The organism is Halomonas sp. M20, from assembly GCF_020622265.1.
Classification (GTDB): Bacteria; Pseudomonadota; Gammaproteobacteria; order Pseudomonadales; family Halomonadaceae; genus Modicisalibacter.
On the sequence record NZ_JACNMQ010000009.1, the window covers coordinates 1 to 115,343 of the forward strand.

Genomic DNA, 115,343 nt, shown 5'->3' on the forward strand with positions numbered 1-115,343 from the left:
GGGAGGCGGAACAATCCTGCTCAAGGGTCAAACGTCTCTTGACGAGTCGCTTGCCTCGATCTAGATGACTGGCATCCGATCGCTCACAAGCGCCCACATGAATTACCTGATCAATTGTTAAAGAGCGTCGCCGTCTGTCCGATAAAGCGATTAACTGGACTTTTTAGTGCAGATAGCCTGCTGGCGAGAGAGACATATCTTATATCGTCGGAATAATTTGTCAAGCCCGACAAACACTGAAACCTAAAAGCCTTATTCCGATGAACCGTTTTACTTTTACGACTTGCAACTGAAAACTTGTTGATTATCAGTAGCTTGAATTTTATGCGCTGAGTCTTGAGCAACCTTGCCCGAAGCAGCGGATGCGTATCCTACGAGCTTTTACCGAAGGAGGCAAGTCTTTTTTCAGACTTTGTATCAAGTCATGGCTGTTGGTTGGAAAAGGCCTTACGGCAATAGGACATCGAGCTCCGTTAATATGGCACTCAATTTATCGAGCCCTTGAACCTGATACGCCTGCATACCCAGCATTTGCGCCGCTTCGACACATTCAGGATTATCGTCGAAGAAGATAAACTCCCCGACGGATTGCTTCATGCTTTCGATCACAACATGGTAAGCCTCAGGCTCGGGTTTGCGCTGACCGATTTCATGGGAGACGAAAAGCGTCTCGAAAGGTTTTTCCCACCCATAATCATCGATCAATCGACGCCAATGAATAGGATTGCTGTTGCTTAACACCGCTCGTCGATATTCTGGCTTGATTCGCTCCACCAGTTCCAACGACCCTGGGTAAGGTCCCCGCATCCAGCTATTGAATGCTGCCAAAAAGGCCTCGGAACTCATATTCAGATCAAGCTCCATCACTGCAGCCTGAGCAAACTCCGTCCCGTCCGCATGACCTTTTTCAAATGGTTTGAGTGGCTCGAACTCCATCCAGAAACGCCGCGCCTGTTCGCGATCGAGACGCCCTTCGGTCAACTCGACGAGTCCTTGCGTGCCATCCCAATCCACTAAAACGCCACCAGCATCGAACAACAATACTTTATGACCGGACATGACTATATCTCCTTATATATCCGTGATGCGTCAGTATGGACAGTGCTTCAGAATCATTCTCAAGACCAATACCTCAAACCTTGAGAAACAAACTGCATCAATGCCGACCAAGGAGGCAACCAGGGAATAAGAGCGCTCGTCACTAGCAGCATCAATAGCGAATTGAGCGGTTGGTGATAGTCGAAAAACTTGAGTGCCGTGCCAAAGGAGCGCTTTACCCGGATGCCCACAAGGTCAACGCTGTAGCATTCGTCCAGAAGCAAATGCACCATCACTCCAAGGGCCAGGGCGAGACCATGGGCCCAAGCCATCCAGGCATCTTGTAAAAAGAACTGATAACTGGCACAAGCCACAAGGAAGCCGCCCAACAACGCCGCAAGGAGAGAATGCCAGATACCTCGATGCACGGAAAAGTGCTTGAATACCGCGCTTAGTACATAACGTACACCGAGAAAGAGTGTGGCGCAGAGAGCCAAGAGCATTCCTGGCTCTAACCGCTCTTGAAACAGTAGCGCTCCACTCACCGCAGCTAGCGCTGCGAACAGGGTAAAAACCAAGCGAACAGCGTGAGAATTATCGGAATCGATATCAGGTAGAATGCCACCAAAAGCAATCAATACTGCTATTGGTACCGCCTCCACCGCTGGCCAGAGCGATATTTGCTGGCCACCCAGCCCCACCAATACGCCAGCAACCGTGGCAACGCTCAAGTGGGTACGAAAATTGGCCATCAAAACCCCGCACACTGGATAAAAATCCAGATTATGCGCGGAATGACTCGATAAAACAATCAGTTGCCGAGCAATATCAGCCCTGAACAGAGGCATTTAGCCTTTGTGGTCACTTTCCTGATTATCGGCAAGATATTGATCTTTGAGTTTCACATAATTGCCTGCAGTGTAGGCGAAGAACTCCCGCTCGCTGCCCTTGAGCTCACGTAGAGGCTTGGCTGGATTACCCGCGTAGACATGGCCACTTCCCAGCGTTTTTCCCGGCGTTACCACCGCGCCGGCGGCAATGATCACTTCGTCCTCGACTACCGCACCATCCATGACGATGGCGCCCATCCCCACCAGAATGCGATTACCCAGGGTACAGCCGTGAAGAATGGCTTTATGTCCGATGGTGACATCATCGCCAACGGTGAGCGGATAGCCGCCGGGGTTGAAGTCGCTGGCATGAGTGATATGCAACACGCTGCCATCCTGTATGCTGGTTCGCGCACCGATGCGGATACGATGCATATCGCCACGAATGACGGTCATCGGCCATACCGAGCAGTCATCCCCCAGCTCGACGTCTCCCAGCACCACGCAGTCGGGATCGATATAGTTCCGCTCACCGAGACGCGGCGTCAGCCCTTGGAAAGTTCGAATCGTCATGTCCGGCTCCTTGAATGTCGCCATATATCATCAGAATAGATCGGATATTAGTACGATCACGACCAGCGGTATGGAGACGTATCGCACCAGGCTCTGCCAGAGTCGAAAGCGCTTGGCATCGACCCCCAAGGCCTGCTGGGCCGTCAACTGCGACATGACCCAGGCAGCGAATATAGCGATCAACGCTCCGCCTACCGGCAGGAAGATATCCGTGGGAACCGTGGTCACCAGATCGAAGAAGTTCATCTCCCCGATCCAGTGCACCTCGGCCATGGTGGAAAACGACAAGACGGACAGCATCCCTGCTGCCCAGACCAGCGCACCGATTACCGCAGTGGCATGGCTACGCTTGAGTCCTGCGTCCTGCAAGGTTGCGACCATCGGCTCGGTCAGATTGATCGAGGAGGTCCAGGTAGCCAGCAATAGCAACAAGAAGAAGATACTCAACCATAAGGAGCCGCCGGGTAGCTGGGCAAAAGCGATGGGCAGTGTCACGAACATCAGCCCTGGGCCCTCTCCAGGATCCATGCCTTGGGAGAACACCACCGAGAAGATGGCGATACCCGCCAGTAGCGCCACCGTAACATCGAGTATCGCCACTGCCGCCACAGCCCGGGGTAGACTCTGCTCTTCCGGCATGTAAGCACCATAGGCCATCAGCGCACAAGCTCCCAGCGCCAGGGTAAAGAAGGCATGCCCCATGGCATTCAACACGACCGTGCCGGTAATGGCAGAAGGGTCTGGCTTGAAAAGCCAGGCCATGGCGTCATCGAAGCCATCGGTAGTGACGGCATAGATGGCCAGTATCAGCAACAGCAGATAGAGCAGCGGCATCAGCAGATTGTTGAGCTTTTCCAGCCCCCCGGACACCCCTGCCGCGACCACGGACATAGTCAGCAGCAGAAACAGCGTATGATTGAAGGTCATGCGCAAGGGGTCGGCGAGAAAGGCATCGAAATTGGCACCGACCTCTTGGGGCGAGAGACCGACGAAATTGCCATTGACCGAATCGACCAGATATTCGATCGACCAGCCCGAGACCACGGAGTAGAAAGAGAGGATGAAAAATACCGTAATCCCGCCAAACAGTCCCAGCCAGCGCCAATGGGGCGTAGCACCAGCCTCGCGCGCAAGGTGGGCCAGCGACTGCATGGGGCTGCGCCGTCCGGCACGGCCGATCAGAATTTCTGCCATCATTACCGGTAGACCGAGGGTGATCACGAATGCCACGTACAGCACCAGGAAGGCGGCACCGCCATTTTCCCCGGTCATGTAAGGAAAGCGCCAGATGTTGCCCAGCCCAACCGCGGCACCGGTTACCGCTAGAATGAATGCACGCCGCGTACTCCAGCGTTCCAACGTTTCGCCCATGTGCTCCTGCCTGTCTTATCCGTGTTCGATGAAGCCATTTCATCCCGATGCCGAAGCGCGAGAGTAGCAGCCTGGGGTCTGGTGGCCAATCTTCCTCACCCGATATTGAAACGCGGCGTTGGCAACCGCATCTAAACTAACAATCATCCCTTCACGACAAGGAAACGCGTCCATGCCCAACAATCCACTTCTCGAGCACCACTCGCTGCCGCCCTTCGGCGAGATTCAGCCCGACCATGTAGTGCCGGCGATCGAGCAGATCCTCGATGAAAACCGCGGCGCCATTGATCGCCTGGCCGAGAAAGCAGCCCGCACCCCTAGCTGGTCGACCCTGGCGGCACCGCTCGAAGAGCTCAATGATCGCCTGTCTCAAGCCTGGTCGCCGGTTTCTCACCTGAATGGCACCATGAACACACCGGCGCTGCGAGACGCGTATCAAACCTGCCTGGCCATGCTCTCCGACTATGGCACCTGGCTAGGGCAACATGAAGGATTGTTCCGTGCCTACCAGGCGCTGAAGGATTCTCCGGCCTACGGCGATCTCGATCATGCCCAGCGTCGCTCGGTGGATAATACACTGCGGGATTTTCGCCTTGCCGGTGTCGACTTACCCGCGGAGAAGAAGCGTCGCTATGGTGAAATTCAAGCAAAATTATCTGAACTGACCAATAGCTTCTCCAATAATGTGCTCGATGCCACTCAGGCCTGGCACATGGACATAAGCGACGCTGCCCAGCTCGACGGCTTGCCGGAGAGCGCCTTGGATACGCTTAAGGCCAATGCCGAAGCCAAGAACCTCGAGGGGTATCGCATCACCCTGGACTTCCCCAGCTTCTTTCCTGTACTCACCTATGCCAATGACCGTGAGTTGCGCCGGGAAGTGTATACCGCTTTCGCCACCCGGGCCTCGGATCAAGGCCCCAACGCGGGGGAGTATGATAATGCCGGGAACATCGAACAGATCCTGGCGCTGCGCCATGAACTAGCCCAACTACTCGGCTTTGATACCTACGCCGACTACTCCCTGGCCACAAAGATGGCGGAATCGCCCTCTCAGGTGCTCGAGTTTCTCGACGACCTCGCCCTGCGTGCCCACCCCCAGGCCCAGGAAGAGTTCAACGAACTCAAGGCATACGCCAAGGAAACCCTGGGGCTCGAAGATCTCGAACCCTGGGATGTAGGCTATGCCAGCGAAAAGCTGCGGGAATCACGCTATGCCATTTCCCAGGAACAGCTACGGCCCTACTTCCCGGCACCCAAGGTAATCGATGGCCTGTTTAAAGTGACCGAGCGGCTTTATGGCGTGCAGTTCGGCGAAGACGAAAACGCCCCACGTTATCACCCGGATGTACGCTTTTTCGAGATTCGTGAAAGCAACGCGCCTATCGCTGGCTTTTATCTCGATCTCTATGCTCGAGAAGGCAAGCGCGGCGGCGCCTGGATGGACGAGTGCCGTGTGCGGCGTCAGCGCGAGGATGGCAGCCTGCAGCTGCCGGTCGCCTATCTGACCTGCAACTTTACGCGCCCGGTAGGCGACAAGCCGGCCTTGTTGACCCATGACGAGGTGACAACCTTGTTTCACGAGTTCGGCCATGGACTGCATCACATGCTGACCCAGCAAAGCGTCGCCGATGTCTCGGGTATCAATGGCGTGGCCTGGGATGCAGTGGAACTGCCCAGCCAGTTCATGGAAAACTTCTGCTGGGAACGGGAAGGCCTCGATCTAATCGCCTCTCACATCGAGTCTGGCGAACGCCTGCCGGATGAGCTGCTCGAAAGACTGCAGGCCGCCAGGAACTTCCAGTCCGCCATGGGCATGCTGCGTCAAATCGAGTTTTCACTGTTCGATTTTCGACTGCACCATGAACTCAAAGAGCCAACCGCTAGTGACGTTCAGACGCTGCTCGATAGCGTGCGCGACAAGCTCTCCGTCGTGCCTCGCGCCGATTTCAACCGCTTTCAGACCAGCTTCAGCCATATCTTCGCCGGTGGCTATGCCGCGGGCTATTACAGCTACAAATGGGCGGAAGTACTCTCCGCGGACGCCTATAGCGCCTTCGAGGAAGCCGGTGTATTCGATGAGGAGACAGGCACGCGCTTTCGCCAGGAAATCCTCGAGCAGGGAGGCTCACGAGACGCGGCGGAACTGTTCCGCGCCTTTCGCGGCCGCGATCCCAGTGTCGACCCTCTACTACGCCATAGCGGCATTCGTGCCGCCTGAAGGAGTACGTTGATGACGACACCCAAACGCTTCATCGCCGGTGCTATCTGCCCGCGCTGTGCCTCCATGGACAAGATACGCACCTGGGAACAGAACGGCATTCGCTATCGTGACTGTGTGGCCTGCGACTTCTTCGAGCAGCTACCCATTGAGCAGCCAACGACTGCGGATGAGCTCGAAACTCGGGTCAATCGCACCCGGGAAGAGCAGAAGAAAAGCGATGTGCAGACCGTGCGTATCCTGGATCCCAAAGGGTAACCGCTTCTTGATCAAAAAAGGCCTCCAACAAGTGGAGGCCTTTCATGTTCATGCGCGGACACCATCACCCATCTACTACTTGCCGAGTGTACCGCAGGCGATGCGCGAACCACCCCCACCCAGCTTGGGATGATCGAAATAGGTATCACCGCCCTCATGAACGACCACGGCACGATTCTCGAGATCCGATACCTTCAAGCGCGGTGCCAGTACCGGCGTGGTAGCGCCACCTTCTTCATCGACCATCAGGATAGGCAGATCGCCAAGATGCCCTTGTCCATAAGGCCCCTGATGAGTGCCTGCTTGGTCAGGCGCGTAATGCCCGCCGGCAGCTGCGGCAGCGGTTTGCTGACCATTCAGCTCAAGAGGCTCGCAATTGGCGTTCTCATGCACATGAAAGCCATGCGCACCGGGTGAAAGTCCCGTCAGATCCGGGGTAACCAACAAACCGTACTGGGTATCCTCGATCTTGACGGTCCCGATGCTATCGCCAACACCCTGGGCATCGACCTCATGCATCTCGATCTCTTGAGCGGCTTGGGCGCTAGCGATCAACGCAAACGAGCCGCCAACAGCAAACATCAAATTACGTAAATAACTCATGTTCATTCCTTTGGTTGAGTCGAGCATCCCCCAAGGCTAGCTAATTCCGCTGGCAACTGGCAACTCGCCACGAATCGAGACGGCAGATAAAGAATGGAAAACCAGTCACTGCCATAAATGAGATGATCATGAGCGCGAATGCATTCAACGTTCGTTCAGTTTACAGACTGCTACGTTTAGTGATTTAAATGACACTCCAATTCTTACTCAGAACCTGAATCTTATGCGTTCGCGTCGGACAGTGCAGATTCGGACGCAAAGCGGACTGGGCTCGCGTACGAGCCCGGATTTGATGAGACATGACCGACACGCAGCAGGTCATGAACAGGGTTTCAGAAAAACAAGCACGGAGGGTCCTATGTCCATTCAACAGCAGAACCATGCCCGCAGCATTTTCCATCGCGCTACCAAGACGCTGATTACCGCCCCCCTGATTCTGGGTCTAGCCGCTATCGGTAGCGCACAAGCACAAGATGATCGCGAAGGCTGGCCGCAAAGTTTTACCGTGGGCACCGCAAGCCAAGGCGGCACCTACTTCGTTTATGGCTCCGGCTGGGCCAATCTGATTGCCGATCAGCTGGGGCTTTCCGGCGGCGGCGAGGTGACCGGTGGGCCGACCCAGAATCTGGCACTAGTGCACAACAAAGAGGTCGCCTTCGGACTGACCACCATGGGGCCGGCAAGCGATGCGCTTTCAGGCAAAAGCCCGCTGGCACCGGGAATCGTCATGGACAACGTCTGCGCGATGTTCCCCATGTACGAAACGCCTTTCTCGATTACCGCGCTTTCCAACTCCGACATCACCTCGATTTCCGAAATACCCGACGGCGCCACCATTGGCTTCGGGCCCGCAGGCTCGACTTCTGACACCTACTTTCCCGCTATTCTCGAAGAGCTGGGCGTCGACTTCGAGCGGCGCAACGGGGGTTGGAACGACCTGGCCGGGCAGCTTCAGGATGGGCTGATCGATGTCATCGCCTTCGCTGCAGGCATTCCGATCCCTGCAGTCAGCCAGCTCGAGGTCCAGACCGATGTAAACATCATCGAGTTTACCGATGACGAACAAGCCAAGGCCATCGACGCCTTCCCAGTGTCCGAGTTCACCATTCCCGCCAGCACCTATTCGACCCTTGATAATGACTCCGACGTCGTGTCGATGTGGAACTTCGCCATCGCCGGCTGTGACCTGCCGGAGAGTCTCGTCTACGAAGCCACCCGCATCACCATGGAAAACAACGACAAGATGCGCTCGATCCACCGCAGTGCTGAAACTACGGTGCCGGAAAATATCAAGCACAACGAGGTCATTCCTTTCCATCCCGGTGCGGCACGCTGGTACAAGGAGAATGGACACGAAATTCCTGATGACATGATTTATCAATAAGGCCGGGCGCCTTCGATCAGTTCGAGAGTGGCGCCTACCGGCGTCACTCTCGATTTTTTTATGACCTCTTAACGGTGATCCCGCATGAGTCCTCCTTCAGACGATGGCCCCACCCGCGCCACTTCCAACACTGTCGATTCGCCTTCGGAAACGGACGCCATCGCTCAAGGCGTTGACGACGATGTCGTCGAACCTACTCGTCGCATTCTGGCCGGATGGCGCTGGTGGCTATTCGCTATCCTGGCCGTCGGCTATTCAGTTTTCCACCTTGTCTCCCTGAACATCTACCCCTTGGAGACCTGGTCGTTTCGTATCATTCACATCTGTGGCGCCTTGATTCTTGGCTACGGGCTTTATACCGGCGCACGCTTTGCCGACGATGAAACTCGCCCGACCGGGCGCTGGGCGACCTATCTGAGCCTGATATTACTGATTCCAGCGCTCTATGCGTTGGTGCAGGTCGGCCTGATGCATCAGACCCTGAGCGGCGATGCCATGCGCATCGAGCCCGCCGTGGAGACCTGGCATTTCGGCTATCCGCTGATATTGGCCACCACCGCAGCGATTCTGCTTTCCTGGGCCTACCGTGAGGCGCGCCATCGATTAAGCCCGCCGGATATCGTGCTGATGGTGTGCGCATTGGCAAGCGCCGGCTATCTGCTGGTGATCTACAACACACCGCTGCGCATGTCCACGGGCACCTCTTTCGCGCCGATCGGCATCACCTTTGCAGCTATTGCCGGTTCACTACTGATTCTCGAGCTGACGCGCCGAGTGGCGGGGCTCGCGCTGGTCATCATCGCGGCGATTTTCCTGGTCTACGTCTTTGCTGGGCCATATCTGCCGGGCTTTCTCGGTTACCCCGGACTATCCGTGGGGCGCTTTTTCAGCCAGGTATATACCGATGCGGGCATTCTCGGGCCTACCGTCGCGGTATCCTCTACCTATATCATCTTGTTCATCATCTTTGCCGCCTTTCTGCAGGCCTCCAAGGTGGGTGACTACTTCGTCAATTTCGCTTTCGCCTGCGCCGGACGCTCCCGGGGCGGGCCCGCCAAGGTGGCCATCTTTGCCTCCGGGTTGATGGGTATGATCAACGGCACCAGCGCCGGTAATGTGGTCTCTACCGGCTCGCTGACCATTCCATTGATGAAGAAAGTCGGCTATCCCGCGCGCAGCGCCGGCGCCATCGAAGCAGCAGCCTCCACCGGCGGTCAGATCATGCCCCCGATCATGGGCGCCGGCGCCTTCATCATGGCGGAAATTACCGGCATCCCCTATACCGAAATCGCCATCGCCGCGGTGATTCCTTCCGTGCTGTATTTCGCCTCAGTGTATTTCATGGTGGATTTCGAGGCGGCCTACAAAGGCATGCGGGGCATGCGCGAGGACGAAATACCGCGCTTCTCACGTCTTATCAAACAGGTGTACCTGTTCGCCCCCATTATCATACTGATCGCGGCACTGTTCATGGGCTATTCGGTGATCCGGGCCGGCACCCTGGCCACCGCGTCGGCAGCGGTCGTGAGCTGGCTCTCGCCGCACAAGATGGGGCTTCGCTCCGTGCTGAAAGCGCTGCAGCTGGCCAGCAACATGGCCATTCAGATCATCGCGGTGTGTGCCTGCGCCGGCATCATCGTCGGGGTGATTTCATTGACCGGCGTGGGATCGCGTTTCTCGTCGCTGCTGTTGGGCCTGGCTGGGTTCAGCCAGCTGCTGGCACTGGTCTTTGCCATGTGCATCAGCATTTTGCTGGGCATGGGCATGCCGACTACCGCCGCCTATGCGGTCGCGGCCTCGGTCGTGGCGCCAGGGCTGATCGATATCGGCATTCAGCCGTTGATCGCCCATTTCTTCGTGTTCTATTTCGCCGTGGTTTCTGCTATTACGCCGCCGGTCGCCCTGGCCTCCTATGCGGCGGCGGGTATTTCCGGCGCCAACGCCATGCAAACCTCGGTGACCTCCTTCAAGATCGGTCTGGCTGCGTTCATCGTGCCCTTCATGTTCTTCTACAGTCCGGCGATGCTGATGGAAGGTTCCTGGCTGCAGATCTTGCGGGTTGGGCTTACCGCGACATTGGGAATCGTACTGTTGGCAGCCTCGGTGCAGGGCTGGTTCTTCGGCCCGGTCAAGGCGCCAATACGACTGCTCCTGTTGGTGGGGGCAGTCTGCATGATCTATGGCGGCCTAGTGAGCGATCTGGCAGGACTGGTGATCGGTATCGGTATATTCCTGGTGCAGCGCGGGTCATCATCGGGAGGCAAGACGGCGGTCGCTAAATCGTGAAGTATCGTTGAGCGCCTCATGACCGGTCGCCAAAACAAACGGCCCCGTCAGAATCCTGACGGGGCCACTGTCATTGGGCTTTTTCAGATGTTAGCTCTCACCCATGACACCACAGGCGATTCGCGCACCGCCGCCACCTAGCTTGGGCTGATCGGAATAGTTGTCACCGCCAGCATGAATCATGAGGGCGTGTCCTTGAAGATCCGATACTTCGAGGCGCGGCGCCAGCACGGGCGTAATAGCATTGCCGTCCTCGCCAACCATAAGTACCGGCAGATCGCCTAGATGACCCTCGCCGTAGGGCCCTTGGTGCGTGCCGGTATCCTCCGGATCAAAATGGCCGCCGGCGGCTACCGCTGCCGTCATCTTGCCGTCCTTTTCACCGGGTTCGCAGCTGGCGTTCTGGTGCACGTGAAAACCATGCATCCCCGTGTTCAGATCGCTTAGTTCCGGGGTGAGAAGTAGGCCGTGGTCAGTGTCTTCGACCTGAACAGTCCCGAGACTGTCGCCAACACCTTCCTCGCTGACCTGATGAATTTCGATACTCTGCTCGGCGTGAGCTGCACTTACCAACAATAATGCGCCTACACTCAGTAGTAGCTTTGAACGCAGCATCTACTCCTCCTATCCTTGAGTACTAATCGAGCTTACAGGCTAGCCAAGAAGTCTCGCGCTGCCAACCTTGAAATCCTCAAGAAAGATTGTCGATGACCCTGAGACTTGGCGCAGCCTGATTAAGCGTGTAGAAGTGCAAACCCGGCGCTCCGCCTTCGAGCAGACGCTGGCAGAGCCGTGATATCACTTCCTCGCCAAAGGCTTCGATACTCTCTTTATCATCCCCATAGGCCTCGAGCTGCTTGCGTATCCAGCGGGGAATATCGGCGCCACAGGCATCGGAAAAGCGTGCCAGCTTGGTGTAGTTGGTGATCGGCATTATGCCCGGCACGATGGGGGCTTCGATGCCCAGGCCCCGCACCCGATCGACGAAGTTGAAATAGGCATCCGCGTTGAAGAAGTACTGGGTGATCGCCAGGTTGGCACCAGCCCGCATCTTGCGTGCGAAGTTTTCCAGGTCCTTGTCGAAGCTCGGCGCCTGGGGGTGGGATTCGGGGTAGGCAGCGACCGCAATCTCGAAATGATCGCCGGTTTCGGCGCGAATGAATTCGACCAGCTCGTTGGCGTAACGCAGCTCGCCCATGCCGCCCATGCCGGAAGGCAAATCGCCGCGTAGCGCCACCAGGCTATCGACGCCACGCTCCCGATACATGCTCAAGAGCTCACGCAGCTCCCCCTTGTCGCTACCGACACAGGAAAAATGTGGCGCGGTGGTAATACCGGATTCACTGATCTGTTTAACGGTATTGATGGTGCGCGCTTGAGTCGACCCGCCTGCCCCATAGGTCACCGAGAAAAAATGCGGTTTGCGCTCGGACAAGGCATCCCGCGTATGCATCAGTTTTTCGCGACCGACATCGGTATTTGGCGGAAAGAATTCGAAACTGATCCCTAATGGATGCTCTTGCGTACTCATCGATAGCGGCCTCATGCATATTCTTCAATCGTTTCTTGGCAAGCGTGTTTAACGCCATGCCTTTTACGCCTACTGGTGTCAGTATTGTGCCTACCATGCAGATCAGGAACCAATGAAAGTTTCGTAGCACAACATCGGAATCATTCATACTAGAGACGGTATGTCCCAATAGAGGTCTATCGTGACGCCCCCGAAAAGAGCGTCGTTTCGCAATCACCCCCGGTCAAGCAGGCTTCGCCTTCGATCTGCAAAGTGGCATGGGTAATGCCAAAACGCTCACGCAGTACGCTATAGGCCTGGCGTAATACGTGGGTGTGGTCGGCGCCGTCATGCACTACAAGATGAAGGCTGAGCAGTGGGTCCTGGGGCGTCAGCCCCCAGAGGTGCATATCGTGGAGACTTTCGACCTCTTCGATCGCTTCCAGGGCGCTGCGAATCTGCGCAACATCGGCGCCGTCCGGTGTGCCCTCGAGCAAGGTATGGGCGGAGCGCCGCACAATCGATAAGGCGGCACGCAGGATCAACGCGGCAGCCAATACCGACAGGATCGGATCAGCGGCATTCCAGCCGGTGAACATGATGATCACCGCCGCGACGATGGCGGCCACGGAGCCTAGCAGATCGCCGAGCACGTGCATTGCGGCACCGCGCAGATTGAGATTGTCACTGTCGCCACGATGAAGTATGACGAAAGCAATGATATTCACGAAGAGTCCAATGATGGCGATGATCATCATGGGACCGGCCATGACGTCGACTGGGGACATCAGGCGTTCGATAGCGGAATAGAATATCCAGATCGCGATCGCGAACAGCGTCAGGCCGTTGACGAAGGCTGCGAGTACCTGGAAGCGCTGGTAGCCGAAGGTGCGCTGATGATCCGGTGAGCGCGAGCTTAGACGAAAGGCCACCAGCGCCATGGCAAGGGAGGCACTGTCACTGAACATATGACCGGCATCGGCTAGCAGCGCCAGCGATCCGGAAACGATGCCACCCGCGATCTCGGCAAACATGAAGCCCGCGGTCAGCAGCATGGCCCAGAATACCCGCCGCTCGCTATCGGCGGACACCTTGGGGGCATGTTCGTGAGTATGATCATGGCCATGCGTGCGCGCATGGTCGTGTGAATCGGTATGCGAATGATCGCCATGAGGCGTTTCACGTTGCGCCATGCAAGAACTCCAATACCAAGCGTCAATGTCAGCGAACCAGTTTACCCCTTAAGCTTCATTTCTGCGTCACGTCGCCGCGTGGATGAACGCGGGCCTGACATTCACCTCAGCGTACAGGCACTATGTCCTTTTTTAACATCCGGAATAGCTGATGCTCGACGTCGACCTCTCCCAACCATTATGGATGCTGCTGGCCTTCGTCGGCCTGGGTTGGCTCAGCGCACGACGCCTGTCATTGGACCCGCGGCCCATCGCCACGCTGTTGATCTACATCATCGCGCCACTGACCTTCTTTCGCGGTCTGGTGCTAGGCGGGCCCAGCGTCGACTACCTGCTGCTGACCGCGGCGCTGTTTCTACTTTCGAGCATTATCGGTTTGACGGTGAGCCTGATCGCCCGGCCTTTTTTTGCAGCCGAAGAAGCCGCGCTGCTGGCCTTCTCGGCAGGTACCGGTAACACCGGCTATTTTGGCCTGCCCATCGCCATGGTATTACTACCCCCGGAGGGCGTGACCCTGTATCTATTCTCCCTGCTGGGCATCACGCTCTACGAGTTCACCGTCGGCTACTACTTGAGCGCTCGGGGGCGCTTCTCGATACAGGAAAGCCTTGCCAAGATACTGCGGCTGCCCTTGATCTACGCCTTCGCCGCGGCCTTGTTGGTCAGCGGCCTTGGCCTGGCGGTGCCCGGCGCCATCATGGAAGGACTCGATTACTTCAAGTACAGCTACACGGTACTGGGCATGATGATCATCGGCATGACCCTGGGGCGGGTGACCCTGCGCGAGGTGGATGCGCGCTTCATTGCGGCCTGCGTTGCAGCTCGATATGTGCTGTGGCCGCTGATCAGTCTGGTTGCGGTCCTGCTCTTGCGGGCGAGCCTTGGAATTTCCGAGACACTGGCCATGGCGCTACTGCTGCTGGGCATCGTCCCCATGGCCGCCAACGTGGTGGTAGTCGCCATGGAGTTGAACATACGCCCGGAAAAAGGCGCGATTGCCGTACTGCTGACGACCTTGGCCGCCCCACTGTTGATTCCCGTGTATTTACAGATTCTGTTGACCCTGAGTGGTCTGGGATAAACGGTGTCAAAGCGCTCCGGCCGCATGCATGTGCGAATAGAAGATCGACATGCCGATAGTGATCAACACCAGACCGCCCAGCACCTCGGCACGCCGGCCGATCAACACGCCAACTTGCGGGCCGATCAACACACCCAAGGTGCTGATACAGCAAGACACGGCTCCCACGATAGCGACGGCATGCCAGATGGGGACATCGATGAAGGCCAGGGTCACGCCGATGGCGGCCCCATCGATACTGGTGCCCAGCGCCGTAAGCAGCATCTTCACGCCACGCTGGGATGGCCTGTTGCAGATGTCATCATCGCTAGCATCACCGATCCCCTCGTAGATCATGTGGCTGCCCACCGCACCTAATAGCAATAGTGCAATCCAATGATCGATGTCGGTAATCAAGCCAGCGAAGCTCGAGCCCAGCAACCAGCCCAGCAGTACCATGCCGGCCTCGACACTGCCGAATACCAGACCCGTGCGTAGCGCCACGCGCACATCGGCACGCCAGCTACAGGCACCCCGCGCGACGCTCACCGCGAAGGCATCCGCCGAAAGGCCGAGGGCCATGAAGAAGTTCGACACGAGAGACATCGATTCAACCTTTTGGTAATGATAATGCAGAGAACGCTTCAAATAGCGAGCTAGAACATAGATAGTTGCTGGTACCGACAACCAGGTTGCAGCCGGCAAATCTTACTAGATCAAATCGCTTTTCTCGAAATTCGGTTGAATACCTTTTCTGCTTCATTACCACATGGAATGCTCCCCAAGGCCCAACCATCACTCTCGATCATCATTCCCGCCAAAAACGAAGCGGGAAATCTTCCCCGGTTACTGAATGAGATAGCCACCGCGTTCCCCGGTGAAGAGTATGAAATCCTGGCGGTGGACGACGGCTCGACGGATGAGACTTGGACGTTTTTGAGCCAGCGCGGCGCCGAGGATGCCCGTTTGCGGCCTCTGCGCCATACGCGCAGCGCCGGCCAAGGGGAGGAACTATTCATTTATGCTCGCAACCTGATGCTGATTCGGCGCGAAAGTCGCGAGTACCCCAAAAGAAAAAACCTTCGACCCCTTCTTCCTGAAACGGCATTCGCCCCGCCATGCGCTCTTCTGGGCTCGTCGTGCTACCTTGCCCCATAAAGACAGCGGCCAGCCACGAAAGTCATTTGTGGCTGCAGCTCTTTATCAAGCAGCGCTATGTCCGCATCGAAGCCGATGGCCAGGCGCCCCTTGTGGGCGTGCAGCCCAAGTACTCGGGCCACGTTGCCAGAAATCAGCCCCAGAGCCTGTTCCAGCGGCAGCACTTGTTCGCGTACCAGACGCTGCCAGTCCGCGATCAGGGTCGTGTTGCGCGCTACCCGCATGCCCAGATATTCGCCCTTGGCATCAAACTCCGGCAGGCTGCCGTTGCAGTCGGAACTCAGGGTGATGCGTTCTGCCGGGACGCCGCGCTCGAGCAGAAAAGCGACCGCGTCAAACGCCGACAGTCCTTCGCCGGCGTCCTCGAAGGCGGTCACATCCACGCAGGCATTGAGACTCACGGCATAGTCCGCGGCGTCTTCAAGCAACGCACGAAGGCGATTCACATGGGTGGGAATGACCTGATCCGCCGGAATCTCGGTCTCGGACAAGAGACGACGCAGCGGTTCGAGTCCGCGCTTGCCGTCGCCGAGATGAAAATGACAAATGCCGCGCTTGCCCGACAACATGGCGCCAACACGTACGTCACTGACCAGACGCTCGATTTCGTCCTGACGCGGCTGACTCGAGCGATGATCTGAAATCGCCAGTTCGCCAAGGCCGATGACCTCAGGAATCCAAGCCAAGTCGCGCTGCAGATCACCAGTCAAGGTCGGCGGTGGTACGCGATAGGCCCCGGTGTACATATAGGCTGAAATGCCCTCCGAGCGCAGCCCGCGCACCTTGGCCAGAAGATCCGCCGGGGTGCGGCTGATGCCGTCGGTGCCCAGTACGCCTACCACCGTTGCGATCCCCATGCTTACGATCTCATGAGCGGTGATCTCGGGACAGCGAGTGCCGCAGCCTCCTTCACCGCCCCCCCCAGTCACATGCACGTGCTGATCGATGAAGGCCGGCACTGCGGTCAGATCAGGCGCCTCTATCAGAGTCACCGGCCAATCTTCCGGCATAGCAAGATTGCGCCCAAGTGCGGCGATACGACCGTTTGCGATCAGGATATCTGTCTCGCCGACGTGTGCGGGTGCATAGAGCTGTTTGACCCGCAGTAAAGTCAGCAACGGCGTTGATCGATCAGAAGTCATGGCGCGGGCCGCTTATGGTATGGGATTATCGTGAATATCTTTATCGCAGATTCTAGACGGTATCGCTCGTCGAGGCAGATGCAAACCGGCGTCCCTTGAGACGCTCGATGGCACTGTCGACACCATCGATCAGCAGTACCAGTAGATCGCCCTCATCGGCCTCATCGAGGGCTCTGATGAGGGCCTGATCCTCCTGCATGACGATCTCGGCACGACAGGCACCGGAAACGGACTCGGCGCCATCGCGCAGCAAGCTGGCGGCTTCCCCGATGGTTCGTCCGCGCGGGTCTGTCTCACAGATAAACACCACGTCATGCATCCTGGCGAGATGAACGCCGAGATCGAACAAATCCTCGTCCCGGCGATTACCCGGAGCACTTGCCACGCCGATACGTCGATGCGCTGGGATACCCCTGACAAGTTCACCAAGCGCTTCGAGGGCAGGAACGTTGTGCCCATAGTCGATCAGCACCTTCATGCCGCCCACTTCAATGAGGTTGGTGCGACCGGGGTTCTGTCCTGGCGTCGGATGAAACGTCTGCAGCCCCATTTGAATATCGCCGATAGAAAGCCCCAAGGCATAGGCGGCGGCGCTAGCGGCCAAGGCGTTGGCGACGTTGAAGCGAGCAAGGCCTTCGAAGGTGACGGGTACATCCACCACCGAAATCACCTCGGCCTCGACCTGCCCCTGGCGCAAAACAATACGGTCGTTATGCACTGTAAAAGCCACACCATGCTCCTCGACGTGCTGACGAACGGGTAGTGACTCCGGGTCAAGAGTGAAGAACACCACGTCGCCGCGCGCCCACTCCCGGCTGTCAAACACGCGAGGATCATCCGCATTGAGCACGGCCGTGCCCCCCGGGCGTACGGCATCGATCACCACCGACTTGCAGCGGGCCAGTTCATCCAGCGTGTGAATATCGTGCTCGCCCAGGTGATCGCTTGCGATGTTGAGCAGCACACCCACGTCGCATTCATCGAAACCCAGCCCACGACGCATGATGCCGCCCCGGGCCACCTCAAGGACTGCGTACTCAACCGTGGGCTCGCGCAGCACGATCGCCGCCGCCTGCGGCCCACTGTAGTCGCCACGCAGAATGACATGGTTGTCGATCTCGATCGTGCCGGTGCAGGCCATGCCGACGTTGCGACCCGCCTGGCGCAGTAGATGAGAGAGCAGGCGCACCGTGGTTGTCTTACCGTTGGTGCCGGTGATCGCAACGATAGGGATGCGGCCGTTGTCGTCACTGACCGGGAACAGCATGTCGATCACCGGTTGCCCGACATCGCGCTCCTTGCCGTGGGTCGGCGCCAGGTGCATGCGAAATCCCGGCCCGGCGTTGACCTCGACCACCGCGGCGGACTGCTCTTCTAGAGGTCGGGCAAGACTCTCCGCCAGAAGATCGATGCCGATGATGTCGAGTCCGATCAAGCGCGAGATGCGCTCCGCGATATAGCGCACTTCTGGATGGACATCGTCGGTCACGTCCGTGGCGGTGCCGCCAGTGCTTAGATTCGCGGTGGGCTTTAGAAAGACGATCGCATCCTTGGGGATGACACTTTGGAGGGTCAGGTTTTGCTGGCCGATCAAGCGCAGAGACTGCTCATCCACCTCGATCTGGGTGAGCAGATTCTCGTGGCCGATACCGCGACGCGGATCTTCGTTTTCTCGCTCCACCAGCGCCTGCAGCGTGGCACTGCCATCGCCGACCACGTGGGCCGGGCGCCGCCGCGCCGCGGCCACCAGCTTGCCATCGATCACCAGCAGGCGATGGTCTTCGCCCTTGATGAACTGCTCGACGATTACCCCTGGATTGCACAGGGAGGCGATGGCAAAGGCCTCCTTGAGCTCGACATCGTTCTGGATATCCGTGCTCACGCCGCGGCCATGGTTACCTTCCAACGGCTTTACCGCCACGGGATAGCCGATGAATCCCGCGCTCTCGAGTGCCTCATCGAATGAACTGCATACAAATCCATGAGGTACCGGAACGCCGGCATCGCCAAGCACCTGCTTGGTCCAGTCCTTGTCGCCGGCGATACTATGGCTGATCAGGTCCGTGCGTCCGGTCACCGTTGCCTGGATACGCTGCTGACGATGCCCCTGGCCCAGCTGAATATAGCTGCTGTTCTCGTTCAGACGGGTCCAGGGAATATCGCAACGCTGCGCGGCATCGACGATCGCTGCGGTGGACGGCCCCAGCATGTGATCGTCGCGCACCTCCTTCAGGCGATCGATGATCGTCGCCATGTCGATAGCCTCACCGCTGAACAGTGCTTCGACCAACGCCACGGCCTCGACACCGGCCGCCAGCCCACAGGCTTCATCCCGATAGCGATAGACGACGTTGTAGATGCCGCGCTCATAGGAGTCCACCGTCTTGCCGTATCCCACGGAGAAGCCGATCAGATTCTGCAGCTCGATCGCCACGTGCTCGACGATATGCCCCGCCCAGGTACCTCGCGCCAGCCGCTCCAAAAAACCGCCGGGACGGCCGACGGAGCAGCGATGCTCCTGCAGCGTGGGTAGAAGTTCGCTTATGCGCTCGACGATGCCGGACACGGTATCGCTTGGTCGCTCCTCGAGCTCGCCGATGTCCAGGCGCATGAAGATAGCACGGTAGCGGCTATAGTAGTTCGGGCCCCTTAGCGCACGATGTCCCAGGATGTTCATTGGCGATCCCTCAGCAATGCAGTGAGTTCGTCGGCGGCGAGATAGCGGCGTGCCTCGATGTCGAATCCGTGACCGCTGACCATGGCATGAAGAATCATGTTCTCGACGGCGACAGGCTCCCCCATCGACAGATCGGCAATGTTGGAGCTTGCCATATCCCGACTGTCGATAATGATGACGTGCCCTGGGCCGATTGCTTCGAGAATCCGGTTCGGATGCACGATCACACCGGCGTCCTCACCCAACCCGACCCCCAGATGCTCCGGATTGGACGCCCCCACTTCCATCAGGCGCGAAAACCGCCCGCGGGCGAGAAAATGACTATCAATGATGAGGCCATCGACGAGGCCCAAACCGAACGCCATGTTGACGGCACCCTTGCGTAGTGCGTCCGCCGCATTGCCATTATAGATCATGGTGCCCGGCAGGGCCGTTGCCCCAGCGCTGGTACCCGCCACAACGGCACCGCCCATCAATCGTTCACGAATGGCATTCAGCGTCGCCGAACCGCCGATCACATTAGTCAGTCGCAGTTGGTCACCACCGGTGAAGAAGATCACACCACTCTGGCGAATCAACTGGACGTTGCCGGGATCGGTCGCCTGCTTGCGACTCTGTATATCCAACGCATGAACACGGCTCGCCCCCAGGCGCTCGAAAGCGGCTTGATAGACGGGGAGTATCTGATGCGGGATGCCACTTGCAGAGGCGATGACGGCGACTTCAGTGTTGCCTTCGGGTGCTAAAGCAAAAACCCGTTTCAGGATTTCCAGATCAGATGACTTATCCTCGGCACCGCCAATGGCCACGATACAGCCCGCTGCAGGGGAAAGTTGAGAGACCATAACCCTGTTCGCCGCCCAGCGACGCTTTTGGGGACAAAATGGCGCAATGTCTATGTGAAGAAATCGCCAAACAAGCGATACATTTCTTTTCTCAATATACCCCTGATTATCCTAGCCAGGCTCATAATGTTTCGCTACGACATGCATTATAAAATAGTCATTCTGTTTGCAACATCCACCAGCAGCATCGGACATCGACTCAAGAGTTCACATAGCGGATTTCGAATGGCTCAGGAAAAAGCGCAGTATTTCCTGGCTGGCATTCGGCCCTTTAGGATCGGTGTAGGAACCGCGGGGCGTACCACCTGACCATGCGTGGCCAGCACCGTGGATCGTCCACTGCTCCAATTGTGCCTGACCTTGGGTGTTCTTATGAACGGTGCACGTATACGCATGACCACCGGACACTCGTTCCTGCTTGCTGGCGACATTCGCCGCCGCGACGGATGACTTCTTGGCGCCCATGGAGTCAAGGCACTGTGCAGCGATGCGTTCAGCGTTGCTGAGGTGCACTGTGGTATCCCGGTCGCCATGAAATATGATCGCGGGAATGCCGGGGGGCTTTGATGCCGTCGGAGCGCTTGCCTGCCTGTTGAGACCCGCCAAGGGCTGGCTGCCGCCCTGCATGGCCGCAAGGGCAGAGGGCAGATCCTGGGCAACACCGTGAGGCAGCCCGGAATGCACCCCCACTGCGGCGTAGATATCCGGATAGGTCATGGCCAATGTCGCGGCCATGGCGCCCCCCGCGGACAGGCCCGCCACATAGACGCGAGTTTCATCCAGCTGGTACTCCTTGAGCACTTTGCGGGTCATGCCGGCGATGATAGCCGGCTCACCCTGTTCGCGCTTTTGATCGCTGGCCTTGAACCAGTTCCAGCATTTGGAGTGATTGGCAGAACCTGGCTGAGCCGGATAAAGCACCAGGCAAGGCTGCGCTTCCGCCAAGGCGTTCATGCCAGTACCAGCGGCGAAGTCATCCGGATGTTGCGTGCAGCCATGCAACATGACGATCAGCGGCAAGGCCTGGCCCTGATAGCCGCTGGGAACGTACAGCTTGTAGTCGCGACTTCCTGCATGGTTGGTGAACGACGCGCTCTTGAAAGACGCCCCTTCCGGCAGCTTATCCGCTGGAGTGGATGATCCAATATCAAATCCGCCAGCGCCCGACAGTTTTCCGCGTAATAACTCTTGTAAATCGTTGAAGCGATGACCAGCGTCGAAGGACTGGCGTGGTGCCGCAGTATGCGTCCGCTCCTTCCATGAGTGTTCCCGATGAGACCGCGTTTCATCGTTTGTTGTCTCGCTGTGCCTTGTTCTATCGTTCTTTGCCTTGTCGCTCTTTGCCCCAGACTCAGTACGAGTATCCGATGCTGATTCCTCGACGATCCGGCAGCTGCCTTCGATGGTTTCGCCCCCGGCTTGCTCATTCGGCGCCGTCTTGTGGAACTCGGCCCCGCTATGATCGTGGCTGGCGTCGCCGCTCAGCACCCGCTGTATCATGGCAGTGGCTTCCTGGAGCTGGCCCGACTGGGTCAAGCGGGTCGCTTCCTTGAGACTTGCCAGGGTTTCTTTATTCATTGAAAGATTCATTCGTTCAATCCTCGACGCTGCTGGTGCGGCGCCCTTAATAGGTTTTGGCCGCTAGTAGGTTCTATCCGCCAGCGCGGCCTTGACCGCCTTACTGGCGTGCAAGGCACCCAGCACGACGATGGAGTCGATGGTGGCAAGGGCAAGCTCCGGGGAAACGTCCTCGGCAATACTGGCAAGCCCCAGCACCTGAATCTGCAGCACTTCGCCTTTTTCCTGCAGCGCTTCCAGATCACTGCGACTGTAGTGCTGCAGCCCCAGCACGTAGGTCTTGCGAGCCACGGTCTCCTTGACCACCTCCGCGTGATTGGCCAGCTGATTGCGAATGGCGGTACGAATCAGATCACTTCGATTGGAATAAAACCCTTCCTGCACCAGCAGATCGATCTGTCCCAGATCCACCACCCCAAGATTGATGGTGAGTTTCTCTGTGGTATCACTCGCCTTGCGACGCAGTTCATGCACGCTCATCGTTTGTTCCTCTTGCTTGATCTTTTGATATTCCATACGCCATCCACATGGATGTTATATGGCGTATAAAAGACAGCGTCAAGCAGAATGTTCGTCCATGGCAGAACAGAACATCAAAGGCAAGAACACAGATTCGAGGAGAGAGCGATAAGTCGAACAGGTGTGACTATTCAGTTGGCCTCACATGAGGCCAACTGCTAGTTACGAAAGCGATAGCCCAGCAATCGCATGGCATTTAGCGTCACCAGTACCGTCGCTCCGGTATCCGCCATCACGGCGATCCACATGCCGGTGATGCCCAGCGCCGTGGACACCAGAAAGATCGCTTTCAGGCCCAATGCCAGGACGACGTTGGTCTTGACGTTACGCAGGGTTGCCCGGGACAGGTCGATCAGCTCGGCAATGCCGCCGACGCGATTCTTGAGCAGGGCCGCATCCGCAGTTTCAAGCGCCACATCGGTACCGCCGCCCATGGCGATACCCACCTCCGCCGCGGCCAGCGCCGGCGCGTCGTTGATACCATCGCCGACCTTGCCCACCGGCCCGCGCCCCGCCCCTTGCCACTCGCGAATTCGCTGGGCCTTGTCTTCGGGCATCAGTTCGCCATGGGCCTCGATGCCCAAGGTGCCACCGATGGCCGCGGCGGTACGCGCATTGTCGCCGCTGAGCATTATTGCCTGCACACCGAGGCGCGACAGGGCGGCGAGGCCTTCCCGGGCGTCTTCGCGAGGCTCGTCGCGCACGGCGATCAAACCCAGCGCACGCTCGCCCTCGACCAGGACGGCGAGGCTCTTGCCCGCCTGCTCCAGCGCCGCGATGCGCTGCGATCGATCATCGGGCAACGTCGACAGTTCCTGCAGATGGCGAGGCGTGACCAGAGCCAGGTCGCGCCCCTCGACTCGCCCGGCGACACCACGACCGGCCAGGGCGCGCCCTTCACTCACCTTCGCAGATGAGAGCCCAAGCTGCTCGGTGTGCGCCAGAATCGCCGTGGCGATCGGATGACTGGAGCCGCGCTCCAGGGCCGCCGCCAACCTCAGAATATCGTTCTCACCCTGTTCGCTCGTCCAGCTTTCCACGTCGGTGACCTTGGGGGTGCCGGCGGTGAGCGTACCGGTCTTGTCCAGCGCCACCAGACGCAGCTTGCCCAGCTGCTCGAGTACGGCACCGCCCTTGATCAGCAGCCCATGGCGTGCGCCGGTCGAGAGGCCGGCGGCGATTGCCGCGGGGGTCGAGATCACCAGGGCACAGGGGCAGGCGATCAACAGCAGGGCCAAGGCGCGGTAGATCGATTCCGACCAGGGCATCGCCGAGACCAGCGGCGGCACTACCGCCATCAGCAGGGCCAGGCCCACCACCGCCGGCATATAGTAGTAGGCGAAGCGGTCGATGAAACGGGCCACCGGCGCCTTGGCGGCCTGGGCTTCCTCCACCAGCCGGATGACCCGGGCGATGGTGTTGTCCTCGGCGCTACGGGTGACCTCCACCTCCAGGGCGGCATCGAGATTCACCGTGCCGGCGAAGACGTCATCGCCGGGCGCGCGGGATCGCGGCACGGACTCGCCATTCACCGGCGACTCATCCAGGTCGGACTCCCCCGCCAGGATGCGGCCATCGCAGGACACGCGATCTCCCGGGCGTATCAGCACCCGTTGCCCGGGCTGCAGCGAAGCCGCCGACACTTCGCGAACCTCGCCATTCTCCATCAACCTCGCGGTGGACGGGGTCAGGTCCGACAGGGCCGAGATACTGCGTCGCGCCCGAGACGCGGCCACACCTTCCAGCAACTCGCCCACGGCGAACAGGAACACCACCATCGCCGCCTCGGCGGCGGCACCGATGGCCAGCGCCCCCAGGGCCGCGATGCTCATCAGCATCTCGATGGTGAAAGGATTGCGTACCCTCAGCGCTCGCCAGGCCCCTTGCAGGATGGGCACGAGGCCCACCAGAGTGGCCGCCACGAAGGGCCAGTCACCTAAGGCGGGCCAGATCATCCGAAGAGTGAAAGCAAGGACCAAAAGCCCTCCGCTGGCCAGTACCAAGCGCCCCTTGGCGGTACGCCACCAAGGCAAAGGGGCCGAAGCGACATTAGCCTCGTCTCCATCGCTTTTGACGGCATAGCCCAATCCGTCGATGGTCTGCTCGATCACCCGACGAGAGGGAGAAGCTCCCTGGCAAGGATGGACCTTCACCGAGCCGGTCATTGAACTTGCGGACACCTCGTCGATGCCTTCCAGCCGACCCAGCGCCGCTTCCACCTTGCGTTCGCAGCCACCGCAGTCCATGCCCTCGACTCGCAGGGTCAGCATGGCTGAGGTATCTTGATACGTCGCGTCGCTCATAGCATCGCTCCCGGGATTGAACTATCGTGAAGTCAATCCTAATCCCTGTAGCGACTATAGGTTCAAGCTATGTCCGGTGATGCGACACACCACACCACCACTAGCCTTTCGATCGGTATTGGCGACTTAGCGCGACACTCTGGCTGCAAGCCCGAGACGGTGCGCTATTACGAGCGTATCGGGCTGTTGCCCGCCGCGACGCGCAGCGAAGGAGGACAGCGCCGTTATACCGAGCAGGCTATCCGACGATTGACATTCATCCGCCACGCCCGGGATTTCGGCTTTTCTATCGAGGCCGTACGCGAGCTGTTGACGATGGCGGATCACCCGGAGATGCCCTGCGACGAGGTCGATGCCGTCGCCAAGCACCATCTGGCAGAGGTGGAGTCTCGGCTGCAGCGCCTCGAAGCACTGCGTGATGAACTAGAGCGCATGGTGACCCAATGCGCGGGCGGGCGAGTCGAAAGCTGTCATATCATCGAGGTGCTCAGCGATCATCGCCTCTGTCAGCAGCTAGGAAAGCACGGCGGCAATGATGCGCTGAGATAGTCCCGGCACAAGTATTTCGCCATTGGGAATGCTGGCTGGTGCTGCGTAAGATGCGCCAGTTCCTACTTTCTTCACCCCTAACCCGCAAAGCGAACGGCCCCCATCAGCGCCAGCCCGCCTTTCGCGCCCAGGCTCGCCGCGACAAGCAATACCGCGCTGGCCAGCAGCGCCAACCAAGACCAGCTACCGAGCACGTGCACCTCGCCTTCCAGGGGCTTGAACATGGTGACCGCGATCACACGCAGGTAGTAAAACAGCGACAGCACGGTGTTGATGGCGGCGACCACCGCCAGCCAGGTATAGCCACCGGCGATGGTCACCTTGAACAGCATGAACTTGCCGAAGAACCCCACCAGCGGCGGGATGCCGACCAGCGACAGCAGCGCCAGGATCAACACCGCCGTGACCAATGGCTGGGTGCGCCCCAGGCCATGGTAGTCCGCCAGCGCCGTGCGCCCACGCAGATGGGTCACCACGGCGAAGGCGGCGAGATTGGCGAAAAGATAGGCCGCTAGGAAGGCCAGCAGCGCACCCAGCGCCTGGGGCTCGACGTCGATCACCACCACCGCCATCAGCGCATAGCCGGATTGCGAGACCGAGGACCAGCCGAGCAGGCGCCGCACATCGGTCTGCTTTAGCGCTGCCAGGTTGCCCAGAGTCATGGTCACCACGGCGATCAGGGCGACGATGACCGGCCAGACCTGCGATTCCGGCAGCAGTGACACGAACCGTGCCAGGGCCACCGCGGCACCGACCTTGGGTGCCACGGTGAGTAGGGCCGCAACCGGTACCGGAGCGCCCTGGGCGACATCCGGCATCCAGGCATGGCCGGGAAAGGCCGCCAGCTTGAAGGTCAATCCCAGCACGATGCAGGCCACCGCCACGCTCAGCGCCAGCGGCGCCGCATCCGGCGCTGTCGCCAGCACCTGGGCCGTACGGGCGTAATCCGTATCGCCCACTAAACCGAACAGCAACACCACGCCGATCACCAGCAGGGAATTGGTCAAGGCGCCGATCAGAAAGTACTTCATCGCCGCTTCCAGTGCCGGTTTGAAACCGCGATGATAGGCCACCAGCGGGTAGCTGGCCGTGGAGGAGAGCAGGATGCCCACCACCAGTTCCATGCTGTCGTTGGCCGAGGCCATCATGATCACCCCGAGCAGGGTGAACAGGCACAGGGCGTAGTACTCGCCGTGCCGGCGGTCGCTGCGCATCCAGTCCGGCGATAGCAGGACGGCGACCGCACCGACCAATAGCACCAGCAGCTTGGTAGCCACCGCCGCGGTATCCAGCGCCCAGACCCCGGAAAAGGTCAGCGCCGGTGGCTCACGCCACTGCATCAGACTGAAACCCGCCGCGAGTGCCAATGTGATGAGCGCTAGCCCGCCGGCCCAGGCCTGACGCTCCTGAGGCGCGAAGGAGGCGAACAGCACGATGACCACCGCGCCGACGAGCAGCGCGATTTCCGGGGCCAGGTCACCGATGGGCATCAGCGACCTCCCACCAGCAACGCGGATGAGGCGTCGATCAGCGTCAGCAGAAACTGCGGGGCCACACCGATCACCAGAATGCCCAGCGACAGTACCCCCAGCACGCCCCACTCAGCCCACTTCAGATCACCAAACCCGCCCAGGTGCGAGGGCAGACGGCCGAAGAACAGCCGTCGCAGCAGGCCCAGGAACAGCGCCGCGGTGATCAGGATGCCCAGCACGCCGAGTACCGCCAACCAGGGGTAGACGGCGAAAGTGCCGGCAAAGACTTGGAACTCGGCGACGAAGCCCGCGAGCCCCGGCATGCCGAGACTTGCAAAGGCCGCCAGCACCGTGAAACCGGTCAGCAGCGGCGCCCGGTGGGCCAGACCGCCATAATGATCGAGTTCATAGTCGCCGGTACGCTGCCAGAAGGAGCCGCAGATCAAGAACAGCGCCCCGGTGATCAGGCCGTGGGCGACCATCTCCACCGTCGCCCCGGTCAGGGCCAACTGGCGGGCGGCCTGATTGTCGGCAAAAATCGCCGACGCCACGGCGATGCCCAACACCGTGTAGCCCATGTGATTGATCGAGGTGTAGGCGATACGGCGCTTGAGGTTACCCTGCCCCAGCGCCACCAGGGCACCGTAGAGGATGGCAACCAGCGCGACGATGCCGACAACCAGCGAATACTTGGCGAAGGTTTCCTGCATCATCGCAAACGGCAGGCGAATCATGCCGTAGGTGCCCATCTTGAGCAGCACCCCGGCGAGGATCGCCGAGGCCGGCCCCGGCGCATCGACGTGGGCCTGGGGCAGCCAGGTATGCAGCGGCACCAGGGGCGTCTTGATGGCAAAGCCCAGCATCAACGCCAGGAACACCAGTCCGGCGTAGAGCCCGGTGCCGGCCAGGGGCTGGCGTTCGATCAGCACGCGCATATCGAAGCTGTGCGGTTCAATCGACAGATACAGGCCGATGATCGCCAGCAACAATAACAGTGAGCCGGCGAAGGTATAGAGGAAGAACTTGAGCGCCGAGACCTGTGGCGTGCCATGCCCCCAGCGGCCGATGAGGAAGAACATGCCCACCAGGGTCAGATCGAAGAACACATAGAACAGCAGCAGATCCAGCACCAGGAACACCCCCAGCGACATCGCCTGCAGGAAAAGCATCCAGGCATAGTACTGGCGTGGCTGGCCCAAGGTATCCACCGGGTAGGCGATGGCGGCAACGAAGATCAGGGCGCTCATGGTCGCCACCGCCAGGGCGATGCCGTCGACGCCGACCCGGTAGGCCAGCCCGATGCTCGGCACCCAGCGTAGCTCCTCGACATGCTGGAAAAGCGGCCCCGCCGGATCGAAGCCGACCCAGGCCACCACCAGCGCCAGCAGCGACAGTGCGGCCACTGCCGCCGCCCATAGTCGTGCTCGTCCCTCGCTCCAGCGCGGGAAAGCAGCAAGCGCGACGGCGCCCAGCAGGGGAACAATCCAGGCGACGGTGAGAATCACAACAAGGCTCCTATGACCAGGATGGCAAGAATGACGGCAAGGCCCAGGCTGATGCCGGTGTAATAATGATGCGTCTGGCCACTCTGGGCCTGGCGTGCCCAGTGGCCGCCCCATTCACTCAAGCGGGTCACCACGCCGGGCACGCCCTCGGAGAAGGCTTCGCCCTGCTGGGCGTTGCGTCGAGCAAGCCACCGGGCGAAGCGCGCCGTGCCGCGCAGCCCGGCATCCACGACCCGGTCGTCGAAGCGGGCCAGGGAGTGGCCGAAGATCACGGTTCCCCGGGCGATCGTCTGGATTACCGTCGGCAGGCCGAACCAGCTGGCCGCGCGCTCCTGCCAAGTGCTCGATCGACGCTGGCGGCGTGTCATGACGAATCCCACGGCGATGCCCAGCACCACCAGGATGAGCGAGACGATCAGCTCCCAGAGCTTGCCTTGGGGCAGACGCTGGGGCCAAGCCTCGGCCAGCCAGGCCTGCACCTCGGGCCACCAGACCAGCGACAGCAACAGCGTGACGATAGCCAGCAGCCACAGCGCCCCGCTTTCAGCCCGGGACGGTCGCGGGCCCTGGGGCAACCTTGAGCGCTCCCGAGGCAGCGGGCGACCGTAGGCCAGCAACTGAAAGCGCGTGGCATACAGCGCACTCAAGCCGCCGGCGAGCGCCACCAGCAGCGCCAGCCAGACAGCCTGTTGCCCTGCCGCCGCCGCGATCTGCTCCTTGCTCCAGGCAGCGCCGAACGGAATCATGCCCGCCAGGGCCAAACTCAGCACGCCGGCAGCCAGGGCCACACCCGGCAGCCTTCGACCCAGACGCATGTCATGCAGCTGGTAACTGCCGATCTGGCGCTCAGCGAGCCCCGCGGACAGGAACAAGCCCGCCTTCAAGAAGGCATGGGCGACGAAGTGCAGCAGGGCCACGCCGGGAAAACCCGCTCCCACCGCGACCCACATCAAGCCGTACTGAGCCGACGTCGAGGCCGCCAGCAGCTTCTTGGCGTGATTCTGGAACATCCCGACCACCCCACCGATCAGGGCGGTGGCAAGCCCCAGGCTGATGACCAGTGGCGCGAACCAGTCGACGGCGGAGAGCGTCGGTTGCAGGCGCGCCAACAGGTAGATGCCTGCCGCCACCATGGTCGCCGAATGCAGCAGCGCCGACACCGGCACCGGACCCGCCATGGCGGCGAACAGCCAGGAAGAGAACGGCACCTGGGCCGACTTGGCCGCCGCCGCCAGCAGGATGCCGGCCACCGCGATGCTCAATAGCCCGCCGTCCAGGGTCGCCAGGTCGGCGTAGCCGAAGCCGCCGCTGCCGGCGAACACCGCCGCCGCAGCAATGTACAGGCCGAGATCGCCAAAGCGCGTGACCAGAAAGGCCTGGGCCGCCTCCTTGGGCACCTCCTTTTGTCCCCACTTGTGAGAAATCAGCGCCCAGGAGCAGGCACCAACCAGCTCCCAGGCGATCAGCAGCGTCAGAAAGTCATTGGCCAACACCAACATTTGCATGGCACCGACGAAGGCCAGCAGCAATCCCAGCAGACGCGCTCCCTGGCGATCACGACGACGATAGCCGGTACGCGGGGCCAGTTCGTGGTAGCCGGCGTAGACGACGATCAGCAGCGCAACGAGCGGTATCGTCAGGGCAAAGACGCTACCGGCGGTGGAGAGCTTGAGGGTCAAGGCCAGCGTCTCGCTCCAGGCAACGCTGCCCTGCCAGCCACTCGTGATCGCCAGCCCGGCCAGCACCAAGGTGGCCAGCACGACAAGCGACGCCGCAAGCGTTAGCCCGAAACGGCCGAGGCGTCGGCCACCCAGATAAAGCAGGGGCGCGCCCAGCAGCGGCAACAGCACGAGGGTCCATAGCATCAGTGCTTCAACTCCGTGATGCCCTCGGTCACGTCCGCCTGGTTGGTACGGAACACCGCCACCACCAGGGCAAAGCCCATGGCCATCTCGATGGCCATCACCGCCATGACCACGATGGTCAGCAATTGGCCTTCCGGCGCACCGGCGCCACTCAGTGCCCAGAAAGCCACGGCGGCCAGCATGACGCCATTCAGGATCAGCTCGAGGCCCATCATCAGCATCACGAAGGATTGCTGGGACAGCGCGCCGTAGATGCCGATGCCGATCAGCGCGGCGGCGAGCAGCAGTAGCGTCATCAATGTCATTTTCGCCTCCTTGCGTTAGCCGGGTAGTCTCGCGGGTAGGCCGTCGCGAAGGCGCTGTGAACCCCTCCCTGGGCGCTACTTTTGCCATCTGACCGCCATGGATGGCGGAAATGCCGGAATTGAATGGAGCCTTTTCCGGCCATGGCAAAAGACCTTCGCTTTGGCCTACCCCCGATCCAATCCCTATCCACCTCTGAGAATTTGTAACGGACGCCTAGTGGCAGTGATGATGACCACCGCCCTCATCCTCTTCTTCAGGCATACCTGCCGGGTCGCCGCCCGGCACCAACCCAGGCGGCATCGAGCCCTCCTCGGCAGCGCCATAGCGCCCGTTATGGCTCGACAGCACCACCACGCCAATCATGGTGGTCAGCAGCACGATGCCCGCGGACTCGAAGATCAGCATCGAATCACCCAGCAGTTCGTTACCCAGGGATCTGACCGGGTCGATGTCCGCCGACAGCGGATTGTCGGGAAACTCCGCCAGCAGCGCCACGGCAGCCAGCACCAGGAAGCTCACCGCGCCGGCGGCGATGGAAAACTTGTGCTGGTGCACCATCATCATCGGATTGAGCCCCGCCGGGTTCATCATGAACATGACCATGAAGATCGCCATGACCATCATCTCCACGGCCATCATGAAGAACATCGCCACGCCCAGGTACTCCGCCGCCAGCAGGATCATGATCACGCCCACGGCGATGAACGACACCAGCAGGAAAAAGGAGGCGCGCACCATGGAATCCGTGGCGAACACCCGCCAGCCGGAGACCACCGCCAGGATGGCCAGCAACACGAAAAACACATCGACGATCAGCGGATAATCCATTACCACAAGGCCTCCACGCCCGCCCAGATCAGATCGACAAAGGAGAGCGGCAGAAACACCACCCACATCAGGGTAACGCAGCGCTCCGGCTGTACGCGTGGCATCAGCCGACCGATCAGCAGCAGCACGGCAAGCACCGCCAGCATCTTGAGCAGCATCCATACCGGCCCGGGCAACCAGGGGCCCAGCCAGCCGCCGAGAAAGGCGCTCGCCGCCGCGCCACTGAAAGCCACCAGCATCGCCGCCCGGGCCAGATTCCACACCAGCCGGGGCGGACCGGAAACCGCAGATGCCGTGCCCCCGGCCAGATCCCGGGAGTCCGCCAGATTGAGCGGCCCCCAGAAGGTCATGCCCAGCCCGACAATCAGGAATAGCGGCAGCCCCAGAGGCTGGCGAATCACGTTCCACAGCTCTTCCTGGGAAGCCACCACCTGACTGAATTGCAGCGACTCGGCGGGCAGCGCCACGCCGATCAGCACGAACATGCTGATCAGGATGTAGGAAAGCCCCAGAGCCACGTAGCGATAGGCGCCGATCAGCGCCAGCAACGTATTGGCGGACCAGCCGTGCAGGAAGATCACCACCGTGGCCAGGGCCTCGACGCTGCCCCACAGCACCACGCTGGTGACCAGATCCGTGGCGATCAGCGTCGGCGAGAACGGCACCACCGCCAGCCCAATCGCGGCCAGGGCCAGATAGAGTGCCGGGGCCAGGCGCCAGGCCCGCCAGTCCGGCGCCTCGGTGGCGTTGGCCTGCTGATTGAGCAGCCATGCGCCCTGGGCCAGGGGTGCCATCCACGCACCCGCGCCGCTTGGCCTGCCCAAGGCGCCTGCGATCACCTCATCGATGACCGCCACCAGATAGGCACCGACCACGAGGACTACCGTCACCAGGAGCACCGGCAGTATGAGTTCGTTAAAAATCATGCCCGACGCTCCTCGGCAATGGCCTGGGCGACCGGCGCACCGCTCGCCTCCTCCAGCGACCAGGGCGACAGCGGCACCAGATCGAGGCTTGCCAGGGTGCTCAGCGCCTCGTCCCACTCCAGCCCCGGCAGCAGATCATCGAGCAGCGTGCTCTGATCTTCGGGCCACTGCCGGTGCCAGGTACCCCGTGGCGTCTCGACACCGTCGCTGTGCCGGGTATGGGTCGCGTCTTGTTCGGCCTGGGCGGCGAGTTGCAGCGACTGCTCGACTTCCGCCAAGGTCTGGCGCCAGCGTGCCCCCGTGTCACCTTGGCGCTGAGTGAGCGGGCGAAAGCCCAGTTGCCGGTAGCCCTCGTCCTCACTGCGCCAGTCCTCCTCGAGCCCCGCCGCCCGAGCCGCCACCCCGCCGACTCGACGGGCCGTTTCTTCATCGAGCCGGCCCTGCCCTGTCGTCGTCAGCCCAAAGAAGCCGCTGCGTACCAACCGACGCCGAAGCGTCGCCACACGCTTCGGATTTGAATGAGATTCGAACGCCAGGCGTAGGGCCGTCAGTGCCAACGCCTCGAGGCCCGCCAGGCGCAGGGCGAAGTAAAGGTGCTTCAGGTGGTAGCGCGCCATAGCCCGCTCAAGCTCGGCGATGGGCACCGGGCCCTGCAGCGCCTGGAAGAACACGCTCTCCAGCGCAATGGGGTAAGGCGGGTCCCGAGTCGTCCAAGTCTGGATAAGATCGCCCTGTAAAGTGACTTCGACGCTCAGCCCCGGCGGCAGCATGGGCAGAAACGGCCCCAGGGTGACGGTGAGAGAGTCCAGGGTCAGGCCATCGCGAATGTCATCATGCATGTTCATGGCCATGGGCCGGCCATAGGGTACGCCGCCCATCATGCCCTCGCCGCCGTGGCCGTCATCGCCCAGTCCTTCCCAAGGATTGGGCGGCTCGTCTGGCAGTAGCCGCGGTGAGCTACCGCGCTTTCCACACATCAGCTCGTGATGCATCGCCTTCAGCGCTCCGGACAAGACGTCGGGGTCGTCGATGCGGGTGGCACTCGCGAGTTCATCCAGAGGCTGGCTGCGATACCACAGCGTGGCGAAGGGGGCGGGTAGCTGGTCGTGCACCCGACGCAGGGCACCGTACTGATCCGGCGGCACGCCCCCGGCTACCAGCAGAATGCTGGCATGGCGCGGCGAGTCGACCAGCTCGACCCCAGGTGTCAGGGCCAGGCGATAAAGCACTTCCTCGCCATGCATGCCCCGCACCGGAAACACCGGCACGCTGGCTCGCGCCGCCAGGCGTTGCAACCAGCTCACTGCCACTTGAACACCCCCTCGCGCCAACCGTAGACGATGCCCACGGAGAGGATGGCCAGGAACATGCCCATCTCCATCACCGCCTTCATGCCCTGCTCGACGAATACCACCGCCCAGGGGTACATGAACATCATCTCCATCTCAAAGGCGATGAGCAGTATCGTCATGGGGTAGTAGCGAGTGTGGTAACGGTTCCAGGCGTGGGTCTCGGGCAAGCCCCCGCCCAGAAAAGGTGCACGCTGGGGATAGGTCGGCATCGGTTGATGGCGCATCGGCAGCCACTGGATCAGTAGCCCCAGGCCGGCAGCGATCAGTACGATGAAAAAGAGTGTGAGCAGCTCCATGCGAATCCCTCGCCTTGCTGGCACGACAACGGCAGCCAGTTCGTTCCTTTTTATCGATACGATAGAAAAGCGTTATATAGCAGACGCCTATAAAGCTAGATCAATAAATACGCCACGTAAACGCTAGCGCCCTTTCCTGAATATAAGCTGAATGGACAGAGGCGCACCCACGATGGCTGCGCCTCTCTTGCTGCACGTTCTTCACTACTACAGGCTCACCGCAGGGCGGCCTTCCGCCACAGGAAATATGCCGCCGGTAATACCAGCAGTGTCAGCAGCACCGCGCTTATCATGCCCCCGACCATGGGGGCGGCGATCCGGCTCATCACCTCGGAGCCGGTGCCCGAGCCATACATGATGGGCAGCAGGCCCACGATGATGGCGGCGGCGGTCATCATCACCGGACGCACCCGCAGCCCGGCGCCGTGCAGAACGGCATGGCGCAGTGTTTCCGCCCGCGGCTCCACATCATGGCTTTGACAGCGCTCCAGCATCTCGCGGTAGGCCTGATTCAGGTAGACCAGCATGATGACGCCGATCTCGACGGCCACCCCGGCCAGGGCGATGAAGCCGACCCCGACGGCCACGGAGAAATTGTAGCCCAGCAGGTACATCAGCAGGATGCTGCCCACCATCGCCAACGGCAAGGTGCCCATGATGATGGCCACCTCGGCCAGGCTTCTAAAGTTCATGTACAGCAATATGATGATGATGGCCAAGGTCAGGGGCACGACATAGGTCAGCTTGGCCTTGGCACGCTGCATGTACTCGTACTGGCCGGACCAGGTGACGGAGTAACCGGCAGGCAGGTCGAGCTCGTCACGCACCACTTCCTGGGCTTGCCGCACATAACTGCCGATATCCACATCCGCGATGTCGACGAACGTCCAGCCATTGAGGCGTGCGTTCTCGCTCTTGATTCCGGGCGGTCCGTCCTCCACCACGACCTCCGCCACATCGCCCAGGGAAATGCGTTGGCCGTCCGGCGTGACGATCGGCAGCAGGGAGAGCTGCTCGGGGGAGCTGCGGTAATCCTGGGGATAGCGCAGGTTGACCGGATAACGCTCCAGCCCCTCCACCGTCTGGGTGACATTCATGCCGCCGATCGCGGTGGAGACGACCTGTTGTACATCGGCGATATTGAGCCCGTATCGAGCAGCCTTCTCGCGATTGATATCCGCCTTGATGTAACGGCCGCCGGCGACCCGCTCCGAGTAGACCGAGGCGGTGCCTGGCACATCGGCGAGGATCGTCTCGAGCTGCTGGCCGATGCCCTGGATGGTCTTGAGGTCGGGCCCGGCGACCTTGATGCCCACCGGGGTCTTGATGCCGGTAGCCAGCATGTCGATGCGCGTCTTGATCGGCATCACCCAGGCGTTGGTGACTCCCGGGAACTTGACCAGGCTGTCCAGCTCCTGCTTGAGCTTCTCGGTCGTCATGCCTTCGCGCCACTCATCCCGAGGCTTCAACTGGATGAAGGTCTCGATCATGGTAAGTGGCGCCGGGTCCGTGGCAGTTTCGGCGCGCCCGATCTTCCCGAACACGGTCTTCACCTCCGGGACGGTATAGATCAGCTTGTCCGTCTGCTGCAGCAACTCCCGGGCCTTGCCGATGGAGATGCCCGGATAGGTGGTAGGCATGTACATCAGGTCGCCCTCATCCAGCGGCGGGATGAACTCGCTGCCGATCTGGGTCGCCGGCCAGAGCCCGACCACGGCGACGAACGCCGCGCCGGCCAGGGTCGACTTCGGGAACCGCAGGACCCCGCGCAATACCGGCATGTATATGGCGATCAACAGCCGATTGAGCGGGTTCTTGTGCTCCGGCAACACCTTGCCGCGGATGAAGTAGCCCATCAGCACCGGCACCAGGGTCACGGCCAGAGCCGCGGAGGCCGCCATTGCATAGGTCTTGGTGAAGGCCAGCGGCGAAAACATGCGGCCTTCCTGAGCCTCCAGGGTGAACACCGGCACGAAGCTGACGGTGATGATCAATAGGCTGAAGAACAGCGCCGGGCCCACTTCGCTGGCGGACTCCGCGACGATCTTCCAGCGGTTCTCCCGCGTCAGCGGCGTTCGCTCCATGTGCTTGTGCATGTTTTCGATCATCACGATGGCACCGTCGATCATCGCGCCGATGGCAATGGCGATGCCGCCGAGGGACATGATATTGGCGTTGATGCCTTGCAGGTGCATCACGATGAAAGCGGCCAGGATGCCCACGGGCAGGCTGACGATGGCCACCAGGGAAGAGCGGACATGGAACAGAAACACCACGCACACCAGGGCAACGACAATGAACTCTTCCAGCAGCTTGTACCAGAGATTCTCCACCGCGCTGTCGATCAGGCCGGAGCGGTCGTAGACAGGCACGATCTCGACCCCCTCGGGCAACCCTTGCTTGAGCTCCTCGAGCTTGGACTTGATCCCCTCGATGGTCTTTTGCGCATTCTCGCCGAAGCGCATGACGACGACGCCACCCACGGTTTCGCCCTCGCCGTTGAGCTCCGCCAGGCCGCGACGCATCTGCGGGCCAAGGCTGATGTCGGCCACATCCTTCAACAGCAGCGGGGTGCCGTTGGCATCCAGCCCCAAGGGGATACTGGCGAGATCCTCGACGCTCTGGATATAGCCGGTGGCGCGAATCATGTACTCGGCCTCGGCCATTTCCACCACCGAGGCGCCGACTTCCTGGTTGCCTCGTTCGATCGCCAGTTGGATCTTCGACAGTGGGATCTCGAAGGCCCGTAGCTTTTCCGGGTCGACCTGCACCTGATACTGCTTGACCATGCCGCCGATGGCCGCGACTTCGGACACCCCCGGCACGGTTTGCAGCTCGTACTTGAGGAACCAGTCCTGGAGGCTGCGCAACTGGCTGATGTCGTGCTCACCGGTCTTGTCCACCAGAGCGTAGAGGTAGACCCAGCCCACGCCGGTGGCGTCCGGGCCGAGCTGCGGCCGGGCGTTGGAAGGCAGCGTCGGCGCCACCTGACTCAGGTATTCCAGCACGCGGCTACGCGCCCAGTAGGGGTCGGTCTCTTCGTCGAAGATCACGTAGACGTAGGAGTCACCGAAGAACGAGTAGCCGCGTACCGTCACCGCACCCGGCACCGACAGCATGGCGGTAGTCAGGGGGTAGGTGACCTGGTCCTCCACCACCTGAGGTGCCTGGCCAGGGTAACTCGTCTTGACGATCACCTGGACGTCGGAGAGATCGGGAAGCGCATCGACCGGCGTGTTCTTCAATGAGAACAGCCCGCCGCCGATCACGATGAAGGTGGCCAGCAACACGAAGAAGCGGTTGCTGACGGACCAGCGAATAATAGATTCAATCATGATGCCTTTCCCTATTCGCTGTCGCTTTTCATGGTGTGATCCATTCCCGCATGCTCACCCTGAGCTTGGGCAGAGTCGTCTTGTTGGCCATGATTCATGCGCATGAAGTCCGAGGTCTTGCTGGATTCCGAATCCAACAGGAACTGAGCGGAGGTAACGATGCGCTCACCCACCGACAGCCCGTCGAGAATCTCGACGACGTCCTCGCCAATGCGGCCAACCCTCACCTCGACCGACTTGAACTTGCCGTCTCCGAGGGCCAGAACGACTCGGTTCTGCTCACCGGTACGAATAAGTGCTTCGCGGGGAATCTGCTGGGCGGTGTTATCGCTACGGCTATGAATCGTCAGCTGCATGAACATGTTGGGCTTGAGTAGCCTGTCGCTATTGTCGAGCCGCGTTCTCACCTGTGCCGTGCGCGTCTTGCTATTCAGTGTCGGGTAGATGTAATCCACTAAGCCGTTCCAGGTCTTGCCAGGGAGATACTCAGAGGTGAGAGTGACCTTGTCCCCCTCTTCGACGAGGGCCGCCTGACGCTCGAACACCTCGCCTACCACCCAGACCTCCTCCAAGGCACCGATCGACAGCATGGTGGTGCCCGGCTTGACGAAGAACCCCTCACGGATATTCAGGTTATCGATGACGCCATTCTGTGGCGCGAAAGTCGTGACGGACTGTTTGACCCGCTTCGAATTCTTGACCTCCCGGATAGCGGAAGCAGGAACCTGTAACGCTTCCAGTCGTTCTTCAGCGGCTTGAATCAATCGCGAATTGCCACGATTGATCGCCAGCACGAGTTCCTGCTGGGCGTTCACCAGAGTGGGCGAATAGATGTCGTAAAGTGGTTCGCCCTTTTCGACCGGATCGCCTTCCGATTTTACGTATAGCTTTTCAATCCAGCCTTCGACCCGTGGGTGGATATGCACCAGTTGATCTTCGTCGTACTGCACGTAACCGATCGTTCTTATCCCCGAGTCGAACACGCCTTTGTCCACTTGAGCCGTGCGAACCCCCAAGTTGTTTTCGATGGCCGGTGAGATACGCACGACTCCGGCGCCTTCATCCTGCGCTGTACTCTCTTCTTCGTAGACGGGAATCAAATCCATCCCCATGGGGGATTTACCCGGCTGGTCTCGCTGGTAATTGGGGTCCATCGGTGCCACCCAATAAAGAGGCTCCTGGCTATCGCTTTCCTCGGCCACCGGCTCCTTCATCAGCGTCGCATAGGCGCTATAACCCGCGATGCCGAGCGCGGCTCCCACCATCAACAACAGCACATACAGTACGACTCTTTTCATACCGACCTCTTGAACCAAGAAAACAATAAGCGGTTACTCAACACCTGCAAGGTAATAATTGATTGCAGCGATCAACTTCTGTCGCTCGACTGCGATATTCAGAAATTCGATCTTGGTATCAAGCTCGTCGATGTAGGATCTGACGGCCTCGGCAAAGTCGCCATCGTCGTTGTTATAGGCTTCGAGAGAGACTTCTGCTTGTTCATCCAACTGAGGAAGAAGCTGGGTAGAATAGAGATCCATTCGTTCATTCAAACGAACGAGCTGGACCTTGCTTTTCTCGAGATTGGCCAGCATATTTCTCAGCAGAAGTGATTTATCCGTCTTGGTGGACTCAGCTTTTGCAACGGCGGCAACCACTTCCTTGTCTTGCTTCTTTTCCGTAAAAATAGGCACATCGAAGGCCACACCTGCGGTAAAGAGTCCAGCCCTATCGTTTCCCATAGGGTCATCGGCACGATATCCGTATTTTGCCGTGACACTCCACTCGGGCCAGTACTTCTGATAGGCCAGATCGACCCCGGTTTTAACCGCTTCGATCTTCATATCCAGTGCTTGCACGGCGGGGTGACGTGCCAGCATTTGGCCCGCTTCTCGCCGGGAGAGCTCTGCCGATGCCTGGGCGATTTCCGGCATGGCCAGGGTCAGCTCGGGTAGCTCACCCGCCAGGGGTTGCGCAATGGCCGCATCGCCTATCCATTCCGACAGGAGCTGCTGGGAGGCCTCCCTTTGCTGGTTGAGCGACGTCAAGCGGTCATCCAGTCGGGTCAGTTCCAGCTGGGCTCGAATCACATCCTGCTGACGTGCCTTTCCCAGCGCGGTGGAGTAATTGACCTGAGCGACATCCACCAGTTGCTCGAAAAGGTCCATATCCTGCTCGATGAGCGCAATGGTCTGTTGCGACTTATAAGCCTCGAGCCATAGCTGGCTGACTGTCGTTGCGACCTTCGCCTTGCGATCCTGCCGCATGAAAGGGTGCTGCTGCCCAAGTTGTTCCTTCTGCCTTTCCATCAGATCGAGACTATCCCCGCGGGGAAACATCTGGGTGACGCCGATACTGAACTGCGTCATCGGCTCTTGGTGAGTATTGAAAGTATCCGCAGGAAGGTTGCCTGCAGTGAGCGAAATCTTGGGATCGGGCAAGGTTCCCGCCGCCGTTGCCTCGGCTTCCAGGGCATCTTGGGTGTATTGGCTGCCGCTGAGCCAAGGGTCACGGGACTGCGCCATCTGGACTGCCTGGTTCAATTCCAGCACCGCCTCCTCGCCCCAGGCAGATGGTATTGCGGCCGCCCCCATCAACAGTGCCACTATGGATGTTCGCCAACCCTGTTTCATGCGTATTGTTCCTGACATTACCTGCGTGGGATAAAGTATTGCCCTGTGAATCCATCCTTTATAAGTATTGGGCTTAGCATATTGGCTATTACTGAAATGAAACTGAACGCGTGGGATATTTCTTCTGGCGTCTTCTGGCGTCTTCTGGCAGACGCCCAGGGGCAGAGAGCCTCAAGCATTGGCTCCGAGAAGCATCACGGATCGCATCTTGAGCTCATAAAATAGCCAGCCTCTCCGAGAGAACAGGCTGGCCACGGCTTTTCTATGAGAACTACTGCCTGAGTCCTACGACAGCGCTCTCTACCTTTCACTTGTCGAGACGATTGCCGACTGCAGGTTGCTCATGAAGAGGAGAATGGGCAGCGCCTCCCCGATCCGAGGAACCATTGACTTGTTCTTTATTTAAATTGATATATGGCTTGGTCTCGGACATTCCACCACTTTGGCCTTGCATGTTGTGTTCTCTGAACATGTTAAGGGCATTCTGTTTCTTGTTCTCATCTATCTTTTGATTGCGCCATCCACCCTGATTCAGGGCTTCATTGCTAGGCAGGTTTTGCATGACTTTATTAAGTTGCGCGGACTGTCCTGTGGTATTTTCATAATCAACCGATGCCAACACCATCGACGCGGATGAAAGGCTGGCGACGGTAACGATCAAGGCAACTGATTTCTTGACTACGTTCATGGTATTTCCTCTGCTTTGTGGATATGTTTCTACTATGAACGTATTACCTGAAACTAAACTGAAAACATCAAACTTTTTTGTGACTTTTATATTCAGCTTATTTTCAGAAAAAAATATACTTAAGAAGTAGTTTTAATGCAGTTATAAATTGTAAAAGAATTGATAATTGAAAGTTTATTATCTACTCCCGACCACCAATACAACTAATGGCAACTCCAGGGGTCCTTGGCGGCATTGTCCTTGATGTTCTGATCAACGAACCGGTAATGCTCTTCCTTGAAGCGGTTCCACCAGCCATGACTGATTTCAATGTCATGCCTTGTCAGAACCTCTTCGATGCATTCGATACAGATGCGTGATGCATCGTATGCCAGACGAAGCATTCGCTTCCTTTCATCGAAAGCCACGCTGTCGAGACCGTAAATCTGATCGATTTCCTGAAGCGCGACCTCGAGCTTTCGTTGACCGCAGGGCTCGAGTTTCAGCTTCCGAATCACCAGATTGGCTTCGCTGACGCCAAGACGATATTCCTTACGCATGGGCAGTCTCCTGACCTTTAGGCCCTGCACAAAAAGTGTCTGAGCGTTGCCCGGCTTTTTAGACAAGGCCAAGTTTATGAACCTTCTCTCGGTACTTCAGTTCTTTTATCTAGCGCCTCGCTACTTATCACCCCCTCCCTTGTCGTCATCATTACCGCCATGCGAACCATGCCCCCGATGCATGAACACATGTATCAGCGGACAGGCGAGCAGGATCAGCCAGGGCAGCGCGCCAAGCAGATGCGCCTTATGATCCTCCCAAAGCAGGAGCACCACAGCGGCCAACGCCAGCCCGGCAATCAGTGTGAAGCCTCCTTTACTCGGTTTCTGGTCCAGCCAGTGCTTGTCGTCAGCCATGATCAGATCCTCACCCGGCGCAGGCGCAGCGCGTTCGTGACCACCGAGAGCGAGGAGGCGCTCATCGCAAAGGCGGCGAACATCGGCCCGATCAGGATGCCGAGGAAGGGATAAAGAATCCCAGCGGCGATCGGCACGCCGGCGGCGTTATAGATCAGCGCGAAGAACAGGTTCTGCCTGATATTGCGCATCGTGGCCTGAGACAGCTTGCGGGCGCGCACGATGCCGTCCAGGTCGCCCTTGACCAGCGTGAAACCTGCGCTTTCGATCGCCACGTCGGCGCCGGTGCCCATGGCAATGCCGACATCGGCCTGGGCCAGCGCGGGTGCATCGTTCACCCCATCCCCCGCCATGGCGACCTTGCGGTCTTGCTCCTGCAATTCGCGGATGATGCGGGCCTTGTCCTCGGGCATCACATCGGCGCGGATCTCGTCGATCCCCAGGCGCCCGGCCACCGCTTTCGCCGTCCGCTCGTTGTCGCCGGTGGCCATGATGATGCGGAAACCTAGTTGGTGCAGCGCCTTCAATGCATCCGGCGTGGTTTCCTTCACCGGGTCGGCGACGCTGACCAGGCCCGCGATGGCGCCATCAAGCACGACGAACATTACCGTCTCACCCTCGTCCCGGCGGGCATTGGCGGTGTTCGCCAGCTTGCCGCCATCGAGGCCCAGCTCGGTCATCAGCTTGGCATTGCCCAGCGCCACCGGCTTGCCATCGACCACGCCCTTCACGCCCATGCCGGTGACGGCCTCGAAATCCTCGGCCTTGCCCAGCGTGACCCCGCGCTCCTCGGCACCGGCGACGATGGCGTCGGCCAGCGGGTGCTCGGAACCCTTTTCCAGGGTCGCGGCCAGGCGCAACACCTCGGTTTCGTCACGCTCCGCTTCCGGCATCACCGCCACCAACTTGGGCTTGCCTTCGGTCAGGGTGCCGGTCTTGTCAACGATCAGCGTGTCGACCTTGGCGAAGCGTTCCAGCGCCTCGGCGTTCTTGATCAGCACGCCCAGTTGCGCGCCGCGCCCGGTAGCGGTCATGATCGACATCGGCGTGGCAAGTCCCAATGCACATGGGCAGGCGATGATCAGCACCGCCACCGCCGAGACCAGCGCATAGGAGAGCGCCGGTACCGGCCCCCAGATCGCCCAGGCAATGAAGGCAATCACCGCGACGCCAATGACCGCAGGCACGAACTTGCCTGCCACCTTGTCGGCGAATTTCTGAATTGGTGCGCGTGAGCGCTGGGCATTCGCCACCATCTCGACGATCTGGCTGAGCATGGTATCGGCGCCCACCCGGGTGGCTTCCATGACCAGGCTGCCGGTACCGTTTATCGTGGCCCCGGTGACCTTGTCGCCTTCAACCTTTTCCACCGGCACCGGCTCGCCCGAAATCATCGACTCGTCGATGGAGGAGCGGCCTTCGACCACCACGCCGTCCACCGGCACCTTGTCGCCGGGCCGTACCCGCAGATGATCGCCCACCTGCACGTCTTCCAGCGCGACCTCCTCTTCGGTTCCATCGGGCCGGATCACTCGGGCGGTCTTGGCAGCCATGTCCAGCAGCGCGCGAATCGCCTTGCCGGTGCCTTCCCGGGCACGCAACTCCATCACCTGGCCCAATAGCACCAGCGCGACGATCACCGCCGCGGCTTCGAAGTAGACGCCGACATTACCGTTCTCGTCGCGGAAGCCCTCGGGGAAGATGCCCGGCGCCAGCACCGCGACGATGCTGAAGACATAGGCCGCACCAACCCCCATGCCGATCAGGCTGAACATGTTGAGATTCAGGGTGCGAAACGAATTCCAGCCGCGCACGAAAAACGGCCAGCCCGACCACAGGACCACCGGTGTCGCAAGGACAAACTCGATCCACAGCGTGGTGCGCTCACCGAAGAAATCGCGGATCGCCGTGATGCCCAGGAAAGGGGTCATCGTCAGCACCAGCAGCGGAATCGTGAAAAGGGCCGCGACCCAGAAACGCCGGGTGAAATCCACCAGTTCGGGATTCTTCCCCTCCTCGCCTACCGCCGCAGACTCCAGCTCCAGCCCCATGCCGCACAGCGGGCATGCGCCGGGCGTGGTCTGCCGAACTTCGGGATGCATAGGGCAGGTATAGACGGTACCGGCATGCCCGGCCGGCACCTTGTCGTACTTGCCGCCACGAACCGGTGAAGTGGCTTCATGGTTGGCGTGATGGGTGTGTCCGTGGCAATTGGCATGATCGACGTTCGCGGAGCCGAGTTCTTCCTTTTGCCTCTGCTTGCCGTGATGGGAATGCTGCTGGGTCATGGAATCCTCTCCGTCACTTTGTTGGACTGGTTGCAAAATGCATAAAGGGCCTCACAGGTCTTCCATCCTTGCTGCGTCACGAGCGATGCGCATGGCTTCGTGTTCCTCGAGCTCCATGAGCTGCTCGAGCAGCACGCGAGACGAGGGCACTTCGGCGCGTGAGTGCAGGTAGCGGTATAAGCCAATGACCTTTTCATGCACGGCAAGCAGGGTGGCGACGACTTGCCGCGTATCCATATCGTGAAACTCGGCATCGCATTCCTCGTGGGGCTTGACCGGATACCTCTCGAAATATTCATAGCACCAGGTATTGAGCGCCGAGGGGGAGGCATGCTGTTTTGTCAGCGTAAGAACGCGGCTGAGTTCTCGTTCATGATGAGCGAGATAATCGAGTAGCATCTTGAGCCTTTCGCGCTCGCTGCCCTCACCGCAATGGGTCAGACAATCCGCCAGATTGGTGTGGATCGCTTTCGTCCAATCCAGGACATCGCTCAATGTTTCGACTTGCATCGTTTTCTCCCTCACGCGGTCAACCGTCTGATTTCAAAAACATGTTCTTCGTAATCGCTCATGAAACCTCGCTTTATCGCGAGGTATCCGCCAGTTCCCGCCACTGGTCCCAGCGAGGAATAAACATCGGCACCCGCCGCTGATAGATCCGGTAGACATCGCCGAACCGGGTCAGCATCTGCTTTTCCTCGCGGTGGGCTAGCCAGACATAGGCCAGTACGATCACTGGAAATAGGCCAACCGAGAAAAGCGTCGGCCAATGCACCACGCCTTCGCCGAACAAAGCGATGAACAAACCGGTGTATTGGGGGTGGCGCACGAGGGCATACAGTCCGTCAGTAACCAGGCGATCATCGGCTCGCGCCTTGTACACCTGGCGCCAGCCTTGAATAAAGATGCCGATACCGGTAAACGCCAATCCGTAACCGAGCAGCATGGAAATAAGCATGCCGGTTTCTCCCAGCCCTACCAACGTCGACCAGAGACTGGCGCTGACAAATTCGCTATCCAGGCCGAAAAAACGCACCAGTAAGTAGATGGTCAGTGGAAAGCCATACATCTCGGCGTAGAGTGCGATGATGAAGGCCTGAACCGCGCCGGCACCGGCCCATTCGCGCCAGGTCTTCGGGGCAAAATAGCGATAGAAAAACCAGGACACCAAGACGGTGACGATCAGCGCAAGCCCCCAGGCGCCGGTATGATTGATGGATTCGTTCATGGCTTAGGCTCGGTTATTTCGATTGAGGTGCTTGGTGTCATCAATGACGAGGTATTGTGCTGGCGCGGCCTCGAAGCGTTCGCGGCAGTCACGCGAACAGAAATAATAGACTTGACCGTCATGGACGCTTGGTGGAGCCCAACGCAGCTCCTCGGTGCCAGCCTGCTCCTTTGGCGCCCCCTCGCTATGCTTGGCCTTGCCGTGCCCCATCATGTGAGCGCCACAGCCAAAGCGCATCATCAAGAAGACGATTCCTGCCAAGAGCATGAAATAGAGCAGTTCGTTCATCACTTCTCTCCTTTGCATCAACCCCGCATGACGTTGCAAAAGCAAACCTGATTCAGGCTGGAACCGGAGGTCCAAGCGGAAAAGGGTAACGATGTATCTCTTGATCACTATCAATAACATCGTATGCAACCAGCCTGAATTAATACTGAATGGTGGTGCGATGTTCGTATGTGTAAAGGGTGAGGAAGGGTAGTGATGAATGGTAGAAAATAGAAAAACCTTGGCAATCCAAGCTTGAAAAATGAAGCTACAACGGTCTATGAAGAAAGCCATTCTCACTTTAAGAAACCGAACAGGATCGATGCTAATGGCAGCTCCAGGGGTCTTTGGCGGCATTATCCTTGATGTTCTGATCGACGAACCGGTAATGCTCCTCCTTGAAGCGATTCCACCAGCCATGGCTGATGTCAATCGAATGCCTTGTCAGGATCTCTTCGACACATTCGATGCAGATGCGCGAGGCATCGTAGGCTAGACGAAGCATTCGCTTCTTTTCATCGAAAGCCACGCTATCGAGACCGTAAAGTTGATCGACTTCCTGAAGCGCGAGCTCGAGCTTTCGTTGGCTGCAAGGCTCGAGCTTGAGTTTGCGAATCACCAGATTGGCTTCATTCACTCCAAGGCGATGCTCCTGTTTCATGGGTAACCTCCTAGCCTTCAGGCTCTGCCTAGAAAAAACTTGAGCGTTGTTCGGCTTTTCGCGCGATGCACTCGAGCCAACATTCCGCCTACTCCCTACTCGCCTTTAGGGAACCACTGCATAAATGCCTACTCAGACGAATCGCTGCGTTGCGCGGCACTGGTGCGCCAGCCCGGTCGAGACTCGTCTAACCCCATGTTATATCTCGTCTTCTTCGTTCCTGGCGCCTTGCGCTTCATTCCACTCGGCTATTTATTTAGCGATCCTTAGCGGTAAGACACCATGCTGCAACAATCAATGCGTCAGATCGCGCTTACGCTCTTCGTACTCCTGTTTGTCGATCTCGCCTCGTGCATAACGTTCTTGCAAAAGATCCAGTGCACTTGGCCGCTTATACACACCCGCACCGGAGTTGATGCCCCGCTCCGGACTCCGAAACAACCAGATGACAAAGGCGATAATTCCGCCCCAGAAGAGAACCATCATAATTCCACCAAAGAACATATGATCCCAACCGTACCCATCCATATGCGTCATCATGCTGTTCCACATAGCGCCCCCTTTCGGCTTGCCTGTTCGTGGTATCGAAAAGCTTCTTTACACCTAAAGGCTAAAACCTATGTGCTACCCAATGGACAAGACCCAAAAGAGATATAAATCTGCTTTTATTGATCCTGATCAACATCTAAAGAAAAGCAGTGATCGCCTGTTAAAATTCACACTGCCCAAAGACCGCACAAAGATAAATCATCAATATTTAAATCATTATTTTAAAAAATAATTCAGTGTAAATTATGAAGCTGAATCCTCCCTGAACAGAATTAAAATAAAACCCCTCAAACGAGTTCTTCACTCGTTTTTAGTCCCATAAATAAAAAGTGCTAATCATGCCCTTGTCAATTTATATACCTGGTGTTAATCATGGCACCCAACAGCGGGCGCGACCGGCTCATAATGTCTTTTAAGTATCCAGGAGAAGAACATGATGCGTGTGGTAAAGATTTTATTAGGCGTTTTTTTAGTCGCATTGATAAGCGGCTGTGGCGAAGAAAAAGTGGACGGGCGGTGGTATACCCAAGCCCAGGTTGAGCGAGGCAAAACCGTATTCACGGAAAACTGCGCAAGCTGTCATGGCCGAAGTGCCCAAGGGAGAACCTCGAATTGGCGAGAGCCTCAAGCTGATGGAGCCTATCCGCCCCCACCCCTCAACGGTTCCGCTCATGCTTGGCATCATTCCTTCGACATGCTGATGCGTACCATCAATAAGGGCGGTGCTGCCATTGGAGGGCAAATGCCGGGGTTCGAAGATCAACTCTCCGAGGACGATAAAGAGGCCTCCATCGCTTACTTCCAGAGCCAATGGGACCAGCAGATCTACGATGCGTGGCTAGACCGAGGCGGGCTCTAGCTTCTGGGCAGCCGACGTCCAGAACCAATGACAACGGGTGACGGTATTTGGGCTAGGGTTGATTACAGTCAAGACTCTATCTTGGCCTTTCAGGCTCCATTCAGTTTAATGGAATAAGTTAAGATGGCGTGGTTATACCAAGTCTCTTGGCCGACAAAAACATGCTTAATTTTACATGACGAGTACTGGGCCAGGATGTCTTTGATGTTCGGCGAACCTCATTGCCGAACGCTACCGGGGTGGGGGAAATACATCCACACACCCCAGCCCAATGTAAAGGAGAGTGTCATGAAAAAGCTCGTATTCACTGGTGTTATGGCAACCTTTCTTGCTCTTCCATTGGCTCATGCCGAACAAGGCGATCGTGCTGACTCGAAAATGGGTCAAGGCATGGGAATGATGAATCACGGCGACATGCAGCAGCGTATGCAGTCGATGCAAGGCACGATGCAGGAGTTCCGCAACACCCAGGATCCGCAGCAACGCCAGCAGCTGATGCAAGAGCACATGGAACAAATGGAGCAGATGCATCAGTCCATGGGCGGCATGATGAAAGGCGGCATGGGCCAGAAAATGCAGAACATGGACCCCGAGCAACGTCAAGAAATGATGCAGCAGCGCATGGACATGATGCAGGGGATGCAGCAGCAGATGATGGAGCACATGCAAGCTCGTCAGGCCATGCAAAACGATAGCAAATAACCACTAGCCCACTTGGATGGCGCCTCGGTGACAACACCGAGGCCCTCCATGTTTTTTAAATCCCCTCAAGCCCTTCTAGCGTGAACACCAGCTCAATACCAGACCCGCAACCCCGCCACGAAGGACGTCGTAGAGGTGGACTTGCCCATTTCCTCGGCGATGTCCTTGGTTTCACCATACATCTGATTCCAGCGCACGCCGATATAGGGCGCGAACTCCCGACGAATCTCGTAACGCAATCGCAGGCCCATTTCGGTGCTGGTGATGCCACTGCCCAGATCGTACTCGGGTTCATCTTGGGCCGAGGCCTTGATACCGATTCGCGGCATCAGCACCAAGCGCTGGGTCAGCAGCAGGTTGTACTCGAACTCGGCACTGGCACTGACGTCGCCGTCCTCGCTGAGATAGGCTTCCATGTCAGTTACGAACCAGTACGGTGCCAGCCCTTCGAGCCCCACCATCAGAAAGCCACGATCGGGGTTGGGGTTGGTGTCGTAGCGCACCCCACCCTGCAGATTGAAGTACGGCCATATCTTGTGGGCGTAGTTCGCCTCGAACTGACTGGCCTCGATGGCGCCGTCGCCCACCGGCCCCTCGCCCTCGGTTTCCCACCAGAACTTGTTGTAATCGTTGCCGATCCAGCCTTGGGCGTCCCATAGATAGGTTTGCCCTTCATCGCTGTCGCCGTATTCCAGGCGATCAATCATCGAGAATGCATAGATCTCGTCGTCCTTGGTCGGCTTGGCCCTCCAACCCCGCGGGGCACCGCTCGAGGGCTCAATGGGCCCTTCCGGCACGACGCTTTCCAGGCTCGCCTTGCCGTGGGAGTCGGCCTGGGCAATACCGCCGATTCCGGCACTCAGCAGCAACGTCGTCATCCATGATTTCTTAAGCATTGTCGGCTCCCGGCAAGTTGCTGACGCGCACCACGCGGAACATGCCGCGCTCCATGTGATAAAGGAAGTGGCAGTGGAAGGCCCAGCGCCCCGGCTCGACGGCGCTGATCAGCAAGGAGACCCGCGACCCGGAGCGAACGCTGATGGTGTGCTTCTTGGGCAAGTACTCGCCCTGGCCGTTCTCCAGCTCCATGAACATCCCATGCAGGTGGATGGGGTGCTCCATCATGGTGTCGTTGACTATGATCAGCCTCACCCGCTCGCCGTAAGGGAAGTCGATCACCTTGGAATCGGAGTACTCCACACCGTCGAAGGACCACATGTAGCTGCTCATGTTGCCGGTGAGGTGAACCTCTACGGTATGCGTCGGCTCGCGCTTGTCACTCATCGGCTCGATGTTGCGCAGCTGGCTGTAGGTCAATACCCGGTGCGGGACGTCTTCGAGCCCGGTACCGCGCTCGCCGAGACGATCGCGCTGCTTCTTGGCAATGGTGGCATTGCCCGCGCCGTGGTGATCCGGCCCGTGCTGGGCGACTACCGGGCCGGCGGCTTCTTTCAGGGCGACGCTGTCACCTTCCAGGCGCTGCCCCTTTTTCTTGCCCGGGCCCATGGTCATCATGCCGCGCCCCATGCCCATGTCCACCAGCGTGCGCTGAGGTTGCGCCCGCAGTTCGGGCACCGCCGCCGTCATGCCCATACGTGGGGCCAGGGTGCCGCGGGCATAGCCGCTGCGATCCATGGACTCGACCATCAATGTATAGGCTTTATCTTCCTGGGGTTCGACGATGACATCATAGGTCTCGGCGACGCCGATCTGGAATTCATCGGTTTCGACGGGTTCGACGGCTTGGCCATCGACGGCTACCACACTCATCGCCAGGCCCGGAATGCGGAAGTTGAAGTAGCTCATCGACGAGCCGTTGATGACCCGCAGACGGATGCGCTCGCCGGGAGCGAACAGCGCGGTCCAGTTGGCCTCCGGATGTAGGCCGTTCATCAGGTAGCTGTAGGTGTGACCGGTGACATCGGCGATGCCGCGCGGATTCATGCGCATGCCGCCCCAGGCTTCGCGGTCTTTCAGGGTCTTCGCCCAGCCGGAGCGCGCCACGTCCTCCACTAGGTCTTCCATGGTGCGCTTGCTGAAATTGTAGTAGCCGCTCATCTTCTTCAACTGAGCCAGTACCCGCGCGGGATCCTCGAAGGTCCAGTCGTTGAGCATGACCACGTAGTCGCGATCGGCCTTGATCGGGTCCGGCTCGGCAGGGTGGATGACCATCGGTCCGGTTTGGCCAATCTGCTCCTGGAACCCGGTATGGCTGTGATACCAGTAGGTACCATGCTGGCGTACTGGAAAACGCGCCTCGAAGCTATCTCCCGGCGCGATCCCGGGAAATGCCACGCCGGGCACGCCGTCCATCTGGAAAGGCAGCAGGATGCCATGCCAATGAATCGAGGTGGATTCGTCAAGCAGATGGTTGTGCACTCGCAGGCGAGCTTCATGCCCCTCCCATAGTTCGAGCAAGGGGCCGGGAATGGAGTGATTGACGGTGATGGCGGAGGGCGCATAGCCACCCGCGATACCGATGCCTTCCCTGCGAATATGAAAATCCTGGGTGACCGAACGCGGCTTGCCACCGGCTACCCGGGCGGCACCGGCAAGATGCCGTTCGGGTCCTGAGCCTGCCCGGGCATAGGCAGGAAGCAGCCCTTCCAGACCGGCCAATAGCCCCGTCGTGGCCAAGGCTTTCAGCAGGCGCCGGCGCTCTGCATCATGATGCGTGTCGGACATATCCCAACTCCTTCTCCCTGGACTTGTTCTGAATAGTTAATCAATTGCAAAACTTCTTCTTGTGATAAACGCTCTCTTTTGAGTGGCGTTTTATAACCTTTTCACGACCATGGTCGGGCGACCCATCAAACGCTGGATCGCCCTTTTTTATTGCTTGATGACGTCTCGTTACTGTTGAGAAATCTCGGTGATGGCGATGTCGCTGCCAGACTTCCTGACTTCGAAGCGAACCTCGTCGCCCAGGGAAAGCCCCTCCATCGAGGCACTTTCCGCCACGTTGAATGGCATGGTCATTCCCGGCCAGCCCAGGGCCTCGATCGGGCCGTGAGAGAGGGTAATCTGCTGCGCCGCAGTATCTATAGCCTTGACGGTACCCTCACCCTGCGCCGTTTGGGTCTCCGCGGATTGCTGCATTTTCGAGCCATGCTTCTGGCCGTCATGGTTCGTATCGGCGCTGGCAGGCAGTGCAATGAAAGCAACCGACAGTGCTGCGGTAGTCAACATGTTGCGAATAGCGTTAGTCATCTCGTTTTCCTTGTTTCAGTAGTGTCGTCGTACAACGGGTTCACCTATAGAGGCAGTGCGATACGCACACAAAGCCCCTCTTCCTTCGAAGCAGAAAACGTCACCTCACCGTGATACTGCGCAACGATCTGCTTCAGAATCGCCAGCCCCAGTCCATACCCGGGGGTACTTTCATCCAAACGTTTACCCCGCTCACCGAGTTGGGATAACGCCGCGGCTTGTACCCCAGGCCCATCATCCTCGATCTCGAAGACTAGGCCCTGGTCTTGAGCCTGCTCCTGAAATATGCGACATATCACATGTTCATGTGCCCATTTGCCCGCGTTGTCCAGCACGATACCCAGCATCTCGTTCAGATCCTGGCGTTCCACCGCGACGCTTTGTTTCGCGGGTAATCCCACCTCGAGCTCGAAGCGTTTGTCGGGATAGAGCGTTCGGATCATGTCGACCAAGGTACCCGCTTCCTGGGCGACCACCGCATGTTGGGCGCTACCCGGTCCGGCGAAGCGGGCCCGCCGTAACCCGGAGGTCAACTGTGTTTGCATTCCTTCCAGGCGTTCGAGCATACGTTGCCGGCGCCGGTCATCGATCGGTCGACGCCCTCGCAACACCTGGGTAACGGCCGCCAGCGGGGTTTGCAGCGTATGGGAGAGGTTGGCGACCGCCTCCCGGGAACGCTGCAGGCGACGCTGCAACTCATCCATGAAATGATTTAGTTGAATGAGCAATTCATCCAATTCAGAAGGGCAGTCAAGGTCAAGCCTCTCGCGCTGGCCCGCCTGAAACTCGGCGAGCTGATTCTGCAACCTTGCCAAGGGACGAAGACTGCGGTTGACCGCTACTAAGTTCATGAGAATCAGCAATACAAGAACGAGCCCAGCGATCCCCCCCACCCACCAGTGCAGGGCCCCCAGGCCATCCTCTACCTGAGCGAAGTCCTCCCCTACCAGCAACACGCCAGGCTTGCCATTCAATTCGAAGCTGTCTCGGTAGACGAGCAGCTGGCGCCCCTGCCATTGCACCTCGAAAAGCCGAGCATCCGCACCGTCCAGGTACGAATCCAGGGGCGCGAGCCAGTCTGGATGCGATGAGTAGGTCCGATCACCCACGCGCAATACATAAAGATGGTGAAAGACCTCTCTGGTAGGCGAGTCGGTTTCCAGCCATTGGCTTGGCGCCTCTTCCAGGCGCTCCAGCCTGTCGAGGGTGTAACGGGCCTCCTGACGCAACCGGTCACCCAGAAAATCCCAAGCCAGATCCCGCAGCAGGATGCCATGTAGAAACCAGGTGACCCCCACGATGACCAATGCCACCAACCCCAATCGGATCAGTAGATTGAAGCGTAGGCTGCGTCGATCAAAGGGAAGGAAAGACATAACCCTGCCCACGCCGAGTCTGGATATGGTTCTTGCCCAGTAGCCGGCGCAACCGACCTACATATACCTCGACCAGATTAGGCGCAGCGGCATCCTGTTCCAGGGTATAAAGCTGATCGAGCAAGCGGATCTTCGAGTGCACACGATCCGGATGGCGCATCAGGTAGCGTAACAGGCAGTACTCGGTCGCGGTCAGGGTATGCCAGGTGCCATCGGCATCACATACACGCTTGGTCGCCTCGTCCAGGGCGATGCCATTGACGCTCAGGGTGGTTTCCACCGCACTACTTCCGCGCCGTAGCAAGGCATGCAGTCGGGCCAATAGTTCGGCCTCATGATAGGGCTTGGTCAGATAATCATCCGCGCCACCGTGCAGACCCTCCACCTTGTCTTCCCAACTGTCTCGGGCGGTCAAGGCGATAATGGGCAGATGGCGGCCGCTGCGCCGCCAACGTTTCAACAGCTCCAGCCCCGAGCCATCCGGTAGTCCAAGGTCGAGTATCGCGAGGCTATAGTCCTCACTGTTCATCAAGGCCTCCGCCTCACGCATCAGACCGGCAACATCCACCCGATAGCCTTCGTCTTCCAATGCTTCCGACAGGCTATCGGCCAGCAGATCATCATCCTCGACAAGCAATAAGCGCATAAGCTATCTCACTGACACTGACTTAGTGGCTATGGCCGTCGTCGTAATGGCCATCTTCGCTCTTGGCATTATCCTTCCTGGCTTCTTCTTCGTCGTCTTCGGAAGCCATCGCCGCTGATGAAGGCTCATCCGCAGAAGCCTCCTCTTTCTTGGTAGCTGATGATCCCATCATGGCGCTCATATCGCCGTGCTCGTGATCGTGACCATCATCGGCCTGCCCGCCGGAGCCCTTGGAGGGCGAGGAGCCCATCATGCTACTCATATCGCCGTGCTCGTGATCGTGGCCGTCATCGGCTTGGCCACTTGAGGCCATCTTTTGTGGTTCGACCAACGCGGTGTACTGCTGCTCCGAGAGCTCGGGCAGCTTCTGCAGGAAGGCCACCATCTCCCAGAGTTCCTGGTCTTCATGGGTTTCGCCCCAGGCCGGCATGCCAGTCATCTTGATACCGTGCTTGACGATCCAGAACTGCTGCGCCGGGTTGCCGGTCTCCCCCGAGGGTAATGCCGGGGGCTTGGGATTGAGCCCGGCCCGCAGCACCGTCTCTTCGGCACCGGGTTTCATATGACAAGCTACACACAGCGCATCGTAGGAACGCGCTCCCTGAGCGACCATCTCTTGATCGTCGAGTTTGGGGACTTCAATTTCGTCCGCCCGTGCCTCGACGGAGTTACGCATCGTAGTATGAATCGCCCACTGGCTCAGTGCCGCATGGGGATCACTCGCGGCGACGTTATAAAAACCGCTGTAGATGAAGGCGATACCGCCGGCGATCAGCAACAACAGCGCTAGCACCACTCCGTAAAACAAACGCATATATTTCTCCTGTCAGGGGATTTGTACCATTTATTTTTAGAACCACATTCTCACGCCTGCAACGACACCGGTGCCTTCCGGCTCGTTACCCAGCTCCCGAGTGATATCGGCGGTGTCACCGTATTGCTTTTGCCAATAGCCGCCGATATAAGGGGCGAATTTACGGGAAATTTCGTAGCGAAGCCGCATGCCCACGCGCACCGAGTTGAGCCCTTTACCCACGCCGAATTCGGGCACTTCCTGGGCAGCGGCGGTAATTTCGGTACGTGGTTGCAGGTAAGTGCGCTGGGTCAGGCGCAGGTCGTATTCGGCCTCGAAATCCGCGGATACATCGCCTTCGTCACTAACGCGCAAGCCGGTGTCGACCTCGAAGCGATAGGGCATCTGACCGAACAGGCTCAGCACGGCAAAGCCGCGTTCGGGATGATCGTTCGAGGCAATGCCGCCTTGATAGCCGACGCCCCCCTGCAGTTCCCAGAAATCGGCGATCAAGTGGCTATAGAGCAGATCGAGAGACTCGAACTCGGCGTCCTCGCCATCGCCCTGCACGTTCGCGCCTTCACCCTTGATGTAGACACGCTGGATGTCGCCGCCGTACCAGCCCTGGAAATCCCAGACCACCGCCTCTTCATTCTCGTCGGTCCAGTCGTATTCCAGCCGATCGATCAGGAAGGTGCCAAAATAGTGCTCGGTCATCGGCGCTCCCCAACCGGGAGGGGCGTCATAGTCATCGGCATGGGCCGGCACTGTCAGCATTATCGCCAGCGCACTCGCACCGGCTAATTCTCTTGCAATAAACCGCATCGACTAAAACTCCTCAAGCGACCTTGACGACCCGGAACATACCCGCGTCCATGTGATAAAGCAGATGACAATGAAACGCCCAGCTTCCCGGGGCATCGGCACTGACCAAGGCGGATACGCGCTCGCCAGGCTTGACGTTCAGGGTATGCTTGCGCGGGATCAGCTCACCGGCGCCATTTTCCAGCTCCATCCACATGCCGTGCAGGTGGATAGGGTGCTCCATCATGGTGGTATTGAAGAAGATCAACCGCAGCCGCTCGCCATGCTCGAACAGGATGGGTCCATCGACCTCGCTGAACTTCTCGCCATCGAAGGACCACATGTAACGCTCCATGTTGCCGGTCAACTGCAACTCCAGCTCGCGGCCCGGCGAACGTTGGTCCGGCCATGGGGAGTAGGCTTTGAGATCACTGTAGGTCAGCACATGACGTTCCTGCGGATCGATACCGATTCCAGGCTGGTCATAACGTGAGCCTGGCTGTGCCGTACCGGCGGACAACAAGCCACCTGCCGGCGTGGCGCTCTGCATGTTCGAATGATCCATGCCCTGCATGTTCGAATGATCCATGCCCTGCATGCTCGAATGATCCATACCCTGCATGTTCGAATGATCTATGCCCTGCATGCTCGAATGGTCCATGCCCTGCATGTTCGAATGATCCATGCCCTGCATGTTCGAATGGTCCATGCCCTGCATGTTCGAATGGTCCATGCCCTGCATGTTCGAATGATCCATGCCCTGCATGTTCGAATGATCCATGCCTGACATATCGGAGTCATCCATATCTGTCATGGCAGAGTGATCCATACCGCCATGCCCGGCCATGGCTTCCATGCCCCGGTCCGCGATTCGACGCCGCTCCGGAATGGGAGCCACCATGCCAAGACGCGGCGCCAGGGTGCCCCGTGCATATCCGCTACGGTCCATGGCTTCTGCGAAGATCGTATAGGCGCGGTTCACGTCGGGCTCGACGAGCACGTCGTAGGTTTCCGCCACGGCAATACGAAACTCATCCACCGGCACCGGCTGCACCGGCTGCCCATCCGCAGCAACCACGGTCATCTTCAGCCCGGGAATACGCACATCGAAATAGCTCATCGCCGAACCATTGATCACCCTCAAGCGTAGCTTCTCACCCGGTTTGAACAGGCCCGTCCAGTTGTCCCGGGAAGCATGGCCGTTCAACAGATAGGTATAGGTACTACCGGTGACATCGGCGATATCCCGGGAACTCATGCGCATCTGTTCCCACATCGAGCGCTGCGCCAGGGTATCGCCGAGGCCGTTCTTCGCCACGTCATCGAAGAAGTCGGCGATGGTGCGCTCCTGGTAGTTGTAGTAGCCTTCCGCCACCTTCAGGTTGCGGAAAACCGTTTCCGGCTCTTCGAATGTCCAATCCGTGAGTAGCAGCACATGCTCACGATCATAGGAGAATGGTTCGGGCTGCGCGGCGTCGATGATCATCGGGCCCGCGTGACCGAGTTGCTCCTGCAATCCCGAGTGGCTGTGGTACCAGTAGGTGCCGTTCTGATTAACAGGAAAGCGCGCGGTGAAGTTCTGTCCCGGCGCGATGCCGGCAAAGCTGATTCCCGGCACGCCATCCATTTCCGGCGGCAAAATCAGGCCATGCCAATGTATCGAGGTATCCTCGTCGAGCAGGTTGACGACCTTGAGCGAAGCGTCATCCCCTTCACGCAAGCGAATCAATGGGCCAGGGCTGGTACCGTTCAGAGTGATAGGGCGGGCCTTGCGGCCGGCAATGGGGAGCGACTCGCGACGCACCGCAAGGGATATATCGCGGCCCTGCACGGCGCCGTGTGGATAGACGTTATTGATGCCGCTGGGATTGGCCCAGGCAGGGCGCAGCCCCAAGGCAGCGGTCGACAAGCCCAGCGCGGAGGCGATCTTGAGTAGCTGACGCCGTGATAGCGTCGATGTTGGCGATGCCATGAAACGTTTTCCTGACGAGTAAATGGTCGCCAGTATGCTGCAACAGACTGAAAATAAGCTGAATTCCGCCTCTACAGTAGATGTTCGATGCCAAGCAGGCCGAGCATCCAGGCCTTGAAACGACGCGTGAAGCTGCCCGGCTCCTCGGTCAGGGCCACCATCTGCCCATCCACTTGCGTATACCAGACCGGCCTTCCCTTATCGCGCAACCCAAGCGCGTAGCTGTGTCCCGGGTCCATGCCGCGACGTGCCTGGGCCCAGAGCTGACGCGTCAATTTCGGGCTATCGATCAGCAACCCCACCTCGCTGTTCCACCACACTGCGCGAGGGTCGGCGTTTAGCGAACCCACGAACAGGCGCCGTTCGTCGAAGGCCATGGCCTTGGTGTGCAGGCTCGATATCTTTCCGCTCGCGGGCAAGCCCTCCCCCCGCTCGGGGTTAGCGCGCAATTCGTATAACCGCGCGCCATTGCCCAGCAGTTCGGCGCGCCACGGCGTGTAAGCGCTGTGCAGGGAGGGCAAATCCGTGGCCTCCAGGGCGTTGGTCAGGATCGTCACCTCGATGCCGCGTCGCGAAAGCTGCGCCTGATAATCGATGCTGGCCTGAGTGGGAATGACATAGGGCGAGACGATCAGCAGGCGTCGTTCCAGCTGGTGGAAGGCATCACCCAACTGGCCCAACAGCGTCGTGCCAAGGGCGGGGTAGCCGACATTGGCAAGCTTGTCGGGCAAGTCCCACAGGGCGATGGCCGGTGCCCAGGTCAACGATCCCAGCAGGGCGTCCGGACCACCGACGAGACGATATCTCGCCAGCAATTCACCCTCTGGTGAAGGACGCGCTTCGGTGTGTGTCACGAGGTTGCGCCAGGCCCTGGCCGACGCCCGCTCGAAACGCCCGACCGGTACTGCCAATGGATGGTTCCAGTAGGCATCGAAACTTGCCGAGAGGACATTCACCGTGGGCCCTACTGCCACCACGTCGAGGTCGTCGAAATTGTCTTCGTCGGCGATGGCAAAATATTCGTCGGCCAGATTGCGCCCGCCGGTGATGGCCACGGCGTTGTCCGTCAGCCACAGCTTGTTATGCATGCGCTGATGGAGACGGTCAAAATCGGCCACCAGCGCCAGATGGTAGGTCAGCCAGAAGCTCCGCCCCACGGGGATCGGATTGAACAGCCGCACCTGGACGTTGGGGTGGCTGGCGAAGGCGGCCAGCAGTTCCTGCTTGCCGAGGCTGGCAGTATCGTCCAGCAGCAGGCGCACCCGCACGCCACGCTCTGCCGCCTTGAGCATGCGTTCGAGCAGCGCCCGCCCGGCGAGATCGTCCTCGAGAATGTAGCTCTGTACGTCGAGGGTCTTCTGCGCATGGTTGGCCAGCGATGCCCGCAGGGCGAAGGCCTCGCGGCCATCGCCGAGCAGACGCACGCCATTCGCCGCTTTTTGCCCCTGGCTCGCCTGATCGGCCCAGGCGCCCAGATAGGTCGTCTTCACAGCCGCTGAAGGCAGCGCCGTCGAGGGCAGCCGGTTCACGTCGACCGTGCCGCAACCAGACATCAGCATGCCGAGCAATAGCGGGAGGAGTTGCTTTGCCAGTTTCACGTAAACGCCAAATTACTAAAAGTAACTCAATTTAACACAACTTTTTAGTTTCGCGAATTCCGTGTCATCAGCGCCGAAGATCCATCCCCTTCAGGGCTGCTCCTTATCGAGTAACCGCTGCACCACATGGCCAATCGATAGCCCCTGAACCAATATCGAGAACAGCACGATCATATAGGTTATGGTGAGCAGTATGTCCCGTGCTTCACCGCTGGGTATCGCCAAAGCCAGGGCCACGGAAATACCCCCGCGCAACCCGCCCCAGGTCAGTATCCTGATGGAGCCTTTGCGAAAGCCCAGCTGTTTGCGCAGCAGCATGATCGGTACGCCTATCGTCGAGAAACGCACGATCAGCATGATGGCGATCAATGCCCCACCGACCCACAACAGTCCGGATTCGAAAGGAATCAGCAACACCTCGAGCCCGATGAGTACGAACAGCAGGGTGTTGAGTATCTCGTCGATCAGCTCCCAGAAGGCATCGAGCTGTTCGCGAGTAACATCCGACATGGCGCTCTTGCGCGCCTTGTTACCCACCAGCAAACCGGCCACCACCATGGCAATCGGTCCCGAGGCGTGTAGCGCCAGCGCCAGCGCATAGCCTCCCAGCACCACGGCCAGAGAGATAAGCACCTCGATGCGGTATTCATCGATACTGCGCATCAACCAATAGGCCAAGCCCCCGACCACAAGCCCCAAGGCAACACCGCCACCGGCCTCGATCAGAAACAGTTTGCCCGCATGAGTGAACGTCAGCGCCTCGCTGCCCGTGGCGGCCCCCAGCAGCAAGGTAAAGACCACCACCGCCACACCATCGTTGAATAGCGACTCACCGACGATGCGCAGCTCCAGATCCACCGGGGCGTTGGCCTGGCGCAGGATACCCAGCACCGCAATGGGATCGGTGGGGGAAATCAGCGCACCGAAGACTAGGCAGTACATGAATGGCACCGCAAAGCCGAACAGACCGAGTAGATAATAAGCGGCAGCGCCAATGGTGAGGGTCGAGATCACCACGCCGAAAGTGGCCAGGAAGCCGATCGACCAGCGGTAACGCTTGAGCCGATCCAGATCCACGTGCAAAGCGCCGGCAAAGAGCAAAAACGACAGCATGCCGTCCATCAGCAGCTTGTTGAAATCGATCCGTGACAGCAGGTTTTCGGCGTGGTCCTCCAGGGCGGTGTACCCTAGCCAGGACAAGCCATGCATCCCCGCCGAGAGCGCAAGGGCGATCGCCATGACCCCGATGGTGGTGGGCAAGCGAATGAACCGATGGTTGAGCCAGGCGAAAAGTGCCGTAAGCGAGACGATGATTGCGATGAGGTTCAGCATGCGCCTTCCTTTACCTTCGTTTTTCTAAACCGGCCATGCCAGTACGGGAATCAGAATACTATAAAAAACGCCGCCCGAAGGCGGCGTTACAACGTTGATTCAGCGTATCTTCTTAGTAACGGTATTCATCGGGCTTGAAGGGCCCATCCACCGCCATGCCGGTATACTTGGCCTGCTCATCGCTCAGCTTGGTAATCACACCACCGAAACCTTCGACCATATAGCGGGCGACCTCTTCATCGAGGTGCTTGGGCAGAACGGTAACCGAAAGACCCCCGGCTTTATCGTCACCGGTCAGATCGGCAAAACGCCGCTCGTACAGATGAATCTGCGCCAGCACCTGATTGGCGAAGGAACCGTCCATGATGCGTGACGGATGGCCTGTGGCGTTGCCCAGGTTCACGAGGCGACCTTCGGAAAGCAGAATCAGATAGTCGCTGCTCTCAGGATCAAAGTCGTCGGGCTTGCTGTCGCGATAGATCTTGTGCACCTGGGGCTTGACCTCTTCCCAGTGCCACTGCTTGCGCATGTAGCCGGTGTCGATTTCGCTGTCGAAGTGGCCTATATTGCACACCACCGCGCCCTTCTTGAGCGCCTTGAGCATGGGCGCATCGCAGGCATTGACGTTACCGGTGCAGGTCACCACCAGGTCGATCTTGCCCAACAGGGCGCTATCGACGTTATCACCGCCTTGATTGACGCCATCCTGGTAAGGCGACACCACCTCAAACCCGTCCATGCAGGCTTGCATGGCACAGATCGGATCGATCTCGGTGACCTTGACGATCATACCTTCCTGGCGCAAGGAGGCGGCGGAGCCCTTGCCCACGTCGCCATAGCCGACCACCAGGGCCTGCTTGCCGGAGAGCAGATGGTCGAGACCGCGCTTGATGGCGTCGTTCAGGCTGTGGCGGCAGCCGTATTTGTTGTCGTTCTTGGACTTGGTGACCGCATCGTTGACGTTGATCGCCGGCACCTTGAGCGTGCTGTCCCGAAGCATTTCCTGCAGGCGATGCACGCCGGTGGTGGTCTCTTCAGAGATACCATGAATGTTCTTCAGAAGCTCCGGGTACTTGTCATGTAGAAGTCCGGTCAGATCGCCACCATCGTCGAGCACCATGTTCGGGGTCCAGCCGTCGGGGCCTTCCACGGTCTGCTCGATGCACCACCAGAACTCCTCTTCGGTCTCGCCTTTCCAGGCAAATACCGGGATACCGGCGGCAGCAATGGCTGCGGCGGCCTGATCCTGGGTCGAGAAGATGTTGCAGGAGGACCAGCGCACGGACGCGCCCAGCTCGATCAGGGTCTCGATCAACACCGCCGTTTGGATGGTCATGTGAATACAGCCGGCAATGCGTGCACCTGCAAGGGGCTGCTGATCGCGGTACTTGGCACGGATCTTCATCAATGCCGGCATTTCGGTTTCGGCGATACGGATTTCGCGCCGCCCCCAATCCGCCAGGGAAATATCGGCAACCTTATAATCCTGAGTGGCAGCGTCGGGATTTGCCATTGCTGTCATCGTCTTACTCCATTCCGGGGAATGGGCGCCGTTGCATTTGCGACATCCTGTCCGAGCCTCGCGCACGAATTTTCATGCACTGCAGCGCCCCTCGAACAGCAGCAACGAGGCGCCAATGAGGCATTGGCGCCGGGCAAGTTCACTACACTATGCGTTCTTTTTCAACGTCGATCTGCCCAATCACCCACATAGGCAGCATCGAATAGAAGAAAGGCGACTATCGCTAGCCGCCTTCTTGAACATCGGCGTTTGTCAGGAAAGCTGAAGCGTGGTGAGCCGCTTAATTCGTGCTCTCTTCCGGCGTGTCTTCGGCGCTGGCCTTGGGCTGGCTTTGATTATCCTGATTGGCCGGCTGGGACTGGTCGTTCTGCGGTGTTTGCGTACCGCTAGCGCTACCGTTGGTATCGTCGCCTTGCATCTGGCCATTGGAGGATTCACTCGAACCACTGCCGGTCATTTCATCGGAACTGTCGCTGCTCATGTTGGCAGACGTCTCGGCATCATCAGCAGTTTCATTACCTTCCGAGACCGGCTCGGACTGATTGGTGGCAGATTCCGTCGTGGTTTCAGTGTCGGACTCGTCATCACCACATCCAGCGAGCAGTACGCCGGAAAGTATCAATGCGGCAAACAACGTAATCTTGCGGTTTTCCATGATTCACATCCTCATATCCATTTGAACGGATTCTTTCGCCAGTGACTATGAACCTAAATCAGCAAAGGCGTCCAGAACCACGCTGAAAAGTTCACTTTTATGCCTCTAAATGCACAGATTGTCGCCAATACTGTACATTTATTGTTGCTAAATAACGACATACAGCGCCCGTTAGGCTTTTAAAGCTCCGCAGCGGCGCGCAACGCTTCTGCCTTGTCGAGCTTCTCCCAAGGGAACGCAGTGAAGGTCTCGGTATGCTTCTCGCCGTGCACGTCCTTCCAGGTATAGCTGTGCTCAAAAGGCTCGCGGCCGAAGTGGCCATAAGCGGCGGTGAGCCGATACATGGGGTGCTGCAGATCGAGCATACGCGAAATGGCAAAGGGTCGTAGATCGAAATGCTCCCGCACCAGCTCGACGATCCTGTCGTCGCCGATGCGCGCAGTGCCGAAGGTGTTGATCGCCACGGAGGTAGGCTCGGCGACACCGATGGCATAGGAAACCTGGATCTCACACTTGTCGGCAAGCCCGGCGGCGACTAGGTTCTTGGCTACATAGCGTCCGGCATAGGCTGCGCTACGATCGACCTTGGACGGATCCTTGCCGGAAAACGCCCCTCCGCCGTGGCGTGCCATACCGCCGTAGGTATCGACGATGATCTTGCGCCCAGTCAGGCCACAGTCCCCCACGGGGCCACCAATGACGAACTTGCCAGTGGGGTTGATGTGGTACTGGGTCTGGTCGGTCAGCCACTCTGCCGGCAGTACCTGCTCGATGATCTCGCGCTTGACCATCTTGCGCAGATCTTCCTGGGCGATATCCGGATCGTGCTGGGTGGAGAGCACCACCGCTTCTACCGACTGCGGCTTGCCATTGTCGCCATAGCGAAAGCTCACCTGGCTCTTGGCGTCTGGGCGCAGCCAAGGCAGCATGCCATTCTTGCGCAGTTCTGCCTGGCGCTCGACCAGCCGGTGAGCGTAATGGATCGGCGCCGGCATGTAAGTGTCGGTCTCGTTGGTCGCATAGCCGAACATCAACCCCTGGTCACCGGCACCCTGATCTTCGGGCTTGCTGCGGTCGACGCCCTGAGCAATATCCACGCTCTGCTTGCCGATCAGATTGAGTACGCCGCAGGTCTCGCCATCGAAACCGACATCGGAAGAGTTGTAGCCAATCTCAAGGATTACCTCACGCACCAGCTCTTCGAGATCGACCCAAGCATTGGTGCTGATCTCGCCGGCAACGATTGCTACCCCGGTCTTGACCATGGTTTCACAGGCGACCCGCGCCTGCTTGTCCCGGGCAATGATGGCATCGAGTACCGCATCGGATATCTGATCGGCGATCTTGTCGGGATGCCCCTCGGATACGGATTCAGACGTAAACAGAGAATATTCGCTCATGGCCTATTCGACCCTCCTTGGCACCCCTTCATGGGTGCCGAAAAATGCAGTCAGACGATCGCGCAACGCCGGACGATAAAAATCCAGCCGCAAGCGCAGACGGTTTCAAACAGGGCCTTTCCATACAAGGTCCGCTCTTGCGAGACCCGGAGCCTGAAGGCAAAAAGTCTACACGCTCACCCGACGGCTGCCTAGCAGGCCGTTATCGGCTTTTCACAGGTTCTCCCAGGGTCGCTGTCATCTCTTTGCAGAGTGAAATCCGTGACCGGCATTTGATGGATATCCACAACTCGGCGACAATAATCCCCCGGTTTTCATGTCGGCTCTTGTCCGGCACCACCCCATCGAACGGATAGTAGTGGCCATTTCGCTGCGCTGTACTACTATCGCTGTTCATTTGCCCTAGGCGAGGAGCTTTACGATGCCGTCCCGTTTCGAGTTGGCGAATGCCATCCGTGCACTATCCATGGATGCCGTACAGAGGGCCAAGTCCGGTCATCCCGGCGCCCCCATGGGCATGGCCGATATTGCCGAAGTGCTGTGGAACGACTATTTGGCACATAACCCGGCTAATCCGCACTGGGCGGATCGTGACCGTTTCGTGCTGTCCAACGGTCATGGCTCCATGCTGCTCTATTCGCTGTTGCACCTGACCGGCTATGAACTGACCCTCGAAGACTTGCAGAACTTTCGTCAGCTGCACTCAAAGACCCCAGGGCATCCGGAGCTGGGTTACACCCCCGGCGTCGAAACCACCACCGGCCCGCTGGGCCAGGGGCTGGCCAATGCAGTGGGCATGGCCATTGCAGAACGTACGCTGGCCGCTCAGTTCAATCAGCCCGGGCACACCATCGTCGATCACTACACCTATGTGTTCCTAGGGGATGGCTGCCTGATGGAAGGCATCTCCCATGAGGTTTGCTCCCTGGCCGGCACTCAAGGTCTGGGCAAGCTGACCGCCTTCTACGATGATAACGGCATTTCCATCGACGGCGAGACCAAGGGCTGGTTCACCGACGATACCGCCAAGCGCTTCGAGGCCTATGGTTGGCACGTGGTGCCCAATGTGGATGGCCACAAGCCCGAAGAGATCAAGGCCGCCATCGAACTGACCCGCCAGCATGACGATCGCCCCAGTCTAATCATGTGCAAGACCATCATCGGGTTTGGCGCCCCCAACAAGCAGGGCACCGAAGCCACTCATGGCTCGCCTCTGGGTGAAGATGAGGTCGCCGCTGCCCGGGAGCAACTGGGCTGGTCTCATGCGCCGTTTCACGTGCCCGAGGAGATCTACAGAGGCTGGGACGCCAGCGCCCGGGGAGAGAAGACCGAAAGCGAGTGGAATGCGCACTTTGAACGCTACGCCGAAGCGCACCCTGAGCTTGCCAAGGAGTTCAAGCGGCGCCTAAAAGGTGAACTGCCCTCCACGTTGAACACAGAAAAGTTGATCGAGCAAACCCAAGCGAATGGCGAAAGCATTGCGAGCCGCAAGGCGTCGCTGGCCTGTCTGAACGAGCTCGGCCCACAGCTGCCGGAACTGTTCGGTGGCAGCGCGGATCTGGCCCCATCCAACCTGACCTTCTGGAAAGATTCCAAGGCCATCAGTCGCGACCAGCATGATGGCAACTACCTGCACTACGGCGTGCGGGAATTCGGTATGGGCGCGATCATGAACGGCATCGCCGCCCACGGCGGGTTCATTCCCTATGGCGCCACCTTCCTGACCTTCATGGAGTACATGCACAACGCCGTGCGTCTGGCGGCACTGATGAACCTGCAGACCATCTATGTGTTTACCCATGACTCCATCGGTCTGGGCGAGGACGGCCCGACCCATCAGCCCATCGAGCAGATGGGGGCGCTGCGCTCGACGCCCAACCTATCGACCTGGCGACCGGCGGATGCGGTAGAAACCGCCGTGGCCTGGCGCATCGCGCTCAAGCGGCAAGGCGCGCCGACGGCGCTGGTACTGTCCCGGCAAAACCTGCCTCACCAGCAGCGCGACAAGCATCAGCTGGCGGAGATTCGCCGCGGCGGCTATGTGCTCAAGGACAGCGACGAGCCTTTCGAGGTCATTCTGATCGCAACCGGGTCCGAAGTCGGCCTGGCCATGGAAGCCGCCAATGCGCTGGAGGCCAAGGGTAAGGCGGTGCGCGTCGTGTCGATGCCCTCCACGGATATCTTCGATGCCCAGCCCGCCAGCTACCGCGAATCCGTCCTGCCGTCCACCATGACCAAGCGCGTAGCCATCGAAGCCAGCCACTACGCTTACTGGTACAAGTACGTCGGGCTTCACGGCCGTATCATCGCCATGCACAGCTTCGGCGAATCCGCCCCGGCGGAAGCGCTGTTCAAACACTACGGCTTCACCGTGGACAACGTCGTCGCGCAGGTCGAGCAACTGCTGGAGGAAAGCGCCACGGCGTAACGACACGCCGCCACGCAAAAGGCCCGGTCGCAATGACCGGGCCTTTTTATTTATTAATCATCAGCCTCAGAAATTAGGCGAGCGACGATCAGGCAATGGTGACGTCTTTCGACAGATACACATCCTGAATCGCGTTGAGCAGCTCGACGCCTTCCTTCATCGGCTTCTGGAACGCCTTGCGCCCGGAGATCAGGCCCATGCCACCGGCACGCTTGTTGATTACCGCGGTACGCACCGCCTCACCCAGATCGGAATGTCCCTTGGAGCCGCCGCCGGAGTTGATCAATCCCGCACGTCCCATGAAGCAGTTGGCTACCTGATAGCGGGCCAGGTCGATGGGGTTGTCCGAAGTCAACTCATCGTAGACCTTGTCGTGGGTATGGCCGAAACCGACCGCCTTGTAACCACCGTTGTTCTCCGGCAGCTTCTGCTTGACGATATCCGCCTTGATGGTTGCCGCAAGGTGAACGGCCTGGCTCGTGAGATCCGATGAAACGTGGTAATCGGTGCCATCTTTCTTGAAGTCGGGGTTGCGCAGATAGGACCACAGCACCGTGACCATACCCAGTTCATGAGCACGTTCGAAGGCCTCGCTGACCTCCATGATCTGGCGGCGGCTTTCCGGCGAGCCGTAGTAGATGGTGGCTCCAACCGCAATGCAGCCCATGTTATGAGCCTGCTCGACCTGAGCGAACATCGTCTGATCGTAGATCGCCGGATAGGTCAAGGTCTCGTTGTGGTTGAGCTTGAGCATCATCGGGATCTTGTGGGCATAACGCCGCGCCACGGAGGAAAGCACACCCAGAGTCGAGGCGACGCAGTTACAGCCGCCTTCGATGGCCAGCTCGACGATATTCTTGGGATCGAAATACTGCGGATTAGGGGCGAAAGAGGCACCGGCAGAGTGTTCGATCCCCTGATCCACCGGCAGCATACCCAGATAACCGGTGCCTGCCAGGCGACCGTGATTGAACAACGCCTGCATGTTGCGCAGCACGAGAGGGTTGCGATCACTGTCCATCATCACCCGATCGACGAAGTCGGGGCCGGGCAGGTATAGATCGTCCTTCTTGAAGCCTTTGCAGGTATGGCTGAGCAGGCTGTCTGCTTCATCGCCCAGCAGTTTGGTAATATCGGTCATCGTGACTAGTTCCTCTTTAGATGGCGGCGGCCTTTGCGTCCTGCAGGCACGTTCAAAAAATACGCCGATCATCTTGCCGATAAGTGACGCACTTTTCCAGCTTAGGCATTCTGCGCAAAAAACACGAGCGGGATAGGCCTGTTCGGAAGGTGTCTGCGCTCGATCATACGGCGTAAAAAACGGCTTGTGCGCGCGTCCAGTCAAGCGACTCATTTACATCGCGCAATCTCCGCTCTTCCGCCAAGTTGGGCCAATCGGTTTTCGGAGCAAAGGAGTGATCAAGAGCAACGCAGGATTATAGAGACCCTGGCCTTCACAAGAGAGCCAGGGTCTGAAGATCGCTTCCGGGGTCAGAGCATTTGCTTCAGCTCACCGTAATCACCGTCGAGTCTCAGCACCACGGTCACCTCGTTGTCGTTGCGGTTGCGGAAGAACCAGCCGTGGTTGCCGGTGAAGGCCGCCTCCAGCTCGCCCTCGTCTTCGGGGACACCGCGCCCCTTCTCATAGCTGATCGAGTTGCCATTCCCGTCACCGTGAGTGTCAAAATTGACCGGCCCCCCGTCGGACGACCAGGCGAACCTCGCGACGGCGCCTTCCTCCATGGTCAGCTTGTACTCGGTGCCCTCGCCCGGCGTCAGGGTGAAGCTCACCTCATCACGCCAGCTGGCTGTCTCATCGGTCGCCTGGGAGGGCGTCTTATCGGGTAACGAGGCCGCGGCCACCTGGCTGGCCTCAGGCTGAGGCTGCGTCGCTTCCGGGGCAGACGCGGTGGTGGAGGCTTGTCCGACTGCATTCTCCGAGGAGGATGCCTGCGGGTCAGCATCAACCCCGACCGTGGCCTGGCTATCCACCGTGCCCTGTGGCGAAGCAGCCTGTGTCGCTGCCCGATCAAGCTCGGCCTCTTCGGCCAGTTGCTCCTTGATTTCCCCCATCTCGGTCAGCCCCAGAAGACGCCCCGCCCCGGTGTGGTCAATCCCGTACTCGGCGGGCAGGACCACGGTTACCAACAGGACGTTGGCCGCCACGCCGGCCAGCAGGGTCGAGCGGATCAGCTTGCGGGAAGAGGGCAATTCCGCGCGAGTAGGAAGATCAGTATTGTACATAGTGAAACTCCGTGAATCAGGTAGTGAACAGGCCAGTGAGCTGATAACCGAACAGCACGAAGCCGGCACACATCATGGCAACGTTGGCGGTATAGGCGTGACGCAGGAATCCGGCAGTGCGCCGCCAGAAGCCCATGACGATGAGAATAGCGCTCAAGGCCAGCAGTTGGCCGATCTCCACCCCTACATTGAACGCCAGCAGGTTCGGCAGCAGGCCATCCGACGAGATCTCGTACTCGATGATCTTGGTCGAGAGCCCGAAGCCGTGAAAGAAGCCGAAGATCAGCGTCGCCGCCTTGGTATTGGGTTGGAAACCGAACCAGCGCTGGTAGGCGCCGAGGTTGTCCAGCGCCTTGTAGACAATGGATAGCCCGATGATGGCATCAATGAGATAGCTGTTGATGCCGACATTGAAATACACCCCGAGCAGCATCGTCGTGGAGTGACCCAAGGCGAAGAGACTGACGTAGATGGCGATGTGCTGCATCCGGTAGAGGAAAAAGATCACCCCCAGCAGAAACAGGATATGGTCGTACCCCGTCACCATGTGCTTGGCGCCGAGATAGATGAAGGAGATCAGGTTGATGCCATAGATCTCCTGGATATAGCCCTTGTCGCCTTCGGCAACGGCATGGGCAAGGGCTTCGCCGCTGGCCCCCAGGAGCATCACCAGCAGCGTGAGAAGGACTAAGACGTGGCGTCGGACTACATCAGGCAGGCCGAACGCACCCCCTATTCGGGATGGAAACATGAAACCTCCACGGGTCTTTCATAAGAATCGGCCGTCCGACGGACGGCCCCGGTCATACAGCGATGACCGGCCGTGGGGGACGCTCCAGGCGGTACACCCGGTGCAGCGGAACGCCGTCACGATCGCCAGACCGCAGGACGGCGCGGAACAGCGGCTCAAAGGTAACGCCCGTCGCGGGCCGAGCCGCAGTCTCGTGGAAGTGGCTGCCGCTCTCGTGGTGAGGGGAATGCCCCTCCCCGTGCTCGTGGCCATGATCGTGGGCATGGCTATTCCTTTCAGTCTCCTGATGAGCCGAATCGACAGCTGCCGTGCTCAACGGACCATGGGAACGCGCCTCGCCGGCACTGGTGATGACCAGGCCGGGCACGAACAGCAACAACAGGACCAGATAGCCGAGGCGATGGCGCAGCCGATGGAGCATATAAAGCAACCAGGATGAGACCGAAGACGTATAGGGCGCTGCACTGACCTAGGGTCATTGGCGCAGCACCCACAAAAGTTTAACATCCTCCCCAGGAGGATATGAAACAGAATAAGGGAAAAAGATGACATCGCATACCCATCAAACACATCCCGCCATCATCAAGCGTCTGAACCGCGCCAGGGGGCATCTGCAGAGCGTGACCCAGATGATCGAGGATGGGCGTCCCTGCCTGGATATCGCCCAGCAACTCCACGCCGTGGAGAAGGCCATCCAGCAGGCCAAGCGGACCCTGGTGCAGGACCATATCGATCATTGTCTTGAGGAAGCCCTTGGCCCTCAGACCCAAGCGCAGCGGGCCCATGCCGAGGAGTTCAAGGCGATCGCCCGCTACCTGTAAGCCCTTATGGACACCACTGCTCCTCGAGGAGGCCCCATGCTCGACGTGCTCGCCCACCGCGTCTACCGCCATTTGTTTCTGGCCCAGGTCATTGCGCTTGTTGGTACCGGCCTGACGACGGTGGCCTTGGCGCTGCTGGCCCACGACCTGGCCGCCGGGCAGGCGGGGGTCGTGCTGGGCACGGCACTCGCAATCAAGATGGTGGCCTACGTGGGTATCGCACCGCTGGTGGGCGCCTATGCGGCGCGCCTGCCCCGACGCTGGCTGCTGGTCAGCCTGGACCTGCTGCGTGCAGCCGTGGTCTGCATGCTGCCCTTCGTCACCGAGATATGGCAGATCTATGTCCTGATCTTTCTGCTCAACGCTTGCTCGGCGGGCTTCACGCCGGTCTTCCAGGCGACGATTCCCGACATCCTCGAAGATGAGGGCCAGTACACACGGGCACTGTCGTTGTCGCGTTTTGCTTACGATCTGGAAAATCTGCTCAGCCCGGTGGCCGCGGCAGCGCTGTTGATGGTGATGGGCTTCGACGTATTGTTTCTGCTCAACGCCCTGGCGTTCCTGATCTCGGCCGCCCTGGTCGTGTCGGTGACGCTGCCGTCGCCGCATCCCATGGAGGAAGCACCCGGCATCTGGCGGCGTGCTTCCCACGGCAGTCGGATTTACCTGAAGACACCTCGACTGCGGGGACTGCTGGCGTTGAATATGGCGGTCTCGGCTGCCGGAGCCATGCAGATCGTCAACACCGTGGTGGTCGTGCGCTCTGTCCTGGGCTTGGGCGAGCGCGAGGTTGCCCTGGCCTTCGCTGCGGCGGGCGGGGGTTCTATGGTAGTAGCCTTGCTGCTGCCCAAAGTGCTGGATCGGATGCCCGAACGTCCGGTCATGCTGTTGGGCGGTGTCCTCATGACGTTGAGCCTGTACCTGGGCCTGCTCACCCCAGGGTTTACCGGACTACTGGGGCTATGGCTACTACTGGGTGCCGGCGCCTCGCTGGTCATGACGCCCACCGGACGATTGCTCAAACGCTCATGTCAGCCCGAGGATCGACCGGCGCTGTTTGCCGCGCAGTTTTCGCTGTCACACGGCTGCTGGCTGTTGGCTTATCCGCTGGCCGGATGGGCTGGAGCACAGGTAGGGTTGATCGAGACCTTCGCACTAATGGGAACAATAGCGCTCTTGGCGACGGCGTTAGCGGCTTATGTCTGGCACTCCTATGACTCGATGGTTCTCGAGCACGAACATGCCCCCATGGCCCACACCCACCTGCACTACCATGATACACACCACCAGCATACGCATGAGGGATGGGAGGGGCCGGAGCCTCATGCCCATTCCCACCACCACCTGGCGGGTAGGCACCGGCATATCTTTGTGATCGATGGACATCACACGAGATGGCCGTCGTGACATGCTAAAGGGGCACAGTGCCTGTCTGTTTCACGCTGGTCAGCGAAGAACCAATAAAAAAGGCGCCCTCCCGAAGGAGGACACCTTGTCTGTGGCAGTGCTGGCGAATCAAGCCGCCTTGACCTCGATACGCCGACGACGATGCGTCTCGCGCTTGGGCAATACCAGACGCAGCACGCCATCGCGGATTTCTGCCTGGATCGAGTCGGCATCGATCTCGTGGCTCAACGTGAAGCGACGCGCGTACTGATCGCCGCGTATCTCCGCATAGGAAGCGGAAACGCCGCTTGGCATATCGATCTTGATATCGCCTTCGATGCTCAGCACGTTTTGATCCACCTCGATGTGCAGCGACTCCTGGGTGACCCCTGGCATATCGGCGACCACATGCAGGGCGTCATTCTGCTCGTAGATATCCACTGCCGGTAACAGCGTACGGCGCTGTTCGGGCTGGGTCGCGACATCGCGGTTGGTTTCGCGTTTAGTGACATCATTCATAACTCAACACCTCCTTGGGTCTCAAGCCGTCTTGATTTCGACGCGACGTGGCTTCATTTCCTCGCGCTTGGGTAAATATATCTCGACCAGTCCGTTGGCCGTTTTAGCCTCGGCTCGCTCGGTGTCGACGCCATCAGGTAAAGTAACGGAGCGCGAGAATTCACCGCTGAACCGCTCCTGGCGATAGTAGGCGCGCTCTTGGCGCTCGCCTTCTTCCGCGACCGACGAACGGCGACCGTGCAGGGTCAGCACGTTATCCTGGACGCTCACATCAAGCGCTTCGGTCGTCAAGCCCGGCGCAAACACGTATACCAGGATGGCTTCGTCCGTACGGCCCATATTGATCATGGGAAAGGTCCCGCGGGGCACCGAACGAATATCTGAGGTGGCCTGGGGAAAGAATTCGTCCATGACCTGCCGGAACCAATCAAAATCCGCAGACCTGGAGCCGTTGGAACGCCAAAGATCTCCGAACATGATCTAACACCTCCTTATAAAAGTCAGTGAAGATGTACTTCTCAGCAAAGCCGGTGATGTAGCCCGTTTTGCTATATATGAATATGGGCCCGTGCGGTAAAAATTCAAGGTTTCCTTACTTGAAAAACCTCACTCTAAAATCGTATTTTTCAGCTTGCGGGTCAATGTGTTGCGCCCCCAGCCCAACAACTCCGCCGCCTCTCCTTTTCGCCCACCGGTATGCTTGAGGGCGGATTCGATGAGAATACGCTCGAACTCCGATACCGCTTCACCGAGCAGGTGTGTATGCCCTGCGCTCAAGGTGCGATCGGCCCAGACGCGAAAGGCCTTGCGCCAATCCTCGCTCTCATACTCCAGGCTTTCCACATCACGCAGTTCTGCCGGCAGGTCGTCGATCAGGATTTCGCGTCCGGAGGCCATGACCGTCAGCCAGCGGCAGGTATTCTCCAACTGGCGCACATTGCCCGGCCAGGGCAGACGGGTGAGGTGCTCTTCGGTGGCCGGGGTCAATACCTTGACCTCGATGGTGAGCTCCCGGGCCGCTTCCGCGAGAAAGTGCTGGGCCAAGCGGGGAATGTCTTCGCTACGCTCCGCCAGACGCGGCAGATGAATGCGAATCACGTTGAGCCGGTGGAACAGATCTTCTCGAAAGCGCCCTTCCGCGGCCCGCTGCTCAAGAGGCTGGTGGGTGGCGGCAATGATGCGCACATTGACTTTGACGGAGTGATGGCCACCGACACGATAGAACTCACCGTCTGCCAGCACCCGGAGCAAGCGGGTCTGGGTATCCGGTGGCATATCGCCGATCTCATCGAGAAACAGCGTACCGCCATCCGCCTGCTCGAAGCGCCCCTGGCGCTGGGTAGTGGCGCCGGTGAAGGCGCCCTTTTCATGCCCGAACAGTTCGGATTCCATCAGCTCCTTGGGTATAGCCGCCATGTTCAAGGCGACGAAGGGCCGGGCCTTGCGTGGACTGTGCTGATGCAGAGCCTTGGCCACGCGCTCCTTGCCGGTGCCGGATTCGCCATTGATGAGCACGGTGATATGGGATTGCGCCAGGCGACCGATGGCGCGAAACACCTCCTGCATGGCCGGCGCCTCGCCGATGATCTCCGTTGCCAGCCGAGCAGGTGGGCTGGTCGGCGTACGGCGTTCCCGAGCATGCGCAATGGCCCGCCTCACCAGCGCCAGGGCGTCGTCGACATCGAAAGGTTTGGGCAAATACTCGAAGGCGCCGCCCTGGTAAGATGCTACTGCGCTGTCCAGATCAGAGTGCGCAGTCATCACGATCACCGGCAGATCCGGATGGGCCTGGCGAACCTGTGCCAACAGATCCAGACCATCGAGCCCCGGCATACGGATGTCGGTCAGCAGTACGTCCGGCGGATCACTCATCAGCGTATCGAGAGCATGATCCGCGCGTTCGAAACTTTGAATCTCGATGTCCGGCTGGGCAAGCGCACGCTCCAGCACCCAGCGAATGCTGCGATCGTCGTCGATGATGACGACACGTGCCATCTCGGTCATGGGGCCTCCACGAGTGAGTTGACGGCTGCGTCCAGGGGGATGAGCAGACGAAATTCGGTATGGCCAGACTGAGACTCGCTTTCAATCAAGCCATGATGTTGTTGCAATATCGACTGAGCGATGGCCAACCCCAAACCACTGCCGTCGGCACGCCCCGAGACCATGGGGTAAAAGAGCGTGTCCCGTAAGCGCTCGGGAACCCCAGGTCCGTTGTCGATCACGGTGATTTCACAGACCAGCCGATGGCATTCGCTGCCAAGAGTAAACTGGCGTCTTGCCCGAGTGCGCAGCGTCAATCGCGGTGCTTCGCAGCGGCTCGATTCCATGGCCTGTACGGCGTTGCCCGCCACGTTGAGCAGCGCCTGGATCAGTTGGGCTTCGTCCCCGATCATCTCTGGCAGGCTGGGGTCGTAATCCCGCACATAATCGATACCCGCATGTTCCGCCAGAAGCAGGGTTCGCACCCGTTCCACGACCTTGTGGATATTCAAGGATTCGTGTCGGCAAGGGTAGTGGGGGCCCAACATACGGTCGACCAGATCCCGCAGTCGATCCACCTCCTCGATGATTACCTGGGTGTATTCAACGAGCGCCGAATCCGGAAGATCGCGTTCAAGCAGCTGCGCCGCGCCGCGGATACCTCCCAACGGATTCTTGATCTCATGGGCCAGCCCCCTGGAGAGCACCTTGACGGTTTTCTGGCGGGCGATGAGCGCCTCTTCTCGAGAGATTCTCAATAGCCGATCCCGAGGTTCGATTTCGAGCAGCAGTTCATCGTCACTCAAGGGGGTCGCCGTAAAATCGACGGTGACTGCTTCGCCGCTAACCAGCACGAGCCTCGCTTCCCGCTGGGTAAAGGAGTGAGCGGTCTTCATCGCCTTGACCAGCACCTCGGTCACGGCTGTATTGCCACCTATCAGGCTTTCGAGCCGCAAGCCTTTCACGCGACCAAGGCTGACCGCCAACAATGCCTCGGCCGCCGGATTCATCCAATCGACGTTGAATGTTCCATCCAGGGTCATGACGGCAGTCGTCAGGTGTTCCAATAATCGTCGGTGCATCCTGCGCTCCGTAATGGTCATGCTTGTACGATGGTGCAAGCACTACTTTTGGAGTCGTTGAAACTCAGTTACCGGTTTGATCTGGGGGCCGACCCGCAGGGTTGTTCGGATTCGATGGAAGATTGACGCTGGCCCGATGCACGTACAGCGTCACCGGGTCGCTGCGATGCCGCACATTGCCCTGAGCATCGAGCAGCTCCGCGCGCAAGGTATGCTCACCGCGATTCAGGTTGCTGAGCATGAACACCTTTGTGTGCGTTGCCGATTGACTGACGTCACCGTCTTTCAACAAGCGGATGCGATGATCCTGGCGCAATTCAGGCTCCACCGCTATATCGATGATGATATCGCCAGCGTAACCGGTCTGCAGCGTATAACCGTCCTGGGGCGATAGAATGCCAAAGGTGGAATAAGGCATGAAGGGGCCACCAGGGACGTTTCGCGATGAGCGGGGAGCCGCTTGCTCCTCGGCTGCGGTTCCAGAGGCCTTTGAGGCGGAAGGTGCAGATTCTTGCGAAGGCACCACCGTGAGGGATTCGAGCTTGATGCGCTGGCTATCCTGGCTGGGGGTATCGGTAAAGACGACATTGCCTTGAGCATCGAGGCTTCGATAAACCGTGGCCGCCTCGATCCCGCTAAAAGGCAAGCAACCTATGAATATGCAGGATAGAAAACGCCTCATGATAGCTTCCTCGGTGATCCTTGCCACAAGTATGCGCCGCATCTCGAAGTGACGTAAAAAAGGGCTCCCGTGGGAGCCCTTGCTTCTTATATCTTATCGGCCGCTTGCCTGGCATCTGTAACAAGCAGCTTTATCACGCGGCTGTCATCAGCAGCTGTAGTACATGTCGAACTCGAGCGGGTGCGTGGCCATGCGCAGACGCTGCACGTCCTCACCGATCACCTCGATGTAGGCATCGATCATGTCATCGGTGAACACTCCGCCTTCGGTAAGAAAGGCACGGTCCTGGTCCAGACACTCAAGGGCCTGCTCAAGACTCGTCGCCACGGTGGGTACGGACTTGCCCTCTTCCGGCGGCAGATCGTAGAGATTCTTGTCCATGGCATCGCCGGGATGGATCTTGTTCTTGATACCGTCTAGACCCGCCATCAACAGCGCCGCAAACGAGAGATAAGGGTTGGCGACCGGATCCGGGAAGCGTGTCTCTACCCGCTTGCCCTTGGGGCTGGCGGTATAGGGAATACGAATCGAGGCGCTGCGATTGCGCGCCGAATAGGCCAGCATTACCGGCGCCTCGAAGCCTGGCACCAGACGCTTGTAGGAGTTGGTCGCCGGATTGGTAAAGGCGTTCAGGGCCCGAGCGTGCTTGATGACGCCCCCGATGTAGTAAAGCGCCATCTCGGAGAGTCCGGCGTACTCGTCACCGGCGAACATGTTCTCGCCATCCTTCCAGAAGGACTGATGGATGTGCATGCCGGAGCCGTTGTCGCCCACCAGCGGCTTGGGCATGAAGGTGGCCGTCTTGCCGTAGGCGTGGGCCACGTTATGAATGACGTACTTCATCTCCTGAACTTCATCGGCCTTCTTGACCAGCGTATTGAACTTTACGCCGATCTCGTTCTGGCCGGCATTGGCCACCTCGTGGTGATGCACCTCCACGGACTGGCCAATCGCCTCCAGGGTGTTACACATGGCACTGCGGATGTCGTGATGGGAGTCTACCGGTGGAACCGGAAAGTAGCCGCCCTTGACCCGGGGTCGATGGCCGAGGTTGCCGCCCTCGACGCTAGTGGAGTCCGTGGCCCAGGCCCCCTCTTCCGAGGAAATGCGAAACATCGATCCTTGAATATCGTTTTTCCAGTGCACCTCGTCAAAGATGAAGAACTCCGGCTCCGGGCCGAAGAAGGCGGTATCGCCCAGTCCGGTACTGGCAAGATACGCTTCGGCGCGCTTAGCGATGGAACGAGGATCGCGCTCATACCCCTGCATGGTGGCGGGCTCAATGATATCGCAGCGCAGTATCAGGGTGGCATCTTCAGTGAACGGGTCGAGAAAGCCCGAGCCATCTTCCGGGCGCAGGATCATGTCGGATTCATTGATTCCCTTCCAACCAGAAATAGAAGAACCATCGAACATCTGGCCATTTTCGAAAAATTCGTCATCGACGGCACTGGCGGGAATGGTGACATGCTGCTCTTTACCCCGTGTATCGGTAAAGCGCAGATCGACCCAGCGAATGCTGTGCTCTTCCATCAGGGCGAGAGTCTTTTCTGACATGGTTTTCTCCACAAGGTGAACATTAAATTCGAATCGGTAAAAATCGCATCGTTTTAGCATGCCGCGCTATTGATTGCCCACGACAGACTCTTTCCATCAGTTAATAGCAAAAGATGGGCCAAATATACCTAGCAAAACTTTCCCTTTAAACAGTCACCTGATTTCACTGAAAATAATTTTAACTCATCGAAAAAATCAACAACTCATCATGGCGTTGTACGCCACGCTGTGCGCTTTGGAAAACAATACGCGCACCATCCGAGTGCATGTCTTGTTTTCTCGCCCCATTCTGGTGCCTTACGTGATTTGGCCGCAACGGGCTCGATAATGATTAATCAACTCAACCGATTAAGCGTGAAAAAACCATGCGCTAACCATGTTGAAATCAGCCGGTCAATACATTGATACGCTATGAAAACAAAAGATACTATTTATTACATAAAAACTGGCGTCTAGTAATCGCTGACATGAGTGACTGCATGACATTTATTGCGTGACTCAAAAATTCAAGTCGCTGACGCGGCAAACGACCAGCCAACAGAGTTGGGTCACCCTGACAATGAATTATTTTTGCATCATCATCGACTCTCAACGTGGCCACTCACGCCTGGACAGGTGTTTGGAAGCTGTTACGCACGCAGTCAATACGATCAACAGTCCAGTGGATATCATCGTACTCGTTGACAAGGTTCGAACGCGCCACGCCATATTGGCCGACCGTCATAATGCACAATTGGTAGAGCGCTGTGCCGATACTCGAGGACAGCGTTACAACGCTTGTGCCAACCGGACCCAGGCCAGCACCCTGGTATTCATCGATCCTTTGGTGGAGCTACCCGCGGGCTGGCTGGCCTGGGCGGAGCGCGCCATGTTCGAGCGCGCCTGGGATGCCGTGGCCTTGACAATGATCAGCACCACGAAGCTTCCCTGGCTGACGCGTTTTTTGAGCTCCGGCAGCGACACCCTCGCCCTAAGCGTCAAACGCCAATGGTTCGAGCGCGTAGGCGGCTTCGACGTCGAGCGGGAACAAGGCATCGAAAGCGATCTTCTACTGCGTCTAGCTGCTTGTAACGCCCGGGTGATGCACCGGGCACCTGAAGTCAGTCAAGCAACCAGCAGCGAGTTGCGCCAATGAATGCTCTCGGGTTGGCTCAGGATCTGGCGCAGCGCCTGCGCGGTCATTGGCGACGCACACTGTTGGAGCCGGGTCGCGGGCAGCGCGTGTTATTGCATTTGCCTCAAGTACTTGCAAGCGAGACCGAGGCACGCTTACCCCATTGCGCGCCCTGGAGCCTTGGGCCATCGAGTTTCGAAAACTTGCTTATTACGCTCAACGGTGTCGCAGGTATGGTCAACCTTTCCACCGCGCTTACGCCTCACGCCGAGCAACATCCCAGCATAAGCCTGACCTTCGACACCCCCTGGCGCCATGATATCGAAAATGCGACCGGCTTACTCGATCATTACGCTATCCCCGCAAGTATCTTCATCACGTCGGCACCGACACAGGATACGGGGCTGTGGCGCAAGCTGATTGGCGATGCACTATGGCAAAGACACTCCTTCAGGCGGGTTCGAGACACCATGGGAGACGCGGGACTGCCACTACCACCCAAACCCCCCAGTCATCCAAATCATGCCTATAGCCGCGCACTGCTGCACTACTTCCTGCAACTTGCCGATACCGATTCAAAGCGCTTGTGCCAGGTAAGTGACCATCTGCTGGGCATTCTCGATCATTCACTGCAACCGATCGACCCCTTTAGCGCGCGACGCCTGGAGAGTAGCGGGTTGTTCCGCTTCGGCGCCGGCGGATTTCGTTATACCGAGCAGGATGACGGCGGGCTCTACCAACAGTTGCGCCGTTCTCGCAGAATGCTGGCCACGCTTTGCCGTGACCCGCTACCGACTATCGCCTTCACCGGCGAGCCCCCCTCCTTGCATAGCCGGCGAATGCTACAGCGCGCAGGCGTAACCTCAGCGGTGTTCGATACAGAAGGCTGGCTGACACAGCGCAGCAATCCGCTGGCGCTTCCGCGCATTAACGTCAACCAAACGCTGGCTCAGAGCCCAGGGCGTCTCTTCGATCATCTACTAGGCTTTTTATAGGCTACGCCCCAGCGGTTCTGAAAAAAGGGGCCAAGGCCATCGAAAAGCGCGTCGACAGAACGTGAAACCGGCGCCAGCCGGCAAAATCCGCGGGATAAGGTAGCCGCCGGGCACCACTAGCCACTATAATGCGCCCCCTATTTCCCCCAGCAGGATCCCGTCGTGATCGAGAAACTTCGCAACATTGCCATCATTGCTCACGTCGACCACGGCAAGACCACTCTGGTCGACAAACTCTTGAGTCAGTCCGGTACCCTGGATCGCAAGGCCGAAGGCCAGGAGCGCGTCATGGACTCCAACGACCAGGAGAAGGAACGCGGTATCACCATCCTGGCGAAGAACACGGCGATCCGCTGGCAGGCACCCGACGAACAAATCTATCATATCAATATCGTCGACACCCCCGGGCACGCGGATTTCGGCGGCGAAGTCGAACGCGTCATGTCGATGGTCGACTCTGTGCTGCTGCTGGTCGATGCGGTCGACGGTCCCATGCCCCAGACACGCTTCGTCACACAGAAAGCCTTCGATCAAGGCTTGAAGCCTATCGTGGTAGTCAACAAGATCGACCGCCCGGGGGCCCGTCCGGACTGGGTCATCGATCAGATCTTCGATCTGTTCGACAACCTGGGGGCAAGCGATGAACAGCTCGACTTCCCGATCATCTACTGCTCCGCATTGAACGGCATTGCCGGCCCGGACCCCGAGGAACTGGCCGATGATATGACGCCGATGTTCCAGTCCATCGTCGATATCGTCGAACCGCCCAAGGTCGAGCGTGACGGCACCTTTCAGATGCAGATCTCGGCACTCGACTACAACAGCTACGTGGGCGTCATAGGCCTGGGCCGTATCAAGCGCGGCAATGTACGTCCCGGTCAGCAGGTCAGTGTGATCTCGCGCCACGGCGATACCCGCAAGGGCAAGATCGGCCAGGTAATGACGCACATGGGGCTTGAGCGTGTGCAGACCGATCAAGCCGACGCCGGCGACATCATCTGCATCACCGGCATCGACGATCTGGCGATTTCCGATACCTTGTGCGATCCGGCCGCTCCTGAAGCCTTGCCGGCACTGACCATCGACGAACCCACGGTTTCCATGACCTTTCAGGTCAACGATTCACCCTTTGCCGGCCGCGATGGCAAGTACGTCACCAGCCGCAATATCAAGGACCGTCTTGACCAGGAGCTGATACACAATGTCGCGTTGCGCGTCGAGCAGGGTGACTCTCCGGAGAAGTTCAAGGTCTCCGGCCGGGGTGAACTGCACCTATCGGTGCTGATCGAGACCATGCGTCGTGAAGGCTACGAGCTGGCCGTGGGCCGTCCGGAGGTCATCATTCGGGAAGTCGACGGCGTCAAGCAAGAGCCCTACGAAGAGGTCATCATCGACTGCGAAGAGCAGCATCAGGGCGCCATCATGGAGGAGCTCGGCTATCGCAAGGGCGAGATGACCAACATGAACCCGGATGGCAAGGGCCGGGTGCGTTTGGACTTCATCATCCCGGCACGAGGCCTGATCGGTTTCCGGGGCCAGTTCCTGACCCTGACCTCCGGTACCGGCATTCTCACCAGCCGCTTCGATCATTATGGGCCGCTCAAGCCCGATGCTTCCATCGAACGGCGTAATGGCGTATTGGTGTCGATGGTCGATGGCAAGGCACTGGCTTATGCATTGTTTACGCTGCAGGAGCGGGGCAAGCTGATCGTCGATCACGGCACCGAGGTCTACGAGGGTATGCTGATAGGTATCAACAACCGCGCCAGCGACATGACGGTCAACCCCACCAAGGGCAAGAAGCTCGACAACATGCGCGCCTCGGGCAACGACGAGAACATCGTGCTGACGCCGCCGGTAAGATTCTCGCTGGAGCAGGCCATCGAGTTTCTCGATGACGATGAGCTGGTCGAGGTCACCCCGAACCATATCCGCTTGCGCAAGAAGCACCTCAAGGAAAACGAACGCAAGCGCGCCAACAAGAACTGATTTAGTATTTGTTCATGCGTTTTCCGGCCCGCCTTCATCGGCGGGCTTTTTGATGGGTAATTCCCGCGTTAACCCACGCTTACCCAAGAAGCGTTATGCTATAGCCGTCATGATGTCCGGGGCAGTGGATGCGCGAGCTCAACTGCCACCCTGCTATTAGCCAGTAAGGCCTGCCATGTCTATCGAATCACTTCCTCTCTCGCTTCAGGATCTACACGCCACTCGAGCAAGCCTTCGCGATGCGGTGATTCATACGGCTCAGTGGCATAACGACGTTCTTTCCGCTGCATTAGGCGCGCCGCTTGCCTTCAAATTCGAGAATCTGCAACGTGCAGGCTCTTTCAAAATACGCGGCGCCACCAACAAGATTGCTCAGTTGCTGGCTGCCGATGCTCAGGGCAATGGGGTGATCGCCGCTTCCGCCGGCAATCATGCCCAGGGCGTGGCCCGGGCCGCCGGCCTCGCAGGACTTCGCGCCGTTGTGGTCATGCCGACCAACGCGCCTTTAACCAAGATAGAAGCCTGTCGCAAGATGGGCGCCGAGGTTCATTTGCATGGCACCAACCTGGAACAATCTACCGAGCTTGCCCTGGAAATTGCCCAACGGGACAACTTGGCCTTCCTGTCTCCCTACGACGACTGGGATGTGATCGCCGGCCAGGCCAGCTGTGGTCTCGAGATGTTCGAGGACGCGCCGGACATGACGCTTGCCGTGGTGCCCCTAGGGGGTGGCGGCCTGCTGTCCGGGGTGGCGCTAGCGCTCAAACTGCAAAATCCTGCCATTCGTATCGTCGGCGTACAAACCGACACTGTGGCACCTTGGCGGCGCTTTTTAGTGGATGGCAGCATCGAGGAAGTCGCTCCCGATGCCCATACCATCGCCGATGGCATCAAGGTCAAGCGTGCCGGCAAGCTGACCCGCCAGGTCATCGCCCGCTACGTAGACGATATCGTCACCGTCAGTGACAATGCCATCGCCGAGGCCATCGTAACCCTGCTCGAGCATACTCATACCATCGGTGAAGGGGCTGGGGTCATCGGCCTAGCTGCCTTGATGAGTGGAAGGATTCATGTCAGCGATCGAGACCGGGTCGTCTGTGTGATCTCGGGTGGTAACGTGGATATGAGCCTGGTGGGCCGCTCCATCGACTATGGCCTCGCCTCCAGCGGGCGCCTGATAAGCCTTTCGGTCACCATCCAGGATACGCCAGGCAATCTCGCCCATCTGCTCGATACCGTCGCCAAGCTCAGCATGAACATCCGTCATGTGGAACATCGCCGCGGCGAACTCCACGTGCCTATCGGCATGACACAAGTGATTCTCGAGATGGAAACCCGCGGTCCGGAACACCAAAACCAATTAGTTGCCCTGCTTCAGAAAGAGGGTCTGCAGGTCAACTCGCTGACGGCCAGTGGCGATAACGATTAGATTGCACGTCACTCGTGCATTGAATGACCGGCTCGCAGAAGCCTTACTCTTTCCTGCCCACCTCCATTGGTGGGCTTTTTATTGTGATTTCAAGTGCATACGAAAATCACTTCACGTGAGCATCTACTTGTATCAAACATGACATAAATCAATGTGCGCCGTTGTGCATCGGTTACGCTACTCCCAATTCGTAGCGTTATGACCGTGCTACGCTCATGCCCCAGTATTGGATGTGCCATGCGCCATCAGGGGCGATTATTGGGATTCAACCAAGGAGTCTTCCCATGCGCGTAACCCCTCTTCTGACCGGCGCCATTTTCCTGGCCTCCATGACAGCCGCCTCCTCGGTAATGGCCTATGGCCAAAACGACTTCTATACACGCTTCGGTGTCGCCAAGGTCTCCCCGAAAAGTGACAACGGTGATTTGAGTGCTCTTGGCATCAACGAAATCGATGTAGGTGACGATAGCGCCTTCGCCTTCACCCTGGGCTACCGTTTCCTCGATCAGCTAGGTGTCGAGCTGCTGGCCGCTGAGCGCTTTGAGCACGAGATCGAGCTGGACGGAGCCAACGTTGCCTCGACCAAGCACCTACCGCCGACTCTGACCCTGCAGTATTACCCCTTCGGCGGAACCGATTCCCGGGTACAACCGTACGTCGGTGCCGGTGTGAACTACACTCGCTTCTCGGATGAAACCCTCGATCTTCCCGGCGCCGACCTCGAACTGGACAACTCCTGGGGCTACGCCGCGCAATTCGGCGTTGACCTATTGATCAGCGAGCACTGGGCGCTCAACGCCGCCGCCTGGTACCTGGACATCGACAGTGATGCCACTGTCTCGGCCGGGGGCGCCGACTACGATACCGAGGTGGAAATCGACCCGCTGGTGGTCATGGGTGGCCTGAGCTTTCGCTTCTAATACTCAGTGTTTTCCGATTCTCCATAAGACGGCCTGAGGGCCGTTCCAGAACGTTGAAAAAGCTCTGGTGTAACCGCTGGAGCTTTGCTTTTAGTTAGTACTACTTAAGAAGCCACCCTATGTTCAAAGTCCCCATGGACTATGTCCAACCGGTAAGAAGGTGATGCTTTAACATTCAGAAAGAATTGGCAACGAGGCTTTGCCGGCAACACCGTCCATCATTAGTTCTTTCGTTAACGTGCAAAAGGCTTGGCCAGTGACAAGCTACTGTATCCCGAGAGTGTGTACTAATACGTTACACCAGATGCAACATGACATCGTGCTGCTTCAGCAGGTGGCGTATCCGCTCCGGCGGCTGACGGTCGGTGAACAGCGCACTGATCTGCGAAAGATGTCCTTGTCGAACGACGGGGTTGCGCTGGAACTTGGAGTAATCCGCGGCCAGAAACACTTGTCGCGAATTGCGAATGATCGCCTGGGCGACTCGCGCCTCCTGGTAGTCAAACTCCAGTAGCGAGCCGTCTTCGTCGATGCCACTGATACCGATGATGCCGTAATCGACCTTGAACTGGTTGATGAAATCGATCGTGGCCTCGCCCATGATACCGCCATCCCGGGCGCGGATCTGGCCGCCGGCGATTATCAGATTAAAGTGCTCCTTGTGCTGCAGGATGGCTGCCACATTGAGGTTGTTGGTGATGACCTCCAGGCTGCGATGCTCTAGCAGCGCGTTGGCGATCACTTCATTGGTAGTGCCGATGTTGATGAACAGCGATGCATCTTCCGGGATGTGCTTCGCCACTGTGACGGCAATCCGATGCTTGGCGTCGAGATTGAGACTCTTACGCGTCGTGTAAGAGGTATTGACGGTACTGGACTCGAGGCTGGCGCCGCCATGAACGCGGCGTATCCGATTCCTACTTGCCAGATAATTGAGATCACGACGAATTGTCTGCGGAGTCACCGTGAAATGATCGGCCAACTGCTCAATACTGGCATAGCCCTGGCGGCCAACCACTTCAATGATACTCTCATGTCGCTGCTGCTGGTTCATGAAAACTCTTCGATTCTTACGTACTCGTATTCAGAAATGCGCTTTAATCACGCTGTTATACATAGCCATTCTATCACCTCCAGTCGGTTAGACTCCTCGCCACGCACTGCATCAACATGGTGCCCTACCATCTGCAGGGCCTGAGGCAAGGCCCCACTTGCTCCGGTATGGGTCGTTGAAGACTCGAAGCGTTCCGCCGGTAACTGTCGGCGCTCGCTACCATTTCAAGGTTTCAAAATGAGGTGCGCTGTCGTTCTCGCTCTCATGGCTGGGGATTTCCAGTCTACGATCATCGTGCCTGTCAAAATATTCATCGAAGCGCGCCTTGGCCTCGTCGCCGAACAGGATCTCACAGGCTTCCCTCAAGCCGGGAGATTGGCGGATTTCCTCGTCACGTACCACCAGGGAGATCTTCGAGCGACGCCGCAGGAAATCCTCGAGACGCACGATCATCTCACGGTGGCGCGCCTGATCGAGCTCGCAGCGCAGGTACTCGGTGCCCTCGATCAGCAGTTCGCCTTGGCGTGGATCCTCGCGAATCTTCTCGAGCATGGCCAAGGCGCCGGCGCCGTAACGTCGCCAGAGGCGGATCGATAATGGCTCGGAGGACTCCGCCGGGGTCATGGCATCCAGATCCATCAGCTCCGCCTGGTGCATGAATTCCCGCTTGACCGGCGCCGGCGGCTCGCCGTACCAGCGATAGTTCGGATGAGAAATCGTCACACCCAGACGCTTCACCTCCTCGACGACCTCGTCCCCCACGTTGAGGCAGTCGGTTAGCTTGCCGCCGAAGATACTGATATGTGCATCGTCTTCGTGGGTATCGATGGCATGCTTGCGCGACAGCTGCAAGAAATCGCGATTCTTGCCGCTGCTGGGCTTGACCGCGAGAGAGCGAACACCGCAACGAGTCGCGATGATGTCGTCCCGGCTCAGCGGCTTATCCAGGGTGAGACGCTTGTTGATATTGTCCAGCACGAACTGGACGTCATCGTCGGTAACCTGCACCTCCGGGCTTTCCATGCGCGTATCCGTGGTGCCGATACAGGTGCGCGGCCCCATGGGAATGACGAAGAACAGCCGCCCCTCATCGTCGAAGAAGGCCAGCACCCGCCGGTGATCCGTCAGCTGCGGCACGATCAGGTGAATGCCCTTGGAATAGGCGTGTCTGTGGGGGGTCTGCTGCTTGCTCAAGGTGTTGTGCTCGTCCACCCAAGGGCCGGCGGCGTTGATCAAGACCTTGGCACGGATATCGAAAGTGTCATCGCTCACCACGTTGCGTGCTTGGACGATCCAGGTGCCGCCTTCCCGCTGGGCGCCCAGGGATTCAACATAGTTGGCGGCCACGGCGCCGTGGTTCAGCGCGGTGCGCACGAAGTTGAAGACGAAGCGCGCGTCGTTGTCGTGAAGATAGGCATCAGAATACTCGAAACCGCCGACCGTCTCCCGGGTATTGATGATCGACTCACTCTCCCTGATAGATTTCGGGGTAAGGAAGCGTGGGATACGCGTGAAACAGTCGCCCATGAACCAGTAGAGCCAAGTACCGAACCAGAGATAGCTGGGTCGGTAGCGAAACCCCTTGGCGATGGTGGTCAGGAAGCGAATTTCCTGAACCGTGGAAGGAAAGCTCTTGATCAAATGGTTACGGCTCTTGCAGAGCTTTCGCACCAGCGCGAAATCATAGCTTTCCATGTATTTGATGCCCCCCCAGACCAGGTTGGAGGAATGCATGCTGGTACCGCTGGCGAAGTCGCCTCGATCGATCAACGCCACCTTGACGCCCTTGCCAGCCAGGGCGGCGGCGGCGGCGGCGCCGTTGATGCCGCCACCGATGATCAGCACGTCGAAAGTGTCGTCGGTCAGTTTTTCGATATTGCTGTTGCGCAGTTGCATGATGAGATTCCGTCAGTTGAGGAGTCGCGCCGTCCGGCACCTTCCGGACGGTGACGTGGGCGTTTCACTCGAACCCTCGCCCGAGCGCTACCCCTCCTCGTCGCGCTCCCAGCCCATAGTGCGCTTTACCGCCTTCTTCCAGCCCCGGTAGTTGCGCTCGCGGCATTCCGCATCCATCTTGGGCTCGAAGACATGCTCGATCTCGCCCTTGTTCGCCACCTCGGCCTTGCTCCAGAAATCTACGGCGATGCCCGCTAGATAGGCGGCCCCCAAGGCGGTGGATTCGGTAATCACCGGGCGTTCCACATTGACGTTCAGCATGTCCGCCTGGGCCTGCATGATGACGTTGTTGACTACGGCGCCCCCATCGACCCGCAGGGATTTAAGCGTGATATCGGAGTCCACCTGCATGGCATCGATGACATCTCGGGTCTGATAGGCCAGCGAATCCAGAGTGGCTCGAGTGATGTGCTCCTTGCGGGTGCCCCGGGTCAGCCCGAAGATCGCACCTCGGGCATACATGTCCCAATAAGGCGCGCCCAGCCCGGCAAAAGCCGGCACTACGTAGACACCGCCGGTATCCTTCACCTTGCCGGCGTAGTATTCCGAGTCCTCCGCGGAATCGATCAACTTCATCTCGTCCCGCAGCCACTGCACCGCCGCCCCGGCGATGAAAATGGCGCCTTCCAGGGCGTACTCCACCTTGCCCTCCACTCCCCAGGCGATGGTAGTGAGCAGGCCGGATTTTGACGTCACCGGCTCATCGCCGGTATTCATCAGCAGAAAACAGCCGGTGCCGTAGGTGTTCTTGACCATGCCCTTCTCGAAACACGCCTGTCCGAACAGCGCCGCCTGCTGATCCCCGGCGATACCAGCGATGGGCACCCGGGCGCCGCCGAACATTTCCGCCCCGGTCGTGCCGTAGACCTCGCTGGAAGGCCGCACCTCGGGCAGCATGCTGGCGGGAATGTTCAGCTCCTCGAGCATGCGTTCGTCCCATTGCAAACGGTGGATATTGAACAGCAGAGTACGCGAGGCGTTGCTGTAGTCAGTCATGTGGCATTCGCCCCGGGTGAGATTCCACAGCACCCAAGTATCCATGGTACCGAACAGCAGATCGCCCTTTTCCGCCCGCGCCTGGGCACCTGCGACGTTATCCAGAATCCAGCGGATCTTGGTGCCAGAGAAATAGGAATCCGCCACCAGGCCGGTATTCTCGCGAATATAGTCTTCCAGCCCTCGCGCCTTGAGGTCATCGCATAGCGCGGCGGTGCGCCGATCCTGCCAAACAATGGCATTGCAGATGGGCCGACCGGTATGCCGATCCCAGACCACCGCAGTCTCGCGCTGATTGGTGATGCCGATGGCGGCGATTTCCGAAGGGAGCACCCCCTGAGTCTCCAGCACCTCCCGGGCCACCCCCATCTGGCTGCCCCAGATTTCCATCGCGTCGTGCTCCACCCAGCCCGGCTGCGGGTAATGCTGGGTAAATTCCTTCTGGGCGACACCGACGATGCGGGCGTCGTGATCGAAGAGAATGGCGCGGCAGCTGGTAGTGCCCTGATCGAATGACATGATGTATTGTTTTTTCATGGGATGTCTCCTGAGAGATTGTCGATGATGACGTCTTGTTGCTATCTCGATACTGCTTCATCAATCCCGTTTGGGCGCGGGAGCCGGGTTGCCTTTCGGCGGCAATGCATGGCGCTTGGACCACCATCTTTCGGCGATGAAATCCGTGGACAAGCAGGCCAGGATCGCGATCAGGGCGATCGCCATGCCAAGCGCACTGCCGTCGACGAACACATGCTGATAGAAGAGTCCGCCGCTGGCTCCGCCGATCAAGGGCCCTACGACCGGAATCCAGGCGTACTTCCAGTTCGAACCACCCTTACCGGCCACTGGGAGCAGAAAGTGCGCCAAGCGAGGCCCCAGATCCCGGGCTGGATTGATGGCGTAGCCGGTGGTCCCGCCCAGGGATAGACCGATAGCGAGTACCAGCAGCCCGATGATTAGCGGGTTGAGGCCTTCGGTGAACTCGTTGGCGCCGATGGCCAGCACGCTCAGCACGAGCACGAAGGTACCGATGATTTCACTCATCAGGTTAGAAGGCGTATGGGGAATGGCGGGATCGGTACAGAAAACCGCCAACTTGGCGTCCTTGTCCTCGGTGACCTGCCAGTGCGGGTAGTAATGCAGCCACACTACCACTGCGCCGATGAAGGCGCCGATCATCTGGCCCGAGATATAGGCGGGAACCAATGCCCAGGAGAATTCACCGATGACCGCAAGGCCGACGGTGACCGCGGGATTGATGTGCGCGCCGCTGATGTCACCCACCGCGTAGATGGCCATTGCTACACCCAAGCCCCAGCCAAAGGTGATGACAATCCAGCCGCTCGCCTCGGCTTTCGAACGTTTGAGCACCACGCCGGCCACGACGCCACCACCGAAGATGATGAGAATCATCGTGCCGAAGAGCTCACCTAGAAAAGGTGTCATGAGCTTCTCCTTTCACTTGTAGTTGTGTATGAATTTATGAAGCATTTTTCGCTGTGCCGAACCCAGCAAGGCGCTGTGCAACGAAGCCTGCGGCTCGCTCCCTCGCAAACGAAGCATTCCTGCTCAAATTAGCGTTTAGCGGTTGACGATAACCCTGAAAAGCCGCCAAAGTTCGATTATGAAAATTAGTATCTATTTTCGAACAATTCAACAGGAAAAGTGTAGAAATGAGAAAATACTCTTCTTTTATATTCGGAAACGAAAATTCATAGCAAAAAATACACAAAATACGAAAGTCTTCCTGCCCACGGCATCGCTTTGTCTCAACATTAAAACGAGCGCCATTGCGTCCGAGGGAGTAACTGGATAAGACTCATCGCAGATCAGCGTGAAACCGACAGGATTTGCGTTTTCATGCTTTCCCCCTAGGCTTGGATCAGGAGAACAATCTACGACAGAGAGAAAACAATGAAGCCTTTCCTGCTAGCCGTAAGCCTTACCTGCACCACCTTCCTTACCCCATTCCCAACTTTAGCCGCCTCTCAGCAAAAGGTCCTCGAAGCCGCCCAAGAGCAGGAGCAACCGCTGCTCGAGACCCTGGAAACGCTGGTCAATATCGATTCCGGCACCGGTTACGTGGAAGGTCTCAATAAAGTCGCCGGTATACTCGAGCAACGCCTCGAACGTCTTGGCGCCGAGATCGAAACCCGCCCGGCGCCAAAGTTCGGCGGCAAGACGCTGATCGGCACCCTGAACGGTAATGGGGATCAGAACCTCATGCTGATGATCCACTACGACACCGTGTTCGATGAAGGCGAGGTAGAAGAACGACCCTTTCGTACCGAGGATGGCCGTGGCTACGGCCCGGGCATTGGGGACGCAAAGGGAGGCGTCGCGGTGATTCTGCACGCTCTCGCGATACTCGAAGAACTCGATTTCAAGAAGTACGGCACCCTGACCGTGGTCTTCAATCCAGACGAAGAAAAAGGCTCTCTTGGCTCTCGAGATGCAATTCAACAACTCGCCAAGGATCAGGACGCCGTGCTGGTATTCGAGCCGGCGCTGGGTGAAGACGATGTCGATGCGGTTACCGTAGTGACCAAGGGCATCAACTATGTCTTTCTCGACGTCGAAGGCCGCGCCTCCCACGCGGGTAGCGCGCCGGAGCAAGGGCGGAACGCGATCATGGAGCTCGCGCACCAGCTTCTGCAACTCGATGAACTAGGCAACGCCGACAAGGAGACCACCCTCAACTGGACCATCGTCGACGGTGGCGCCAAGCGCAACATCATTCCCGAGCAGGCCCACGCCGAAGGCGATATGCGCTATTTCGATGCCGGCGAATATGAACGAGTGATGAACGAGGCCAACAAGATCATTCAAAACAAGCTCATAGAAGATACAAAGGTGAACTTCCGCATCGACAAGGGTCGTCCTCCGATGCCTGACAACCCCCAGACCCAGGCGCTGGCAGAACAGGCACAAGCGATTTATTCCGAACTGGATCGCGATCTCAATGCCATCGAGATCGGCGGGGGAACCGATGCCGCCTATGCCTATACCCCGGATAGCGATACACCGGCAGTGCTTGAGTCCCTGGGCCTGGTAGGCGGGCGTTACCACAGTGCTGATGAGTTCATCGTACTCGACAGCATCGTACCCAGACTCTATCTCGCGACCCGCATGATCATGGAGCTTTCCGGGCAAGCACCTGATTCTTGAATCCATGGAAATAGTTAGGCGTAGCGCTATGGGCTTTCATAAAGCGGCCTCGTCCGGCTAAGCTTGGCATGTACGAGAATCCACAAGGAGAGGATGCATGCATACACATATTGACTGGGACGACCCCGGCGCCGATAGCGTTACGGCACACTATACCAAGGACCCCAATGACTACGGCGAGCCGCATCCCGGCACCGTCGTTTCGGGACGCTATCAAGGCATGAACGTGCGCATCAAAGTCGAGGCCTACAAGGATGGCGTCAGTATCGGCGAGGTTGCCGCCCTGATCGATGCCAAAGGGGAACGAATCAAGCAACACGGCAAACTCAACCTCGGAGACATCGTGCGCCTGCCCGACGATAAGCGAGCCTTCGAATCCGTTCCGGGTTCTCCAAAGGAGGACGAGGATTAGAAGCGACCCAACGTTTATCAAGGATCGCTTGAGCTCGCTCTCTTGAGCCAGTAGCCTCCCCCTGAAGGTTGATTGCCCAATCTACCTTCAGGGGTTTCCAGACCTATTGCTCCGATCTGTCTTACTACTGCCCCCTTTCCTGACGACATCTAGGAACCCTATTTGTCCGAGTACGAGTAACCACATCAACAAACCGAGCCACTACAGGGTTTGTACTGCTAGATGACCACACCATCTCCGTAATCAACTTGGCCTCGGTATCTGCAAGAGGCCGCAGGATAATGTCCCGCCGGTTATGGTTAAGATCGCAGTCAGGATAGATGGTCACTCCCATTTGTGCGGCGACCAAGCCAAATATGCTGTCACTGTTTGGCGCTTCTTTAACCACTCTCGGAATGAATCCAGCCTCGAAACACAATGCTTTGATCTGAGAGACAAAATGTCGCCACGTATGCATATTGCCCAATACGAAAACTTCTTCCGAAAGAGCCTTTAGGGGCACACTTTCTAAATCAGCCAGCGGGTGATGGTAAGGTAAAACCGCCATATAAGGAGCTTCGTGCACGGTAACTTGCCTCAGCCCTGCGCCGCTGACAGGGCCGGTTAAAAATCCCACATCGAGCCGCCCGCCTTCGATCGCCTCGAGCTGCTCATGAGAATCGCAACGCACAAGATCGATACTCACTTCGGCCAGGTGGCTATGAAAAGTAGCCAGTATCGAAGGTAAGACGCCATTGATCGCGAAATCCGTATACCCCACGATCAGTCGCCCGGACTCGCCTTTGTTCGCCTTGATGGCGCGCTGCTCGGCGCGCTTCATTGCCTCCCGCGCGAGATAACACTCCTCGAGAAATACACTTCCCGCAGCAGTCAAACTGACATTCCGTCGGCTGCGCTGCAGCAAGATCACACCCAGCTGATCCTCGAGTTGACGTATTGCACGGCTGAGCACCGGTTGCGCGACATGCAGACGCTCCGCAGCCCGGCGAAAGTGCAACTCTTCCGCTATCGCGATGAAATAGCGAATATGGGGCTGTAAATGCCTCACCACTGATACCCTGAAGGTATCAAAACATCAAATATTGATATTATACGAACCATAGAGGCTTCACTACCTTGGTAAGTGATGGCGGTTTCTTTACCGCACTTTCACTAACAACTGAGAAGAGAAGCACTATGGCCGAAGAACTTAGAATCAATCAAGATCGGCTTTGGCGGCGACTAATGACAATGGCGGAGATTGGCGCCACCCCCGCAGGCGGCAGTTGCCGGGTCGCGCTTACCGAGGAAGATCGCCAAGGTCGCGACCTGTTCATTGACTGGTGCCGCGAGCTTGGCTGTGAGATTCGTATCGACCGCATGGGCAATATCTTCGCACAGCGGCCCGGCCGCGACTCGCAGCGTTTACCGATCGCCTGCGGCAGCCATCTCGATACCCAGCCCCACGGTGGGAAGTTCGACGGCGTTTATGGCGTGCTCGCCGGAGTGGAAACCTTCGAGACGCTGAACGATCAAAACATCGAAACCGCCGCTCCGCTGGAAATCTGTGTCTGGACCAACGAAGAGGGCTCGCGCTTTGCCCCGCCCATGATCTCCTCGGGCGTATTCGGCGGGACCTACGATCTCGATTATGGACTAGGCCGAGAGGACGCCGATGGCATCACACTTGGCGAGGCACTCGACGCTATTGGCTATGCAGGGTCGTTACCTTGCGGTGACCACCGGCTCGGCGCCTTTATCGAAGCGCATATCGAGCAGGGACCGATTCTCGAGCGGCAGGCGGAAACCATTGGCGTAGTCACTGGAGTGCAAGGTTCCCGCTGGTACCGAGTGACGTTTCATGGCCAGGATGCACATACAGGATCGACTCCCATGACCGGTCGCCGCGATGCCTTGGTCAGCGCTGCCCACATGATCAAGGCGGTTAAAGACATCGCGGAACGACAGGCACCATCTGCGGTCGCGACCGTGGGGCGTATCGACTGCCTGCCCAACTCCCACAATACGATCCCCGGTGAAGTGGCGCTTACCGTCGATATGCGCCATGCCGCCATCGACACGCTCGATATCATGGAAACCCAGCTTCATGAAGCCGCCAGCATGGCGTCGCACCAGGAAGGCACGGACGTTGAGGTTCACCGGATCATGAACACGCCTCCCGTCCACTTCGATGAACGCTGTGTCGAGGCCGTCACCGGGGCCGTCCGCGAGTTGGAGCTACCTCATAGACGCATGCTCTCCGGCGCAGGTCACGATGCCTGTCACGTAGCCCGAGTAGCGCCCACCAGCATGATATTCGTTCCTTGTGCCGGAGGGCTCAGTCACAACGAAGCCGAGAGTGCCGAGCCGAGGGATCTCGCGGCGGGTGCCAATGTGCTGCTGCATGCCTTGCTCGAACTCGCGCAATAGCTGGAGATGTGCTTAACATTCATAGCAAACCAAAGTATTGAAAATGATGTTCGTCAAAAGCGCACATAAAATAAAAGCGCTTTACCGAACTGTAATTGCGCCAGCATACAAAAACATCAAGCGGAGAAACAACTTATGGCCTGGTATACAACTTATACGCTAATTTATTTCATCCTCATGTTCGCCATAGCAATTTATTACTTCACCAAAGTAAAAACATTTGATGATTATCTAATTGCCGGCTGGAACATGGGGTTCTGGAGCATTAGCGGTACACTAATAAGTACGTGGTGCGGTGCCGCCGTCTTTATTGGCTGGGTTGGCATGGGGTTTAGCGTTGGCATGTCAGGATATTTCAAGTTTGCGCTTCCCGGTATAATCGTGAGCATGCTGCTCGTATTCTTCTTTAGCAAACCACTAAGACGGCAACGGCTTTATACATTGGCCGATCTATTTAGCGAGCGCTTTGGAGAAAAAGCGGGAATACTTCCTTCTATATTCTCTGCTTTCGTGTATTCCGTTCCTACTACCGCGTTACAGATCGTCGGCATGAGCACTATTTTCAACATCGTCTTCGACGTTCCCATCAATTACGGCATTGCGCTTTCCTTCGCGCTTATCCTGGGCTTCACCATACTTGGTGGACTGGTGGCTACTATTGTCACCGATGCGATACAAAGCATCGTAGTTATTGCAGGAATAATCATACTGGCAATTGCAGCCGTAGCCTTTGGCGGTGGCTTCAGCGAAATTATAGCCAGCACACCTGCGGAATACTTGTCTCCTTTAGGTAAAGGAGGTTTGAGCGAAATCCTTGTCTTCGCCCTGACGGTAGCTCCTTTTTACTTGGTGTGGCAATCAACATGGCAACGTATCTTTGCCTCACGTACCGAAGCCATAGCAATCAAAGCCGGCTTGACCGGATTTGGAGTTGTATTGGCGATTTCCTTACTACCCTACATGATAGGGGTCATTGCACGGCAATTCGTGCCTTTGGACATGCGGGCCGATTTGATTTTTTCCTATGTCACGGTGGAGCTCTTGCATCCAGCTATTGGAGGTATCGTGATTGTCGGCCTGCTATCAGCACTGATGACGGGCGCCGACTCTTTCATCCTGCAGGGCAGCTCCAACCTCGCTCAGGATTTCTATCATCGCCTGATCAATCCTGCGGCGAACGAAAAGCAGAAGATGTTTGCCGCTCGGCTCAGCGTCGTACTGATCTCCTTGCTCGCAGTGATGGTGGCATATTTCATGACTGATATTGTCAGCATGTATCAATGGGCCCTTCGATTAACCACTACCACCCTGGTGATTCCTTTTCTAGCGGTGATGTTCTGGCGACGCGCTACAGGGATTGCTTGTCTTCTAAGTATGGGTCTGGCAGCCATTGTCACGATAGCTTGGCCATTCCTTGGCACCGATATCGACCCTGTTTTCCCAGGATTCTTTATATCTTTAATGGTGCTGGCTGGCGTGAGTTTCATTACCAAGCATGCCGCCGACGAAAGCGTCAAGGCCGTCTACTGGGAAGATCTTCCTACGGCTCACTCGAGACTCCATCCCGGCGACAAGCCTGCCGCGCTAGTCAATTCCTGACTCTGTGGAAGCGAACACAACAATGACGACTATCTACTCTGCCAAACGTATCATCACCATGAATCCTTCCCAGCCGGAAGCCACTTACATTGCTATACGGGACGGACGCATTCTGGCCGTGGGCACACAGGAGTCGATGAAGGATTTCGAGGGTGCTGACTACGACAATCGGTTCGAAAACGATGTCATCTTACCCGGCTTCGTGGAAGGGCATAGCCACGCGCTGGAAGGTGCGCTGTGGAACTATGGCTACCTAGGCTACTTCGGTCGAACAGACCCGGAGGGCAAGCACTGGGAAGGGTTGCGCAGCGTACCCGACATGCAGGCTCGACTGAGCGATTATGCTGCAAGTATAGAAGCCGAAACATCGGTTATTGCCTGGGGATTCGATCCGGTTTACTTCCCAGAAGAGCGTTTGGATCGATACGCCCTGGATGCCGCCGTTCCCGATCGTCCGGTGGTGGTGTTCCATGCGAATCTTCACGTCATGACGGTCAATACCGCCATGCTCAAGCTGGCCAAGATCGACCAGGTAAAGGATGTCGAAGGCATTCGCCTCGGCACGGATGGCAAGCCCGACGGCGAGTTGCAGGAAATGGCCGCCATGCATGTGGTATTCGATACCCTGGGCTTTAGCGTTTTCGACCTGGTGGCCTCGGTGGAAACATTACAGCGCTACGCAAGGATCGCTAGACGAAGCGGCGTGACGACTATCACGGATCTGTACAATCCATTATCCAACGAAGGAGTGGCAGCACTTGAAAGCGCCACAACGCAGCCCAGCTATCCGGTACGCCTGGTACCGGCCATGGCGGCGCTGAGCTGGTCTCCTCAAGAAGGTATCGAAAGGCTGCGCGCCTGCCAGGGCATTGGCCACGACAAGCTTCATTTCGGGCCAGTCAAACTGATGACCGATGGCTCGATTCAAGGATATACGGCACGACTCAAGTGGCCTTATTATCACGATGGTAGTCCCAACGGCATCTGGAACGCGCCACCACAACAGCTGAAGGAGATGGTGCACAGCTACCATCAGGCTGGTGCGCAGCTGCACATCCATTGCAATGGCGACGAAGCAGTAGACCTGATGCTCGACGCCATTGAGGAAGCCCAAGAGATGTGGCCACGCGCCGATCATCGTCATACGCTGCAGCATTGTCAGATCATGGATCATGCGCAGCTCAGACGCGCCGCGCGCCTCGGCGTTTGCTTGAATATCTTCGCCAATCACCTTTATTACTGGGGCGACATTCACCTCAAGCGCACCCTGGGCTTCGAGCGCTGCCAGCGTCTTGAGCCGCTGGCCTCTACACGACGCCTGAACATCCCGTTGGCCATTCATAGTGATGCCCCGGTCACCCCGCTCGGACCATTATTCACGGCCTGGTGCGCAGTGATGCGCAAGAGTGCCTCCGGCATCCAACTCGGCGAGCACGAAAACCTTTCGGTTGCTCAGGCCTTGGAAGCGATCACCCTTGGCGCCGCCTATACGCTGCGCATGGATCATCTGGTCGGCAGCCTTGAAATCGGCAAGTTTGCCGACATGGTGGTACTTGAAGAAGACCCGCTGACCTGCGACCCAGACCAATTAAAGGATACCGCAGTGAAGGCGACGGTACTGGGAGGTCAGGTGCATGTCAACGAATGAAGCTGAGCAAATTCCTCTGACGGTCATCGGGGGCTTTCTTGGGGCGGGCAAGACGACCTACCTCAACAATCTGATCAAACGTGGCCTGCCTGCCAATGCCTTGCTCGTCGTCAATGACTTTGGCGATATCAACATCGATGCGGAACTGGTCGAGTACCGTGACGACAACATCATGCAGCTCAGCAATGGCTGTGTATGCTGCACTCTGGGCGGTACATTGGCGGAACAACTAGCCGCCGCCCTTCGCATCCGCTCTACACCAGCAGCGATCATCATCGAAGCCAGCGGTGTGGCCAACCCCGCTCGTATCGCCGATATTGCCAAGCTATCACCTCGGTTACGTCTTGACGAGGTGGTGTGCATCGTCGATGGCTCCCAGGCACCACACCATGCCCAGGACTCACTGATCGGCGACACCTGGCGTATTCAGGTAGCGTCAGCCAACAGGGTATATATCAATCGTCTGACCGCCAGCGACAAGCCAGCGGTGTTTGAGCTACTAAAACATATCAATCCTGAAGCCTTTATCGAGTACGCACCATTAGCCTCTTCGTCATCACTGGAGGCCCACTCTTCAGCCTCACAACCCAGAACCGCCCACGGCAACTTCTCTTCTCATCCTCACGCTAACTGGCACTCTTTCAGCGTTACCGGTAGCGCCAGCATCGATAAGAATAAACTTAATACACTGCTTGATAGCTATCGCGATGTACTCTTGCGTGCCAAGGGGTTCATGCTTGTCAACGACGGAGTGGGTGTCGAGTTACTACAGTACAGCGGTGGCCAACTATATTGGCAGCCGGCGTTACGCCCCCCCATTGAGAATCGTTTGGTGTTCATCGGTATCGCGGGGCCGCGTTTCGATGCGCTGAAACAGGCCGCAGATGCATTAGTAAAGCCATCATTGTCCTCATAAGCACAGTCGACACAGCCCTATTGCACGGGCTAAACACTACATCGATAACGTTCTCGCATTTTAGCGAAGACAAGTGACTTTTTCTGTAGAATCGCCGCGGTTCAATATATTCCCCTTCCCTTCATGGCATTCCACGGAGATAACCTACATGGCAGATAGCGTAACCTCGCGACGCAATCTATGGCGGCGTATTCCTTTATGGCAGAAGATTCTTGTCGGCCTGGCACTCGGGGTGCTTGCCGGGGCGCTCATGGGCGAAGACGCCAGCGTCTTCAAACCCATCGGCGATATCTTCATCAGCGCCATCAAGATGCTGATCGTGCCCCTTGTATTCTCGACTCTGGTTGTCGGTATTACTGCCATGCGTGACCCACAGAAGATGGGGCGCATCGGCCTGCGCACTATTGTGCTTTATCTGATCACCACCGCCTTCGCCATCAGCATAGGCTTGCTGGCCTCGACCATCTTTCAGCCGGGCGCGGGGTTGGATCTGAATTTCGACAAACCGGTCCAGGCGGAAGAGGCGCCGTCGCTGGTGCAAATACTCGTCGATCTGGTGCCTCAGAATCCCATCGATGCCTTGGCCAACGGCAACATTCTACAGATCATCGTGTTCGCCATCGGTTTGGGAATTTCCTTGACTCTGATCGGTGAAAAAGGCGAGCCGGTGGTACGTTTGTTCGAGAGTTTTGCCGAAGCCATGTACAAGCTTACCGAGATCGTCATGGCCTTTGCGCCCTTCGGTGTGTTCGGCCTGATTGCCTATGTCTCGGGTAGCTACGGGCTCGACGTGCTGTTGCCGCTGGCCAAGGTAATCGGCGTGGCTTATCTAGCCAGTGTGCTGCATGTGCTGCTGGTCTACTCCGGGCTGCTGGCACTGCTGGGGCGCTTGAACCCGCTGCGATATTTAAGCGGCATTCTCGATGCGCTGGTGGTCGCCTATTCGTCGGCATCTTCCTCAGGCACCTTGCCGGTATCCTTACGTTGTGCGCAGAAGAACCTTGGCGTGTCCGAAGGGGTATCGGGCTTCGTGCTGCCAGTGGGTGCCACCATCAACATGGATGGCACCGCTATCTACCAGGGTGTGGTTGCCCTATTCATCGCCCAGCTGGTCGGCGTCGATCTCTCGCTGATGGATTACGGCATGATCATCGTCACCGGTACCCTGGCGTCGATCGGCACCGCCGGGGTTCCTGGCGCTGGCTTGATCATGCTCTCTATCGTGCTGGCTCAGGTAGGGCTGCCGCTGGAAGCCATCGCCGTGATTGCCGGCATCGACCGCATCCTCGATATGGCGCGCACCAGCGTCAATGTGGCCGGCGATTTGATGGTGACGACCCTTGTCGGAAAGAGTGAAAAGGAGTTGAACATGAATATCTACAACGGCCCCAATCGTGTATAACTTTTGACGCTACACTGCGCTCAGCAGCCTACATCGACTTTTTTGCAATAAATACTGTACAGCCTGCGTATAATACAGGTATAGTAAATCCTGTGAGCAAGGACAGCGTAAAGTTGCCAGGACGGCAACCAAGAACCCGCTGTTGCTATGGAAAGCAGCAGCCTAGCATCACCTCGGATACCAGGAAGGTAGCACGGAAGCCCCGCCGTCAAGGATGACGAAAAGCCCAACTTCGACAAGTTGGGCTTTTTTGATATTTACGGAACTCCTTCTCTACTCACTTCTTTACGAAAGGCGAAAGCATCTTCTACGCTAGAGGATGCATACTTCATCAAAGGAGAGCAGACATGGCCGATCAACAAACCTGCGCTTGCCCAAACTGCAACTGCGAAGTCGATACTGACCAGGCTGTCATGTCCGAGGGAAAGGCATTTTGTTGCGATGCCTGTGCCACCGGTCACGCTGATGGCGCAAAGTGCACCCACGAAGGTTGCGGCTGCGACAAGGCCGCCTAAAGAAATTCGATTAGAGGTAATACGATGCAGAAGCAAGCGCGCGTCGAGCCCATCTTTGACGCTACGGATATGAATGAAAAGATCATTGGCTGGAACGTGATCGATGAAAGCCAGCCGGAAAATGAAACCGTGGTTTCAGAGCATGAAACTCAAGAAGAGGCTATCAAAGCCGCTGAGGAATTCGAACAGCGTGAATTCTGAATGATTACCAGCCGGCCCCCACTTCTACGGGGGCCGTGTTTGACACCCATGAACCAGTCCTTCACGACGTGCATTGCGAGTTTGCACTCCTCTTCTCACTCGCGGTCTCTCCTTTCAAATACTGTTCGGTTGTAAGCAAGAACAACCGCCGAAACAGATTGTGTACAGCTTCTTCCTGCTTGAGTGCCAATAGATCCGGATCGGTGCGATCGGTTGGATTTTCCTCTCGTGGATATTCCCAGGCCAGCCGTACCGAGCCCGATGACGCATCGCAAATCTGCAAGGTGGGGTTGGTTCCTTTGAGTCCTGACGTAATGCTATAGGCCATGATCTTATCCTGACAAAATTCAAACGATAAAACTTCTCATTTTCATTTAAGAATTTATGCGCTCCCCTATGCGTCGTCAAGAAAAAATATTGCCGCTATAGTGATTCTTGATTCCATAATTGGTGATACTCGAATGTCAGTTACCTCGTTGAAAGGCGACCGTCGCACCATTGGCTACGAGCACGGGCGTCGCCATGCCCTTCAGATTCAGGACAGCATCACGGTCTACGACCGTCTGTTTCAGGATTTCGTGGGCTCCTCCTGGCAGCAGGCACGTCATAGGGCGCCCCGTTTCCTGCCCGCCATCGAGCGTTGCTTTCCCGCCATTCTTGACGAAGTACAAGGCATCGCTGAGGGCGCCGGCGTCGACTTCGACGACATCCTGACCCTTAACTGCCGAAGCGAGATATCATTGACTCAGGCCAGCGGAGGCTGCTCCGCCTTCTCGCTCAACCAGAACGGGCAATGGCTGGCCCAGAACTGGGACTGGCGCGCCGACCAGCAGCGCAACGTGGTCGTGCTCGAAATCGATCTGGAGGGGCATGCGCCATTGATCAGCATTGGCGAGGCGGGCATGGCGGGCAAGATCGGCATGAACGCAAACGGCCTGGGGGTGTGTCTCAATGCCATTCGTTCCCAGACCTGCGGCGAAGGCTTGCCGATTCATTTTGCCTTACGCAAGATTCTGGAATGCCCCGATTTTGAAGCCGCAAGGCGAGTAGTGAACGAGGATCGGGTTGCCTCGCCGGCGCATTTCCTGATCGCCAGCGCCGATGGCCAGGCCACCGGCTTCGAGGTGCATCCCGGCACCCCGGGCGAGCTGCTCCCGCAGCGCGGTAAAGTGCTACATACCAACCATCTTTGCGCGGATACGACAACCGCCTGCATCAACGACCTGCCCAGACCCGACTCCCCGGTTCGACTGACAAGGCTTCAACAGTTGCTGGATCAACCCATCGCCAGCGAGCCCGATTCCCTGTTCGATGTACTCAGCGATCACGCCAACGCTCCTTCCTCCATTTGCCGCCACACCAATCATGACCTGCCTGAAGCGGAGCGCATGGAGACCCTGTTTGCCGTGGTGATGAATCTAAAAAAGCGCAGACTGTGTCTGCGCTTGGGCAAGCCCTGCGAAGCGGAAGAGACGCTGAATCTCACATTAAGTGAATAGCAGCATAGGGGCGCATTTAGAACTCTTCCCAGACATCTTCCGACACCGCGCTCGCCTTATGAGACGGCGCCGCCGTGCTGGACTTAGGAGATGCGCGATGCGCGATGGGTGCCGGCGTTTTTGACGCGGCCTGCGTGTCTTCATCGCCGAGCACGAAGGTATCGATCAGAGCGCTTAGACGAGTTGCCTGTTCGCGCATGGTGTCAGCAGTGCTAGAGGTCTGCTGTACCATGGCGGAGTTTTGCTGGGTCATGGTGTCCATTTCGGTCACCGCTGTGTTGACTTGGCCAATACCATTGCTCTGCTCCCGCGCACCGGCGCTGATCTCCGCAATCACATCCGTGACGCGGGTAACGCTTTCCACGATCTCGCGCATGGTGACACCGGCACGCTGCACGGTCTCGCTACCCTGCCGCGTATACGTAACCGCTGTATCGATCAAGCCGCGAATTTCACTGGAGGCATCGGCGCTGCGGCTGGCCAGGTTGCGTACTTCCTCGGCGACCACCGCAAAGCCACGGCCGTGCTCGCCGGCGCGGGCGGCTTCCACCGAAGCGTTGAGCGCCAGAATGTTGGTTTGAAACGCGATGTCGTCGATCAGCTTGATGATCTCGGCTATCCGTGTCGCCGAACCGCTGATATCCCCCATGGTCTTTTCCACCTCGGTCATCGCCTCGCCACCCTGGCGTGCCACAGTGACCGTGGAGGACGCCAGCTGGTTGGCCTGCTGTGCCGATTCGGCGCTGTGATTGACGGTGGAAGTAATCTCTTCCATGGATGACGACGTTTCCTGCAGATTCGCGGCGGCCTGCTCGGTCCGTGTGGCAAGCTCCTCGCTGCCCTTCGCCATCTCACCGGCGGCATTATGCACCTCATACACCCCGCGGCGTACATCGATGAGCGTAGTTTGCATGCGTGCCACGAAGGTATTGAACTGCTCCGCCAAGTCGCCGATTTCATCCCGGGTGGCAACGTTGAGTCGCCGGGTCAAATCACCCCGCCCCTGGGCGATATCGCGCATTGCCGAGGCAGTAATGTTGATCGGGCGTACGAGCCTGCGCACGAGCCATAGCGCCACCAGCGCCACGGCGACGAAGATCGCGATGCCCAGCAATATCGTGCTGATGATCGTGTTGCGCAGCGACTCGGACGCCTCGGCGCTGACAGCGGCCATGGTCTGATCGATATCATATATGTACATTCCCGCGCCGATGACCCAGCCCAGTTTGGGCAGGTTCACGATGTAGGACTGCTTTTCCTCCACGGTGCCGGTTTCTGGATGCTCCCAGCGATAGGTGTAAAAACCACCGCCGCTGAGCCCAAGCGCGATGACATCCTTGGCGATAGGACGGCCATCCGGGTCCAGCTCATTCAACTGGTCCGTACCCACGAATTCCAGGTTATCACCCACAACGGTGGCCCTACCGTCGTAGTCATAACCGAAAATATAGTTGCCACCGTCAAAGCGTATGCCCTGAAGCACTTGAGATGAGCGCTGCAGAGCCTCTTCTTCACTCAGGGTTGGGTCGTCCACCAGCGCGGAAGTAGCGCTGCGGGCGATGTCCATTACCCCTTTGACTCTTTCCTTGCGCGCGTCGATCAGCTGTTCACGCTGCTCGGCAATACTCTCTTGGCTGGCGGCACGCTGCTTCAGCGCCGCCGCCGTCACGAGGGTAGCGGTAACCAGGAAAAGTGGGATCAGCACCAGCGCTAGAATCTTGCTTTGCAGACCTAGAAAACGATGTAAACCGGCAAGACGAGACATAAAAGGCTTCCTTCTTTTTATTAATCGGTGGCCCACCGGCGGTAGATCGCCAAGCGCAGCGCCAGACAACGAATTTACGTTATGAAGATGGTGAAAATAGCGGCACAGCAACATGGCAACAGCCGCCACCAGTTTCAGCCATCGGGTCATTGTCAGTCATCGGCCGAAACTGAGAAAAATTGAGCGGGGATGTTTTAACTTCAGGATTCTCTAAAGCGTTGATCAAAGGCGAAGCAGAGCTGGGCAAACTTTCACTTGAAGTAAATTTCAACAAGACTACGATTGTGTTAACAATCAACACAGGAGAGTGAACCATGCCCAGAACAACGAGTATCACTATCGGCTCACAACTAGACAACTTTGTGGCGAAATTGATCGAGTCCGGACGCTACGGCTCGACTAGCGAAGTCGTGCGCTCCGCCTTGCGGTTGCTTGAACATCAGGAAAATCAAACGGCGGCACTGAGAAGTGCCATTGAAGCTGGAGAGCGAAGTGGAGAAAGCGATCTGTCACTACATGAGATTGCTGCTCAGGTGAAGCAGAAACACGGTGTATAAGCTATCCAATCTTGCCTCGGAGGATTTCGCTGCAATCTTCGAGTACACATTGTTGAACTTTGGTACTCATCAGGCCGACGCTTATACCGACGACCTGGAGAGTATTTTCGATCTTCTATCTCGCTCTCCGCTGATAGGTCGAGAGTGCCCAGAGATCGCGAAGGAAGTTCGCCGGCATGATCACCAACAACACGTCATTTTCTATCGTCGAAAAGAACACAAGATCTTTGTCATTAGAATACTTCACCGGCAAATGGAACCGATGAAGCATTTTTTTGAGCTTTAGCGTTAAAAGATTCTTCCCCAATTGGAAGTCATTTCATTGCCATGATAGCTCCACATATGCGGGAACGAACGATAAGCAGCCCATGTGAGCTGCGGCGCGTATTGCGATAGCCTGATCACTGGCGAGACCTAGCTTCTATCTGCGCTACCCATCTCGCTTTGCAGCAGCGCAGTGTCACGATTGTTTCTATTCGTGCGGGCCGTGCGGGCCGCGACCCCAGCGTTGGGCGTTGGGGACGCCACTGGCGTATCCGTGGCCGTCTCTGCCCAGGCGGTTCATCCCCACGGGCGTGGGGAACGGGTCCGGGCCGTCATCGCGGCTCAGCTCAATTTCGGTTGATCCCCGCGCCTGCGGGGAACGGCGTCACGAGGTGACAGCTCGACACCCCGTTTCTGGTTGATCCCCGCGCCTGCGGGGAACGGTCTAATCGTAGACGATTGTTTGCAAAGAATAAAATCGCCGATGACATTTTCACCGGCGATTTTGCTCGCTTTTGGTTCAACTCTAATTGTTAAAGATATTTATAAATCAATTACCAACACCGACTTCGGCCAACAGGGCTTTCTTGCGCGAGTCTGCCAGCCAGTGATTGCACTGCGAGGAAGCGCTTTGCTCATCGGTAGCGTAATCGAGATCGCCGGGCTGCACCTTGTCTAGCGCTCTGACAAAGTCCTCGTTCAATTCCCGCGCGCCATGGGCTAGCACAAAAGACGGCTGCGACTGTGTAGAAAAGAAGTGCCGATGCAGATTGCCCAGCCGGGCATACATGGCATTGGAGGTGGCCATGGTCGGCAAGGCGAAATACAGCCCCTCACCGTGCCCACCAGACAGCAATCGCTGGGCCAGGATGCAGGCTGCTTCGGTCTTGCCTGCCCCGGTGACGTCTTCGAGGATGAATAGCTGCGGGCCGGGGAGCAGTTCGGCACGTTCTGCCTGGTGCTGGAGCGGGGTGGGCGTTATGTCCTGGCGGCCGTCAAACCAGGCCTGTAGCCCCTTATAGGGGATGGGAACCGCAGAATCATGGAAACCGAAGGCTTTCAGCGCCCGTATGGCACTGGGCTTGGCGATATCGTCCCAGTAATCCCTCAGCGCCATCGGCTGATCGTGATAGCCGAAGTGTTCGCGGTTGGAGCCAATCCAATCCGATAGCACCGCCCAGCCCGCCAGCGTCCAACTCAGTGTTTCGAGTCTCATACGCCAGTCTGGAGAGGTAAAAAATGTTCTGGGCCACTGTACCTCGATCAACGCTGTCCAGTCCGCAGTGAAGTGACGTGCGGCCTCGATATCGTCACTGGTTTCATCACAGCCGAAGAAGCTCTCTACTCTGAGTCCCGTACCGTTGACCGGCTTGCCATGGTGGCCAAACATGGGCGTCATCAACGCGGTGAAGGCCTTCGAAAGAGAGTCGCGTTCCACGCGATTGAGTTGCCCTTGCGGCCACTGCAATACATCGTCTTGCAACCAAGATATCCAGTTCCCTTTCCATAGCACCGCACCCAGTCGATCATGGCGCTCGGAGTAGGCGAACCTTGGCAGTGGGGCGACCAGCTCGACGCTATGCGGTCGAGCCTGGGCCTGGAAAGCACGCGCGAACTTGCCCAGGTCGTGGAGTCCAAGCGCCCAGACAAATAACTTCCTCATATTCTCAGGCGGTAAGTCAAGCTGTGTCGCAAGCTGTCGAGTCAAAGGCCGTTCGGGTGCCAACAAATACCAGCCTACCGCCGCGACATCCAAGCAATGGAATGGCAATAAATGGCACGGCGGGCCTTCACTGTCGGGTCTGGCCTTGCCCCAATAGTGGAAGTAATCCATGTTTTTCCAGCATATTTTTATGTTCGTATGTACTTGAGCATCTGAGCAGAAATCCTAAGATGAATCTATGCTCATCGTCATGCGAATAGGGCCGCTTTCTACTTGCTATTTATAGCAAATATGGGGCAGGAACCGTGGTATGGCTGAGCCAAGCTCGTTTACATCTTGGAACATATAGAACCATGTTAGCGAGTTGGCCCTAGATAACGCCCGGAGCTCATAGGCATCTCTCGTTTAGCCCAACTCAAGCACCAGGCTGTTCCGGGCTGTCCGGAATGTTGGTATGGCCCGGTTCAAGCCGGTTGAGATGCAAAAAGTGCAGATGGCTTTCGTACTGATCGAGGATGTCCTCGATCACCTGCTCACGTGAATAGCCCATGAGATCGTAGCCTTGGCTGCCTTCGAGCAGATACACCTCCAGCCGGTAGTAGCGCGACGAAGCCTGTGGCGTGTGCATGGCGAAGCCCGGGGTCGCGAATCCATGGCTCCACACCTGGTAGCTGAAGTTTTGCTCGCTCTCGTGATCCACGTTCAGCGCCGCATAGTCGTCGGCATTCTGAGTGCCTTGATTGACCTCGACACCCAGTCCGCCCTCACGTAACTGACTCGCCACGGACTCCATCGCTGGCTTGACGATCTCCTGCATGAAGCGCTGGGCCTGCTTGCGATCAGGAAAGCTCAAGGATCGAGTGAGACGCTGCTGCCAACTGCGGCTGGCGCCCCGCTCACCGCTTCCGGTGCGCCCGGAAAGATGCCCAGGGAGGCTGATGCGCTGGCTGTCGAACTTGAAGGCTTCGAGCTTGAGCGCCTTGTAGAGCCCGGCCATCATGAAGAACAGCACCACCGAGAACGGCAGGCCTGTGATCACCACGGCGCTTTGCAGGGTGGTCAGCCCACCCGCCAACAATAATGACAGAGTGAGGACGCCAATCACTGCCGACCAAAGGATGCGCATCCAGATCGGGGCATCACTGTTGACGTTCTTGAGGATCGTGGTGAAGTTCGACAATACCAAGGCCCCGGAGTCCCCGGAGGTGACGAAGAACACAATGGCCAGAATGCTTACCGCGATGGTGGTGAACACCGGCGCCGGGTACTGCTGCAGGAACAGATAGATGCCCGCCGGGGGATTGTCCATGACCTGCTGGCCGAACTCGGTGCCGCCATTCATGGCAATATCCAGGGCGCTGTTTCCCAGCAGGGACATCCAGATCATCATGAAGGCGATGGGCAGGGTCAGGGTGCCAGCGACGAAGGTGCGAATCGTGCGGCCCCGGGAGATGCGTGCTAGAAACAGGCCGACGAAAGGCCCCCAGGCGATCCACCAGGCCCAGAAGAACAGCGTCCAGGCATTGAGCCAGTCGGTCGGGGTATCGAAGGCGTAGGTATTGAAGGACATAGAGACGAAACTGGCCAGATAGTCGCCCAGGTTCATGACCAGCGCATTGAGCAGGAAGATCGTCTTGCCGGCGAACAGCACGAATAGCAACAGCGCAATCGCCAGCAGGATATTGAACTCCGAGAGGCGACGGATGCCGCGCTCCACCCCGGTCACTGCGGAAATGGTGGCGAACACCACGATGGCCAGCACCAGGCCCGTCTGGGTCCAGGCGCTTTCGGCGATGCCGAACATGTAATTCAGCCCGAAGTTGAGCTGGATGACACCGATCCCCAGGCTCGCGGCAATACCGAACACGGTACCCAGCACCGCGGCAGTGTCCACTGCATGGCCGATGGGGCCGTAGATCTTCTTGCCGAAGATGGGATACAGCGCGCTACTGATGGTCAGGGGCAGGTTGTGACGATAGCTGAAGAACGCAAGGGACATGCCCACCAGGGTATAAATGCCCCAGCCGGACAGGCCCCAGTGCAGAAAGGTCAACTGCATGGCATAACGCGCCGCGGCAATCTGATCAGCGGGGGCGTTGGGGGCGTTGTAGAACTGGGTCAGGGGTTCTGCCAGAGCGAAGAAGATGACGCCGATACCGATCCCCGCCGAGAATAGCATGGCGGACCAGGAGAACAGGTTGAAGTCCGGGCGAGCGTGTTCCGGGCCCAAACGAATCTTGCCAAAACGGGAAACACCGATGACGATCACGAAGCCTAGATAGATCACCACGGTAAGAAAGTAGTACCAACCAAAGGTGCGGGATATCCAACCCAGAATGGCGTTAATGATGCCGTTGGCTTGTTCTGTGGCGATCATCGCCCATAGCGAGAACACGACGATGCCGACGACGGAGCTGTAGAAGACTATGGGATTGATTCGATCCTTGCCGGTTTCTTCTTGTGGTTGTGTACTCATAGGCATCCTTGTCGGTTGGCAACAGTCGTCAGCGTCTTCATAGCGTAGATACAATTCCAGGGGTTGCTGTAAGTAAATGTCTCCGGCAAGCTCCGCGCTTTTTGTTATCGTATGACCAATTCATCACTCCAAGGCGGCTTCATGGCTTCTCGTCATCGCCATCGTCCCGATGGCCCCTGTCACTTTTCGTTGATGTCCCTATCGGCACGCAAGCGTCTTGTTATGGCGCTGGGGCCGCTTGTGCTGTTGTGGCTGGCGGTTGCCTGGGCCACCGGGAGCATTGGCTGATGTCCCGGCTACATCTGCAGGATGTACGCTTGGCCCAGGGAGGTCGCCCGGTACTCGAAGGGCTTACGGGGAGCTTCCCGGATGGCGCCATTACCGCATTGATCGGCGCCAACGGCGCGGGCAAAAGTACCTTGATTCAAGCCATCATGGGCTTGTTGTCTCCGGTGGCGGGTCGCATCGAATGCAGCGTACCTAGAGAGCGCCGCGCCTGGCTGCCCCAGCAACTGGTGCTGGATCTGAGCTTTCCCATGAGCGTCGAGGAGCTGGTGATGACCGGCACCTGGCCCAGTCACGGCGCGATGAAAGGTTACTGCGCGGCGCATTATCGCAAGGCCCGGGAAATCATGGCACGACTGGGCATCTCGCATCTGGCCCATCGCCCGCTGGGTGAGCTGTCCGGTGGCCAGCGCCAGCGAGTGCTGCTCGGGCGTACCTTGATGCAGGAAGCCGAACTGCTGCTGCTCGATGAGCCCTTTGCCAACGTCGACAGCGAAACCGTGGAAGTGATTACCCAAGTGCTGCGGGACATGGCCGCCCAGGGCGTGACCCTCATTATCGTGCTGCACGATCTCGAGCAGTTGGCCCACCTGGCGGACTGCGTGCTGCTGCTTGCCGAAGGTAACGGTCAGTGGTTCGATCCCAAGACGCTTCTCGAGCGCCAGGGCCGAACCTCGCTCGGCACTGCTGCGTTGTCACCACTTGATCTGGGCGGGGTGTCACTGTGATCGATACTCTCAATGCGCTACTGCTTGCCCCGTTGACCGATTACGGTTTCATGCGTCGCGCCCTGGTAGCGGGGCTGGCGTTATCCTTAGCCGTGCCCTCACTAGGGGTTTTCTTGATGCTGCGGGGCATGAGTCTGATGGGCGATGCCATGGCCCATGCGATTCTCCCTGGTGTCGCGCTGGGGTTCCTGCTAGGAGGATTTTCGCTGCCGGCCATGAGCCTGGGGGGCGTGCTTTCCGGGTTGCTCGTTGCCGGGCTGGCCGGCGGCGTCTCCCAAATGACCGGGCATCGCGAGGATTCGGCGATGGCCAGTTTCTATCTGATTTCTCTTGCTGTCGGGGTCTTGCTGGTCTCCATGGGGGGCAGCAGTGTCGATCTCACCCATGTGCTGTTCGGCTCGATCCTGGCGGTGGACTCAAGCGCCCTGCTGTTGATCGCGGCGGTGTGCAGTGCAACGGTGCTGCTGTTGGCAGTGATGTTTCGCGCCCTGGTGGTGGAGTGTCTCGATCCGTTGTTTCTGCGCGGCCAGGGGGCGCGTAACGGCCTGATTCACGGCCTGTTCCTGGGCCTGGTCGTGCTCAACCTGACTGCTGGCTTTCAGACCCTGGGTACTTTGATGGCGGTGGGCCTGATGATGCTGCCGGCCACCGCCGCGCGCTTCTGGTCCAAGCGCCTGGAAGGCCTGATGGGGTTGGCCATTGTCATTGCCATGCTGGCCAGTACCGGTGGCCTGCTGCTTTCTTATCATCTTGGTTTGCCTTCCGGCCCCTGCATCATCTTGCTTGCAGGCATTGCCTATCTGCTCTCGGCGCTCTGCGGTCGTCATCACAGCGTGCTGGCGCGCCTGCGTCGGCCCAAGGCAGTATCTGACACAGCCGATATCGAAGACTCCCCATCCACCCGCCCTCGTCACAGGACAACATAATGCACAAATCCTCAGCTCTTGCCCTATTCCTGGTACTAAGTCTCAACATGGCTCAGGCTGCGGAACCACTGCGAGTGGTGACGAGCTTCAGCATTCTCGCGGACATGACCCGACAGGTCGGCGGCGAGCAGGTCGAAATAACCTCCCTGGTGGCGCCAGACAGCGATATTCACGCCTTCTCTCCAAGCCCGACTCAGGCGCGCACCCTCAGCCAAGCGGATGTGCTCATCTTCAACGGCCTGCAACTGGAAGGCTGGCTTACCCGCCTGATCGAGGCCAGCGATTATGACGGCGTTCGTGTCACCGCCAGCGATGGTATCTCGGCGCTGACCGGTGATGCTCGCCAGGATGATCATGGTCATGATCACGGCCATGGAAATGGCCACGATCAGGGCGAAGCCGATCCCCACGCCTGGCTGGACGTGGGCCGCGCTCAGCAGTATGTGGTCAATATTCGCGATGGCCTGATCGAGGCGGACCCGGATAATGCCAAGCGCTATCGCGACAACGCCGAGCGCTATCTCGACGAACTCGAAACACTGGATCAGGATATTCGCACCTCGATGGCTGCAATTCCCGAGGAGCAACGCGTCGTGGTCACCGGTCACCTGGCTTTCGGCTATTTTGCCGATGCCTACGCCCTGCGCTTGCTATCCCCGGCGGGGCTGAGTACCGCCTCGGCGCCTTCTGCAGCAGAGATGGCACGACTGATAGATGTCATTCGCGACAATCAGGTGCCGGCGCTGTTTCTCGAAAACAACGCTAATCCAGGCATCATCCATCAACTAGCCGAAGAGACCGGCCTGCCCATCGCCGGCACACTCTATTCAGGCGCCTTGGCCAACGAGGGCGATGCCAGCACCTATGCTGGCATGATGCGCCACAATGCCGCATTGCTCCATGAGGGTTTGACGACCACCGTCGAATGAAAGGAACGCTATCTAGGCCAGCCCAGTAAAGGATGACACGTCGCAACCATGCTGAAAATGACTGGCATCACCAAGACCTATCCGACGCCCCAGGGGCCGCTCAAGGTGCTCGACGATGTCGACCTGACGCTCGGGGCGGGGGAAAGTCTGGCGCTGATGGGCGAGTCCGGCAGCGGCAAATCGACCCTCTTGCATCTGGCGGCGGGGCTAGATCTGCCGGATGAGGGCAGCGTGTACCTTGGCGGCCAGCGTCTTTCCGCCTTGAGCGAGACTCGCCGCGCTGCCCTGCGCCGGGAGCAGCTGGGGCTGGTGTTTCAGCAGTTTCATCTGGTGCCGAGCCTCTCCGTGCAAGACAACCTCGCCCTGCAGGCCCGCCTTGCCGGGCGCGAGGACGACGCCTGGACCCGGCATCTGCTCACGCGCCTCGGGCTTGCCGAATTCGCCACGCGCTACCCGGAGCAGCTTTCCGGCGGCCAGCAGCAACGCCTGGCCATCGGCCGCGCCTTGGCGCCGAAACCACGCTTTTTACTGGCAGACGAACCCACCGGCAATCTCGATGAGGCCGCCGCGGCCCAGGTGCTCGAACTGCTTCAAGCGCTGATCGATGAAAGCGGCTGTGCGCTTTTGATGGTGACCCACAGTGCCCAGGTCGCCACGCCCATGCAGCGCCATTTGGTGCTCACGCGGGGCAAGCTGATGGATAAAGCCCTGTGAGTGCCGCCGCGTCAAGCGTGCTGCGCACGACTCTCGCGACCCTGTTGTCCCATTATCGTCGCCATCCCGGCCAGCTCCTCATGCTGTTGCTTGGGCTCTGGGTGGCCAGCGCCTTGTGGAGCGGCGTACAGGCCATCAATGCCTCGGCCCGGGAAAGCTATGACCGGGCCGAGGCGCTGTTCAGCGCAGATCTCGATCGTATCGAGCGCCGCGATGGTGCGCCGCTGACTCTGGAGGATTATCTCGCTCTTCGACGCGCCGGTCTGCCTATCTCGCCGATCATCGAAGGTGAGCTCTCCCTGTCTAGTGGCAAGTCGGATGGCGAGAGCCTGACGCTGATCGGCATCGAGCCCTTGAGTCTGCCCGGTAGCGCCCCCCTGGCCCAACAGGACGGTGACGCTGACTCTTTGCGCAATTGGTTAGTACCGCCATATCGCGTGCGGGTGGCTCCGGACACTCTCGAACAGGCCCGAACTCTGGACGATCTGCCCCCACTGGAGATCGCTTCCGACTTGCCCCCGGCAACCCTGGTGACGGACATCGCCGTCGCTGCGCGACTGTTGAACATGGATCGAGGCATCACTCGGCTGGTGATCGCACCGAAGTATGATGTCGAGTTGCCTTCCGCTTTCATACGCACCTCAACAGAGGCACTGGCCTCTCCGGGTCAGCTTGCGGACAGCTTTCACCTCAACCTCACCGCCATGGGCCTGCTGGCTCTGGTGGTCGGGCTATTCATCGTGCATGCCGCTCTGGGGCTGGCGCTGGAGCAACGTCTGGGGCTGCTTCGCACCTTGCGCGCCCTGGGTGTGCCGGCACGCACGCTGATACTCGCCTTGGGGCTGGAGCTGCTGCTGATGGGGCTGATCGGTGCGCTGCTGGGTATCGTCAGCGGCGTGATTCTGGCCCAGCTGCTGTTGCCGGATGTAGCCGCGACCCTGGATTCACTTTACGACACTACCGTCAGTGGCACCCTGAATCTGCCCTGGTATTACTGGCTAGGCGGCGTTGCCATTACCCTTGGCGGACTTTTCAGCGCTGGTGCCAGCATGCTGTGGCGGGCAAGCCGCATCAATGTACTTGGCTTGGGGCAGGCCCAGGTCTGGCGCGCGCGGCTACGTGGCCAACTGCGGCTGCAGCTGCTGTTCGGCGGTATCTTGTTGGCGGGCGCCGTATTTTTATGGTGGTACTTGGCAAGCGCTGGCGGGCAGCAGGATCTGGCCCTGGGTTTCACCCTGGTTGCGCTGCTGCTGTTGGGGGCGGCGCTTTGCCTGCCGCCGCTTCTTGCCGGATTGTTGGGTTTGCTTGCCCGCTACCTGCCGCGCCGGGCCGCGCTGCTGCAATGGAGCGTGGCCGACCTGCAGCTGCAGTTGCCGCAGCTTTCCTTGGCCATGATGGCGCTGCTGCTGGCCTTGTCCGCCAATTTGGGGGTGGGCAGCATGGTCGGCGGTTTTCGCCTGACCTTCCTCGATTGGCTCGATCAGCGTCTACTGGCGGATCTCTACGTGCGCCCCGCTGCGGAGCAGTACGACGATCTTGAGGCTTGGCTGAACGAGCGCTCCGAGGTGGCTACCTTGCTGCCGGCGCGCAGTACCGAGGCGGAGCTGATCAAGGATGGCAGCAATGCCGGGTCGGTGGCGCTGTTTGGCATCGCACCCAAACCCATCCTGCGCAATTCCTGGCCGCTGCTCGATACGAAGGACAGTCACGAAGCTGCTTGGCAGGCGCTGACGACAGGTTCGGCCTTCATCAACGAGCAGCTGGCCCGGCGGCAAGGGCTCGAACCCGGCGACAGCGTACAACTGCAAGGGCCTTCCGGAATGACCACGCTGAGCGTTGCCGCGATCTATCCGGATTACGGCAATCCGCGCGGCGAGATAGTGCTGCCGGTGTCACGGCTTGCCAGGGAGTTTCAGGCGCCGCCCGGCACACTGGGCGTGGTGCTAGCGCCAACAAAAGATCGGCAACAAACGCTGACTCGTCTTCAGGAAGCGCTGAACAAGCGCTTTCGCCTGACGGGCGAGAACGCAAGCGGCGCATCGCTAATCGATCAGCAGGCCTTGAAGCAGGTGGCCACCGAGGTGTTCGAGCGCACCTTTGCCATCACTCGAGCGCTCAATGCGCTCACCCTCGGCGTCGCCGGGCTGGCACTGCTGACCACCCTGCTGGCTCAGGCCGGCGCACGCCGCGCCCAGCTGGCGCCGCTGTGGGCAATTGGGGTTTCTCGCAGTCGGCTGGTGATGCTGCAGATCGGCCAGTTGGTGATGGCATGCCTGGGCACCGCGCTGTTGGCGATCCCCCTTGGGCTGCTGCTGACCGGCACCCTGGTGGCGGTGATCAACGTGGCCGCCTTTGGCTGGCGGTTGCCGCTGCATATATTCCCCGGTCAACTCGCCATGACCGTTGCCTTGGCTGTCGTGGTCGCCGTGCTGGCGGCGCTGATACCCGCCTGGCGTTTACGTCGCGTACCGCCGCGTCAACTACTGCAGGAGTTTGCCGCCGCATGAAGCGTTTACTGGCTATTGCCCTGCTGTTTCTCGTCATACTGGTATTCGGCTGGCAGCTCTGGCCAGAGGAGCCCACGACGCCTACGAGCTATGCGGGCCTGGGCGAAAGCACCGACGAGTTTCGCCAGGCCCAGCCCGGCACGGTGCTAAGGTTTCCCGAGGATCACGGCCCGCATCCGGACTACCGTATCGAATGGTGGTATTTGACCGCCAATCTCGCGGCGAAAGATGGGCGACATTTCGGCGCTCAATGGACGCTTTTCCGCCAGGCCATGGCGCCTTCCGATCCGCAGCCGGGTGCAAACGAAACACCCTGGGCCAGCCGCCAGTTGTGGATGGCCCATGCGGCCCTCTCGACCCCGGAGGATCACCGGTTCAGTGAACGCTTCGCCCGGGGTGGCGTCGGTCAGGCCGGTGTGAAAACAAAGCCCTTTGACGCCTGGATCGACAACTGGTCACTGAAAACCGTGGATGACAAATCGGGGTTCGAGCGCTTGGTGGTGACTGCTGGTGGCGAGGATTTCGGCTATCGCCTGAATCTCGATGCCCAAGGGCCACTGGTGCGCCACGGCGAGCAGGGATTCAGCCAGAAATCCGCGGATGGTCAAGGCTCGATGTACTACAGCCAGCCGTTCTTTCAAGTCAGCGGCGAGGTGTGGGTCGATGGCGAGCCCATCACCGTTACTGGTCGCGCCTGGCTGGACCGGGAGTGGAGCAGCCAGCTGCTGGGGCCGACACAGAGCGGCTGGGACTGGTTTTCACTGCATCTCGACAGCGGGGCAAAGCTGATGGCCTTTCGCCTGCGCGGCGGGGGTGAAACCGGAAAGGAGGAAAGCTATCTCTCCGGCAGCTGGATTACGCCCAAAGGCGAAATCATGCCCTTGAAACCCAACGAACTGAGCCTTGAGCCCCGTGAATATCAATCCGTTGTCGGGCGCGAGGTTCCAACGCGCTGGCGTATCCAGGTACCCGACCATGATCTCGACGTCGAGGTGCGCGCTCGTCATTCGAACCAGTGGATGAATACCTCGTTCCCCTACTGGGAAGGCATGGTGGAAGTAAGCGGCAGCAACGACGGCGAGGGCTATCTGGAGATGACCGGCTACGCCGATGAATGAGGCGATGTCGATAATACGCTACGCTGATGTTGACCCAACATCATGAACGACGAGGAGCAGGACATGGCGATATTTACCGAAAACTATCCCGGTGTTGATACCCACGTTCCCCCGGAAACCTCCGGTTTCACCCTTAACCACACCATGCTACGCATCAAGGAGCCCGAACGCTCCCTGGCGTTTTATAGTCATGTGCTCGGCCTGCGGGTGCTACGTAAGCTGGATTTCCCTGAACTGCAATTCACCCTCTATTTTCTGGCCCAGGTGGATGTGGATGAGCCAGTGCCCGACGATATTGGCGAGCGGACCCGGTGGACATTCAGCCGCCGCAGCGTGCTCGAGTTGACCCATAACTGGGGCACGGAAGACCAGGATAATTTCGCCTATCACGATGGCAACGCCGAGCCCCAGGGCTTTGGCCACATCTGCTTTTCCGTGCCGGATCTATCAACGGCCGTGCACTGGTTCGAGAGCAATCAGGTCGAGTTCGTCAAACGCCCGGAAGAGGGAAAGATGAAGAATGTCGCTTTCATCAAGGACCCGGATGGCTACTGGATCGAGATCGTGGAGCCCGCCTTGATGACCAAGATGGGGCGCTGATACGCGGCGCAGCAGAGGCGAGGCCCGAACGATGCGGGCCTCGTCTTTGCGAACTCAATCGTCCAGTTTTTTTA

At 58.6% G+C, this 115,343-nt stretch carries 106 protein-coding genes and 1 riboswitch (1 of these 107 running past the window's edge); of the genes, 38 read left to right on the top strand and 68 right to left on the bottom strand.

From position 1 onward, the window contains the following. Window positions 1-447: 447 nt before the first annotated feature. From H7850_RS16930 to H7850_RS16945, 4 genes are all read right to left on the bottom strand, one after another. A complete protein-coding gene (locus H7850_RS16930; RefSeq protein ID WP_227370662.1) occupies window positions 448-1,059 on the bottom strand; it encodes an HAD family hydrolase in 612 nt (203 codons plus the stop codon). A gap of 59 nt (window positions 1,060-1,118) precedes the next feature. Next, window positions 1,119-1,790, bottom strand: a complete 672-nt coding sequence (locus tag H7850_RS16935; RefSeq protein WP_227370663.1) for a metal-dependent hydrolase — start codon at window positions 1,788-1,790, stop codon at window positions 1,119-1,121. A gap of 96 nt (window positions 1,791-1,886) precedes the next feature. Further along, window positions 1,887-2,441, bottom strand: a complete 555-nt coding sequence (locus H7850_RS16940; protein ID WP_227370664.1) for a gamma carbonic anhydrase family protein — start codon at window positions 2,439-2,441, stop codon at window positions 1,887-1,889. A 30-nt stretch (window positions 2,442-2,471) separates the two neighbouring features. After that, entirely contained in the window at window positions 2,472-3,812 is a 1,341-nt protein-coding gene (locus tag H7850_RS16945; protein WP_227370665.1) for a sodium-dependent transporter, read from the bottom strand. 172 nt (window positions 3,813-3,984) lie between these two features. Here H7850_RS16945 and prlC point away from each other — a divergent pair, with 172 nt between their 5' ends. Next, window positions 3,985-6,033, top strand: coding sequence for an oligopeptidase A (gene prlC / locus H7850_RS16950; RefSeq protein WP_227370666.1), 2,049 nt, complete (start codon window positions 3,985-3,987; stop codon window positions 6,031-6,033). Window positions 6,034-6,045: 12 nt separating this feature from the next. Continuing rightward, on the top strand, window positions 6,046-6,291 hold the full coding sequence (locus H7850_RS16955) for a YheV family putative zinc ribbon protein (protein ID WP_227370667.1): 246 nt from the start codon (window positions 6,046-6,048) through the stop codon (window positions 6,289-6,291). 75 nt (window positions 6,292-6,366) lie between these two features. Here the strand turns inward: H7850_RS16955 and sodC (H7850_RS16960) are convergent, their stop codons facing one another. Next, window positions 6,367-6,894: a superoxide dismutase family protein gene (gene sodC, locus H7850_RS16960; protein WP_227370668.1), complete on the bottom strand. Its 528-nt coding sequence runs from the start codon at window positions 6,892-6,894 to the stop codon at window positions 6,367-6,369. Between the two features lie 358 nt (window positions 6,895-7,252). Here sodC (H7850_RS16960) and H7850_RS16965 point away from each other — a divergent pair, with 358 nt between their 5' ends. Both H7850_RS16965 and H7850_RS16970 read left to right on the top strand, forming a co-directional pair. After that, window positions 7,253-8,278, top strand: a complete 1,026-nt coding sequence (locus H7850_RS16965) for a TAXI family TRAP transporter solute-binding subunit (RefSeq protein WP_227370669.1) — start codon at window positions 7,253-7,255, stop codon at window positions 8,276-8,278. Between the two features lie 84 nt (window positions 8,279-8,362). Beyond that, window positions 8,363-10,564 (top strand): TRAP transporter permease, encoded by a 2,202-nt coding sequence (locus tag H7850_RS16970; protein WP_227370670.1) that lies wholly within the window; start codon window positions 8,363-8,365, stop codon window positions 10,562-10,564. Window positions 10,565-10,654: 90 nt separating this feature from the next. On the opposite strand, the gene sodC (H7850_RS16975) is transcribed toward H7850_RS16970, so the two are convergent. From sodC (H7850_RS16975) to H7850_RS16985, 3 genes are all read right to left on the bottom strand, one after another. After that, on the bottom strand, window positions 10,655-11,179 hold the full coding sequence (sodC, locus tag H7850_RS16975) for a superoxide dismutase family protein (protein WP_227370671.1): 525 nt from the start codon (window positions 11,177-11,179) through the stop codon (window positions 10,655-10,657). A gap of 76 nt (window positions 11,180-11,255) precedes the next feature. Beyond that, window positions 11,256-12,095 (bottom strand): methylenetetrahydrofolate reductase [NAD(P)H], encoded by an 840-nt coding sequence (gene metF / locus H7850_RS16980; protein ID WP_227370672.1) that lies wholly within the window; start codon window positions 12,093-12,095, stop codon window positions 11,256-11,258. 176 nt (window positions 12,096-12,271) lie between these two features. Beyond that, a complete protein-coding gene (locus H7850_RS16985) occupies window positions 12,272-13,267 on the bottom strand; it encodes a cation diffusion facilitator family transporter (RefSeq protein WP_227370673.1) in 996 nt (331 codons plus the stop codon). Window positions 13,268-13,418: 151 nt separating this feature from the next. Here H7850_RS16985 and H7850_RS16990 point away from each other — a divergent pair, with 151 nt between their 5' ends. Further along, entirely contained in the window at window positions 13,419-14,348 is a 930-nt protein-coding gene (locus H7850_RS16990; RefSeq protein ID WP_227370674.1) for an AEC family transporter, read from the top strand. 6 nt (window positions 14,349-14,354) lie between these two features. Here the strand turns inward: H7850_RS16990 and H7850_RS16995 are convergent, their stop codons facing one another. Next, window positions 14,355-14,933: a manganese efflux pump MntP family protein gene (locus H7850_RS16995; RefSeq protein WP_227370675.1), complete on the bottom strand. Its 579-nt coding sequence runs from the start codon at window positions 14,931-14,933 to the stop codon at window positions 14,355-14,357. 135 nt (window positions 14,934-15,068) lie between these two features. Here H7850_RS16995 and H7850_RS17000 point away from each other — a divergent pair, with 135 nt between their 5' ends. Then, complete coding sequence (locus tag H7850_RS17000) at window positions 15,069-15,485, top strand: glycosyltransferase family 2 protein (RefSeq protein ID WP_227370676.1); 417 nt, start codon at window positions 15,069-15,071, stop codon at window positions 15,483-15,485. Here H7850_RS17000 and iadA read toward each other — a convergent pair. The 6 genes from iadA to H7850_RS17030 form a co-directional block, all read right to left on the bottom strand. Continuing rightward, on the bottom strand, window positions 15,470-16,627 hold the full coding sequence (gene iadA, locus H7850_RS17005; protein WP_227370677.1) for a beta-aspartyl-peptidase: 1,158 nt from the start codon (window positions 16,625-16,627) through the stop codon (window positions 15,470-15,472). The two genes, H7850_RS17000 and iadA, sit on opposite strands and share 16 nt — an antisense overlap. A 52-nt stretch (window positions 16,628-16,679) precedes the next feature. Then, entirely contained in the window at window positions 16,680-19,304 is a 2,625-nt protein-coding gene (gene cphA / locus H7850_RS17010) for a cyanophycin synthetase (protein WP_227370678.1), read from the bottom strand. Continuing rightward, entirely contained in the window at window positions 19,301-20,149 is an 849-nt protein-coding gene (locus tag H7850_RS17015) for a cyanophycinase (protein ID WP_227370679.1), read from the bottom strand. The genes cphA and H7850_RS17015 overlap by 4 nt, the downstream gene beginning before the upstream one ends. 207 nt (window positions 20,150-20,356) lie before the next feature. Beyond that, window positions 20,357-21,727, bottom strand: coding sequence for an alpha/beta hydrolase family esterase (locus H7850_RS17020; RefSeq protein ID WP_227370680.1), 1,371 nt, complete (start codon window positions 21,725-21,727; stop codon window positions 20,357-20,359). 63 nt (window positions 21,728-21,790) lie between these two features. Continuing rightward, window positions 21,791-22,207 carry a CopG family transcriptional regulator gene (locus H7850_RS17025; RefSeq protein ID WP_227370681.1) on the bottom strand — a complete coding sequence of 139 codons (417 nt, stop codon included), beginning with the start codon at window positions 22,205-22,207 and terminating at the stop codon, window positions 21,791-21,793. A 197-nt stretch (window positions 22,208-22,404) separates the two neighbouring features. Then, window positions 22,405-24,549: a heavy metal translocating P-type ATPase gene (locus H7850_RS17030; RefSeq protein ID WP_227370682.1), complete on the bottom strand. Its 2,145-nt coding sequence runs from the start codon at window positions 24,547-24,549 to the stop codon at window positions 22,405-22,407. A gap of 69 nt (window positions 24,550-24,618) precedes the next feature. Between H7850_RS17030 and H7850_RS17035 the strand changes: the two genes are divergently transcribed. Then, window positions 24,619-25,098: a MerR family transcriptional regulator gene (locus H7850_RS17035; RefSeq protein WP_227370683.1), complete on the top strand. Its 480-nt coding sequence runs from the start codon at window positions 24,619-24,621 to the stop codon at window positions 25,096-25,098. Between the two features lie 77 nt (window positions 25,099-25,175). Here H7850_RS17035 and H7850_RS17040 read toward each other — a convergent pair whose 3' ends face one another. The 20 genes from H7850_RS17040 to H7850_RS17135 form a co-directional block, all read right to left on the bottom strand. Continuing rightward, complete coding sequence (locus H7850_RS17040; protein WP_227370684.1) at window positions 25,176-26,588, bottom strand: NADH-quinone oxidoreductase subunit N; 1,413 nt, start codon at window positions 26,586-26,588, stop codon at window positions 25,176-25,178. Further along, complete coding sequence (locus tag H7850_RS17045) at window positions 26,588-28,075, bottom strand: complex I subunit 4 family protein (protein WP_227370685.1); 1,488 nt, start codon at window positions 28,073-28,075, stop codon at window positions 26,588-26,590. The genes H7850_RS17040 and H7850_RS17045 overlap by 1 nt, the downstream gene beginning before the upstream one ends. Further along, window positions 28,072-29,940: an NADH-quinone oxidoreductase subunit L gene (locus tag H7850_RS17050; RefSeq protein ID WP_227370686.1), complete on the bottom strand. Its 1,869-nt coding sequence runs from the start codon at window positions 29,938-29,940 to the stop codon at window positions 28,072-28,074. Before H7850_RS17050 ends, H7850_RS17045 begins: the two co-directional genes overlap by 4 nt. Further along, window positions 29,940-30,245, bottom strand: a complete 306-nt coding sequence (nuoK, locus tag H7850_RS17055; RefSeq protein WP_227370687.1) for an NADH-quinone oxidoreductase subunit NuoK — start codon at window positions 30,243-30,245, stop codon at window positions 29,940-29,942. Before nuoK ends, H7850_RS17050 begins: the two co-directional genes overlap by 1 nt. 214 nt (window positions 30,246-30,459) lie before the next feature. Further along, window positions 30,460-31,074: an NADH-quinone oxidoreductase subunit J gene (locus tag H7850_RS17060; protein ID WP_227370688.1), complete on the bottom strand. Its 615-nt coding sequence runs from the start codon at window positions 31,072-31,074 to the stop codon at window positions 30,460-30,462. Further along, the gene (locus H7850_RS17065; protein ID WP_227370689.1) at window positions 31,074-32,000 is read right to left on the bottom strand and encodes an NADH-quinone oxidoreductase subunit H; all 927 of its coding nucleotides are present in this window, start codon (window positions 31,998-32,000) and stop codon (window positions 31,074-31,076) included. Before H7850_RS17065 ends, H7850_RS17060 begins: the two co-directional genes overlap by 1 nt. After that, entirely contained in the window at window positions 31,997-33,310 is a 1,314-nt protein-coding gene (locus H7850_RS18290) for a hypothetical protein (protein WP_227370690.1), read from the bottom strand. Before H7850_RS18290 ends, H7850_RS17065 begins: the two co-directional genes overlap by 4 nt. After that, on the bottom strand, window positions 33,301-33,648 hold the full coding sequence (locus H7850_RS17075; protein WP_227370691.1) for an NADH-quinone oxidoreductase subunit A: 348 nt from the start codon (window positions 33,646-33,648) through the stop codon (window positions 33,301-33,303). Before H7850_RS17075 ends, H7850_RS18290 begins: the two co-directional genes overlap by 10 nt. A 215-nt stretch (window positions 33,649-33,863) precedes the next feature. After that, on the bottom strand, window positions 33,864-36,983 hold the full coding sequence (locus H7850_RS17080) for an efflux RND transporter permease subunit (protein ID WP_227370692.1): 3,120 nt from the start codon (window positions 36,981-36,983) through the stop codon (window positions 33,864-33,866). 11 nt (window positions 36,984-36,994) lie between these two features. Further along, window positions 36,995-38,281 (bottom strand): efflux RND transporter periplasmic adaptor subunit, encoded by a 1,287-nt coding sequence (locus tag H7850_RS17085; protein WP_227370693.1) that lies wholly within the window; start codon window positions 38,279-38,281, stop codon window positions 36,995-36,997. A 33-nt stretch (window positions 38,282-38,314) separates the two neighbouring features. Continuing rightward, window positions 38,315-39,616 (bottom strand): TolC family protein, encoded by a 1,302-nt coding sequence (locus H7850_RS17090; protein ID WP_227370694.1) that lies wholly within the window; start codon window positions 39,614-39,616, stop codon window positions 38,315-38,317. Window positions 39,617-39,923: 307 nt separating this feature from the next. Then, window positions 39,924-40,304, bottom strand: coding sequence for a hypothetical protein (locus tag H7850_RS17095; protein ID WP_227370695.1), 381 nt, complete (start codon window positions 40,302-40,304; stop codon window positions 39,924-39,926). A 203-nt stretch (window positions 40,305-40,507) separates the two neighbouring features. Then, window positions 40,508-40,843 carry a cation transporter gene (locus H7850_RS17100; protein WP_227370696.1) on the bottom strand — a complete coding sequence of 112 codons (336 nt, stop codon included), beginning with the start codon at window positions 40,841-40,843 and terminating at the stop codon, window positions 40,508-40,510. 120 nt (window positions 40,844-40,963) lie between these two features. After that, window positions 40,964-41,200 carry a DUF2933 domain-containing protein gene (locus H7850_RS17105; protein WP_227370697.1) on the bottom strand — a complete coding sequence of 79 codons (237 nt, stop codon included), beginning with the start codon at window positions 41,198-41,200 and terminating at the stop codon, window positions 40,964-40,966. Window positions 41,201-41,202: 2 nt separating this feature from the next. Continuing rightward, the gene (locus H7850_RS17110) at window positions 41,203-43,488 is read right to left on the bottom strand and encodes a copper-transporting P-type ATPase (RefSeq protein ID WP_227370698.1); all 2,286 of its coding nucleotides are present in this window, start codon (window positions 43,486-43,488) and stop codon (window positions 41,203-41,205) included. Window positions 43,489-43,539: 51 nt separating this feature from the next. Continuing rightward, window positions 43,540-43,998: a hypothetical protein gene (locus tag H7850_RS17115; protein WP_227370699.1), complete on the bottom strand. Its 459-nt coding sequence runs from the start codon at window positions 43,996-43,998 to the stop codon at window positions 43,540-43,542. Between the two features lie 73 nt (window positions 43,999-44,071). Next, complete coding sequence (locus H7850_RS17120) at window positions 44,072-44,716, bottom strand: methyltransferase family protein (protein ID WP_227370700.1); 645 nt, start codon at window positions 44,714-44,716, stop codon at window positions 44,072-44,074. Window positions 44,717-44,719: 3 nt separating this feature from the next. Beyond that, window positions 44,720-45,340, bottom strand: a complete 621-nt coding sequence (locus H7850_RS17125) for a hypothetical protein (RefSeq protein WP_227370701.1) — start codon at window positions 45,338-45,340, stop codon at window positions 44,720-44,722. Continuing rightward, on the bottom strand, window positions 45,309-45,644 hold the full coding sequence (locus H7850_RS17130; RefSeq protein WP_227370702.1) for a cation transporter: 336 nt from the start codon (window positions 45,642-45,644) through the stop codon (window positions 45,309-45,311). Before H7850_RS17130 ends, H7850_RS17125 begins: the two co-directional genes overlap by 32 nt. Before the next feature lie 294 nt (window positions 45,645-45,938). Next, a complete protein-coding gene (locus tag H7850_RS17135) occupies window positions 45,939-46,196 on the bottom strand; it encodes an SHOCT domain-containing protein (RefSeq protein ID WP_227370703.1) in 258 nt (85 codons plus the stop codon). 430 nt (window positions 46,197-46,626) lie between these two features. Here H7850_RS17135 and H7850_RS17140 point away from each other — a divergent pair, with 430 nt between their 5' ends. Together H7850_RS17140 and H7850_RS17145 are read left to right on the top strand one after the other, a co-directional pair. Next, complete coding sequence (locus tag H7850_RS17140) at window positions 46,627-47,052, top strand: c-type cytochrome (protein WP_227370704.1); 426 nt, start codon at window positions 46,627-46,629, stop codon at window positions 47,050-47,052. Between the two features lie 288 nt (window positions 47,053-47,340). Continuing rightward, window positions 47,341-47,754 (top strand): hypothetical protein, encoded by a 414-nt coding sequence (locus tag H7850_RS17145; RefSeq protein ID WP_227370705.1) that lies wholly within the window; start codon window positions 47,341-47,343, stop codon window positions 47,752-47,754. 92 nt (window positions 47,755-47,846) lie between these two features. Here H7850_RS17145 and H7850_RS17150 read toward each other — a convergent pair whose 3' ends face one another. The 13 genes from H7850_RS17150 to metK all read right to left on the bottom strand — a co-directional run bounded on the left by H7850_RS17150 (window position 47,847) and on the right by metK (window position 63,062). Further along, window positions 47,847-48,650 carry a copper resistance protein B gene (locus H7850_RS17150; RefSeq protein WP_227370706.1) on the bottom strand — a complete coding sequence of 268 codons (804 nt, stop codon included), beginning with the start codon at window positions 48,648-48,650 and terminating at the stop codon, window positions 47,847-47,849. Then, on the bottom strand, window positions 48,643-50,439 hold the full coding sequence (locus H7850_RS17155; protein WP_227370707.1) for a copper resistance system multicopper oxidase: 1,797 nt from the start codon (window positions 50,437-50,439) through the stop codon (window positions 48,643-48,645). Before H7850_RS17155 ends, H7850_RS17150 begins: the two co-directional genes overlap by 8 nt. Before the next feature lie 168 nt (window positions 50,440-50,607). Then, entirely contained in the window at window positions 50,608-50,964 is a 357-nt protein-coding gene (locus H7850_RS17160; RefSeq protein ID WP_227370708.1) for a copper-binding protein, read from the bottom strand. 44 nt (window positions 50,965-51,008) lie between these two features. Continuing rightward, window positions 51,009-52,340, bottom strand: coding sequence for an ATP-binding protein (locus tag H7850_RS17165; RefSeq protein ID WP_227370709.1), 1,332 nt, complete (start codon window positions 52,338-52,340; stop codon window positions 51,009-51,011). Further along, window positions 52,321-52,986 (bottom strand): response regulator transcription factor, encoded by a 666-nt coding sequence (locus H7850_RS17170; protein ID WP_227370710.1) that lies wholly within the window; start codon window positions 52,984-52,986, stop codon window positions 52,321-52,323. Before H7850_RS17170 ends, H7850_RS17165 begins: the two co-directional genes overlap by 20 nt. Before the next feature lie 22 nt (window positions 52,987-53,008). Further along, window positions 53,009-53,800 (bottom strand): c-type cytochrome, encoded by a 792-nt coding sequence (locus H7850_RS17175; RefSeq protein ID WP_227370711.1) that lies wholly within the window; start codon window positions 53,798-53,800, stop codon window positions 53,009-53,011. 36 nt (window positions 53,801-53,836) lie between these two features. After that, window positions 53,837-54,604, bottom strand: a complete 768-nt coding sequence (locus H7850_RS17180; RefSeq protein ID WP_227370712.1) for a copper resistance protein B — start codon at window positions 54,602-54,604, stop codon at window positions 53,837-53,839. Between the two features lie 13 nt (window positions 54,605-54,617). Next, the gene (locus H7850_RS17185) at window positions 54,618-56,555 is read right to left on the bottom strand and encodes a copper resistance system multicopper oxidase (protein WP_227370713.1); all 1,938 of its coding nucleotides are present in this window, start codon (window positions 56,553-56,555) and stop codon (window positions 54,618-54,620) included. A 71-nt stretch (window positions 56,556-56,626) separates the two neighbouring features. Continuing rightward, window positions 56,627-58,153: a phospholipase D family protein gene (locus H7850_RS17190; protein ID WP_227370714.1), complete on the bottom strand. Its 1,527-nt coding sequence runs from the start codon at window positions 58,151-58,153 to the stop codon at window positions 56,627-56,629. 90 nt (window positions 58,154-58,243) lie between these two features. Continuing rightward, window positions 58,244-59,485 carry a cation:proton antiporter gene (locus H7850_RS17195; protein WP_227370715.1) on the bottom strand — a complete coding sequence of 414 codons (1,242 nt, stop codon included), beginning with the start codon at window positions 59,483-59,485 and terminating at the stop codon, window positions 58,244-58,246. A gap of 112 nt (window positions 59,486-59,597) precedes the next feature. After that, window positions 59,598-61,007, bottom strand: coding sequence for an adenosylhomocysteinase (ahcY, locus tag H7850_RS17200; protein WP_227370716.1), 1,410 nt, complete (start codon window positions 61,005-61,007; stop codon window positions 59,598-59,600). Window positions 61,008-61,023: 16 nt separating this feature from the next. After that, window positions 61,024-61,106, bottom strand: a riboswitch (S-adenosyl-L-homocysteine riboswitch). A gap of 181 nt (window positions 61,107-61,287) precedes the next feature. After that, window positions 61,288-61,662: a hypothetical protein gene (locus H7850_RS17205; protein ID WP_227370717.1), complete on the bottom strand. Its 375-nt coding sequence runs from the start codon at window positions 61,660-61,662 to the stop codon at window positions 61,288-61,290. 179 nt (window positions 61,663-61,841) lie between these two features. Further along, window positions 61,842-63,062 (bottom strand): methionine adenosyltransferase, encoded by a 1,221-nt coding sequence (metK, locus tag H7850_RS17210; RefSeq protein WP_227370718.1) that lies wholly within the window; start codon window positions 63,060-63,062, stop codon window positions 61,842-61,844. A 421-nt stretch (window positions 63,063-63,483) separates the two neighbouring features. Between metK and tkt the strand changes: the two genes are divergently transcribed. After that, entirely contained in the window at window positions 63,484-65,490 is a 2,007-nt protein-coding gene (tkt, locus tag H7850_RS17215; protein WP_227370719.1) for a transketolase, read from the top strand. Window positions 65,491-65,578: 88 nt separating this feature from the next. On the opposite strand, the gene H7850_RS17220 is transcribed toward tkt, so the two are convergent. From H7850_RS17220 to H7850_RS17235, 4 genes are all read right to left on the bottom strand, one after another. Further along, window positions 65,579-66,631: a class I fructose-bisphosphate aldolase gene (locus H7850_RS17220; RefSeq protein ID WP_227370720.1), complete on the bottom strand. Its 1,053-nt coding sequence runs from the start codon at window positions 66,629-66,631 to the stop codon at window positions 65,579-65,581. A gap of 350 nt (window positions 66,632-66,981) precedes the next feature. Then, window positions 66,982-67,734 carry a hypothetical protein gene (locus H7850_RS17225; protein WP_227370721.1) on the bottom strand — a complete coding sequence of 251 codons (753 nt, stop codon included), beginning with the start codon at window positions 67,732-67,734 and terminating at the stop codon, window positions 66,982-66,984. A 16-nt stretch (window positions 67,735-67,750) separates the two neighbouring features. Continuing rightward, the gene (locus H7850_RS17230) at window positions 67,751-68,401 is read right to left on the bottom strand and encodes a HupE/UreJ family protein (RefSeq protein WP_413614170.1); all 651 of its coding nucleotides are present in this window, start codon (window positions 68,399-68,401) and stop codon (window positions 67,751-67,753) included. Between the two features lie 136 nt (window positions 68,402-68,537). Beyond that, the gene (locus H7850_RS17235) at window positions 68,538-68,915 is read right to left on the bottom strand and encodes a hypothetical protein (protein ID WP_227370723.1); all 378 of its coding nucleotides are present in this window, start codon (window positions 68,913-68,915) and stop codon (window positions 68,538-68,540) included. Between the two features lie 115 nt (window positions 68,916-69,030). Between H7850_RS17235 and H7850_RS17240 the strand changes: the two genes are divergently transcribed. Next, window positions 69,031-69,306, top strand: a complete 276-nt coding sequence (locus H7850_RS17240) for a metal-sensing transcriptional repressor (protein ID WP_227370724.1) — start codon at window positions 69,031-69,033, stop codon at window positions 69,304-69,306. 36 nt (window positions 69,307-69,342) lie between these two features. Further along, window positions 69,343-70,713 (top strand): MFS transporter, encoded by a 1,371-nt coding sequence (locus H7850_RS17245; RefSeq protein WP_227370725.1) that lies wholly within the window; start codon window positions 69,343-69,345, stop codon window positions 70,711-70,713. Window positions 70,714-70,821: 108 nt separating this feature from the next. Here H7850_RS17245 and H7850_RS17250 read toward each other — a convergent pair whose 3' ends face one another. From H7850_RS17250 to glnA, 6 genes are all read right to left on the bottom strand, one after another. Further along, the gene (locus H7850_RS17250) at window positions 70,822-71,211 is read right to left on the bottom strand and encodes an Hsp20/alpha crystallin family protein (RefSeq protein WP_227370726.1); all 390 of its coding nucleotides are present in this window, start codon (window positions 71,209-71,211) and stop codon (window positions 70,822-70,824) included. Window positions 71,212-71,232: 21 nt separating this feature from the next. Further along, window positions 71,233-71,688: an Hsp20/alpha crystallin family protein gene (locus H7850_RS17255; RefSeq protein WP_227370727.1), complete on the bottom strand. Its 456-nt coding sequence runs from the start codon at window positions 71,686-71,688 to the stop codon at window positions 71,233-71,235. A 129-nt stretch (window positions 71,689-71,817) separates the two neighbouring features. Continuing rightward, a complete protein-coding gene (glnG, locus tag H7850_RS17260; protein ID WP_227370728.1) occupies window positions 71,818-73,215 on the bottom strand; it encodes a nitrogen regulation protein NR(I) in 1,398 nt (465 codons plus the stop codon). Beyond that, complete coding sequence (glnL, locus tag H7850_RS17265) at window positions 73,212-74,276, bottom strand: nitrogen regulation protein NR(II) (RefSeq protein WP_227370729.1); 1,065 nt, start codon at window positions 74,274-74,276, stop codon at window positions 73,212-73,214. Before glnL ends, glnG begins: the two co-directional genes overlap by 4 nt. A 64-nt stretch (window positions 74,277-74,340) precedes the next feature. Beyond that, entirely contained in the window at window positions 74,341-74,958 is a 618-nt protein-coding gene (locus H7850_RS17270; RefSeq protein ID WP_227370730.1) for a DUF4124 domain-containing protein, read from the bottom strand. A gap of 147 nt (window positions 74,959-75,105) precedes the next feature. Next, window positions 75,106-76,515, bottom strand: coding sequence for a glutamate--ammonia ligase (gene glnA / locus H7850_RS17275; protein WP_227370731.1), 1,410 nt, complete (start codon window positions 76,513-76,515; stop codon window positions 75,106-75,108). A gap of 619 nt (window positions 76,516-77,134) precedes the next feature. Between glnA and H7850_RS17280 the strand changes: the two genes are divergently transcribed. The 5 genes from H7850_RS17280 to H7850_RS17300 all read left to right on the top strand — a co-directional run bounded on the left by H7850_RS17280 (window position 77,135) and on the right by H7850_RS17300 (window position 82,962). After that, window positions 77,135-77,650: a hypothetical protein gene (locus H7850_RS17280; RefSeq protein ID WP_227370732.1), complete on the top strand. Its 516-nt coding sequence runs from the start codon at window positions 77,135-77,137 to the stop codon at window positions 77,648-77,650. Beyond that, window positions 77,647-78,624 (top strand): polysaccharide deacetylase family protein, encoded by a 978-nt coding sequence (locus tag H7850_RS17285; protein ID WP_227370733.1) that lies wholly within the window; start codon window positions 77,647-77,649, stop codon window positions 78,622-78,624. Before H7850_RS17280 ends, H7850_RS17285 begins: the two co-directional genes overlap by 4 nt. Window positions 78,625-78,786: 162 nt before the next feature. Next, the gene (gene typA, locus H7850_RS17290; protein WP_227370734.1) at window positions 78,787-80,613 is read left to right on the top strand and encodes a translational GTPase TypA; all 1,827 of its coding nucleotides are present in this window, start codon (window positions 78,787-78,789) and stop codon (window positions 80,611-80,613) included. Between the two features lie 175 nt (window positions 80,614-80,788). Beyond that, a complete protein-coding gene (gene ilvA / locus H7850_RS17295) occupies window positions 80,789-82,042 on the top strand; it encodes a threonine ammonia-lyase (RefSeq protein ID WP_227370735.1) in 1,254 nt (417 codons plus the stop codon). Window positions 82,043-82,326: 284 nt separating this feature from the next. Continuing rightward, window positions 82,327-82,962, top strand: a complete 636-nt coding sequence (locus H7850_RS17300; RefSeq protein WP_227370736.1) for an OmpW/AlkL family protein — start codon at window positions 82,327-82,329, stop codon at window positions 82,960-82,962. Window positions 82,963-83,257: 295 nt separating this feature from the next. On the opposite strand, the gene H7850_RS17305 is transcribed toward H7850_RS17300, so the two are convergent. From H7850_RS17305 to H7850_RS17320, 4 genes are all read right to left on the bottom strand, one after another. Then, entirely contained in the window at window positions 83,258-84,016 is a 759-nt protein-coding gene (locus H7850_RS17305) for a DeoR/GlpR family transcriptional regulator (RefSeq protein ID WP_227370737.1), read from the bottom strand. Between the two features lie 216 nt (window positions 84,017-84,232). Continuing rightward, window positions 84,233-85,912, bottom strand: coding sequence for a glycerol-3-phosphate dehydrogenase/oxidase (locus tag H7850_RS17310; RefSeq protein WP_227370738.1), 1,680 nt, complete (start codon window positions 85,910-85,912; stop codon window positions 84,233-84,235). A gap of 87 nt (window positions 85,913-85,999) precedes the next feature. Beyond that, entirely contained in the window at window positions 86,000-87,505 is a 1,506-nt protein-coding gene (gene glpK / locus H7850_RS17315; RefSeq protein ID WP_227370739.1) for a glycerol kinase GlpK, read from the bottom strand. 60 nt (window positions 87,506-87,565) lie between these two features. Next, complete coding sequence (locus H7850_RS17320; protein WP_227370740.1) at window positions 87,566-88,414, bottom strand: MIP/aquaporin family protein; 849 nt, start codon at window positions 88,412-88,414, stop codon at window positions 87,566-87,568. 468 nt (window positions 88,415-88,882) lie between these two features. Between H7850_RS17320 and H7850_RS17325 the strand changes: the two genes are divergently transcribed. Together H7850_RS17325 and H7850_RS17330 are read left to right on the top strand one after the other, a co-directional pair. Further along, a complete protein-coding gene (locus H7850_RS17325) occupies window positions 88,883-90,136 on the top strand; it encodes a glutamate carboxypeptidase (protein WP_227370741.1) in 1,254 nt (417 codons plus the stop codon). A 97-nt stretch (window positions 90,137-90,233) separates the two neighbouring features. Further along, window positions 90,234-90,548 carry a hypothetical protein gene (locus tag H7850_RS17330; protein ID WP_227370742.1) on the top strand — a complete coding sequence of 105 codons (315 nt, stop codon included), beginning with the start codon at window positions 90,234-90,236 and terminating at the stop codon, window positions 90,546-90,548. Window positions 90,549-90,672: 124 nt separating this feature from the next. Here the strand turns inward: H7850_RS17330 and H7850_RS17335 are convergent, their stop codons facing one another. After that, the gene (locus tag H7850_RS17335; protein WP_227370743.1) at window positions 90,673-91,596 is read right to left on the bottom strand and encodes a LysR substrate-binding domain-containing protein; all 924 of its coding nucleotides are present in this window, start codon (window positions 91,594-91,596) and stop codon (window positions 90,673-90,675) included. A 128-nt stretch (window positions 91,597-91,724) separates the two neighbouring features. Here H7850_RS17335 and H7850_RS17340 point away from each other — a divergent pair, with 128 nt between their 5' ends. From H7850_RS17340 to H7850_RS17370, 7 genes are all read left to right on the top strand, one after another. Further along, window positions 91,725-92,957 (top strand): Zn-dependent hydrolase, encoded by a 1,233-nt coding sequence (locus H7850_RS17340; protein WP_227370744.1) that lies wholly within the window; start codon window positions 91,725-91,727, stop codon window positions 92,955-92,957. Window positions 92,958-93,092: 135 nt separating this feature from the next. Further along, window positions 93,093-94,556: a sodium:solute symporter family protein gene (locus H7850_RS17345; RefSeq protein ID WP_227370745.1), complete on the top strand. Its 1,464-nt coding sequence runs from the start codon at window positions 93,093-93,095 to the stop codon at window positions 94,554-94,556. 22 nt (window positions 94,557-94,578) lie between these two features. Further along, window positions 94,579-96,204 (top strand): amidohydrolase, encoded by a 1,626-nt coding sequence (locus H7850_RS17350; protein WP_227370746.1) that lies wholly within the window; start codon window positions 94,579-94,581, stop codon window positions 96,202-96,204. Beyond that, on the top strand, window positions 96,191-97,120 hold the full coding sequence (locus H7850_RS17355; protein ID WP_227370747.1) for a CobW family GTP-binding protein: 930 nt from the start codon (window positions 96,191-96,193) through the stop codon (window positions 97,118-97,120). The genes H7850_RS17350 and H7850_RS17355 overlap by 14 nt, the downstream gene beginning before the upstream one ends. 148 nt (window positions 97,121-97,268) lie before the next feature. After that, entirely contained in the window at window positions 97,269-98,522 is a 1,254-nt protein-coding gene (locus H7850_RS17360) for a dicarboxylate/amino acid:cation symporter (protein ID WP_227370748.1), read from the top strand. Window positions 98,523-98,869: 347 nt separating this feature from the next. Then, window positions 98,870-99,037 (top strand): metallothionein, encoded by a 168-nt coding sequence (locus tag H7850_RS17365; RefSeq protein ID WP_227370749.1) that lies wholly within the window; start codon window positions 98,870-98,872, stop codon window positions 99,035-99,037. Between the two features lie 24 nt (window positions 99,038-99,061). Further along, entirely contained in the window at window positions 99,062-99,238 is a 177-nt protein-coding gene (locus tag H7850_RS17370) for a hypothetical protein (RefSeq protein ID WP_227370750.1), read from the top strand. A gap of 61 nt (window positions 99,239-99,299) precedes the next feature. Here the strand turns inward: H7850_RS17370 and H7850_RS17375 are convergent, their stop codons facing one another. Further along, window positions 99,300-99,566, bottom strand: a complete 267-nt coding sequence (locus tag H7850_RS17375) for a hypothetical protein (protein WP_227370751.1) — start codon at window positions 99,564-99,566, stop codon at window positions 99,300-99,302. A 133-nt stretch (window positions 99,567-99,699) separates the two neighbouring features. Here H7850_RS17375 and H7850_RS17380 point away from each other — a divergent pair, with 133 nt between their 5' ends. Further along, on the top strand, window positions 99,700-100,737 hold the full coding sequence (locus H7850_RS17380; RefSeq protein ID WP_227370752.1) for a C45 family autoproteolytic acyltransferase/hydolase: 1,038 nt from the start codon (window positions 99,700-99,702) through the stop codon (window positions 100,735-100,737). Between the two features lie 16 nt (window positions 100,738-100,753). On the opposite strand, the gene H7850_RS17385 is transcribed toward H7850_RS17380, so the two are convergent. Next, window positions 100,754-102,502 (bottom strand): methyl-accepting chemotaxis protein, encoded by a 1,749-nt coding sequence (locus H7850_RS17385; RefSeq protein WP_227370753.1) that lies wholly within the window; start codon window positions 102,500-102,502, stop codon window positions 100,754-100,756. A gap of 314 nt (window positions 102,503-102,816) precedes the next feature. Here H7850_RS17385 and H7850_RS17390 point away from each other — a divergent pair, with 314 nt between their 5' ends. The 3 genes from H7850_RS17390 to H7850_RS17400 all read left to right on the top strand — a co-directional run bounded on the left by H7850_RS17390 (window position 102,817) and on the right by H7850_RS17400 (window position 103,684). Beyond that, entirely contained in the window at window positions 102,817-103,059 is a 243-nt protein-coding gene (locus H7850_RS17390) for a type II toxin-antitoxin system ParD family antitoxin (RefSeq protein WP_227370754.1), read from the top strand. Then, window positions 103,052-103,345 carry a type II toxin-antitoxin system RelE/ParE family toxin gene (locus tag H7850_RS17395; RefSeq protein ID WP_227370755.1) on the top strand — a complete coding sequence of 98 codons (294 nt, stop codon included), beginning with the start codon at window positions 103,052-103,054 and terminating at the stop codon, window positions 103,343-103,345. The genes H7850_RS17390 and H7850_RS17395 overlap by 8 nt, the downstream gene beginning before the upstream one ends. 171 nt (window positions 103,346-103,516) lie before the next feature. Next, the gene (locus H7850_RS17400; protein ID WP_227370756.1) at window positions 103,517-103,684 is read left to right on the top strand and encodes a hypothetical protein; all 168 of its coding nucleotides are present in this window, start codon (window positions 103,517-103,519) and stop codon (window positions 103,682-103,684) included. A gap of 189 nt (window positions 103,685-103,873) precedes the next feature. Here the strand turns inward: H7850_RS17400 and H7850_RS17405 are convergent, their stop codons facing one another. Both H7850_RS17405 and betT read right to left on the bottom strand, forming a co-directional pair. Beyond that, window positions 103,874-105,157: a CRISPR-associated endonuclease Cas3'' gene (locus H7850_RS17405; RefSeq protein WP_227370757.1), complete on the bottom strand. Its 1,284-nt coding sequence runs from the start codon at window positions 105,155-105,157 to the stop codon at window positions 103,874-103,876. A gap of 244 nt (window positions 105,158-105,401) precedes the next feature. Continuing rightward, window positions 105,402-107,462 carry a choline BCCT transporter BetT gene (gene betT, locus H7850_RS17410; RefSeq protein WP_227370758.1) on the bottom strand — a complete coding sequence of 687 codons (2,061 nt, stop codon included), beginning with the start codon at window positions 107,460-107,462 and terminating at the stop codon, window positions 105,402-105,404. Window positions 107,463-107,603: 141 nt separating this feature from the next. Between betT and H7850_RS17415 the strand changes: the two genes are divergently transcribed. From H7850_RS17415 to gloA, 8 genes are all read left to right on the top strand, one after another. Next, entirely contained in the window at window positions 107,604-107,750 is a 147-nt protein-coding gene (locus H7850_RS17415; RefSeq protein ID WP_227370759.1) for a hypothetical protein, read from the top strand. Beyond that, entirely contained in the window at window positions 107,750-108,475 is a 726-nt protein-coding gene (locus H7850_RS17420) for a metal ABC transporter ATP-binding protein (RefSeq protein WP_227370760.1), read from the top strand. Before H7850_RS17415 ends, H7850_RS17420 begins: the two co-directional genes overlap by 1 nt. Continuing rightward, window positions 108,472-109,401, top strand: coding sequence for a metal ABC transporter permease (locus H7850_RS17425; RefSeq protein WP_227370761.1), 930 nt, complete (start codon window positions 108,472-108,474; stop codon window positions 109,399-109,401). The genes H7850_RS17420 and H7850_RS17425 overlap by 4 nt, the downstream gene beginning before the upstream one ends. Beyond that, window positions 109,401-110,330, top strand: coding sequence for a metal ABC transporter solute-binding protein, Zn/Mn family (locus H7850_RS17430; protein WP_227370762.1), 930 nt, complete (start codon window positions 109,401-109,403; stop codon window positions 110,328-110,330). Before H7850_RS17425 ends, H7850_RS17430 begins: the two co-directional genes overlap by 1 nt. 48 nt (window positions 110,331-110,378) lie before the next feature. Continuing rightward, the gene (locus H7850_RS17435) at window positions 110,379-111,044 is read left to right on the top strand and encodes an ABC transporter ATP-binding protein (RefSeq protein ID WP_227370763.1); all 666 of its coding nucleotides are present in this window, start codon (window positions 110,379-110,381) and stop codon (window positions 111,042-111,044) included. Continuing rightward, the gene (locus H7850_RS17440) at window positions 111,041-113,551 is read left to right on the top strand and encodes an FtsX-like permease family protein (protein WP_227370764.1); all 2,511 of its coding nucleotides are present in this window, start codon (window positions 111,041-111,043) and stop codon (window positions 113,549-113,551) included. Before H7850_RS17435 ends, H7850_RS17440 begins: the two co-directional genes overlap by 4 nt. After that, the gene (locus H7850_RS17445) at window positions 113,548-114,669 is read left to right on the top strand and encodes a lipocalin-like domain-containing protein (RefSeq protein WP_227370765.1); all 1,122 of its coding nucleotides are present in this window, start codon (window positions 113,548-113,550) and stop codon (window positions 114,667-114,669) included. Before H7850_RS17440 ends, H7850_RS17445 begins: the two co-directional genes overlap by 4 nt. Before the next feature lie 63 nt (window positions 114,670-114,732). After that, the gene (gene gloA / locus H7850_RS17450; RefSeq protein ID WP_227370766.1) at window positions 114,733-115,269 is read left to right on the top strand and encodes a lactoylglutathione lyase; all 537 of its coding nucleotides are present in this window, start codon (window positions 114,733-114,735) and stop codon (window positions 115,267-115,269) included. Window positions 115,270-115,323: 54 nt separating this feature from the next. On the opposite strand, the gene H7850_RS17455 is transcribed toward gloA, so the two are convergent. Then, window positions 115,324-115,343, bottom strand: the end of a protein-coding gene (locus H7850_RS17455) for a DUF2945 domain-containing protein (RefSeq protein ID WP_227370767.1). Its footprint extends 193 nt past the window's final position; 20 of the gene's 213 nt are visible here — the last part of the coding sequence; the start codon falls outside the window, past its right edge; its stop codon occupies window positions 115,324-115,326.

Bases quoted from the DNA above. Each gene is read 5' to 3' on its own strand.
- H7850_RS16930 (WP_227370662.1), bottom strand. From the start codon at position 1,059: ATGTCCGGTCATAAAGTATTGTTGTTCGATGCTGGTGGCGTTTTAGTG.
- H7850_RS16935 (WP_227370663.1), bottom strand. From the start codon at position 1,790: ATGGCCAATTTTCGTACCCACTTGAGCGTTGCCACGGTTGCTGGCGTA.
- H7850_RS16940 (WP_227370664.1), bottom strand. From the start codon at position 2,441: ATGACGATTCGAACTTTCCAAGGGCTGACGCCGCGTCTCGGTGAGCGG.
- H7850_RS16945 (WP_227370665.1), bottom strand. From the start codon at position 3,812: ATGGGCGAAACGTTGGAACGCTGGAGTACGCGGCGTGCATTCATTCTA.
- prlC (WP_227370666.1), top strand. From the start codon at position 3,985: ATGCCCAACAATCCACTTCTCGAGCACCACTCGCTGCCGCCCTTCGGC.
- H7850_RS16955 (WP_227370667.1), top strand. From the start codon at position 6,046: ATGACGACACCCAAACGCTTCATCGCCGGTGCTATCTGCCCGCGCTGT.
- sodC (WP_227370668.1), bottom strand. From the start codon at position 6,894: ATGAGTTATTTACGTAATTTGATGTTTGCTGTTGGCGGCTCGTTTGCG.
- H7850_RS16965 (WP_227370669.1), top strand. From the start codon at position 7,253: ATGTCCATTCAACAGCAGAACCATGCCCGCAGCATTTTCCATCGCGCT.
- H7850_RS16970 (WP_227370670.1), top strand. From the start codon at position 8,363: ATGAGTCCTCCTTCAGACGATGGCCCCACCCGCGCCACTTCCAACACT.
- sodC (WP_227370671.1), bottom strand. From the start codon at position 11,179: ATGCTGCGTTCAAAGCTACTACTGAGTGTAGGCGCATTATTGTTGGTA.
- metF (WP_227370672.1), bottom strand. From the start codon at position 12,095: ATGAGTACGCAAGAGCATCCATTAGGGATCAGTTTCGAATTCTTTCCG.
- H7850_RS16985 (WP_227370673.1), bottom strand. From the start codon at position 13,267: ATGGCGCAACGTGAAACGCCTCATGGCGATCATTCGCATACCGATTCA.
- H7850_RS16990 (WP_227370674.1), top strand. From the start codon at position 13,419: ATGCTCGACGTCGACCTCTCCCAACCATTATGGATGCTGCTGGCCTTC.
- H7850_RS16995 (WP_227370675.1), bottom strand. From the start codon at position 14,933: ATGTCTCTCGTGTCGAACTTCTTCATGGCCCTCGGCCTTTCGGCGGAT.
- iadA (WP_227370677.1), bottom strand. From the start codon at position 16,627: ATGACTTCTGATCGATCAACGCCGTTGCTGACTTTACTGCGGGTCAAA.
- cphA (WP_227370678.1), bottom strand. From the start codon at position 19,304: ATGAACATCCTGGGACATCGTGCGCTAAGGGGCCCGAACTACTATAGC.
- H7850_RS17015 (WP_227370679.1), bottom strand. From the start codon at position 20,149: ATGGTCTCTCAACTTTCCCCTGCAGCGGGCTGTATCGTGGCCATTGGC.
- H7850_RS17020 (WP_227370680.1), bottom strand. From the start codon at position 21,727: ATGAATAAAGAAACCCTGGCAAGTCTCAAGGAAGCGACCCGCTTGACC.
- H7850_RS17025 (WP_227370681.1), bottom strand. From the start codon at position 22,207: ATGAGCGTGCATGAACTGCGTCGCAAGGCGAGTGATACCACAGAGAAA.
- H7850_RS17030 (WP_227370682.1), bottom strand. From the start codon at position 24,549: ATGAGCGACGCGACGTATCAAGATACCTCAGCCATGCTGACCCTGCGA.
- H7850_RS17035 (WP_227370683.1), top strand. From the start codon at position 24,619: ATGTCCGGTGATGCGACACACCACACCACCACTAGCCTTTCGATCGGT.
- H7850_RS17040 (WP_227370684.1), bottom strand. From the start codon at position 26,588: ATGCCCATCGGTGACCTGGCCCCGGAAATCGCGCTGCTCGTCGGCGCG.
- H7850_RS17050 (WP_227370686.1), bottom strand. From the start codon at position 29,940: ATGCTATGGACCCTCGTGCTGTTGCCGCTGCTGGGCGCGCCCCTGCTT.
- nuoK (WP_227370687.1), bottom strand. From the start codon at position 30,245: ATGACATTGATGACGCTACTGCTGCTCGCCGCCGCGCTGATCGGCATC.
- H7850_RS17060 (WP_227370688.1), bottom strand. From the start codon at position 31,074: ATGGATTATCCGCTGATCGTCGATGTGTTTTTCGTGTTGCTGGCCATC.
- H7850_RS17065 (WP_227370689.1), bottom strand. From the start codon at position 32,000: ATGATTTTTAACGAACTCATACTGCCGGTGCTCCTGGTGACGGTAGTC.
- H7850_RS17075 (WP_227370691.1), bottom strand. From the start codon at position 33,648: ATGGAGCTGCTCACACTCTTTTTCATCGTACTGATCGCTGCCGGCCTG.
- H7850_RS17080 (WP_227370692.1), bottom strand. From the start codon at position 36,983: ATGATTGAATCTATTATTCGCTGGTCCGTCAGCAACCGCTTCTTCGTG.
- H7850_RS17085 (WP_227370693.1), bottom strand. From the start codon at position 38,281: ATGAAAAGAGTCGTACTGTATGTGCTGTTGTTGATGGTGGGAGCCGCG.
- H7850_RS17090 (WP_227370694.1), bottom strand. From the start codon at position 39,616: ATGAAACAGGGTTGGCGAACATCCATAGTGGCACTGTTGATGGGGGCG.
- H7850_RS17095 (WP_227370695.1), bottom strand. From the start codon at position 40,304: ATGAACGTAGTCAAGAAATCAGTTGCCTTGATCGTTACCGTCGCCAGC.
- H7850_RS17100 (WP_227370696.1), bottom strand. From the start codon at position 40,843: ATGCGTAAGGAATATCGTCTTGGCGTCAGCGAAGCCAATCTGGTGATT.
- H7850_RS17105 (WP_227370697.1), bottom strand. From the start codon at position 41,200: ATGGCTGACGACAAGCACTGGCTGGACCAGAAACCGAGTAAAGGAGGC.
- H7850_RS17110 (WP_227370698.1), bottom strand. From the start codon at position 43,488: ATGACCCAGCAGCATTCCCATCACGGCAAGCAGAGGCAAAAGGAAGAA.
- H7850_RS17115 (WP_227370699.1), bottom strand. From the start codon at position 43,998: ATGCAAGTCGAAACATTGAGCGATGTCCTGGATTGGACGAAAGCGATC.
- H7850_RS17120 (WP_227370700.1), bottom strand. From the start codon at position 44,716: ATGAACGAATCCATCAATCATACCGGCGCCTGGGGGCTTGCGCTGATC.
- H7850_RS17125 (WP_227370701.1), bottom strand. From the start codon at position 45,340: ATGCCGCCAAAGACCCCTGGAGCTGCCATTAGCATCGATCCTGTTCGG.
- H7850_RS17130 (WP_227370702.1), bottom strand. From the start codon at position 45,644: ATGAAACAGGAGCATCGCCTTGGAGTGAATGAAGCCAATCTGGTGATT.
- H7850_RS17135 (WP_227370703.1), bottom strand. From the start codon at position 46,196: ATGTGGAACAGCATGATGACGCATATGGATGGGTACGGTTGGGATCAT.
- H7850_RS17140 (WP_227370704.1), top strand. From the start codon at position 46,627: ATGATGCGTGTGGTAAAGATTTTATTAGGCGTTTTTTTAGTCGCATTG.
- H7850_RS17145 (WP_227370705.1), top strand. From the start codon at position 47,341: ATGAAAAAGCTCGTATTCACTGGTGTTATGGCAACCTTTCTTGCTCTT.
- H7850_RS17150 (WP_227370706.1), bottom strand. From the start codon at position 48,650: ATGCTTAAGAAATCATGGATGACGACGTTGCTGCTGAGTGCCGGAATC.
- H7850_RS17155 (WP_227370707.1), bottom strand. From the start codon at position 50,439: ATGTCCGACACGCATCATGATGCAGAGCGCCGGCGCCTGCTGAAAGCC.
- H7850_RS17160 (WP_227370708.1), bottom strand. From the start codon at position 50,964: ATGACTAACGCTATTCGCAACATGTTGACTACCGCAGCACTGTCGGTT.
- H7850_RS17165 (WP_227370709.1), bottom strand. From the start codon at position 52,340: ATGTCTTTCCTTCCCTTTGATCGACGCAGCCTACGCTTCAATCTACTG.
- H7850_RS17170 (WP_227370710.1), bottom strand. From the start codon at position 52,986: ATGCGCTTATTGCTTGTCGAGGATGATGATCTGCTGGCCGATAGCCTG.
- H7850_RS17175 (WP_227370711.1), bottom strand. From the start codon at position 53,800: ATGCGTTTGTTTTACGGAGTGGTGCTAGCGCTGTTGTTGCTGATCGCC.
- H7850_RS17180 (WP_227370712.1), bottom strand. From the start codon at position 54,604: ATGCGGTTTATTGCAAGAGAATTAGCCGGTGCGAGTGCGCTGGCGATA.
- H7850_RS17185 (WP_227370713.1), bottom strand. From the start codon at position 56,555: ATGGCATCGCCAACATCGACGCTATCACGGCGTCAGCTACTCAAGATC.
- H7850_RS17195 (WP_227370715.1), bottom strand. From the start codon at position 59,485: ATGCTGAACCTCATCGCAATCATCGTCTCGCTTACGGCACTTTTCGCC.
- ahcY (WP_227370716.1), bottom strand. From the start codon at position 61,007: ATGACAGCAATGGCAAATCCCGACGCTGCCACTCAGGATTATAAGGTT.
- H7850_RS17205 (WP_227370717.1), bottom strand. From the start codon at position 61,662: ATGGAAAACCGCAAGATTACGTTGTTTGCCGCATTGATACTTTCCGGC.
- metK (WP_227370718.1), bottom strand. From the start codon at position 63,062: ATGAGCGAATATTCTCTGTTTACGTCTGAATCCGTATCCGAGGGGCAT.
- tkt (WP_227370719.1), top strand. From the start codon at position 63,484: ATGCCGTCCCGTTTCGAGTTGGCGAATGCCATCCGTGCACTATCCATG.
- H7850_RS17220 (WP_227370720.1), bottom strand. From the start codon at position 66,631: ATGACCGATATTACCAAACTGCTGGGCGATGAAGCAGACAGCCTGCTC.
- H7850_RS17225 (WP_227370721.1), bottom strand. From the start codon at position 67,734: ATGTACAATACTGATCTTCCTACTCGCGCGGAATTGCCCTCTTCCCGC.
- H7850_RS17230 (WP_413614170.1), bottom strand. From the start codon at position 68,401: ATGCTCCTGGGGGCCAGCGGCGAAGCCCTTGCCCATGCCGTTGCCGAA.
- H7850_RS17240 (WP_227370724.1), top strand. From the start codon at position 69,031: ATGACATCGCATACCCATCAAACACATCCCGCCATCATCAAGCGTCTG.
- H7850_RS17245 (WP_227370725.1), top strand. From the start codon at position 69,343: ATGCTCGACGTGCTCGCCCACCGCGTCTACCGCCATTTGTTTCTGGCC.
- H7850_RS17250 (WP_227370726.1), bottom strand. From the start codon at position 71,211: ATGAATGATGTCACTAAACGCGAAACCAACCGCGATGTCGCGACCCAG.
- H7850_RS17255 (WP_227370727.1), bottom strand. From the start codon at position 71,688: ATGTTCGGAGATCTTTGGCGTTCCAACGGCTCCAGGTCTGCGGATTTT.
- glnG (WP_227370728.1), bottom strand. From the start codon at position 73,215: ATGACCGAGATGGCACGTGTCGTCATCATCGACGACGATCGCAGCATT.
- glnL (WP_227370729.1), bottom strand. From the start codon at position 74,276: ATGCACCGACGATTATTGGAACACCTGACGACTGCCGTCATGACCCTG.
- H7850_RS17270 (WP_227370730.1), bottom strand. From the start codon at position 74,958: ATGAGGCGTTTTCTATCCTGCATATTCATAGGTTGCTTGCCTTTTAGC.
- glnA (WP_227370731.1), bottom strand. From the start codon at position 76,515: ATGTCAGAAAAGACTCTCGCCCTGATGGAAGAGCACAGCATTCGCTGG.
- H7850_RS17285 (WP_227370733.1), top strand. From the start codon at position 77,647: ATGAATGCTCTCGGGTTGGCTCAGGATCTGGCGCAGCGCCTGCGCGGT.
- ilvA (WP_227370735.1), top strand. From the start codon at position 80,789: ATGTCTATCGAATCACTTCCTCTCTCGCTTCAGGATCTACACGCCACT.
- H7850_RS17300 (WP_227370736.1), top strand. From the start codon at position 82,327: ATGCGCGTAACCCCTCTTCTGACCGGCGCCATTTTCCTGGCCTCCATG.
- H7850_RS17305 (WP_227370737.1), bottom strand. From the start codon at position 84,016: ATGAACCAGCAGCAGCGACATGAGAGTATCATTGAAGTGGTTGGCCGC.
- H7850_RS17310 (WP_227370738.1), bottom strand. From the start codon at position 85,912: ATGCAACTGCGCAACAGCAATATCGAAAAACTGACCGACGACACTTTC.
- glpK (WP_227370739.1), bottom strand. From the start codon at position 87,505: ATGAAAAAACAATACATCATGTCATTCGATCAGGGCACTACCAGCTGC.
- H7850_RS17320 (WP_227370740.1), bottom strand. From the start codon at position 88,414: ATGACACCTTTTCTAGGTGAGCTCTTCGGCACGATGATTCTCATCATC.
- H7850_RS17325 (WP_227370741.1), top strand. From the start codon at position 88,883: ATGAAGCCTTTCCTGCTAGCCGTAAGCCTTACCTGCACCACCTTCCTT.
- H7850_RS17330 (WP_227370742.1), top strand. From the start codon at position 90,234: ATGCATACACATATTGACTGGGACGACCCCGGCGCCGATAGCGTTACG.
- H7850_RS17340 (WP_227370744.1), top strand. From the start codon at position 91,725: ATGGCCGAAGAACTTAGAATCAATCAAGATCGGCTTTGGCGGCGACTA.
- H7850_RS17345 (WP_227370745.1), top strand. From the start codon at position 93,093: ATGGCCTGGTATACAACTTATACGCTAATTTATTTCATCCTCATGTTC.
- H7850_RS17350 (WP_227370746.1), top strand. From the start codon at position 94,579: ATGACGACTATCTACTCTGCCAAACGTATCATCACCATGAATCCTTCC.
- H7850_RS17355 (WP_227370747.1), top strand. From the start codon at position 96,191: ATGTCAACGAATGAAGCTGAGCAAATTCCTCTGACGGTCATCGGGGGC.
- H7850_RS17360 (WP_227370748.1), top strand. From the start codon at position 97,269: ATGGCAGATAGCGTAACCTCGCGACGCAATCTATGGCGGCGTATTCCT.
- H7850_RS17365 (WP_227370749.1), top strand. From the start codon at position 98,870: ATGGCCGATCAACAAACCTGCGCTTGCCCAAACTGCAACTGCGAAGTC.
- H7850_RS17370 (WP_227370750.1), top strand. From the start codon at position 99,062: ATGCAGAAGCAAGCGCGCGTCGAGCCCATCTTTGACGCTACGGATATG.
- H7850_RS17375 (WP_227370751.1), bottom strand. From the start codon at position 99,566: ATGGCCTATAGCATTACGTCAGGACTCAAAGGAACCAACCCCACCTTG.
- H7850_RS17380 (WP_227370752.1), top strand. From the start codon at position 99,700: ATGTCAGTTACCTCGTTGAAAGGCGACCGTCGCACCATTGGCTACGAG.
- H7850_RS17385 (WP_227370753.1), bottom strand. From the start codon at position 102,502: ATGTCTCGTCTTGCCGGTTTACATCGTTTTCTAGGTCTGCAAAGCAAG.
- H7850_RS17390 (WP_227370754.1), top strand. From the start codon at position 102,817: ATGCCCAGAACAACGAGTATCACTATCGGCTCACAACTAGACAACTTT.
- H7850_RS17405 (WP_227370757.1), bottom strand. From the start codon at position 105,157: ATGGATTACTTCCACTATTGGGGCAAGGCCAGACCCGACAGTGAAGGC.
- betT (WP_227370758.1), bottom strand. From the start codon at position 107,462: ATGAGTACACAACCACAAGAAGAAACCGGCAAGGATCGAATCAATCCC.
- H7850_RS17415 (WP_227370759.1), top strand. From the start codon at position 107,604: ATGGCTTCTCGTCATCGCCATCGTCCCGATGGCCCCTGTCACTTTTCG.
- H7850_RS17420 (WP_227370760.1), top strand. From the start codon at position 107,750: ATGTCCCGGCTACATCTGCAGGATGTACGCTTGGCCCAGGGAGGTCGC.
- H7850_RS17430 (WP_227370762.1), top strand. From the start codon at position 109,401: ATGCACAAATCCTCAGCTCTTGCCCTATTCCTGGTACTAAGTCTCAAC.
- H7850_RS17435 (WP_227370763.1), top strand. From the start codon at position 110,379: ATGCTGAAAATGACTGGCATCACCAAGACCTATCCGACGCCCCAGGGG.
- H7850_RS17445 (WP_227370765.1), top strand. From the start codon at position 113,548: ATGAAGCGTTTACTGGCTATTGCCCTGCTGTTTCTCGTCATACTGGTA.
- gloA (WP_227370766.1), top strand. From the start codon at position 114,733: ATGGCGATATTTACCGAAAACTATCCCGGTGTTGATACCCACGTTCCC.